Annotated in this window: 106 protein-coding genes and 4 tRNA genes (2 of these 110 only partly in view); 42 read left to right on the forward strand and 68 right to left on the reverse strand. The window is 53.4% G+C overall.

Annotated elements, in window-relative coordinates:
- The 9 genes from DKB62_RS04870 to DKB62_RS04910 form a co-directional block, all read right to left on the reverse strand.
- On the reverse strand, window positions 1-357 hold the beginning of the coding sequence (locus DKB62_RS04870) for an ABC transporter ATP-binding protein (protein ID WP_107196494.1). It extends 417 nt beyond the left edge of the window; 357 of the gene's 774 nt are visible here — the first part of the coding sequence; its start codon is at window positions 355-357; the stop codon falls past the left edge of the window.
- A 245-nt stretch (window positions 358-602) separates the two neighbouring features.
- Window positions 603-1,385, reverse strand: coding sequence for a twin-arginine translocase subunit TatC (tatC, locus tag DKB62_RS04875; protein WP_107196493.1), 783 nt, complete (start codon window positions 1,383-1,385; stop codon window positions 603-605).
- Window positions 1,366-1,611 (reverse strand): twin-arginine translocase TatA/TatE family subunit, encoded by a 246-nt coding sequence (gene tatA / locus DKB62_RS04880; protein WP_107196492.1) that lies wholly within the window; start codon window positions 1,609-1,611, stop codon window positions 1,366-1,368. The genes tatC and tatA overlap by 20 nt, the downstream gene beginning before the upstream one ends.
- 74 nt (window positions 1,612-1,685) lie before the next feature.
- The gene (locus tag DKB62_RS04885) at window positions 1,686-2,189 is read right to left on the reverse strand and encodes a nitroreductase family protein (RefSeq protein ID WP_087478224.1); all 504 of its coding nucleotides are present in this window, start codon (window positions 2,187-2,189) and stop codon (window positions 1,686-1,688) included.
- 507 nt (window positions 2,190-2,696) lie between these two features.
- A complete protein-coding gene (locus DKB62_RS04890) occupies window positions 2,697-3,611 on the reverse strand; it encodes a DNA/RNA non-specific endonuclease (protein ID WP_107196491.1) in 915 nt (304 codons plus the stop codon).
- Entirely contained in the window at window positions 3,608-4,018 is a 411-nt protein-coding gene (locus DKB62_RS04895; protein ID WP_107196490.1) for a ribonuclease Z, read from the reverse strand. Before DKB62_RS04895 ends, DKB62_RS04890 begins: the two co-directional genes overlap by 4 nt.
- Before the next feature lie 91 nt (window positions 4,019-4,109).
- Window positions 4,110-4,195: transfer RNA gene (locus DKB62_RS04900), tRNA-Leu, on the reverse strand.
- 12 nt (window positions 4,196-4,207) lie between these two features.
- Window positions 4,208-4,283 (reverse strand) — tRNA-Phe (locus tag DKB62_RS04905).
- Between the two features lie 8 nt (window positions 4,284-4,291).
- Window positions 4,292-4,368: transfer RNA gene (locus tag DKB62_RS04910), tRNA-Asp, on the reverse strand.
- Between the two features lie 354 nt (window positions 4,369-4,722).
- Here DKB62_RS04910 and DKB62_RS04920 point away from each other — a divergent pair.
- Window positions 4,723-6,582, forward strand: a complete 1,860-nt coding sequence (locus DKB62_RS04920) for a phosphoethanolamine transferase (RefSeq protein ID WP_107196488.1) — start codon at window positions 4,723-4,725, stop codon at window positions 6,580-6,582.
- Between the two features lie 74 nt (window positions 6,583-6,656).
- Here DKB62_RS04920 and DKB62_RS04925 read toward each other — a convergent pair whose 3' ends face one another.
- The 5 genes from DKB62_RS04925 to DKB62_RS04945 all read right to left on the reverse strand — a co-directional run bounded on the left by DKB62_RS04925 (window position 6,657) and on the right by DKB62_RS04945 (window position 11,055).
- Window positions 6,657-7,355, reverse strand: a complete 699-nt coding sequence (locus DKB62_RS04925; protein ID WP_107196487.1) for a response regulator transcription factor — start codon at window positions 7,353-7,355, stop codon at window positions 6,657-6,659.
- Window positions 7,356-7,391: 36 nt separating this feature from the next.
- Window positions 7,392-8,240, reverse strand: coding sequence for a D-alanyl-D-alanine carboxypeptidase family protein (locus tag DKB62_RS04930; protein WP_232818827.1), 849 nt, complete (start codon window positions 8,238-8,240; stop codon window positions 7,392-7,394).
- Between the two features lie 177 nt (window positions 8,241-8,417).
- A complete protein-coding gene (locus DKB62_RS04935; RefSeq protein WP_107196486.1) occupies window positions 8,418-9,230 on the reverse strand; it encodes a CpXC domain-containing protein in 813 nt (270 codons plus the stop codon).
- 39 nt (window positions 9,231-9,269) lie between these two features.
- Window positions 9,270-10,058 carry a macro domain-containing protein gene (locus tag DKB62_RS04940; protein ID WP_107196485.1) on the reverse strand — a complete coding sequence of 263 codons (789 nt, stop codon included), beginning with the start codon at window positions 10,056-10,058 and terminating at the stop codon, window positions 9,270-9,272.
- Between the two features lie 82 nt (window positions 10,059-10,140).
- Complete coding sequence (locus DKB62_RS04945; RefSeq protein WP_107196484.1) at window positions 10,141-11,055, reverse strand: metal-sensing transcriptional repressor; 915 nt, start codon at window positions 11,053-11,055, stop codon at window positions 10,141-10,143.
- A 172-nt stretch (window positions 11,056-11,227) separates the two neighbouring features.
- Between DKB62_RS04945 and DKB62_RS04950 the strand changes: the two genes are divergently transcribed.
- The 3 genes from DKB62_RS04950 (at window position 11,228) to DKB62_RS04960 (ending at window position 14,521) form a co-directional block, all read left to right on the forward strand.
- Window positions 11,228-12,559, forward strand: a complete 1,332-nt coding sequence (locus DKB62_RS04950) for an MFS transporter (protein WP_240320142.1) — start codon at window positions 11,228-11,230, stop codon at window positions 12,557-12,559.
- Window positions 12,560-12,633: 74 nt separating this feature from the next.
- A complete protein-coding gene (locus DKB62_RS04955) occupies window positions 12,634-13,062 on the forward strand; it encodes a hypothetical protein (protein WP_107196482.1) in 429 nt (142 codons plus the stop codon).
- Between the two features lie 58 nt (window positions 13,063-13,120).
- Window positions 13,121-14,521 (forward strand): FAD-binding oxidoreductase, encoded by a 1,401-nt coding sequence (locus DKB62_RS04960; RefSeq protein WP_107196481.1) that lies wholly within the window; start codon window positions 13,121-13,123, stop codon window positions 14,519-14,521.
- Between the two features lie 115 nt (window positions 14,522-14,636).
- On the opposite strand, the gene DKB62_RS04965 is transcribed toward DKB62_RS04960, so the two are convergent.
- On the reverse strand, window positions 14,637-15,590 hold the full coding sequence (locus DKB62_RS04965) for a lactate/malate family dehydrogenase (RefSeq protein ID WP_107196480.1): 954 nt from the start codon (window positions 15,588-15,590) through the stop codon (window positions 14,637-14,639).
- Window positions 15,591-15,714: 124 nt separating this feature from the next.
- Entirely contained in the window at window positions 15,715-16,314 is a 600-nt protein-coding gene (locus DKB62_RS04970) for a 5-formyltetrahydrofolate cyclo-ligase (RefSeq protein WP_107196479.1), read from the reverse strand.
- A 206-nt stretch (window positions 16,315-16,520) separates the two neighbouring features.
- Here DKB62_RS04970 and DKB62_RS04975 point away from each other — a divergent pair, with 206 nt between their 5' ends.
- Complete coding sequence (locus DKB62_RS04975) at window positions 16,521-16,847, forward strand: cupin domain-containing protein (RefSeq protein WP_087478211.1); 327 nt, start codon at window positions 16,521-16,523, stop codon at window positions 16,845-16,847.
- Between the two features lie 284 nt (window positions 16,848-17,131).
- Here the strand turns inward: DKB62_RS04975 and trpA are convergent, their stop codons facing one another.
- The 9 genes from trpA to DKB62_RS12535 all read right to left on the reverse strand — a co-directional run bounded on the left by trpA (window position 17,132) and on the right by DKB62_RS12535 (window position 26,044).
- Window positions 17,132-17,911, reverse strand: coding sequence for a tryptophan synthase subunit alpha (gene trpA / locus DKB62_RS04980; RefSeq protein ID WP_107196478.1), 780 nt, complete (start codon window positions 17,909-17,911; stop codon window positions 17,132-17,134).
- Entirely contained in the window at window positions 17,904-19,088 is a 1,185-nt protein-coding gene (gene trpB, locus DKB62_RS04985; protein ID WP_107196477.1) for a tryptophan synthase subunit beta, read from the reverse strand. The genes trpA and trpB overlap by 8 nt, the downstream gene beginning before the upstream one ends.
- Before the next feature lie 10 nt (window positions 19,089-19,098).
- A complete protein-coding gene (locus tag DKB62_RS12785; protein ID WP_107196476.1) occupies window positions 19,099-19,698 on the reverse strand; it encodes a phosphoribosylanthranilate isomerase in 600 nt (199 codons plus the stop codon).
- Window positions 19,691-20,479 carry an indole-3-glycerol phosphate synthase TrpC gene (trpC, locus tag DKB62_RS12790; protein ID WP_107196475.1) on the reverse strand — a complete coding sequence of 263 codons (789 nt, stop codon included), beginning with the start codon at window positions 20,477-20,479 and terminating at the stop codon, window positions 19,691-19,693. The genes DKB62_RS12785 and trpC overlap by 8 nt, the downstream gene beginning before the upstream one ends.
- Before the next feature lie 9 nt (window positions 20,480-20,488).
- Window positions 20,489-21,499 (reverse strand): anthranilate phosphoribosyltransferase, encoded by a 1,011-nt coding sequence (gene trpD / locus DKB62_RS05000; RefSeq protein WP_107196474.1) that lies wholly within the window; start codon window positions 21,497-21,499, stop codon window positions 20,489-20,491.
- A gap of 27 nt (window positions 21,500-21,526) precedes the next feature.
- On the reverse strand, window positions 21,527-22,099 hold the full coding sequence (locus tag DKB62_RS05005; RefSeq protein WP_107196473.1) for an anthranilate synthase component II: 573 nt from the start codon (window positions 22,097-22,099) through the stop codon (window positions 21,527-21,529).
- Complete coding sequence (gene trpE / locus DKB62_RS05010) at window positions 22,083-23,558, reverse strand: anthranilate synthase component I (protein ID WP_107196472.1); 1,476 nt, start codon at window positions 23,556-23,558, stop codon at window positions 22,083-22,085. Before trpE ends, DKB62_RS05005 begins: the two co-directional genes overlap by 17 nt.
- Before the next feature lie 488 nt (window positions 23,559-24,046).
- Entirely contained in the window at window positions 24,047-25,342 is a 1,296-nt protein-coding gene (locus DKB62_RS05015; protein ID WP_232818826.1) for an SLC5/6 family protein, read from the reverse strand.
- A gap of 564 nt (window positions 25,343-25,906) precedes the next feature.
- Complete coding sequence (locus DKB62_RS12535; protein WP_162860289.1) at window positions 25,907-26,044, reverse strand: hypothetical protein; 138 nt, start codon at window positions 26,042-26,044, stop codon at window positions 25,907-25,909.
- A gap of 31 nt (window positions 26,045-26,075) precedes the next feature.
- Between DKB62_RS12535 and DKB62_RS05020 the strand changes: the two genes are divergently transcribed.
- The gene (locus DKB62_RS05020; RefSeq protein ID WP_087478203.1) at window positions 26,076-26,999 is read left to right on the forward strand and encodes a LysR family transcriptional regulator; all 924 of its coding nucleotides are present in this window, start codon (window positions 26,076-26,078) and stop codon (window positions 26,997-26,999) included.
- A gap of 81 nt (window positions 27,000-27,080) precedes the next feature.
- Here DKB62_RS05020 and DKB62_RS05025 read toward each other — a convergent pair whose 3' ends face one another.
- Entirely contained in the window at window positions 27,081-28,475 is a 1,395-nt protein-coding gene (locus DKB62_RS05025; RefSeq protein WP_232818825.1) for a DUF389 domain-containing protein, read from the reverse strand.
- Between the two features lie 205 nt (window positions 28,476-28,680).
- On the opposite strand from DKB62_RS05025, the gene DKB62_RS05030 reads away from it, so the two are divergent.
- The 4 genes from DKB62_RS05030 to DKB62_RS05045 all read left to right on the forward strand — a co-directional run bounded on the left by DKB62_RS05030 (window position 28,681) and on the right by DKB62_RS05045 (window position 32,695).
- Entirely contained in the window at window positions 28,681-30,267 is a 1,587-nt protein-coding gene (locus DKB62_RS05030; protein ID WP_107196470.1) for a BCCT family transporter, read from the forward strand.
- A 139-nt stretch (window positions 30,268-30,406) separates the two neighbouring features.
- Window positions 30,407-30,988, forward strand: a complete 582-nt coding sequence (locus DKB62_RS05035) for a TetR/AcrR family transcriptional regulator (RefSeq protein WP_107196469.1) — start codon at window positions 30,407-30,409, stop codon at window positions 30,986-30,988.
- A gap of 11 nt (window positions 30,989-30,999) precedes the next feature.
- Window positions 31,000-31,980 (forward strand): epoxyqueuosine reductase, encoded by a 981-nt coding sequence (locus DKB62_RS05040; protein WP_107196468.1) that lies wholly within the window; start codon window positions 31,000-31,002, stop codon window positions 31,978-31,980.
- A 7-nt stretch (window positions 31,981-31,987) separates the two neighbouring features.
- Window positions 31,988-32,695 (forward strand): flavodoxin family protein, encoded by a 708-nt coding sequence (locus DKB62_RS05045; protein ID WP_107196467.1) that lies wholly within the window; start codon window positions 31,988-31,990, stop codon window positions 32,693-32,695.
- Between the two features lie 155 nt (window positions 32,696-32,850).
- On the opposite strand, the gene tnpA is transcribed toward DKB62_RS05045, so the two are convergent.
- From tnpA to DKB62_RS05120, 16 genes are all read right to left on the reverse strand, one after another.
- Entirely contained in the window at window positions 32,851-33,306 is a 456-nt protein-coding gene (tnpA, locus tag DKB62_RS05050) for an IS200/IS605 family transposase (protein ID WP_107196466.1), read from the reverse strand.
- 217 nt (window positions 33,307-33,523) lie between these two features.
- A complete protein-coding gene (locus tag DKB62_RS05055) occupies window positions 33,524-34,705 on the reverse strand; it encodes a UxaA family hydrolase (protein ID WP_087478197.1) in 1,182 nt (393 codons plus the stop codon).
- A gap of 5 nt (window positions 34,706-34,710) precedes the next feature.
- Complete coding sequence (locus tag DKB62_RS05060) at window positions 34,711-35,016, reverse strand: UxaA family hydrolase (protein ID WP_107196465.1); 306 nt, start codon at window positions 35,014-35,016, stop codon at window positions 34,711-34,713.
- An 876-nt stretch (window positions 35,017-35,892) separates the two neighbouring features.
- Window positions 35,893-36,015 (reverse strand): hypothetical protein, encoded by a 123-nt coding sequence (locus DKB62_RS12880; RefSeq protein WP_267312755.1) that lies wholly within the window; start codon window positions 36,013-36,015, stop codon window positions 35,893-35,895.
- 514 nt (window positions 36,016-36,529) lie between these two features.
- Window positions 36,530-36,605, reverse strand: a tRNA-Ala gene (locus DKB62_RS05065).
- 146 nt (window positions 36,606-36,751) lie between these two features.
- Window positions 36,752-39,208: an autotransporter outer membrane beta-barrel domain-containing protein gene (locus DKB62_RS05070; RefSeq protein WP_107196464.1), complete on the reverse strand. Its 2,457-nt coding sequence runs from the start codon at window positions 39,206-39,208 to the stop codon at window positions 36,752-36,754.
- A gap of 411 nt (window positions 39,209-39,619) precedes the next feature.
- Window positions 39,620-40,882, reverse strand: coding sequence for a sensor histidine kinase (locus DKB62_RS05075; RefSeq protein WP_107196463.1), 1,263 nt, complete (start codon window positions 40,880-40,882; stop codon window positions 39,620-39,622).
- Window positions 40,883-40,906: 24 nt separating this feature from the next.
- On the reverse strand, window positions 40,907-41,590 hold the full coding sequence (locus DKB62_RS05080; protein WP_107196462.1) for a response regulator transcription factor: 684 nt from the start codon (window positions 41,588-41,590) through the stop codon (window positions 40,907-40,909).
- Window positions 41,591-41,606: 16 nt separating this feature from the next.
- Window positions 41,607-42,230, reverse strand: coding sequence for a GTP pyrophosphokinase (locus DKB62_RS05085; RefSeq protein WP_107196461.1), 624 nt, complete (start codon window positions 42,228-42,230; stop codon window positions 41,607-41,609).
- 151 nt (window positions 42,231-42,381) lie between these two features.
- Window positions 42,382-43,320, reverse strand: coding sequence for a sugar kinase (locus DKB62_RS05090; protein WP_162860290.1), 939 nt, complete (start codon window positions 43,318-43,320; stop codon window positions 42,382-42,384).
- A 405-nt stretch (window positions 43,321-43,725) separates the two neighbouring features.
- Entirely contained in the window at window positions 43,726-44,220 is a 495-nt protein-coding gene (lnu(C), locus tag DKB62_RS05095) for a lincosamide nucleotidyltransferase Lnu(C) (protein WP_019543803.1), read from the reverse strand.
- A gap of 23 nt (window positions 44,221-44,243) precedes the next feature.
- Window positions 44,244-45,281: an IS1595-like element ISSag10 family transposase gene (locus tag DKB62_RS05100; RefSeq protein ID WP_002837184.1), complete on the reverse strand. Its 1,038-nt coding sequence runs from the start codon at window positions 45,279-45,281 to the stop codon at window positions 44,244-44,246.
- 148 nt (window positions 45,282-45,429) lie between these two features.
- Window positions 45,430-45,996, reverse strand: a complete 567-nt coding sequence (locus DKB62_RS05105) for a GDSL-type esterase/lipase family protein (RefSeq protein WP_107196751.1) — start codon at window positions 45,994-45,996, stop codon at window positions 45,430-45,432.
- Window positions 45,997-46,010: 14 nt separating this feature from the next.
- Window positions 46,011-47,483: a tryptophan transporter gene (locus tag DKB62_RS05110; RefSeq protein ID WP_087477565.1), complete on the reverse strand. Its 1,473-nt coding sequence runs from the start codon at window positions 47,481-47,483 to the stop codon at window positions 46,011-46,013.
- A gap of 12 nt (window positions 47,484-47,495) precedes the next feature.
- Complete coding sequence (locus DKB62_RS05115; RefSeq protein ID WP_162860325.1) at window positions 47,496-48,179, reverse strand: energy-coupling factor transporter transmembrane component T family protein; 684 nt, start codon at window positions 48,177-48,179, stop codon at window positions 47,496-47,498.
- Window positions 48,179-48,991 carry an energy-coupling factor ABC transporter ATP-binding protein gene (locus DKB62_RS05120; protein ID WP_107196750.1) on the reverse strand — a complete coding sequence of 271 codons (813 nt, stop codon included), beginning with the start codon at window positions 48,989-48,991 and terminating at the stop codon, window positions 48,179-48,181. Before DKB62_RS05120 ends, DKB62_RS05115 begins: the two co-directional genes overlap by 1 nt.
- 479 nt (window positions 48,992-49,470) lie before the next feature.
- On the opposite strand from DKB62_RS05120, the gene DKB62_RS05125 reads away from it, so the two are divergent.
- The 4 genes from DKB62_RS05125 to DKB62_RS05140 all read left to right on the forward strand — a co-directional run bounded on the left by DKB62_RS05125 (window position 49,471) and on the right by DKB62_RS05140 (window position 52,289).
- Window positions 49,471-50,166, forward strand: a complete 696-nt coding sequence (locus DKB62_RS05125) for an AzlC family ABC transporter permease (protein ID WP_087477568.1) — start codon at window positions 49,471-49,473, stop codon at window positions 50,164-50,166.
- Window positions 50,163-50,492: a branched-chain amino acid transporter permease gene (locus DKB62_RS05130; protein ID WP_198643558.1), complete on the forward strand. Its 330-nt coding sequence runs from the start codon at window positions 50,163-50,165 to the stop codon at window positions 50,490-50,492. The genes DKB62_RS05125 and DKB62_RS05130 overlap by 4 nt, the downstream gene beginning before the upstream one ends.
- A 124-nt stretch (window positions 50,493-50,616) precedes the next feature.
- Window positions 50,617-51,285: a 3'-5' exonuclease gene (locus DKB62_RS05135; RefSeq protein WP_107196749.1), complete on the forward strand. Its 669-nt coding sequence runs from the start codon at window positions 50,617-50,619 to the stop codon at window positions 51,283-51,285.
- A 26-nt stretch (window positions 51,286-51,311) separates the two neighbouring features.
- Window positions 51,312-52,289: an AEC family transporter gene (locus tag DKB62_RS05140; RefSeq protein WP_107196748.1), complete on the forward strand. Its 978-nt coding sequence runs from the start codon at window positions 51,312-51,314 to the stop codon at window positions 52,287-52,289.
- A gap of 67 nt (window positions 52,290-52,356) precedes the next feature.
- Here DKB62_RS05140 and DKB62_RS05145 read toward each other — a convergent pair whose 3' ends face one another.
- From DKB62_RS05145 to DKB62_RS05160, 4 genes are all read right to left on the reverse strand, one after another.
- Complete coding sequence (locus DKB62_RS05145) at window positions 52,357-53,496, reverse strand: acyl-CoA dehydrogenase family protein (RefSeq protein ID WP_107196747.1); 1,140 nt, start codon at window positions 53,494-53,496, stop codon at window positions 52,357-52,359.
- Window positions 53,497-53,684: 188 nt separating this feature from the next.
- A complete protein-coding gene (locus DKB62_RS05150; RefSeq protein ID WP_331225483.1) occupies window positions 53,685-55,040 on the reverse strand; it encodes an acetyl-CoA hydrolase/transferase family protein in 1,356 nt (451 codons plus the stop codon).
- Between the two features lie 176 nt (window positions 55,041-55,216).
- Window positions 55,217-57,292: an elongation factor G gene (gene fusA / locus DKB62_RS05155; RefSeq protein WP_087477573.1), complete on the reverse strand. Its 2,076-nt coding sequence runs from the start codon at window positions 57,290-57,292 to the stop codon at window positions 55,217-55,219.
- A 109-nt stretch (window positions 57,293-57,401) separates the two neighbouring features.
- A complete protein-coding gene (locus tag DKB62_RS05160; RefSeq protein WP_087477574.1) occupies window positions 57,402-58,592 on the reverse strand; it encodes a M20 metallopeptidase family protein in 1,191 nt (396 codons plus the stop codon).
- Between the two features lie 220 nt (window positions 58,593-58,812).
- Here DKB62_RS05160 and DKB62_RS05165 point away from each other — a divergent pair, with 220 nt between their 5' ends.
- A complete protein-coding gene (locus DKB62_RS05165; RefSeq protein ID WP_107196745.1) occupies window positions 58,813-60,180 on the forward strand; it encodes an aminopeptidase in 1,368 nt (455 codons plus the stop codon).
- A 110-nt stretch (window positions 60,181-60,290) separates the two neighbouring features.
- On the opposite strand, the gene DKB62_RS05170 is transcribed toward DKB62_RS05165, so the two are convergent.
- The 7 genes from DKB62_RS05170 to DKB62_RS05200 form a co-directional block, all read right to left on the reverse strand.
- Window positions 60,291-61,232, reverse strand: coding sequence for a hydroxyacid dehydrogenase (locus DKB62_RS05170; RefSeq protein WP_107196744.1), 942 nt, complete (start codon window positions 61,230-61,232; stop codon window positions 60,291-60,293).
- Between the two features lie 20 nt (window positions 61,233-61,252).
- Window positions 61,253-61,999, reverse strand: a complete 747-nt coding sequence (locus tag DKB62_RS05175; protein WP_157949749.1) for a metal-dependent hydrolase — start codon at window positions 61,997-61,999, stop codon at window positions 61,253-61,255.
- Between the two features lie 173 nt (window positions 62,000-62,172).
- Window positions 62,173-63,162 (reverse strand): IS30 family transposase, encoded by a 990-nt coding sequence (locus DKB62_RS05180; protein ID WP_107196804.1) that lies wholly within the window; start codon window positions 63,160-63,162, stop codon window positions 62,173-62,175.
- A 66-nt stretch (window positions 63,163-63,228) separates the two neighbouring features.
- The gene (locus DKB62_RS05185) at window positions 63,229-64,392 is read right to left on the reverse strand and encodes an MFS transporter (protein WP_107196249.1); all 1,164 of its coding nucleotides are present in this window, start codon (window positions 64,390-64,392) and stop codon (window positions 63,229-63,231) included.
- A gap of 32 nt (window positions 64,393-64,424) precedes the next feature.
- Window positions 64,425-65,780, reverse strand: coding sequence for an MFS transporter (locus DKB62_RS05190; RefSeq protein WP_107196248.1), 1,356 nt, complete (start codon window positions 65,778-65,780; stop codon window positions 64,425-64,427).
- 20 nt (window positions 65,781-65,800) lie between these two features.
- Window positions 65,801-66,661, reverse strand: a complete 861-nt coding sequence (locus DKB62_RS05195; RefSeq protein ID WP_107196247.1) for a DUF6282 family protein — start codon at window positions 66,659-66,661, stop codon at window positions 65,801-65,803.
- 14 nt (window positions 66,662-66,675) lie between these two features.
- Complete coding sequence (locus DKB62_RS05200) at window positions 66,676-67,668, reverse strand: beta/alpha barrel domain-containing protein (protein ID WP_107196246.1); 993 nt, start codon at window positions 67,666-67,668, stop codon at window positions 66,676-66,678.
- Between the two features lie 337 nt (window positions 67,669-68,005).
- On the opposite strand from DKB62_RS05200, the gene DKB62_RS05205 reads away from it, so the two are divergent.
- The 3 genes from DKB62_RS05205 to DKB62_RS05215 all read left to right on the forward strand — a co-directional run bounded on the left by DKB62_RS05205 (window position 68,006) and on the right by DKB62_RS05215 (window position 70,181).
- Window positions 68,006-68,974, forward strand: a complete 969-nt coding sequence (locus DKB62_RS05205) for a LysR family transcriptional regulator (RefSeq protein ID WP_198643514.1) — start codon at window positions 68,006-68,008, stop codon at window positions 68,972-68,974.
- Between the two features lie 72 nt (window positions 68,975-69,046).
- On the forward strand, window positions 69,047-69,427 hold the full coding sequence (locus tag DKB62_RS05210) for a hypothetical protein (protein ID WP_087477576.1): 381 nt from the start codon (window positions 69,047-69,049) through the stop codon (window positions 69,425-69,427).
- A 196-nt stretch (window positions 69,428-69,623) separates the two neighbouring features.
- Window positions 69,624-70,181, forward strand: a complete 558-nt coding sequence (locus tag DKB62_RS05215; RefSeq protein ID WP_107196244.1) for a manganese efflux pump MntP — start codon at window positions 69,624-69,626, stop codon at window positions 70,179-70,181.
- A gap of 61 nt (window positions 70,182-70,242) precedes the next feature.
- Here DKB62_RS05215 and pth read toward each other — a convergent pair whose 3' ends face one another.
- From pth to DKB62_RS05240, 5 genes are all read right to left on the reverse strand, one after another.
- Window positions 70,243-70,857, reverse strand: a complete 615-nt coding sequence (gene pth, locus DKB62_RS05220; RefSeq protein ID WP_107196243.1) for an aminoacyl-tRNA hydrolase — start codon at window positions 70,855-70,857, stop codon at window positions 70,243-70,245.
- A 17-nt stretch (window positions 70,858-70,874) separates the two neighbouring features.
- The gene (locus tag DKB62_RS05225; RefSeq protein WP_087477579.1) at window positions 70,875-71,840 is read right to left on the reverse strand and encodes a ribose-phosphate diphosphokinase; all 966 of its coding nucleotides are present in this window, start codon (window positions 71,838-71,840) and stop codon (window positions 70,875-70,877) included.
- 56 nt (window positions 71,841-71,896) lie between these two features.
- Window positions 71,897-73,270 (reverse strand): bifunctional UDP-N-acetylglucosamine diphosphorylase/glucosamine-1-phosphate N-acetyltransferase GlmU, encoded by a 1,374-nt coding sequence (gene glmU / locus DKB62_RS05230; protein WP_087477580.1) that lies wholly within the window; start codon window positions 73,268-73,270, stop codon window positions 71,897-71,899.
- Window positions 73,271-73,450: 180 nt separating this feature from the next.
- Entirely contained in the window at window positions 73,451-74,035 is a 585-nt protein-coding gene (locus DKB62_RS05235) for a peptidoglycan-binding protein (protein WP_232818806.1), read from the reverse strand.
- A gap of 219 nt (window positions 74,036-74,254) precedes the next feature.
- Window positions 74,255-75,826 (reverse strand): ClC family H(+)/Cl(-) exchange transporter, encoded by a 1,572-nt coding sequence (locus tag DKB62_RS05240; protein ID WP_087477582.1) that lies wholly within the window; start codon window positions 75,824-75,826, stop codon window positions 74,255-74,257.
- A gap of 246 nt (window positions 75,827-76,072) precedes the next feature.
- Between DKB62_RS05240 and DKB62_RS05245 the strand changes: the two genes are divergently transcribed.
- The 6 genes from DKB62_RS05245 to DKB62_RS05270 all read left to right on the forward strand — a co-directional run bounded on the left by DKB62_RS05245 (window position 76,073) and on the right by DKB62_RS05270 (window position 84,917).
- The gene (locus DKB62_RS05245; protein WP_107196242.1) at window positions 76,073-77,329 is read left to right on the forward strand and encodes an efflux RND transporter periplasmic adaptor subunit; all 1,257 of its coding nucleotides are present in this window, start codon (window positions 76,073-76,075) and stop codon (window positions 77,327-77,329) included.
- 4 nt (window positions 77,330-77,333) lie between these two features.
- The gene (locus DKB62_RS05250) at window positions 77,334-80,438 is read left to right on the forward strand and encodes an efflux RND transporter permease subunit (RefSeq protein ID WP_095630046.1); all 3,105 of its coding nucleotides are present in this window, start codon (window positions 77,334-77,336) and stop codon (window positions 80,436-80,438) included.
- A 103-nt stretch (window positions 80,439-80,541) separates the two neighbouring features.
- Entirely contained in the window at window positions 80,542-81,735 is a 1,194-nt protein-coding gene (locus DKB62_RS05255; protein ID WP_107196241.1) for a M20 metallopeptidase family protein, read from the forward strand.
- A 143-nt stretch (window positions 81,736-81,878) separates the two neighbouring features.
- Window positions 81,879-82,853 (forward strand): AEC family transporter, encoded by a 975-nt coding sequence (locus DKB62_RS05260; RefSeq protein WP_095630047.1) that lies wholly within the window; start codon window positions 81,879-81,881, stop codon window positions 82,851-82,853.
- A 288-nt stretch (window positions 82,854-83,141) separates the two neighbouring features.
- Window positions 83,142-84,542, forward strand: coding sequence for an ammonium transporter (locus DKB62_RS05265; protein ID WP_107196240.1), 1,401 nt, complete (start codon window positions 83,142-83,144; stop codon window positions 84,540-84,542).
- Window positions 84,543-84,554: 12 nt separating this feature from the next.
- The gene (locus DKB62_RS05270; RefSeq protein WP_087477588.1) at window positions 84,555-84,917 is read left to right on the forward strand and encodes a P-II family nitrogen regulator; all 363 of its coding nucleotides are present in this window, start codon (window positions 84,555-84,557) and stop codon (window positions 84,915-84,917) included.
- A gap of 98 nt (window positions 84,918-85,015) precedes the next feature.
- Here DKB62_RS05270 and DKB62_RS05275 read toward each other — a convergent pair whose 3' ends face one another.
- From DKB62_RS05275 to DKB62_RS05285, 3 genes are all read right to left on the reverse strand, one after another.
- A complete protein-coding gene (locus tag DKB62_RS05275; RefSeq protein WP_198643513.1) occupies window positions 85,016-85,690 on the reverse strand; it encodes a YczE/YyaS/YitT family protein in 675 nt (224 codons plus the stop codon).
- Between the two features lie 97 nt (window positions 85,691-85,787).
- A complete protein-coding gene (locus DKB62_RS05280; protein WP_087477589.1) occupies window positions 85,788-86,219 on the reverse strand; it encodes a MarR family winged helix-turn-helix transcriptional regulator in 432 nt (143 codons plus the stop codon).
- Window positions 86,220-86,364: 145 nt separating this feature from the next.
- The gene (locus DKB62_RS05285) at window positions 86,365-87,057 is read right to left on the reverse strand and encodes a TerC family protein (RefSeq protein WP_087477590.1); all 693 of its coding nucleotides are present in this window, start codon (window positions 87,055-87,057) and stop codon (window positions 86,365-86,367) included.
- Between the two features lie 157 nt (window positions 87,058-87,214).
- On the opposite strand from DKB62_RS05285, the gene DKB62_RS05290 reads away from it, so the two are divergent.
- Entirely contained in the window at window positions 87,215-88,102 is an 888-nt protein-coding gene (locus DKB62_RS05290; RefSeq protein WP_107196239.1) for a LysR family transcriptional regulator, read from the forward strand.
- A 67-nt stretch (window positions 88,103-88,169) separates the two neighbouring features.
- Here DKB62_RS05290 and DKB62_RS05295 read toward each other — a convergent pair whose 3' ends face one another.
- Both DKB62_RS05295 and DKB62_RS05300 read right to left on the reverse strand, forming a co-directional pair.
- Entirely contained in the window at window positions 88,170-89,405 is a 1,236-nt protein-coding gene (locus tag DKB62_RS05295) for a pyridoxal phosphate-dependent aminotransferase (protein ID WP_162860291.1), read from the reverse strand.
- Between the two features lie 228 nt (window positions 89,406-89,633).
- Complete coding sequence (locus DKB62_RS05300; protein ID WP_107196238.1) at window positions 89,634-90,368, reverse strand: MgtC/SapB family protein; 735 nt, start codon at window positions 90,366-90,368, stop codon at window positions 89,634-89,636.
- Between the two features lie 123 nt (window positions 90,369-90,491).
- On the opposite strand from DKB62_RS05300, the gene DKB62_RS05305 reads away from it, so the two are divergent.
- The 13 genes from DKB62_RS05305 to DKB62_RS05365 all read left to right on the forward strand — a co-directional run bounded on the left by DKB62_RS05305 (window position 90,492) and on the right by DKB62_RS05365 (window position 106,671).
- Window positions 90,492-91,607: an acyltransferase family protein gene (locus DKB62_RS05305; protein ID WP_107196237.1), complete on the forward strand. Its 1,116-nt coding sequence runs from the start codon at window positions 90,492-90,494 to the stop codon at window positions 91,605-91,607.
- Between the two features lie 155 nt (window positions 91,608-91,762).
- A complete protein-coding gene (locus DKB62_RS05310) occupies window positions 91,763-92,356 on the forward strand; it encodes a DedA family protein (protein WP_107196236.1) in 594 nt (197 codons plus the stop codon).
- On the forward strand, window positions 92,353-93,912 hold the full coding sequence (locus DKB62_RS05315) for an ArnT family glycosyltransferase (RefSeq protein ID WP_107196235.1): 1,560 nt from the start codon (window positions 92,353-92,355) through the stop codon (window positions 93,910-93,912). The genes DKB62_RS05310 and DKB62_RS05315 overlap by 4 nt, the downstream gene beginning before the upstream one ends.
- Window positions 93,913-93,922: 10 nt before the next feature.
- The gene (locus DKB62_RS05320; RefSeq protein WP_107196234.1) at window positions 93,923-95,536 is read left to right on the forward strand and encodes an ArnT family glycosyltransferase; all 1,614 of its coding nucleotides are present in this window, start codon (window positions 93,923-93,925) and stop codon (window positions 95,534-95,536) included.
- 9 nt (window positions 95,537-95,545) lie between these two features.
- Window positions 95,546-96,250, forward strand: coding sequence for a uracil-DNA glycosylase (locus DKB62_RS05325; protein ID WP_095629765.1), 705 nt, complete (start codon window positions 95,546-95,548; stop codon window positions 96,248-96,250).
- Between the two features lie 242 nt (window positions 96,251-96,492).
- A complete protein-coding gene (gltB, locus tag DKB62_RS05330; protein WP_107196233.1) occupies window positions 96,493-101,049 on the forward strand; it encodes a glutamate synthase large subunit in 4,557 nt (1,518 codons plus the stop codon).
- A 194-nt stretch (window positions 101,050-101,243) separates the two neighbouring features.
- The gene (locus tag DKB62_RS05335; RefSeq protein ID WP_107196232.1) at window positions 101,244-102,095 is read left to right on the forward strand and encodes an aldo/keto reductase; all 852 of its coding nucleotides are present in this window, start codon (window positions 101,244-101,246) and stop codon (window positions 102,093-102,095) included.
- Window positions 102,096-102,111: 16 nt separating this feature from the next.
- Window positions 102,112-102,678 carry a flavodoxin family protein gene (locus tag DKB62_RS05340; RefSeq protein ID WP_107196231.1) on the forward strand — a complete coding sequence of 189 codons (567 nt, stop codon included), beginning with the start codon at window positions 102,112-102,114 and terminating at the stop codon, window positions 102,676-102,678.
- 12 nt (window positions 102,679-102,690) lie between these two features.
- Window positions 102,691-103,677 (forward strand): aldo/keto reductase, encoded by a 987-nt coding sequence (locus tag DKB62_RS05345; protein WP_107196230.1) that lies wholly within the window; start codon window positions 102,691-102,693, stop codon window positions 103,675-103,677.
- 16 nt (window positions 103,678-103,693) lie between these two features.
- Window positions 103,694-104,458 (forward strand): SDR family NAD(P)-dependent oxidoreductase, encoded by a 765-nt coding sequence (locus DKB62_RS05350; RefSeq protein WP_107196229.1) that lies wholly within the window; start codon window positions 103,694-103,696, stop codon window positions 104,456-104,458.
- Between the two features lie 41 nt (window positions 104,459-104,499).
- Window positions 104,500-105,351: an aldo/keto reductase gene (locus tag DKB62_RS05355; protein WP_107196228.1), complete on the forward strand. Its 852-nt coding sequence runs from the start codon at window positions 104,500-104,502 to the stop codon at window positions 105,349-105,351.
- A 241-nt stretch (window positions 105,352-105,592) separates the two neighbouring features.
- Window positions 105,593-106,018, forward strand: a complete 426-nt coding sequence (locus DKB62_RS05360; RefSeq protein WP_107196227.1) for a MarR family winged helix-turn-helix transcriptional regulator — start codon at window positions 105,593-105,595, stop codon at window positions 106,016-106,018.
- A gap of 98 nt (window positions 106,019-106,116) precedes the next feature.
- Window positions 106,117-106,671, forward strand: coding sequence for a DUF2148 domain-containing protein (locus tag DKB62_RS05365; RefSeq protein ID WP_107196226.1), 555 nt, complete (start codon window positions 106,117-106,119; stop codon window positions 106,669-106,671).
- A gap of 220 nt (window positions 106,672-106,891) precedes the next feature.
- On the opposite strand, the gene DKB62_RS05370 is transcribed toward DKB62_RS05365, so the two are convergent.
- Window positions 106,892-107,797 (reverse strand): LysR family transcriptional regulator, encoded by a 906-nt coding sequence (locus tag DKB62_RS05370; protein ID WP_157949720.1) that lies wholly within the window; start codon window positions 107,795-107,797, stop codon window positions 106,892-106,894.
- A 143-nt stretch (window positions 107,798-107,940) separates the two neighbouring features.
- On the opposite strand from DKB62_RS05370, the gene DKB62_RS05375 reads away from it, so the two are divergent.
- Together DKB62_RS05375 and DKB62_RS05380 are read left to right on the forward strand one after the other, a co-directional pair.
- Window positions 107,941-108,840, forward strand: coding sequence for a DMT family transporter (locus DKB62_RS05375; RefSeq protein ID WP_107196224.1), 900 nt, complete (start codon window positions 107,941-107,943; stop codon window positions 108,838-108,840).
- A gap of 17 nt (window positions 108,841-108,857) precedes the next feature.
- Window positions 108,858-109,922: a YkvI family membrane protein gene (locus DKB62_RS05380; protein ID WP_107196223.1), complete on the forward strand. Its 1,065-nt coding sequence runs from the start codon at window positions 108,858-108,860 to the stop codon at window positions 109,920-109,922.
- Between the two features lie 91 nt (window positions 109,923-110,013).
- Here the strand turns inward: DKB62_RS05380 and DKB62_RS05385 are convergent, their stop codons facing one another.
- The 3 genes from DKB62_RS05385 to DKB62_RS05390 form a co-directional block, all read right to left on the reverse strand.
- Window positions 110,014-111,003: a bile acid:sodium symporter family protein gene (locus DKB62_RS05385; RefSeq protein ID WP_107196222.1), complete on the reverse strand. Its 990-nt coding sequence runs from the start codon at window positions 111,001-111,003 to the stop codon at window positions 110,014-110,016.
- A 98-nt stretch (window positions 111,004-111,101) separates the two neighbouring features.
- Window positions 111,102-111,287 carry a hypothetical protein gene (locus DKB62_RS12540; RefSeq protein ID WP_157949719.1) on the reverse strand — a complete coding sequence of 62 codons (186 nt, stop codon included), beginning with the start codon at window positions 111,285-111,287 and terminating at the stop codon, window positions 111,102-111,104.
- Between the two features lie 213 nt (window positions 111,288-111,500).
- Complete coding sequence (locus DKB62_RS05390) at window positions 111,501-112,817, reverse strand: hemolysin family protein (protein WP_205410346.1); 1,317 nt, start codon at window positions 112,815-112,817, stop codon at window positions 111,501-111,503.
- Window positions 112,818-113,111: 294 nt separating this feature from the next.
- On the opposite strand from DKB62_RS05390, the gene DKB62_RS05395 reads away from it, so the two are divergent.
- The gene (locus DKB62_RS05395; protein WP_087477606.1) at window positions 113,112-113,999 is read left to right on the forward strand and encodes a radical SAM protein; all 888 of its coding nucleotides are present in this window, start codon (window positions 113,112-113,114) and stop codon (window positions 113,997-113,999) included.
- Window positions 114,000-114,014: 15 nt separating this feature from the next.
- Complete coding sequence (locus DKB62_RS05400; RefSeq protein WP_107196220.1) at window positions 114,015-114,647, forward strand: hypothetical protein; 633 nt, start codon at window positions 114,015-114,017, stop codon at window positions 114,645-114,647.
- A 51-nt stretch (window positions 114,648-114,698) separates the two neighbouring features.
- On the opposite strand, the gene DKB62_RS05405 is transcribed toward DKB62_RS05400, so the two are convergent.
- Window positions 114,699-115,343, reverse strand: partial view of an aldo/keto reductase gene (locus DKB62_RS05405; RefSeq protein WP_107196252.1) — the 3' portion only. It continues 642 nt past the right edge of the window; the window shows 645 of its 1,287 coding nt (coding positions 643-1,287); the start codon falls outside the window, past its right edge; its stop codon occupies window positions 114,699-114,701.

The raw sequence follows: 115,343 nt of genomic DNA on the forward strand, positions 1-115,343 counted from the left end.
CAGGTCCAGAAGACGAATGAGATCGGCAACTTCTTCTTTTGTCGCAATGCCCGGCTTATTGCGCAAGCCGTACACGATATTCTGATAGGCCGTCAGGTTGGGGAACAACGCATAATCCTGAAATACGATGTTGAATCCCCGCTTCTGCATGGGAACGCGGCTTAAATCTTCGCCCTTATACAAGAGTTGACCGCCGCTGAGCGGCGTAATTCCTAAAATGACGTTCAGCAGCGTCGTTTTGCCGCCGCCTGAAGGTCCTAAGATAGAAATAATTTCGCCGTCTTCCACGGTCAGGGAAATATCGTTAAGAATCACTTTTTCATCATACTTTTTAACAATATGCTTTAACTCCAGCATAGGGGATGTCCTCCTTTTTCAACACTCTTGTTGCAGTATACGTCCCCTTTGCAAAGATTATATTTATATATCGTAATTTTTAGGTAAAATACGGAAAATAAAAGCAAATAACGTTAATTTATTGCTCCATAACTACAGCCTATAAAATGCATAAAAAAAGACCGTCCAGTCTTCATAGTGCACTGAACGGCCTTTCACATTATATTTCTGTTCGCTTCATGCTGCAATATTCTGCAAATATTATGTTATTTTCTCAAAATAAACCGCACCAACAGGATGCTCGCTTCATACAATACAATCATCGGCACGGCGATCATAACCTGCGTAAACACGTCCGTCGTCGGCGACACGACAGCGGCGAAGATAAAGGCGACGACGATGAGAACGCGCCGCTTAGATTTCAAAAAGGCCGACGTAATCAAACCCATCTTCGCCAGGAAAAACAAGACGAGGGGCAGCTCGAAGACAACGCCGAAGGGCAGCATGAAAGCAATAAAAAAGGACAAGTACGAGCTGAGTGAAAACATAGGCTGCAGCGACGCCGTAGCAAATCCCATAAAAAACAGCACGGCCGCCGGAAATACGGCGTAATACGAAAAGGCCAGGCCGGCATAAAACAGCAGCACCGCCGTTGGAATAAGCCAGAACACGGCGGCCCGCTCGGAAGGCATCAGGGCCGGACGGACGAAGCCCCATAGTTCATAGCAAATAATCGGCAGCGTCACCAACACGCCCGTACACACGGCTACCTGAATATACGAGAAAAAGACTTCTGCCGGATTGAGAAAATACAGCTTGCCTGCCGGAGCCGATATGACGTCGATGATTTCCTCTACAAAATTATAGGAAACGCCGCTGGCAACGGCTACCGCTGCCAGGCAGATAATCAGGCGGCTGCGAAATTCCTGCAAATGTCCGCTCAGCGGCATTTCTCCGTCCTGGTTCTCCTTAACGGGAGAGTTATCGCTGTCTGCTGCGCTCTGCGCGACCGCGATTTCCTCTTCCGCCTTATCGGGCTTTGTCTCCATGGCTTCCTCCTATGTGCTTCACGTCGTTTATATCCTTTTGAATCGATTCTTTTACTTCCTGTATGTCCCCGGCATGGATGTCGTCGGCGACGTCGCGCATGGCCTTTCGGAATTCCCGCAGGCCCTTCCCGAAGGCTCTCGCGACTTCCGGAAGTTTCCCCGGGCCGAAGACGAACAGGGCGACGACGGCTACGACGATCATCTCGCCCATTCCGATGTTGAACATAGCTCCAATCCCCTCTTTTTACGAAAACAGGCGCCTGATTTGCTCAAGCACCTGTTGAATCCGTACGTATATAATTAGAGATAATGAACCCGGGACGGGTCGTAGCGGTCTTCTTTCAGCCGTTCGTTGCCGCTGTCCTTCGGATAGCCGAAGGATACGATAGCGAAGGGCGTAAAGCCTTCGGGAACGCCTACGGCGCGGCGGACGATGACTTCTCTCGATTTATACGGCGAAACGCCGATCCACACGGCGCCCAATTCCAAATGAACTGCTTCCAGCAGTATATTTTCTACACAGGCGCTTAAATCGAGGTTGACGAAGGCCGGGAAGCGCTGGTTTGTATCACGGCTGCAAACGACGATAGCCGCAGGCGCATTTGCCGCGCAGCCGGCGTAGGGGCTGCAGCGGGATAAATCCTGAATCACCCGTTTATCACGAACGACGTAAAATTCCCAAGGCTGTTGGTTTCCCATGGAAGGGGCGGCCATGCCGGCGCGCAGCAAGAGTTCTATCTTTTCATCTTCAACCATAGTCGGCAAAAATTTTCGAACGCTGCGTCTGGTAAAGATTTCATTCATATTAATCTACTCCCTCCTGAGTACTAAAATAAAAGTACTATATTGGTTTATTATACCATACATAGTAAAAAAGAAGAATAGAAAATAAGCTGTAAAAAATTCTTACGCGCCCCGTAAAAAGGACGTAAAATAGAAAGGACGCCGTCCGAAAGCTCAGCGGCGCGCCGTATATCCTTACGTATATCGTTAAACCTATATTCCATCATTACTAACAGCCAAGCACTCCTCCTTCTGGCTGGAAACACAAAAAAGCTGCCGCACGAAGAGGAATGCGAATCCATAACACCACGATTCCACTCAAATCGAGGCAATAGTCCACTGTCTTTTACCTAACATTCTGCCCTTCTGCGAGACCGAGGAAGGTCAGTGAGAATTTACAGCGCGGGGTGCCTTCGGCAGTTGACGAAAGAAACCGCAAAAGGCCAAGCAGTCAAAAGAGTATCAGCATCTACAAAAAAATGAAAGCCCACTGCCGACAGGGGCTTTCATTGCACAATATAAAAATATCTAAGGCTTGCAGCTGCCGCAGGGTGAATATCCCTGGGCCAATAAGTCGCCGCGCGAGCCGGTATAGGTTTCCTTATTCTGGCTCTTTATGGTCTTAGCGCCGGAACAAGAAGGCTTGTGAAATTTTTTAGAGTTCGTATTTAATATGTACGTATCGGTTTGGTCTGCGCCGACAGGAGCTGTTCCGTCATGAGCCGGCACGGTTCCGCCGCCTTCTGCATGGCTTTCGCCCGTTCCATAGTCGATGACGATGCCTGGCTGGACATTATAGCAATAGACGTTAAAGCAAATGCCGGCGCCCTTGTCCTCTACCGATTCCGCTTCGATCTGCACGCCCCGGGCGACGAGCTCCTTTCCCTGAAAGACCGGCGTAACCCGGTACAGCACGTGGTTTCCCGTTTCCTTCACATAGTCGGCTACCATGTTTTCAAAGGGAAGCATTCCCTGTACGTTCATATACCGTGTGCCCGTAATGAGGTTTTGCTTATTTGCATTTTCCGCCGACAGCTGATAGCCGATGAGATGGCAGCGGTTATACAAATATTTGCCGTCGACACTGTCGTATTTCGCCACCTGCCAGCCTGAAGGCTTCACCTGACCGATAGCGCCCCTCTTTTCTGTCGGCATAATATCCCTGCCGATATTGGCGAAGGCGGCGCCGCAGCGTCCCAGCGAATCTAAAGGGCTATACCGCTCAAAGGACGACTCCGAAAAGTCGCTTTCCGAAAAATCCGGCTTATTGTCATGAAGAACGACGTAGGGCTGGCCGGAAAAGGCTGGTATGTCGGCCAACGACGCGGCAGCCGATACAGAGCTGGCCTGTACCGGACGCGAAGTCTCCGTACTACTGCATCCCGACAAAATCAGACACAACGCCGCAACCAACGTCAATAACAAAGATATACATTTTTTCATTTTTTATAAATCTCCTCCGTAATGCATGCATGGGAATTTCCCGAAAAATCCGTTTTTTCCGCAAGCTTCCATCCCTGCGTCAGGGAAATAGGAAAAAATACGTCTCCCGGATAGGCCCGATTCCAGCGATACAGCCATATTTCTTCAATCTCGTCCGCCCAGGACGCAAAGGCCGCCGTTTCTACGAAGCAAATATCGCCGCTGCCGGCCTGCTGCAGAAAATCCTCGGCAGCGCGTACGCTGCCCGCCTCCTGCGCTTCAAACAGCACGGCGCTGTCCGGATGTATCCACACGGTCCGGCCCGCCGCGCGCTGCAGCAGACGCCGTATCAGGAGCACATCCCGGCTTTGCCGGCGATGATTGAAGGCCATCCCCATAGCGTCGTCTACGCAAGCTGCAATAATCATTCTGCTGTCACCTGCCCTTTCGCATGAGTATTATGATATTAATGAATATTACGAAAAAAAGAGCTGTCAATTTCTCGACAACTCTTTTTCCTGGTGCGGTTGATGGGACTTGAACCCATACGAGCTTTCGCTCACTACCCCCTCAAAGTAGCGCGTCTGCCATTCCGCCACAACCGCATGTGTAATTGTTGGTGCTCAGGGACGGAATTGAACCGCCGACACGGGGATTTTCAGTCCCCTGCTCTACCGACTGAGCTACCTGAGCAAAAAATATGGCGACCCCGATCGGATTTGAACCGACGATCTTCGCCGTGACAGGGCGACATGTTAAACCGCTACACCACGGGGCCGTTTCATACTTTTCAGAACGTCTCGCGTTCCGACAAAAAGTATTCTATCATGTTCCGGCTCTTTTGGCAAGTACTTTTTTTATAATTTTTGCAGAACACGCCTCTTTTTTTCAAATCCCCCTGCCGCCTCAGGACATTCGGCGTCTTACGCTGTTGGGAAGGCCTTGCCAAGAAGATAAAAGCGTGATCTCTTTTCTCAGTGAGACCCATCGCGGCTTCACGTCGCCTTAAATCTGAAAAAAATCTCGATTTCCCCGGCTGCCGCTACTATGTAAACCCTGTATTTTGATGTATAATAAGGTCGATACATGCATTTACACAGTATTTACATTATTTACAGAAAGGTGACATTCCATGGTAAAACCCGCCAATAAACCGCAGCGGCTGTCCTTGTCTTCGTTGAAAGCGGATTTTTCTTCTGCCGTTTCAAGACGCAGGCTCGTTTACTTGCTATGCACGTTTTTCGTCATCTACGCCTTGTGCTATCAATGGCAGTTTCTCGTGTCCCTCGGCCTGGGGCCTGATAATATTCATCACATGACGGTCGGGCTGATTCCAGCCGTAGGAGCCGTCGTCCTGTCCCTGGCCCTGTATTGGCGTCATCTATGCATCGCCTCCGTCGTGCCGACGGCCCTCATCGCCGTCAGCTGGATCGTGACGGGGCCTTATCTGAGCTACATCACGCTGATACAGCAAAATACAGTGTATTTAAATAATATGTACGATATTTACGTCGGCCTGTATCTCTTCGCCATTCTCTTTTGTCTGAACATGGCGGCCCGGCAGTTTTTAAACCGCAAAATCAGCGCGGCCATCATGACGGCCGTGCAGTTCGCGGCCTTCTTCATCATCGCCCTGCAGTGGGTGTACTTCGCCCTGTACCACTCGTGCATTACCACGTCGGGGGCGCTGCTCATCTTCCAAACGGGGCCGGCGGAAACGCTGGAATACTTCCATTCCCTCGGCGTCGGCCGCATCGTATTCATCGCATTGTTCGTAGCGCTTTTAATCGGCGGCCTTCTCTTCGCCAACTACACGCAGAAGACCTTGCCCCGCACGCCTGTATACCGAAAGATTCTCCCCTTGCTGTCGCTGCTGATTATTTTCCCATCTGTCGGCGCGCTGGGCGAAGAAATCTTCCCCCAAGCCTTCCCGATCCGCACCTTTATCGATACGCACGATTACATGGAACGCTCCGCCCTGTACGCGGAAAACCATGACGGCAAATTCGCCGCCCTGCAGGCGGTCCAGCTGAACCCGTCCGAGTCTCCCAATACGGTCGTCGTCGTCATCGGCGAATCGGAAACGCGGACCCTCATGCACGCCTTCAACCCGAATCACGTGGAAAATACGCCGTGGCTGACATCTATGAAGGAAGACTCGGACTTTACGCTGTTTTCCAACGCTTACAGCTGCGTCTGGTACACTGTCCCCGTTTTGGAACGGGCCTTGACGGAAGCCAATTTCTATAATAATAAGGAATTCAATTCTTCCATTTCCATTTTGGATATGGCGAAAAAGGCCGGCTACAAGACGTACTGGTTCAGCAACCAGGGCTCTATCGGCGTCGCCGACACGCCCATCACGCTCGTCGCCAAGACCGCTGACGTATCCGAATGGGTAGACCAGGAATTGAAGCAGTCGACGATGGACGGCGCGCTCCTGCAGTTCCTGCAGCGCGTCGACCCGAATGAAAAGAACTTCGTCGTCCTTCACCTCATGGGCAGCCACATTGAATACCGCAACCGCTATCCCAAGGAATTCCAGGTATTTAACGACGGCACGGTAAATCAGCAGGCCGATTTCGACAACACCGTCCTGTATACGGACTGGGTATTGTCGCAGATTTTCGAATACGCCAAGGAAAATCTCAACTTAGACGCCATGATTTATTTCTCCGATCACGGCAGCGATCCCGACAAAGGCCGCCAGCCCGACGACATCTCCTTCAAGGTGCTGCGCATTCCCATGTTCTGCTACTTATCGGAAGGCTATCAGGCCCGCAATCCCGAAGTCGTCGAAGCCGTCAAACAAAATAAAGATAAGTTCTTTACCAATGATTTAGCCTATGAATTTGTCTGCGGCATCCTCAACATGCAGTCGCCCAACTACGACCCGACGTACAGCATCGCGTCGTTGCAGTGGAAAATGGAACGAAAGGATCTCGTAACCCGCTTCGGCAAGGTCAGCTTGCTGGAGGATACGGAATTCTAACGGGTTCCCATTCTTTTATACGATACGAAAGACCCTGTCTGAAACGGCTCAGACAGGGTCTTTTTAGTATTTGCTTATGCAGTTTGAAATCGGTAGCCGTTTCCCCATACGGTTTCAATGGCCGTAAAGGCCGGCGATACCTGATTCAGCTTGTCCCGCAGCCGGTTGATATGTACCGTCACAGTCGCCAAATCGCCGCTGGCGTCGAGATGCCAAACCTGTTTAAACAGCTCCTGCTTGGAAAACACCTGATCGGGATGGCCGGCTAAAAATGCCAGCAAGTCGAATTCCTTAACGGTCAGCGGGATTTCCGTCCGGCCGCGGAAGGCTTGGCGGCGGCGAATAAAAATCGTTAAATCGCCGGCGCATATATCGGCGTCTTCGCCGACGGTCCGCCGTTCTTCCAGAAGCCGACGGCGCATAGACAAGCACGCTTCGATGCGCGCCGCCATGACGGCCGGCGAAACGGGAGCCGTAATATAGTCGTCCGCCCCGGCTTCCAAGGCCTTGATCTGTTCTTCGTCGCAGCCCCTTTCTGCGACGAGAAACACCGGAACGCTCTGGGCCGCGCGGATCTGACAGCACAGGCCGATGCTGTCCCCATCCGGCAAGGGCGAATGAATCAGGATTACGTCGGCCCCTCCTTGCTTTGCTGCTACCAGCCCGTCTTTTCCGCTGGCCGCGGCAACAACGTCGAATCCTTTCTTTTCAAAAAAGCCTTTTTCCCAGGCACTTGACGTGCCCGTTCCCCCAATAATCAACATGTGCGCCATTGAAATTCCCCCTCTGCGCCAGATGAATAGAAAGACTTATTTGCCTGTCTGAAGACGCCGGAACCCGTAATCGAGGATAGCCGGCGCATCTTCCCAGCGGTTGTCGTCGTTGAACAGGACGACGAGGAGCGTGCGGCCGTTCCGCGTCGCCGATGCGACCAGGCAGTCGCCGGCCGCATTGGTAAAGCCCGTCTTGATGCCGTCGGCGCCCTTATACCCGCTGGTCAAAAAGCGGTTCGTCGTCGTGACGTGCTTTGGCGTCCGGCCGTCCAGATACTGCACGTCGTACGACGTAAGGCTTACGATACGGCGGAATTCCGGGAATTTCTTCATGCCGTAGGCCGCCATCTTTGCCATATCGACGGCCGTCGTGTAGTGCTTCGCCGCCGTCAGGCCGTGAGGATTGACGAAATGCGTGTGCTTTGCCCCCATTTTCACAGCTTCCGCATTCATCATGTCGGCGTACCCGGCTACGGACCCGCCCAGCGTTTCCGCTACGGCGACGGCAGCGTCGTTCCCCGATACGACCATCATGCCGCGCAGCGCTTCCCGCACGCTCAGCTTATCTCCCGGCGCAATGCCCAGCGAAGAGGGCTCCGTATTCGCCGCGTAGCTGGAAATTTTCAGCGGCTGGTCCAGCTCGTCTTCTTTCTGGTCCAACGCCGTGATGAGCGTCACGATTTTCGTAGTGCTTGCCGGGTGCATCCACTTTGTCGGATTGACCTGATACAATATTTTTCCCGTATCGGCATCGATCATGCAGGCCGCTTCCGCGCCTGTCGACGGTACCGCCGCCTGAGCCGCGCTCCCGCTTACGCCGGAGCAGACTGCTAAAATCAAGGCGCACAGGCCGACTGCCATGATGCGCCGCCATTTACAAAACATGCTGCATCCACTTCCTTATCCAAATACATATTCTGCTGCCTGCCGACAGCTTCTAAATATAATGCTTATTATATTTTTTATTAAATCATATGTCAATTTTCCGGGCCGAAAATAAAAAACACGCGCCTCCGGCAGGGTTTCCGCCGAAAACACGTGTCTCTTATGCGAATCGTATCCTTATTCAGCCGGCTGTATCTCCGCATGGAACAGCTCCTTGCCCAGGGTCTGCACCCAAAATCCGAGGAGCTGGCTATACGCCTCCTGTCCCGACGACGCAGCTTTTAAAACCTGGGCCATAAATTGCTGGGCCCAGGAGTAGCTGAAGCGGTCGAACCGCCCCATTTCGTTCATAGCGGGAATCCGCTCCAATAAGGGCAGGAAAATATCCGACGTCACTTCTTTCGCCTTCGGCGTAATATCGTATACGTATCCCATGCCCTTACGGTCCCGTTCCAGGAACACGAGAGACACGTCCTCGCTGCCGCCGCCTTCGGTCAAATCGATGTGATAGGCCTCCAGAGGCAGCTTTTCCCGATCTCCTTCCTTGACGAGCTGGTACGCGCCGTATTTGATGATTTCATACAGCCTGTCGTCATATCCGCTCTCTATTTCGATGATTTTTTCCCGCCATTCACCCCAGGTCAGCGCCGCCCGGCAGCGGTACTCTGCGAACGAATCGCCGCCTAAAAAGGAGCGCACGTCTTCCGACGTAACGGGCGTCTTGGGGTCCGGTATATGCCATACCATAAACTTCTTATGCTTGTCGACGTACAAACAGGGGCTTTCTACATGTATCTGGCTATGGCAATGGGGGCATTGATAAAAAAATAATCCTTCGTCGTGAAGCACGCGCCGGCGCATCTCAGCGTTTTCCCCGCCGTCGATGCAGTCCCATGTGGAAAATGCGCCGACGCCTCCGCAGGCCGGGCACGTGAGCTGCAGCTCGGTGCGGTGCGTCCTGTCTTTCTGCTGATTGTCTTCAACTGCCATGATATATCCTCTCTTATCCTATAGTGTTTCGCGTGCCGCTCAATAATACGACTGCAGCAGCGATTCCAAGCCGGAACTGCTCTTGATTTCCGGCTGCTCTTGGTATGACTGCATTACCGTATCGGCGGCCTTTTCAATATCGACGATGCCGCGGGGCTGGCTCATATCCAGGAAGGGGCGCAGCACCCGCTTCATGGCCCGCACCTGCTCGGCGAAGGCGATGGGGTCGGGCTTATCCGTTTCCACCTGCAGCATGACCAGAGAAATCATCGCCTCTTCTATCATGTCGGCCAATTCGTCCTTATGAGCATCGTTGAGGTGACGCAGCCAAAAGAGGACGGCCGCTCGCGTATACACAGCCTGCATCTCCGCATCGGCGCAGACCAAATCGATGCGCTCCATTTTCCCGCCTTCTTCCATGAGCAGCGGCACGACGGCCGCGGCGGCCCGCTGTCGGGGATAGCGCTTATCTTCCGTGCTGACCGAGGTAAAAGCCAGATAACGCACTCCCTTGTCTTCAGCCAGGCTCAGGCTCTTTCGATAGCAGGACAGCAGCTCCTCTTCTTCGCCGCGCTTGCCGCCGACCCAGATGGGCCCTACGGCATGAATCACATATTTCGCAGGCAGCTTGTAGCCAAAGGTTATCTTGGCGTCGCCTGTACGGCAGCCTTTCAGAGACCGGCACGCCGCCGTCAGCGAAATGCCGCCTGCCTTATGGACGGCCCTGTCGACGGCGCCGCTCAGGCCCAGCAGGCTGGAGCTGGCCGAATTGACGATGGCGTCGGCCGGCCATTTCGTTATATCTCCCACTAACACGCGAAATTGCATGGTATCACATCCTTTACGATATACGCTCGTACATATAAATTCATTATACCATACGGGAAAAGGCGGCGCATAGCGAAGCGGCCTATTTCACAAAAATACTGATGGCCTTCTTGAGCTTTTCTACAGATTCTAAATCGTTTCCCCGCACGGCGTCGGCCAGGCAGTGGTCGATGTGATCCTTCAAGATGACCTTGCTGACGCTGACGACGGCCGAGTCGACGGCGGCCAGCTGGACCAGCACGTCGCTGCAGTCGCGCTCGTCTTCGACCATCCGCTTGATCGCCTCCAAATGGCCTCCGACGCGGGCCAGGCGGTTGACGACGGCCTTCTTCTGCGTATGGCTGCGGTGCGGGCTGCCTGCCGGAGCAGCAGCGCCGCCGCGGCCGTAGGGATCGTAAGAAAATTCGTCGGCCTTCGTCACGCTGACAAAATACAGGTCGTCCCAGTCGACGGTAGCCGAAAGGGTAAATCCTCTGCCGACAAGATCCGCCGCCAGCATGTCCGCAGGCGGCAGCAGCCGGCGGTCTGCCCGATCGTCGTGAATGCGGTTTACCTGCCGCCGTCCCATATCGTGCATGACGATCAGGGAGCCGCCGTCCTTTAAGGCCCGCCGTATCTTTTTGACAAAGTCCCGGCTGCGGCTGCTGATATGGGGATAGAAATTCAGGCAGACGACGGCGTCGTAGGCCTGCTCCGGCAGGTCGTACTTCAGCACGTCGCCCTCGATCAGCGAGAGGCCCGGCAAATCGGAAAATTTTTCCCGCGCCTTATCCAGCATCTGCCGGGAGTAGTCGAGGCCCGTCACCAAGCCTCCTTCGCCGACGGCCCGACTTATATAGGGCAGCAGCACGCCGGTGCCGCAGCCTGCGTCCAGCACCGACGCGCCGGCCCGTATCTTTGCCAGCTTCAGCAGAAACTGCAGCTTTGCCGGATTTTCCTTGCGGTCCCGGTCCCACGTATCGGCATAATTTTCAAAATATATATGTTCTTTATCCATCGCACCTGGTCGTTTCCTTTCATCCTTTTCTATCATTGTAACGGCTGGCCGCAAATTTTACAAACATGAAGTCCGCTCTATGGCGCCCTGAAACAAACGACTGCTCCCGTCGGGGCTTTTTTGCTATAATACAGATAAGGGAAACACATTCGCGAGGTGAGCCTCTATGACTATGGAAAAACATATCTTTTACTCCGTCTGCATCATCAGCTTTGCCGGCTCGTTTTTATCGACAGCCGTTAACATCGCTATTCCCGTCATGTCCCATGAATTCGGCCTGACGCCGGATAAGCTGAGCTGGGTCGTCACGGCCTTCCTGATCCCCACAGCGGCCTGCCTGCTGCCGATGGGAAAGGTATCCGATATCTATGGCCGCAGAAAAACATATGCCGCGGCGCTCTTGGCCTTCGCCTTTACGACGGCTGCCGCTGCTCTGGCAGCGACGCTGCCGGTTCTCGTCGCAATACGGGCCTTGCAGGGCATCGCCTTGTCAGCCGTATACGTATCCTATATGCCCCTGCTGCTGGCAACTACAGACGAGGATTGCCAGGGCCGCATTCTCGGAATCTGCGTCGGCCTGACCTACCTGGGCCTGTCCCTGGGACCGGTCGCAGGCGGCCTGCTGACGGAATACGCAGGCTGGCGCTCTATATTTCTCCTGTCAGCCGCCATGGCTTCCGCAGCCTATCTGTTCATCCGCCCGGTGCGTCAGGAATGGTATGCCAGCGGCGCTCCCTTCGTCAACGCCGTGAGCTCGGCCTTATCCATTGCCGGCATCGTGCTCTTTCTCTGGGGAATATCGTCCTATGCCGAAACGAACCTCCCCTTATGGGCCGGCTTGTTCCTGCTGCTGGCCTTTATCCTTCACGAAAGCCGTTCTTATCATCCCCTGCTGCCGCTGTATATTTTCCGCAGCGTCTCCTTTTCCATGTCCAATCTGGCAGCCTTCATTCAATACAGCGCGACGTACGCCATGTCCTTTCTGCTGTCTCTCTACCTTCAGGTGCTGACGGGCTTATCGCCGGCCGTCTCGGGCCTGATACTCCTCGTCCAGCCCATCATCATGGCCCTGCTGTCGCCGAAAGCCGGCGCCTTGTCCGACGCCTACGGCCCCATGCCGATCGCGACGGCCGGCCTGGCCCTGACGACGCTGGGACTGGCCTGCTTCGCTATCTGGCCCGACCCGTCCGTCGCCTCAGTCGCCGCCTTTCTCGTCCTCATCGGGACGGGGTCCGCTTTATTCGGCGCGCCGAACAACAGCGCCATCATGAGCGCCGTCAAGCCGGCCTATCATGGCGTCGCGTCCAGCATGCTGGCCTTGGCCAGAAATCTCGGCCAGGCGTCCAGCATGGCCGTCGTCACGCTGATTCTGTCGCAGCATACGGCGGCGACAACCTTATACGCCGACGCCGTGCGCGCCGCCCTACGTCAGTCCTACACGCTATTTGCCGTCCTCTGCCTGTGTTCCGTCTTCGCTTCGCTAGCCCGCGGAAAAAAGAAATAGCCGAACGGGCCGTCTTCGCGTATAATAGACGTATTCAATCTATCATAAAATTATCTGCAAGGAGGGTTTGCCTTATGAAAAAACAAGTAATCGCCGCCATGCTCACCGTATCGCTCCTGGCCGCCGGCGGCACGGCCGTCACCCAGGCCTTCAGCCTCGGCTCGATCTTAAAAGTCGGCGGCGTGACGGTCCTCGTCGATAAATTCGGCGACCAAATCAACGATTTCCTCAACAAGCTGCTCATGAAAAACGGCGTCGGCACCGATTACGCTACGAAAGTCGTGCCGGTCCTCAGCATCGGCACGGGCAAGTACATCGGAGCCGTCCAGGTCGTCGGCCCGACAGCTCAGGTCGATAAGGTCAAGGCTGTCGGCCAGCTCGAAGGCAGCTTCAACGACATTGCCCGGGCCAAGGCCCTCATCCCCCTCGAATCCGTCGATATTACCCACCTCAGCCGCGTACAGGGCGTCGGCGTATCGGCTATTATCGACCTGAAATTCTAGTTTTCTAATCCCCCTCGTCGTGGTAGAATAATAACAGCGACATAAAGGGGGAATTTTTTTGAAAACATATCAACCGATAACACCTGAAATCATCGATAAACTCAAGGCCATTACGGGCCCGTCATACGTCAAGACCGACCGGGACATTCTCCTGCAGTATCAGACGGATTACGAAACGAATCCGGCTATGTTCCGCGTCCCCGAAGCGGCGGTCCTTCCGGCGAATGCCGAAGAAATCTCGCAGATCGTAAAGCTGGCCAACGAATACGATTTCCCGATTACCGTCCGCGGCGGCGGCACCAGCCTGGCTGCCGGAGCCATTCCGGTCTGCGGAGGCCTCGTCTTGTCTATGGAACGGCTTAATAAAATCATCGAGCTGAACGAAGAAGGCATGTACATGACCGTCGAAGCCGGCGTCCGCACGATCGACATGCAGAATGAAGCCAAAAAAGTCGGCCTCCTCTACGCCGGCGACCCGTCGAGCGCCGAAAGCTGCCTTATCGGCGGCAACCTGGCCACCAACGCCGGCGGCCTCCGCGCCGTCCGCTACGGCGTCACCCGCGACCAGGTCTACTCCCTGGAAATCGTCACGCCGACAGGGGACATCGTCGAATGCGGCCGCATCCTGAAAAAATGCTCTACCGGCTACGACCTGGAACAGCTCATCATCGGCAGCGAAGGCACCCTGGGCATCATCACCAAGGTCACGGTCAAGCTCATTCCCTTGCCGCCGTACCGCATCGACGTCCTGGCCATCTACACCGACCCGAAAAAGGCCCTGTACATGGTGCCGAAGCTGCTCAAAGCCGGCGTCGACCCGACGAGCGTCGAATACATGGACAACTCCTACGTCCGCGATACGGCCGACTACTGCCAGTATTCCGACATGCCTCATTACGAAGACGGCATCTACGTCATCATCACCGTCGAAACGTTCCGCGAAGACGAATTAGACGCCAAGATGGACACGGTCTGCACGATTTGCGAAGAATCGGGGGCCGTAGAAGTGCTGGAAGCCGACGACCGCATCTGGAACATGCGCCGCAACGTCCAGACGTCGTGCGAAATGATCAGCAAGGTTTTCCTCACCGACGACGTCGTCGTTCCCGTCCATAAAATCGCTTCGACCATCGAAAAGATCATGGAAATCGGCGAAAACTATCCCTTCCAGGTTAAGATCAACGCCCACATCGGCGACGGCAACCTGCACATCGTCCTCTGCAAGATGGACATGAGCGACGGAGAATGGAATAAAAACGTCGAAGAATTCCATCAGCAGGTATACGCCTACGCCTACAGCGTCGGCGGCAGATTGGCCGGCGAGCACGGCATCGGCGCGAAAAAGCTGAAATATATGGAACAATTTACGCCCCAGGGCGAGCTGAAGGTCATGAAGACCATCAAGCGGGCCATGGACCCCAACCTTATCCTCAATCCGGGCAAGGTAATCGACGCGTAAGGCTCGCAAACGCTGCGCCTCACGCGAAATGGCAATATAAAACGGGATGATTCCGGTACCTGCCGGTGTCATCCCGTTTTTTATATGCTGCGCATCATCTGTGCGCAGGAGGTTCTTATTTCAGCAACGCCGCAGCTTTGGCGATGTTGTTGCGGATCGTCTGGCAGCAGCTCTTGAATTCCTGCAGTTCGTCGTCCGGCAAATTGTATTCCATAACCTGTTCGACGCCATGGATGCCGATGACGGCAGGCACGCCGCAGAAAATACCCGTTTCGCCGTATTCGCCGTCCAAGGGGACGCTGGCAGCCATGATTTTCTTTTCATCGTGGAGAATCGCCTTGACGATGGACGCAGCCGTCGAGCAGATGCCGTATTCCGTGCAGTGCTTGCCCTTGTAGGTTACCCAGCCGCCGCCGATAGCCCGTTTTTTCATGTCTTCCCGGTCAAAGGCAAAGCGGGGATCGTCGCCATAGTCGGCCAGCGGTTTGCCGCGGAAGTTGACGATAGACCAGGGAACCATCTGGGCGTTGCCGTGTTCGCCCATCATGTAGGCAGTGAAGGAGTGATGTTCCAAACCCGTCTGCTGTACGATGGCGCTGATGAGGCGGGATGAATCCAATCCCGTGCCGGTGCCCAGCACGCGGCCCTTCGGCAAGCCGCTCTTCTTGGCAATCAAGTCGGTAATGACGTCGCAGGGATTCGTAATGTTGACGAAAATGCCGTCGAAGCCGCCGGCCATGACCTTGGGAACGTAGTCGGCTACCTGGGCCACGGTATATTCCATTTCGTCGTCGCGGTTGCCCGTAGCGCACAAGTTGATGTCGCCGACAGCGTTGACGATAACGTCGCAGTCCTTCAAATCAGCGTAATCCGCTATCGTATACGTGACGCGGTGCGGCATGAACATGACGGCGTCCATTAAATCCTGCCGTTCGCTTTCAGCCTTCTGGGCGTTGCAGTCGCAGATTTTTACTTCATCGGCAATGCCCATCACGCCCAAAACAAAGGCGACATGAGCGCCTACGTGGCCTAAGCCGACGACGCCGACAACTCGTTTCTTTAACTCCATATGTATCCCTCTTTCTGCATAAGTGCTGTAAATAATAATGTAATGGTTTTATGATAAAATATTTTTACGGCAAATACAATAGATGTTTTTAAATTCAACGGATTTGGTCAAATACTAAAACGTTTTAACGGAAAACTTCTTCAAACTTTTTACGGCTGCGGCAATGCACGGCCCCGTCTTCGGAAACGACGATGTCCATCGCGGCGTCGTGGAGCTCCATGGGAATCGGCGCAGTCATCATAGCGTTGCGGCACAGCAGTACCCGCAGGAAGGGCGCCTTCGCCAAGTAAGCGTCGTAAAATCCGCCGCCATAGCCTAGGCGCTGCCCTGCTTCGTTGCCGCTGACGCAGGGAATCAAGCCCAGGTCGATCTCATCGGGCTGCAGCAGCGGCGCATTCGGAGACGGCTCCAGTATGCCCCAGGTTCCGGCCTGCAGCTCGTCCAGCCCGCCGATTTCCCGCATCTCCATGACGCCTTTGCCGACGCACAAGGGGACGCCGACCCGTTTTCCGTCGGCCAGCATGCGTTTAATCAGGGGCTTCGTATCGATTTCATGGGCCATGCCGACATAGGCGCATACCGTACGGGCCGCCTGATAGGCCGGCAAGGATACTACATGGCGGTATATGGCCTCGTCAGCCTTCCGGCAGTATGCCGGCAGCAAGGTTTGCACCCGTTCCAGCAGCAGCCGTCTCAGCCGTTTCTTTTCTTCCCTCTTCGTCATCTGCTCCGCCTCCTGTATCAAAGTCTCATGGCTTCATTATAGCATACCCGCCGGCCCTTCCTGTACAGTCCCTATGAGCCGCCGTTAAGATATCTTATGTATTGATAAAAAAGTATAATAATTTTAACTTTTCCTCATGACAAATTAAAAATACCATGCTATAATATAGGTAAGAAATGCGGAAGCATTAGAAAGGGGTGAGTCCAGTGAACACAGAGATTATTGAACATGCGTCTGGAGGCAAAGGGCATCTTGTAAAAGAGCACCTATTGTCGGCGGAACAATTGCTGGGCAAGAATGACATGTTCGCGAGAGTCACTCTGGAACCTGGATGTTCCTTAGGCTATCATGTTCATCATGGCAACGCAGAGGCTTATTATATCCTTTCCGGTGAAGGCGAGTACGACGACAACGGCACAGTCCGAACCGTCAAAGCAGGAGATGTCACTTATACGTCGGACGGAATGGGTCACAGCATCGAAAACAAGGGCGGCGAAAACCTCGTTTTCATCGCGTTGATTATTAAAAACTAAATAATGTCCACTTATTTCGCTTGATGATTCGCCAATGTTCGTTAGTACTAACTTGTCGGATTTTAGTTCTTCGAGCTTTTCGAATACTTGCAGATTTGCAAATCAGGATAGTCCACAGTTTGAGACGAATGTATGTATTTAGCGAGGTTAAAGATACCAGAACCAAAAACCATATGAATATGAATCCTATACCATAAGGCCCGGTACGCATATGTCGCGTGTATACCGGGTCTTTATCATGGGTAAAGCAATCCCCTCGGCCAACAGGCTGAGGGGATTGTCCTTTATATGCTTCGGCTCGCCGCGGCCTTCATGGCCTTGACGTATTCGTAAATATGGGGGCCCGCTTCCGTTCCGTACTTGCCGATAATCTTGACGATGGCGCTGCCGACGATGACGCCGTCGGCGACGGCGGCGATCTGTTCGGCCTGCTCGGTCGTATTGATGCCGAAGCCGACTGCGCAGGGTACGTCGGTCACGCTTTTCGCCACGTCGATGATTTCCTTCAAGTCCGTCGTAATCTCGCTGCGCGTCCCCGTGACGCCCAGGGACGACACGATGTACAAAAAGCCCTGGCCAACGGCGGCGATTTCCTTGATCCGTTCCTTCGACGTCGGCGCGATCATGGCGATGATGTCGATGCCGTGCCGAGCTGCCTCGCCGGCAAATTCGCCCCGTTCCTCAAAGGGCACGTCGGGAATGATGACGCCGTCGACGCCCGTTTCGGCGCATTTTGCAAAGAATGCATCCTTTCCGTAATTGAAAATCGGATTGGCATAGGTCAAAAATACCAGCGGAACCTGAGACTGCTGCCGTACCATTTCGACGAGGCGGAACACGTCTTCCAGCCGCGTGTTGACCGACAGGGCCCGGATGTTGGCTTCCTGGATGACGACGCCTTCGGCGATGGGATCGGAAAAAGGAATGCCGATTTCCACCAAATCTGCGCCGGCCCGTTCCATCGTCAGGATATATTCGCAGCTTTTTTCAATCGACGGGTCTCCTGCCGTCAAAAATCCAATAAAAGCCTTGCCGTCTTTAAATGCGTTTTGAATCTTACTCATGGATGTCCCTCCCTTTATATCTGGCAATTGCCGCTACGTCCTTATCGCCGCGGCCCGATAAGCAGACGATCATCACGTCGTCCTTGTTCATCTTCGGCGCCAGCTGCATCGCGTGGTACACGGCGTGGGCGCTTTCAATAGCGCAGATGATGCCTTCCGTTCGGGCCAAATATTCAAAGGCTTCGACGGCTTCGTCGTCCTTTACGGGAACGTACTGGGCCCGGCCGCTTTCGTACAGATGGGCGTGCTCCGGCCCGATACCCGGATAGTCGAGGCCGGCAGAAATGGAATATACTTCGTCGATCTGCCCCTGGTCATTCTGGCAGAAAATCGATTTCATGCCGTGGAAGATACCGACGCTGCCTTTTGAAATCGTCGCGGCGTGGAATTTCGTGTCGATGCCCTTGCCGGCAGCTTCGCAGCCGATGAGCCGTACCGATTCGTCGCCGATGAAATGGTAAAACATGCCCATGGCATTGCTGCCGCCGCCGACGCAGGCCAGCACGGCCGCCGGGAGCTTTCCTTCCCGTTCCAAAATCTGCGCCCGCGCTTCCTGGCTGATGACGGACTGGAAGTCGCGGACCATCATCGGGAAAGGATGGGGCCCCATGGTCGAACCGATGACGTAATGCGTGTCGTCTACGCGGCTGACCCATTCGCGCATCGCTTCGTTGACCGCATCCTTGAGGACCTTCGTCCCCGTGGTGACGGCGTGGACCTTCGCGCCCAGCAGCTCCATGCGGTATACGTTCAGAGCCTGCCGTATCGTGTCTTCTTCGCCCATAAAGACTTCGCATTCCAAGCCCATAAAGGCCGCGGCCGTCGCCGTCGCCACGCCATGCTGGCCGGCCCCCGTTTCGGCAATAACCCGCGTCTTGCCCATCTTTTTCGCCAGCAGGCACTGGCCCAGGGCGTTGTTGATCTTATGGGCTCCCGTATGATTCAGGTCTTCCCGTTTCAAATAAATCTTCGCGCCGCCCAAATCTTCCGTCATCTTGCCGGCGTAGTACAGCAGCGACGGCCTGTTAGCGTAATTATCCAGCAGGTCCTTTAATTCCCGCTGAAACTCCTCGTCCTGCTTATAAAAGGCGTAGGCCTTTTCCAACTGATGAATCTCGTTCATCAGCGTTTCCGGTATGTACTGTCCTCCAAAGAGTCCGAATCTTCCATTGCTCATGATGTACCTCCTAAAAAGTATGTCTTATTCGCCTTGCGAATTCTACCATCTTCTGTCTGTCTTTTACGCCTTCTGTTTCTATGCCGCTGCTCACGTCTACGGCATAGGGGCGAAGCTCAGCCGCCACGGCGGCGTTGCCCGGGTGCAGCCCGCCGGCCAGAAAATACGGCCTGTCCAGGGCCGCAGCCAGCGTCCAGTCGAAGGCCTGTCCCGTGCCGCCGGTGCCATGGTCCAGCAGGATGAAATCTGCCGAACTCTTGCCTGCGGCCTGTATATCCTCAGGCGAGCGGACGGAAAAGGCTTGTATGACCGGAACCGATACGGCCCGGCGCAGCTCCCGGATATAACCTTCGTCCTCCGCGCCGTGGAGCTGCACCATCTGGATGACACCCTGCCGTACCAGCGCCGCAACGTGGTCTATAGGCTCGTCGACGAATACGCCTACGGCCGGGATGTCCTCCCGCAGGATTTTCCGCAGCTGCGCCGCCTGCCCGTCCGTCACGCGGCGGCGGCTGCCGGCAAAGACAAAGCCGACGTAATCCGGATGCAGTTCATTGGCCCACTTGATATCGCAGCGCCGCGTCAGGCCGCATAGCTTAATCTTAACCATGACGTTCTCCCGTCAGCTCTACCAGGGCCGCTTTTTTGTCGGCGCTGCGCATGAGCGTTTCGCCGATGAGAACGGCGTCGGCTCCGGCCTCGCGCAGGCGGTCTATGTCGGCACGGCAGCGTATGCCGCTCTCCGCTACGAAGAGGACGTCCTTCGGAACGAGAGGCCGCAGGCGGCAGCTCATGTCCAAGGATACGGAAAAGTCCTTCAGGTTGCGGTTATTGACGCCGATGATGCGCGCGCCGACAGCGACGGCCCGCCGTACTTCATCTTCGTCGTGCGCTTCCACCAAGGCCGACAATCCCAGCGAGTCGGCCCGCCGAAACAGCTTGTCCAGCTGTTCGTCATCCAGCAGGGCGCAGATGAGAAGTATGGCCGAGGCGCCGCTGCGCCGCGCTTCATCCACCTGGTATTCGTCGATGATGAAATCCTTGCGCAGCAGCGGTGTCTTTACTGCTGAGGAAATCTCCTGCAAATACCGGCAGCTGCCCTGAAAATAATCCCGCTCCGTCAGGACGGATATGGCCGCCGCGCCGGCTTGTTCGTATTCCCTGGCGATGTCCACGTAGGGAAACTCCTCTGCAATGACGCCTTTCGACGGCGACGCCCTCTTGACTTCGCAGATAGGCGATATGCCCGGTTGTTTGAGGGCCTGCTCGAAGGGAAAGCCCTCTGCTGCCGGCGCGTCCAGAGCCATCTGCCGCATCTCGTCCCGCGAAATTTGCCGTATATCTTCCGCCAGCCGTTTGGCGACGGCGGCGGCAATCGTATCTAGTATCATGATATCCTCCTAAGCGATGTGGCTCTGGGCAATAAAGGCATCCAAGGTCTGAATCGCTTTGCCGCTGTCGATAAGCTCTTCGGCCAGCCGAACGCCGCCTTCAAAGGTCGACGCCTTTCCGGCAACGTACAAGCCGGCCCCGGCATTGAGGACGACGGCCGTCCGCCGCGTGCCTTTTTCCCCGCTCAGGACGCTGCGGGTAATCGCGGCGTTTTCCGCCGGCGTGCCGCCGACGATATCCGACTTCGCGCCGCGCTGCAGTCCGAACTGTTCCGGCTCGATGACGTAGGTCTTAAAGGTATCGCCGTCGAATTCGCAGATTTTCGTCGGCGCCGACGCCGATATTTCGTCCATCCGGTCCAGGCCGTACACGGCCATTCCCTTTTTGACGCCCAGGCCGTGCAGGGCGTGGGCCAGGGGCTCTACCAGGCTTTCGTCGTACACGCCGAGGATTTGGTGATCTGCATGGGCCGGATTCGTAAGGGGCCCCAGGATATTGAACACCGTCGGAACGCTCAGTTCTTTGCGGACCGGCCCGACGTACTTCATGGCCTTGTGATAATGCTGGGCAAAGAGGAAGCAGAACCCTACACTGCGGAGCAGCTCGACGCACCGCTTTGGTTCCATGCAGATATTCGCTCCCAGGGCTTCCAGCACGTCGGCGGCGCCGCTCTTGGACGTAGCCGCCCGGTTGCCGTGCTTCGCCACCTTGCAGCCGCCGGCGGCGCAGACGAAGCCCGACGTAGTGGAAATATTGAACGATCCCGACTTATCGCCGCCGGTTCCGACGATTTCCAACACACCGTCGCAGCCGTCTACGGGCAGGGCATGGGCCCGCATCGCCTTGGCGCAGGCTGTGATCTCGTCGATCGTCGTCCCCTTGGCCTGCAGCGCCGTCAAGAAGGCTGCCGTCTGGACCGGCGTCGTTTCGCCGCTCATAATTTCGTCGATGACGGCCATCGTTTCTTCCATGGTCAAATCTATTTTCTGTATCAATTTTACCGTTGCTTCTCGTATCATGATGACATCCCCCTCCGCATAGATCGTCTACGCCGATAGCTGTAAAAAATTTCGAATCATTATCGGGCCTTCCGGTGTCAGGATGGACTCCGGATGAAACTGCAGCCCGTATATAGGATAGCGTCTGTGTCCGACGGCCATGATTTCCTTTTCGTCTGTCTCAGCCAATATTTCCAATTCGTCCGGCAGCGTTCCCCTCTTCGCCGCCAGCGAATGGTAGCGGCCAACGTCGATAGCCGGCGGCACGTCCTGGAACAGCGGCGACGGGCTGCAGATATGCGCCACAGACTGCTTGCCGTGCATGAGCCGTTCGGCGTATGTAATCTCTCCGCCGAAGGCTTCGCAAATGGCCTGATGGCCTAGGCACACGCCTAAGATGGGCACCTTGCCGGCAAAATGCCGAATAGCTTCTTCGCAAATGCCCGCCTCGGCCGGCCGCCCCGGCCCCGGCGAGATGACCAGGTGGTCGGGCCCCATGGCTTCGATAGCCCCGACCGTCGTCTCGTCATTCCGCACGACGGTAATCCGTCGGTCGAACTGTCCCAGCAGCTGGTAGAGATTGTAGGAAAAGCTGTCGTAATTATCAATAAGCACAATCATCGTCTATCCCTCCGTCGGCCTGCCGGATCGCCATGACCACGGCCTGAATTTTATTGAGACATTCCTGATATTCCCGTTCGGGCACGCTGTCGGCTACGATGCCCGCTCCGGACCGGACGAACAAGCGCCGGCCTTTCTTGTAAGCCAAGCGGATGCCGATGCACATATCCATGTTGCCCGTGAAATCAATATACCCGACAGCGCCGCCGTATACGCCCCGCTTTTTCCCTTCCAGCTCGTCGATAATCTGACAAGCCCGGATCTTCGGAGCTCCCGACAGCGTCCCCGCCGGCAGGACTGCTCCTACGGCGTCGACAGCCGTCTTATCTTTGCAAATCGTCCCCTTTACCGTAGACCCCAGGTGCATGACGTGGGAAAACCGCAGGACGTCTAAGTACGACTCGACGTGGACGGAGCCGAATTCGCTGACGCGCCCCAGGTCGTTTCGCCCCAAATCGACGAGCATGTTATGCTCCGCCAATTCTTTTTCGTTGTGCAGGAGCTCCTGCTCCAGCGCCGCGTCTTCTTCGTCCGACGCACCTCTGGGGCGCGTCCCCGCCAGGGGGAAAGTAAAGAGCGATCCGTTATGAAGCTTTACCAGCGTTTCCGGAGAAGAGCCGGCAATTTCCAGATCCTTTCCTGACAAATAAAACATGTACGGCGACGGGTTCGTCGTCCGCAGGACGCGGTATACGTCGAAGAGGCTGCCGTCGGCTTCCGCCTCCATCCGATTGGATAAGACGACCTGGAAGATATCGCCTTCGCGTATATAGTGCTTTCCCGCCTCTACCATGCGGCAGTATTCCTCGCGGGAAAACATGGGCTGGAAGGGGCTTTGCAGCCGCAGAGGAGCGATGTCGGCCCCTTTGCCGCGGCGGATGAGCCGCTCCATCTGCTCCAGCTCCAGCAGCGCCTTTTGATAATGCTCGTCCGCTCCGTCAAGCCGCACGTTGGCAATCAAGAAAATGGTCTGCTTCAAATGGTCGAAGACGATGACCTTATCGAACAGGAACAAATCGAAATCCAGTATATCTTCATCGTCGTCAGCCTCTAAATGCAGCGACGGCTCGGCGTACTGAATATAATCGTAGGCGACGTATCCGACAAGGCCGCCGGTAAAGGGCGGAAGACCGTCGATGCGGGGCGCCGCGTTGTCCGCCAACACCTGCCGAAGGAAGGACGCCGGGTCTGCCGTTTGAACCTCTATATCCGTACCGGCCCGGATGTGGACCGTCCCGTCCTTGCAGGCCAGCTCCATCTGGGGATCATATCCTAAAAACGTGTACCGCCCCCACCGCTTGGAGTCCTCCATGCTCTCCAGCAAGTAACACTGGGAGCTCACGGTTTTCAAAATCCGCATCACCTCGACAGGCGTCCGGATATCAGCGTACATGCGCCGGCTGACCGGCACGGTTTTATACTGGGGGCCGTAGGCCTTTACTTCTTCTAATGACAGCATCGCTGGTTCCTCCTATAAAAAAATCCGCCCATGACAAAGTCTACAACTTGTCAAGGACGGATATAGTTTCTCCGCGGTGCCACCTTGCTTTAGGATATGACTCCTACTCTCGACGGAATGCCATCACATTCCCGGCAACTGACGTATGCCTCCACGTCGCAGAATACTCGGCTAAAGCCTTTGACTGCGCCCTCAGCGGTCCATTTAACGAGCTGCGTTCGGCCGGCTTCTCAGCACCCCGGCTCTCTGTACGTGCACGACATCGTTTTTACTTCCGCCTCACTGGTTTTCATGGGCTATGTTCGTTTGTTGTTTTGTATGATATATCAAAAAAACTAATATGTCAAGGATTTATCTCTTTAAATTTTAAAACAATCGTTTTACGTAATTAAGATAATACATTATAGTGCAAAAAAACGCATCTCTCTTTGTTGGAGGGAATGCAAAGAGAGATGCGCTGAAAGCTATGTATGGCTTAGGTAATCTGATTAGAAGAAGGCCAGGAAAGGCGATACGACTAAGAGCACGCCGGCGAAGATGATAAGGACCAGCGTAATGCCCTTATATTTGTGCAGGGAATTGACCTTGTACACCAGGTAGGCCGGAATCAGGCAGCCGATCAAGCCGAAGATAGGCCCAAGAAGGGTTAACAGCTTGAGAACCGGCGCATTGAGAACGATAGCGCCCCAGGCAACGGCTACGGCAAAGACGAGGATACCCGTTTTTACCATCGACTTGTTAATCCGTTCTTCCGGCATCACGCGGCGCAGAATGTTCAGGGCAATGCCGCCGCAGGCTTCGCGGAAGCCAAGGAATACGCTGAAGAATGCCGTCATGACAGAGAAGATGTTCAAAATCAGGCTGAAAATTTTAACGGCGCTGCCGTCAAACCCTCTAGCTACGATAGCCAGGGCAGAGATGTTCTGAGAGTAGGCTTCTACAGCCTGTTCATGGCCCATGGCCAGGTTGAAGGACATAGCATAAGAGAAAATCGTAATGAACAGGACGCTGAAGGCAATCTTCATAGCCCGCATCGCTTTATACCGCGCTACGTAGATAGACTTGTGATGAGAGCGGTAGGAAATAACCATCGGGCTGATGCTGGGAAGGAACAAAATCGACGTCAGCGTAACCGGCAGCATGGCGATGGTGTTCTTAATCAGGAAGCCCAGGTCGGGGAATACGCCGATATTGGCGATGTTCCAATGCTGAACCATGATGCCACCGAGACAGATGACGACGAGGAGCTTTGTCAAAACCATGAGCGTAGACATGCGGAACAGCAGCTGTTCGCCCCGCGACGCCAGTGCAACCATAACGCAGATGATAGCCAGGCCGTAGAAGGGGCTGTCCGACAGCAGCGTATCGGTCACGCCGAAGGAATACAGGAACGACGCGCTGTCATTCGTCAGGGCCGTCGAATACATGAACACGCAGATCAAAATGCTGAGGAAATAGAGAATACCGAGAAGGAAGCCCCAGTTTTTCCCCAAATATCCGCTGATGACGCTGGGATAATCTTCGCACCGCGGCGAATCGGCCAACGTGTTGATAAATAAGCGCTGCAAGAGATAAATAGCCGGATATGCGATGATCGCCGAAAACAGATACACCCAGATACCCACAAGACCGACCTGTACGGGAAGGAATACGATACCGGCGCCGATTGCCATGCCGATACTCATAATAACCCAGCCCCAGTCCGTGCTGTCAAACTTAACGGCCGCTTTCCATTCTACGTCCGTCATCCCTGCCTGCCGCGCAAGCGCTGCCGATGAGTTCATTGTGCATAACCTCCTAAATGAATACAGAAACCGCAGTAAAATGATAGCCGCTCGCATTCTTTCGAGCTAACTGAAACAGACTAGCCATCGTCCCCACACGATTAGCTGCTTCCCCCATCGTAACTCCTTACAGTACGTTGTTATGCGTGTTGCAAGCATTTCTTCAAGCAAGTACCGCATATTTGTATATTTAAATTTCCGGCTGCGCTTTATATACGAAATTCCTATAAGCCATTACAGCCCGTATATTGCCTGCCGTAAAATTTAAAGCTATAATAGTGGTATAACCTTCTACTCAAACGTTTTATTTGTTATCTAAAGTATAACATGGATTGCATAGGCTGTAAAATATATAGAATGCATTTCTAGGTCATAGTTTTATCTTATATCAAGTCGACAAATTTATCGGAAATAAAAGATATTTTCCATAAAACATTAAGCTCGGTCTTTATATGCATGATTTGCATTTATAGTATGCTATTTCATTATTCTATTGCCGGTTTTATGGAATTTAATCGGTAATTATTTTCAAATCAAGAAAACATTTAAAAAATAAATAAAAATTTATATATTTCTGATTTTTCTCCCAAATTTCAGCAAAAATTTTTTTAGAGCGTTGGCAGCAACATCGCCTTTCTGTCTTTTAACAGCCAAAAAAACCTGTTTTTTGCCGGCCCATATCTTCGTCACTGCCAATTCCATAGTTTCTCTATATAAAGCAAGGAGGTATAGTATGACATTACAGCAACTCAAATATGTAATCGAGTTATCTAAACACAATTCCATCTCGTCAGCTGCCCAATCCCTGTCTATTTCCCAGCCCAGCCTGAGCATGGCCGTCAAGGAATTGGAGGAAGAGTTCCATATTACTATCCTGAACCGCAATCACCGCGGCGTATCCTTCACCGCCCAGGGCCTCGATTTCCTGCGCTTCGCCCGCTCAATTATCGAGCAGACCAGCCGCCTGCAGACCTACTTCGACCGCAGCGCCGGCAGGCAGGATAAGCCCCATCTGACCATTGCCGCCCACTACGATATCTTCGCCGCCGACTCCTTTACCAGCTATCTCCAGACGCTAAGCGGCGACGCCTACTCTCTGTCGATCTGCGAAGGCCGCACGGGAGAAGTCATCCGCCAGGTCGCGGAGCAGCAAAGCCAGATAGGCGTCCTGCTCATGTCGCCGCGCACGACGGCCTATAATCACGCCGTGTTTACGAAGCGCAATTTAGACTTCACCAGCCTGAAAACGGTCTCCCCCTGCCTGTACGTCCGTTCCACCCATCCTCTGGCACAGTCCGCATCGGTATCCCTGAAGGACCTCGTCTCGTATCCCCACGTAAAGATGAAGAGGGAAAATACGAACAATTACCTGTCGGAAGAGCTGCTCCCCGATATACGGTCTGAAAAGGAAATTCAGGTAACCGACAGAAACACGATGTTTACGATCATAAAAAACACTGACGCCTACGCCTTAGGGTCCTGCCGTCTGCCCCAGGGAATCTGCTGCGACGGGATTTGCTCCATTCCGCTTCACACGGCCAATACCCTGACTGTCGGCTGGATTCATTTAAAAGGCATTTCCATTGCACCGGAATGCCGCCATTACCTCGAATGGCTCGAACACTGCCTGCAGGCGTCTCAGCCGGACCAGGACTAACAGCCTGTCCGACTCCGCTCCCATATACAGAAAAGCCCTGCCGTACCATCTCGATACGGCGGGGCTTTTTCGTCATACCTATTATGGATTCCAGTCTATGCCGTTGCCGTAAAATTGGCTCGGCGTATCCTGTAATTGAATATTGACGACGACCGGCATGTCGGCCTGCGTCTGTATCCACTGCTGCAGCCGCCCGGCTTCGTCGGCCGTGAGCTGTCGGCTGACGACGATATAGGCCAGCCATTGACGGCCTTCCGTTTCTTCTTCTCCGTTTAAGGTGCTCAGCGTGCCGCCGCTGATCTGCCGTACTGCAGGGAATAAAACCGGGGCCTGCCGGTTCAGGCTGCGCAGGAGATTTTGATCCGCCGCGTCGCGCTTGTACGAGCCGTAATACTGATTCGCCAACTCCTTATAGGATTTGCCGCTGTCGTTTTTCAGCTCGTTGGCCAGGCGAGCGTTGATGATTTCCTGCACCTGTTCCTGATTGAGCTGCGACGCCGGCCCCTGCACAACCTTCAGAGTCGTCTGCCGCAGCTGTCCATACTGATGCAGAGACGCTTGCAGCCGCTCTATCTCCTGATCATCTAAAGGAGCGCCAATGACGTCGACGATCAGCACGCCGTGATCCAGCTCATAAGCGACGACGCTCGACGCCTCGAGATCCATGTCCTGTGAAATAAACGATTTGACCTGCGAATCACGGATATTTTCATTCGCCGTGACATAGGCCATGTACAGGCTGGGAACCGTCACGACCAAACCGCAGACGATGAGAAACCATCGCTGATAGCGAAAATGCGCCTCCGACACGCCGCCGCACACGGGCACCCGCAGGATTTTAAAAATGAGGAAGCTGGAAAAGGTAATAAAAAAGCAGTTGATAAAAAAGAGGTACAACGCGCCGCCGAAGAAATGAAAGGAATGGGCGGCAATACCGTAGCCCGCCGTACACAACGGCGGCATGAGCGCCGTCGCAATCGCCACGCCGGGAATGACGTTGCTCTTCTCCTGCCGCGTATTGCCGATAGCCCCGGCAATCCCGCCGCACAGGGCAATGATGACGTCCCAGGCCGTCGGCGCCGTGCGAGCCAGCATTTCCGGCGACGGCGTCGTAATGGGCGTCAGCGAAAAGTACACGGCCGCGGTGAGCAAGGCGAAGACAACCTGAAAGCTCAATTTTACCAACGACTTTTTAATAAAATGCATGTCGTACGTCGCCATGCCGTATCCCGTCGCCACGATGCCGCCCATGAGCGGCGAAATGAGCATGGCCCCGATGATAACGGCCACGCTGTTCATGTTGAGGCCTACGGAGGCGATAAAAATCGCCATGATTAAAATAACCAGATTCGCACCCTTCACTGTAGAATCGGCGTCGATCCGCGCCGCAATCTCTTCCACCGGCGCGCTGTCCCGTTTAATATCAAACACATCCCGCCATTCGCCCATGTCCATCATCCCTTCGTCTATACGCATTTCATATGAAACCAGCACGGTTTTATTACTAACTATTATACAAAAAATATCAAAATTAGGGTAGACATATGCTCGTTTTCAATGCGGATTACCCTGCATTTGCATATACGTAATACATAAATGAACGTCTTGCCTTTGTTTTATTATTACTTTTGTAGTATACTTTATATATAATACTTTTTTTATCCACAAAAGGAGGTTTTATATGAAACAACTAAAACAAGCATATTCCAGCATACGCCGCCGCTATACCCCGACAGGCGTATTTTTATCGGCTGCCGGTACAGTCGTTCTGATGGCGCTGGCATCTGCCGCCCTGCCCGGGCCGCTGCAAACTCTGACCAATCACCTGAGCTACTCGATCATCAGTCATTTCGGCTGGTACTATTTGCTGTTAGTATCGGCCATCGTAGTGCTCTGTCTATTTTTTATACTTACGCCTATGGGCCGCATCCGCTTAGGAAACCCCGGCTCTAAACCGGAATATTCGCGGCTGTCCTGGCTGGCCATGCTCTTTTCTGCCGGCATGGGCATTGGACTCGTCTTTTTCGGCGCGGCGGAGCCCTTGTCTCATTTCGCCGTTGCCACGCCTCAGGCCGAACCGGGAAGCCAGGAAGCGCTAGCCGATGCCCTGCGCTACACCTTCTTCCACTGGGGCATTCACGCCTGGGCGATTTATGCCATCGTCGCGTTAGCGCTGGCCTATTTTAAATTCCGCAAAAAAGAACCCAGTCTCCTGTCGATGACCTTAAAGCCGCTATTTGGCCGGACGATGGAACGATTTCCCGGCAAATTAGTAGATTACGTCTGTATTATCACTACAGCCTTAGGCGTCGCCACGACATTAGGCTTTGGAGCAGCACAAATCGGCAGCGGCCTAGAGTATCTCGTCCAGGTTCCCAACACGCTGCAGCTGCAGCTTGGTATCATCGCGGCCGCCACGATACTGTTTCTCCTTTCTGCCGTCTCCGGCGTAGACAAGGGCGTACGCATGTTGTCAAACATCAATATCGCCCTGGCCGTCTTTTTAGTCGCCGCAGCCTTGTTCTTAGGACCGACAGTACAGATTTTAAACACCTTAGTAGACACGTTAGGCTCGTATCTGCAAAATTTTGTCCGCATGAGCTTCCGCACCGGCGCCTTCAACGCCGTTCGGCAAGAATGGATTGAACAGTGGACTATTTTCTACTGGGCCTGGTGGCTTTCGTGGTCGCCCTTTGTCGGCATGTTCATCGCCCGCATTTCGAAAGGCCGGACAATCCGCGAATTCCTGACCTGCGTGCTGCTTATCCCGACGCTATTCAGCTTTCTCTGGTTTTCCGTATTCGGAATCCTTGCCAGCGAAACCTATGCGGCTTATCCGCTGATCGCCCAGATGCCGTCAGAGCAGGTATTATTCGGCATACTCCAGACCTACCCGGCCAGTACAGCCCTCTCGGTTATAACCGTATTGCTGCTGTTTATCTTTTTCATCACGTCGGCTGATTCCGCCACCTTTGTGTTGTCCATTCTGTCGGAAAAAGGCAGCCTCATGCCGCACGACAGCGTAAAAATCGTCTGGGGCCTCTTGGTGTCCCTCATCGCCGGGCTGCTCCTGACCATCGGCGGGCTGGCGGCACTGCAAAACGCCATGATCATCGCGGCCTTCCCCTTTTCCTTTATCGTCATTTTGATGATGATCGCCTTATATATCGAATTGTCCCACGAGCAGCGGGAAATGGGGCTGTATATCAAGCCGGAAACATATCCGCCGAAAAACGCACCCTTCCGTTCCTATGAAGAGAATTCGTAAAAACAATATATAGCTGCCAAACGCAAGGGGCTGCATAATCCAAAAAAAAGATTATGCAGCCTCTTTGTATGTCAGCATTGACAAAATAAACCAATCGGTCTATTTTAGTATCAAATACATTGCGAAGGACGGTGATGAAATGAAAAAAGGCGACCAGTCTAAACATCATTTAATCGAATGCGCGGCCCGCCTCTTTTGGCACGACGGCTACAATGCGACGGGAATCAATAAAATTCTTCAAGAGTCAGAGATGACAAAGGGTTCTTTTTATTTCTATTTCAAGACGAAAAAAGAGCTTGCCGCCGCAGTGACTTCCTATTACCAGCAAGTCATTTTCGAGTGGCTTCAGGAGCTGTCCCAGGATACGCAGTGGGAGGAATTCGTCCGCCAGTTTTCCTCCCGCATGCTGAAGGACGCCGCCGACGGAAGGCATTACGGCTGTCCCTTCGCCGTCGTAGGCATGGAAATCGCCTTTGCCGAGCCCGACATCTCGCCATGCTACGCCGCCGCCTTAGAAACTGTCGCCGCATTGTTTCGCCGCGTGCTGGAGCAGTCGGGAGTCCCCTCGTCCCATTCGGCCACGCTGGCCGACCGCCTGTTTTCCATCTATGAAGGCGAACTGCTGCGATACCGCATCAGTAAAGACCCGGTATACATAAAGAATTTAGAAACCCAGCTCATCGGCACGTACTGGGAATACCGCAAAATTCATTCTATATAAGAGGTGATACTATGAGTCGTTCTTCTCTTGTCCAAGCCATCTACGAAACAGCTCTGTCCTGCGGATTTGATAACTGCGGAATCATTCCCGTATCAGCCCTGGACGGCTATAAGCAGCGTTTGCAGGAACGGGAAGAAGCTGTTCCCCAAAGCCGGCCCGTTTACCAGGATATAGAACATCTGGCGGCAGTCCGAGAGCTATATCCCTGGGCAAAATCGGTCGTCGTCTGCATTACGTGGTTAGGAGCATACCGCTATCCCCTCTCGCTGCAGGGACTGTACGGAAAGGCCTTCCTCCTGTCTCCAGACACGGTGCCGGACTGCGAAGCCCACCGGCAAAAGCTGCACTTTGAAACCTGGCTGGCCGAGCAGGGCCTTCGCTTCGAAGGCGGAGAAACGAACGCGCCGGCCCGCATCATACCGCTACGCTACGCAGCCGTCGCCGCAGGCCTGGGAATTTTCAGAAAAAACAATTTCTTCTACGGGGAAAAGGGCTCCTATTACGAGCTGGAAGGCTATCTCATCGATCAGCCCTGCGAGTATACGCATGAATGCCGGCTGCGCCCCTGCGCCGACAGCTGCACGCTCTGCCAAAAAGCTTGCCGGACAAAGGCCTTGTCCGCGCCCTATACGATGAATCCCCTCTCCTGCACATCCTTTTGGACGACCTTCGGGCAAGGCGCCGTTCCGCCACACCTGACAGCCGACCAGTTTACGACCTGGCTATGCGGCTGCGACGCCTGTCAGGACGTCTGCCCTTATAACCGCCACGACTGGAGCCAAGGCAAAGATTTTCCCGGCTTGCAGGAACTCGAACCGCTGCTGCAGCCGGAAACCATCGTCGCCGCGTCGGATGCCGAACTGTGCGACAAAGTAATCCCCAAGACGGACCTTCATATTTCCCCAGACCAGGTACAGACCCTCCGAACGTCGGCATTGCGCATACTAGCCTATTTGAAAAAACGCGGCGATACGCCTGCGCGAAAGGAGTAATGCCATCATGAACATCCTCCTATTAAACAGAAGCCCCAAGGCGCACAGCACGACCTTGGATATGACGAAGGCCTTTCTCAACGGCTTATGCCAAACAGAACCAGCACACATTCAATATATTTCATCATACGACAAGAACGTCAAGTACTGCCAGGGCGACCTGTCGTGCTGGTTTCGCCAGGACGGCCGTTGCATCATCCAGGACGACGACATGAACGATATATTGGCCGCCATGAAGGAAAGCGACGTCATCGTCTGGAGCTTCCCCCTCCACTGCCACGGCCTCCCCGCCTCCTTGAAGGCCATATGGGACCGAACCATCGCCTTTTTGAAAATCAACATGACCCAAGGCAAGACGTATGTAGAACACGAACGCACCTTCGACCTGACGGCCAAGAAGCACGTCGTCATCGTCGGCGGCGGATATCCCTATTATCCCGACAATTTTGCCGCCGTAAAAACGCTGATGCAGATATACCTAAAGCATCCGGCCATGGCCTGCATCTGTGAAACAGCCCTGCTGGACGCATCAGCTCCGGAAATCGAGCCGCTGAAAGAAGCCTTATTCGCCCGACTGCACGAAGCCGGCATAGAATACGGCAAAACGGGACAGCTTTCAGCAGAGACCGTTCGGCAGCTTGAATCTCCGTTGGTGCCGAATGAAACGTACATCGCCATGATCAACAGCCTCGCGCCGGAAACCAAGGCGCAGTAAAATCAAAACCACCAGTAAAACTGGTGGTTTGATCAGGCCCTATAAGGGCCTACTTCCTGTGGTCGCACTCTAAAGAGTGCACTGAATAAAGTCTGCAATCACATCCATACCACGGGCTGCCCCCTATCCGGGGGCATTTTTTTAGCCTTTATCTCTTACTCACCCGTAAACGGGTCTTTCGTTTCCTTAAAATCTAACGTATCCATCATCCTATCTTCTTGTAATTGATTGCGTATGTATTCCTTGATGGCATTTTCGTATTTTCCTACGCTGTCTACATAATATCCCCTGCACCAGAAATGCCGATTTCCATACTTGTATTTTAAATTTGCATGTTTATCAAATATCATTAAGCTACTCTTACTCTTTAGATAGCCCATGAACTGTGAAATACTGATATGCGGTGGGATGGACACTAAAAGATGGATATAATCCGGGCAGCATTCTCCCGCAATGACTTCTACCCCTTTTCTCTCACACAACTGCCGTACGATTCTTCCTATATCTGCTTTTATCTTTCCATAAATAATCTGCCGCCTATATTTGGGAGCAAAGACGATATGATATTTACATCTCCACTTGCTATGTGTTAAACTTTTTATGTCATTCATTGACAGGAACCTCCTATTCTGCTTATGGATGTGGTTGCCAGACCCGCTTCATTGTATCATAGGAGGTTCTCTTCTGTTTCTATAAGAAATTTTTTCTACCCCTAGTGTAACTAGGGGTTTTATCATGCCTATTCGGCGACAAAAAAAATCCCTGCCCCATCTGCATTCAGCAGAGAGGTCAGGGATTTGTATTTCCATGCCATACAATATAGCCGTATTAAATAACCGGCCCGACGCAGAAAATATCCATAGAGCCAAAGTACCCTAAGGCTTCGTTTTTCGTCATCCGGCCCGACAGCACTTCCAGCAGCAGCTTGAAGGCTTCTTCGCCGATTTCTTCAATGTGGCTCTGCCCCAGCAGGATGCGTCCGGCATTTAAGTCCATGTCATGCTGCATCCGTTCGTACGTATTGGGATTGCCGCAGATCTTGATGACCGGCATGGACGGGAAGCCCTGCGGCGCGCCCCGGCCCGTAGAAAACATCATGACCTGCGCGCCCGTACAGGCCATGCCGGTCAGAATTTCCGGCTCCCGGCCCGGCGCGTCTTTAATCCACAGGCCCTTCAGGCCATCGGCGCGGTCGCAGTACTCCAGCACGCCCTGAATGGGACGGTGCCCCGATTTTACGATAGCCCCCAGGCTCTTTTCTTCTATGCTGGACAGGCCGCCGGCAATATTTCCCGGCGTCGGCTGGCCGCCCCGCATGTCTTCGCCTACCGATTTAGCCCGTTCTTCCATGCGGTTTACGATGTCGAAAATCTTTTGCCCTACGGGACCGTCGGGCCCGCCGACGGCGCGGTTTGCCAGGATATGTTCGCCGCCGATGAATTCCGTCGTTTCGCCGAAGATGACCGTCCCGCCGAGGTCGACCAGCTTATCAGCCACATAGCCGATGACGGCATTGGAAGCCAGGCCCGACGTCGCGTCGGAAGCGCCGCACTTGATGGACATCATGATTTCCGAGGCATCGACTTCTTCCCGCTGGCAGCTGGAAATCTCCATGACCATCCGCTGGGCCGCATCGATACCGGCCTGAATGGCCCGCGACGTGCCGCCCAGTTCCTGAATCCGGATGATGTCGACAGGCTTTCCGCAGGCCCGGATTTCCTCTACCATCCGCTCGTGATCCGTCCCTTCGCAGCCGAGGCTGACGATTAAGGCCGCGCCGACGTTCGGGCTTTGTCCCAAGTTGGACAACACGTCGGTTACGCGCTTTAAGTCTATGGGCAGCTGACAACAGCCCTGATGATGAAAATACCCGATCGTTCCCTGAACCTGCCGGCAAATCGCTTGTCCTACGTCGTTGGCGCAGATGACGCTGGGAATGACGGCGACCAGATTGCGTGCCCCTACTTTGCCGTCGGCGCGGCGATAGCCCTGAAATGTATACTTGCTCATACTCATTACCTCCCTGCAATATCTCCTCTGCCGCGGCGCGCTTCTAAATTGTGGACGTGCACGTAATCGCCCTTTGCAATATCGCAGCTGGCCGTCCCGATGCATTCGCCGTACTTCATGATGAAATCGCCCTGATGCAGATCCCTCAAGGCAATTTTATGGCCATAGGGGATATCGTCGTTTACCCGTATAATCTCCGCGTGTCCCTTTTTATCGCGCACTTCGACGTCCATCCCCTTCTGAATACCTTCAGCAAAAATAGTCGCCACGTTATCCAAATCGTCAATCTTTAAAGCCAATTTCAAATCCATAAGCGTCCCTCCTGTCTCGTCTATCAGAACAAACCCTACGTACGCAAAATTCCGCATCACGCTCCTATCTCCAGCCGCAGTCCCTGTAAGCTGCCCTAGCTGCAGCAATAGCCCTTTCCAACCTGCCGCAGCGACGATTGAATTATTCTTAAACCCAGTATATCACTTAAATAATTTATTGTGAACATTATGAACTCATCATATTTTAAATTACTTTTCTGAATTACTATTTATATATGCCGTACAACTATCCTACAGCATTTTATGCCCGACATCGTGTATACATCCTGCCGCAAATAAATCTATACAAAACATACCGCAAAAAAATAGGACTCACCGTCGTCATTCCAGTGAATCCTATGCATCAGAAATATATGATACCGCGCTGCATAGCCGCCATATCAGCGTCGTTCCTGCAAAAAAAGGGCAGAAAGGGAGCAACCCTCTTTCGCTGCAAGGGCTCGCCCGTCATCTTGACAGGTATGTTTTATGCACCGGTCATGGTATAATAGTGGCGTTGCTTACCCCATACCGGCAACGGAAAGGGGGAGTGTTTCAATGCCTTTACGATTTTTGGAAGCCGTCGCGGCTAGTGTAGTGGCCTACTACCTATGCAAATGGTTAGACGTGCTTCTGCGTGAGATAAGCAACTAGCCTAGGTGCAGCGTTCACCGTAAAGAACGCCAGAACCCCACAAGGTGGCCTAGACCTTGTGGGGTTCGTTATGTTTCCATGCCTTTACGGTTCACCTTTAGTATATCAGCACCAATGCCGGGCGTCAATACATCGCCGCGAATATTTCTATTCGTTCGCATTCGCAATACCAGGCGGTGCCCTGCTGTTGCTTTGGTATCCGAATTTCCGACCGCCAACACGTTACATGGCCTTAGGCCCAAACATCATTACGGCCAGCGTTTCGATGATCTTCGGCAGCCGACGGCGGCAATAGCCTTCACTCACGGCGTTGTCGCTTGCGATAAAATCACATAACCGCGCCATATTTCGCCTTATTTCCTGCAAAAAGGGCAGAAAAGGAGCTCCCCTCTTTCGCTGCAAGGGCTCGCCCGTCATCTTGACGGATATGTTTTATGCGCCGGTCATGGTATAATATTGGCGTTACTCTCCCTATACCGGTAACGGAAAGGGGGTAAGCAGCATGTTCGATTTACTCATATCGTTTTTTGTATCTGTCGGAGCAAATGTAGTTGCCGCCTGCATTTGTAAGTGGCTGGATAGATACCGTTAACAGAGTAACCAGCACATAGCAAGACACCCTGGGAAGTTGCCGCTTCCCAGGGTGTTTTTTACAGCACATTTTACTCATATCGTTGCCTATTTGTAGTATATCAGCACCAATGCAGGGAGTCAATACGTTGCCGTGAATCTTCTGTTTCATATTGATCGTTCCATACATCGAACTTCACAAAATGCCGCACATAAAACCATCCTATTCTTTCCCATATTGCAAAAGAGGTTTCACCGTTTTCAAAAACAGTGAAACCTCTTTTTTTTCTGGTGGAGATAAGCGGGATCGAACCGCTGACCTCTTGAATGCCATTCAAGCGCTCTCCCAGCTGAGCTATACCCCCATGTGTTTGACAAGGAGTATTATAGCATAGTGAAACTTATTTTGCAAGGGATTTTTTCCTAATATGTTGAGCCCTTTCATACGATCAACCCCATGGCTCAGCCAGAAGTCAAAAAGAGATTTTAGCCTTCTCAGAAGTTTTTCAAATCAGACAAAGGCCCACCGCATACCGACATTCCACTGCCACGGCGTTTCTACATCTCCGCCGAAGGTTTTCACTACGTCGGCATATAGATAGCTGCTGTCGTTCACTTTATAATTAAACCCAAGGCCAGCTTCCCACCACGTATCGCCAATGTCCTGACTGTAGCTGTTGCTCAATCCCTTCAGACTTAAATACGTGTCGGCGCTGCCGGCGAAGTCATGCAGCAAGCTGGCTTTAGCATATATGCTGCCTTTTTTGTCAAAGGCTTTGCCCACTTCAAACCCTACGCGACCTACAGCGCTTTCCAGGCTGTCCTGACGGACGTGAATCCCGTTATTCGTCGTAAAATCTTCTCCGCCGATGCGCATAAGGGTCATCTGAGCCTGCGGCGTGACGTACCAGCCGTCTTTGAGATCAATTTTCCGGCCATATTCGCCGCTGAGGCTCGTTCCCCACATGTCGTAGTCGCCGTGCGTATGGCCTGCTTCGGTGTAAATGTCAAAATCGTTGCTCAATCGTCCCTGTTTCAGCACGATGTCGGCATAGTGTCCATTGCGGCCCAGCCATGTGCCGTACAGGCTCAGGGAGGTGCTGCGGTTTTCGCCCATGCCCTGGGCATACGTCGTTTCGCCGTCGTTATGGCTCACTGCCGCGCCGTAATGCCAGTTTCCACGAGCCCAGTCATATCCAAGCTGGAAGAAATTATACTGGTTTTCATACTGGCTGTCGTAATTAAATTCGCCGCGGCTCATGCGGACCCAGATCCCCTGTCCGCCGTCGCTCTCGCGCAGATCGCCGAGACGCTGGCTCAAGGTGCTGTCTTCCTGTCGCCACGCGACGATAGCCGTTTCGGCAATGTGTTTCATGGCATCCATGGTCTTCGTTACCCGATTGCCGCCGGTAATGTTCGCAACATAGCCTTGGCTATTGGCGTCAAACCGCAAATCCCCACTGGCTTCCGGAGTGATAAGCCCTTCTTTTACCGTGACTTTGCCGTCCAAATTACCGTCATTCGCATCGTAAAAGATTTTATTGGCAATAGCATTTAAGTTCTCTTCCGTTTTTTCAATATCCAATGTATTAACATTATTGTTAATTATGCCTAAATTAACCGAAGAACCTTTTCTGGCATCGCCAATTATTACATCACCTGTGTTAGCTAAATTTAAAATACCGTCTGTATCAGTATTTGCGGCAGAAAAATTAATATCGCCGTTGCCGGAATAGTTACGAATTGCTATAGTACCTGCATTGGTTTGCTCAACCACACCTTCATTCATTGATAAATTCGTTAAAAGAGAACCACCGGCTAACCCAGTAGGTTTCCACACCGCTCCATTGTGAAGTGCCAAATCTGCAACCGCATCATTATTAGCAATCTTTATATCGCTTTCAATTAAACTATCATCACCGGTAAAATTTAAATTAACAAGGCCTTTGTCCTTGTCCGTTCCGGCTTGGATATCGCCTTTAATTACGCCATGTACTGCATTTTCAGCAGTATTCGAAAGTTCTGCTTTTGAAATATCTACAATACTATCAGCTTGAGCTAAAATAGCAACAGAACCTGTCTCAGCACCATTCGTGTCAATATATACATTATCTCTGAAATTGACGATAGCATTCACATCATAGTCAAAAGTAGCTGCCCCTGAACAGAAAACTCCTATAGCCATTCCAGATTGGTTATTAACAGTTATTTTAGTTTCATCATTAAAAGTTGCTATATTCTCGCTCGAAGAAATTATAGATGATACACCAGCTACAGGCGAAGTATTCGAATTTGCATTAAAAGTCAAATCTACAGCTTTATTGAATATAGCCTCGCTACCATATGATGTATTTATAGCAGCAACTATCCCCATACGTGGTTTAGTAATATCTTTAGTTGAATTAATAACTGCTTCCACATTGCCATTAAATTCTACTTTGTTGCCGCCGGTAAGATTTATTGCTGCAACCTCATTTTCATAATCAGAATTAACTTCAATATTGACATCTCCGTTAAATATTGCATTTCCGCCAGCATATATACCAAAAGCACCGTCATAATACGAAAAACTATTTACATTAATTTTTAAATCAGGATTTATAATGGCCTCATTTGGTATTTGTGGACTTATATCAATACCAATGGCTTTTTCTCCGCCAGCAGCAGTAATATTTAATTTTGCGGTATCATTTCCATTAATCAGCATACTATTATTTTCTATGTTAATACCAGTTACATCACCGCTCATATTTTCAGCATGAATAGAAGCTTCTCCATTAACTGTAACGGTTAATTCTTTATCAGAATTATTTATACCAATATCATCAACACTAACAATATCACCACTATGTAAAGTAATATCATCTTTTATGGTTTCTGTATACTCCGCCGCCAAGGCCGTATTAGCCGACAACACGCTTCCAGCCAGCAGACACAACAATACCTTATATTTCATTTCTTTTTTCATAGTCTTACCTCCTGATTACGCAAATTCGACTGTCAGATTTCATGCACCCTGCCTATTACGGAAACGCAAAAAAAGACAGCATACGGCCATGCTGCCTTACCAGGTGTTCTATATCAGGGCATACGGATCCCGTTGTCATTTGCTGTTCAGAAAGCATTACACGCTTATATTCATACCCCCCCCCCCGTAAATGGAGTTGCCTGCAGGGAGCTTACTGGTTCACAGCCGTGCTGTCTCCAACGTTTGTTCACGATTCTTCACCTCCTGTTGCAGTATGATGTATTGTATATAGTTAAGCATACCATTAGTTTGACCGCTTTACAACGGATTGCCATTGAAAATATTGCAAGAAAAAGGGGCTGAAAGGTGCAAAATATGCATACGTTTCACCCCTTTTCTTACATTTTAGTTTTACGAATTAAGCCGTACTGTAAAGGTAATCGCGCCGTCCTTGTATGCTACACCGAGCTTTCCCTTCAAAAGCTGGGCCAGTTCCTCCGCCATGGACAGGCCGATACCGTAGCCGGCTTTTTGGCTGTTGTGGGACTCATCGCCGCGGTAAAAGCGCTCGAAGAAGTGAGAGTAATCCATATTGGCTCCGTCGGCGTAGGTATTGGAAATCGCCACGAGAGCGCCCTTCTGCTTTTTGGCCGTCGTCACCGAAACGGCTATGGCGCCGCCGTCGTCGCAGTATTTTACGGCGTTGTCCATGAGGATATTGACGAGGGTATAGAGACGCTTTGAGTCGGAGCGGACAACGATACCCGGCGCAATTTCCGTAGAAATCGTCTTTTCTGCCTCCTGGGCCACCATCTGGAACGACTCGGCGACAGACGCCGCAAGCTCCGATACGTTTACGTCTTCCATGACCAGTTCCTGCTTCTGCTCATCCATCTTAGACAGCATGATGAGGTCGTTGATGAGCTTGGACAGCCGCTGGACCTGCTTTAAGATATTTTCCGTCCACTGACTCTTGCCGCTGATGAGCTCCAAGGCTTCCGTATTGGCCGATATGATGGCAATGGGCGTCTTCAGCTCATGGCCGGCGTTGGTAATAAACCGCTTTTGGTTTTCCATATTGCGGATAAAGGGCTTAATGGCCAGGTTGCACAGCGCGGCCAGAATGACGACGTACAGGATGATGCAGCCCACGCCGAACCACAAAGAATAGCGCATAAAGGTCCTGACGGCAGCGACGTCACGGGTGCAGTCCATGATGACGATGAGATAATCGCCGTTAGGCTGGGGCGTAATCATGTAGCCGTAGCTGGCCTTGTTCTTTTCGAAAAAGCCTTGCGGCTGGCCCTTGGCGACGGTCGTCCTGGCGTATTGTATCGCCTCTTCCTTCGTAAAGGCGGCGATGTTGGCGATATTGATGTCGCGGGCATAGCCTTCGTCGTCGACTAAAATGCTGAAATACCGAAGCTGATAGGAAAAATCCGGCGTATTCTGGGACCAGTCGGTCTCGCCGAACCAGCTCGTTTCCTTCGGCGACGTATACAGGGGCACCTTGCCGCCGTTTTGCGAAATATACGACAAGATCGTCTCTACCTGCGCTTCCATGCGCATGTAGCTGATCGTATTGATAAGCCCCAGCGCGCCGGCTACGATGATGACGACGCCGACTGTCGCGACTAAAATAAACTTTCGCCGCAGCTTTTTGATCATGTCCATGACGATGCACCGAACCTCTCCCGCTTATTCTCCTTCGTTTCTCACAATCAGGGAAAAGGCCTTCCCCTTTTCCCCGGCAATCTGGATGTCGGCCTGAATGGCTTCTAATTTTTCCCGCAGGTACGACACGTATATCCAGACGATTTCCTCCGTCACGTCGTCTTCGTCCTTCCAGACGTGGGTGAAAATCGTCTCCGTCGGCAGCTCCTTGCCGGCGTTGAGCATAAAGAATTTCATGAGCCGCGTTTCCTTATTGCCCAGGCGGACGGAGCTTTTGCAGGATAATTCCTGTTCCTCTACGTCCAGCTCGACGGCGCCGGCTGAAAGGGCCGACGGCGTAAAGGCCGAACCGGAACGCCGCGTCATGGAGCGGATGCGGGCCAGCAGCTCGCCCATGGCGAAGGGCTTCGTCAGATAGTCGTCGGCTCCGGCGTCGAGGCCCGTAATCCTGTCATCTACTTCGGCCTTTGCCGTCAGCATGATAACCGGCGTCGTGTCGCCGCTGCCGCGCAGCTCCTTCAGCGCGCTGACGCCGTCGAGCTTCGGCATCATGATGTCGAATATCATGCAGTCGTAGGCGCCGGAGCGGCCCTTTTCCACGGCAGACAGGCCGTCGTACACGGCGTCCACTTCATATCCCGAATGCTCCAGCACGGCAACCAGGGCCATAGACATGGCCTTTTCGTCTTCTGCCAATAATAGTTTCATCGTCGTATACTCTCCTTTAGTGGTCTGCATGAATCAGATTCCGAATCGTCTGCATGGACAAATCGCAGGCCGCCAGCTCGTCGGCGCAGCGCTTCAATTCCCGGACGATCATTTCGGGATTCTTGATATCGTGCTTGTATTTCATCTGGTGCTCCAGGCTGGCCCATGAATCCATGGCAATCGTCCGCAGCTGGATTTCTGCAAAGAAATGGCCCGGATTGTTGCCTTCCACGTCTTCATAAGGGGCTTCGATGTCGATAATCATGTGATAGCTGCGGTAGCCATTGGGCTTTACATTTTGAATGTAGTCCTTTTCTTCTACGACGCGAACGCCCGGTATCGCCTTGATGGCTTCGATATTCCTGTAAATATCGTCGAGAAAGCAGCAGACGATGCGCAGGCCGATAGCATCGTGAATGTCGTGCAGGGCAGAATAGGCCGTCTGCGGCAAGCCCTTGCGCAGGCATTTTTCCATCATGCTGTCCGGCGACTTGATGCGGTACAATAAATGCTCGTAAGCCGCCTCGCCGCTTTTTTCCTTGACGTCTGCGCTGTAGGCCTGAATGCGTTCAACAAGACCGTCCATGACGCGCTGCAGAGACGGCCCGTAGGAACCATATATAGTCGATGTCCAATCCATGTGTTTCACCTGATTTCTATAAAAAGAATGTGGCACAGCTGTTTTTATATTATACCATAGGTCCGTCCAGTCCGTCCTGCCAAAAGAGAAAAAGCGCATGGCCGCGCTGTATCATACCGGCAGCGTCCATGCGCTCTGTATACTGGTTGTATTATCGTTCCATAAAGGCTTTCAGCTGCTCCGGATAGGGCAGACCTTCGTTGTCGCCGCGGCTCATGACCTGAATGGCGCCGATTGCCGTGCCGCGCCGAACGGCTTCTTTCAAGGGCAGGCCTTCCATGAGGGCCGTAATGACGCCGGCAGCAAAGCCGTCTCCTGCGCCGACTGTATCGACAACGGTTTCAACCTTAAAGCCGGGAACCATGTATTCCTCGTCTTTCGTCGAAACGAAGGCCCCGTCGCCGCCGCACTTTGTCACAACGGCTTTCGCACCGTTCTGCAAATAAAATGCGTTGATTTCCTTCGGATCATCGCTGCCCATGAGAATCCTGCCTTCAGCTGTGCCGGGCAGAACCATGTCGGCCTTAGCGGCCAGCCGGTTCAGCGTCTGCACCATGACGTCCTGGCTGGGCCAGAGCTGCAGGCGAAGGTTGGGGTCAAAGCTGATGAACAGTCCTGCTTCGCGGGCTTTGTCGAACATGAGGTCGACGGCTTCCCGCGTCGAATCCGACAAGGCCGGCAGAATACCCGTAACATGAAGGTGCGTATACTCGGAAAACTGAATCTTTTCCACGTCTTCAACAGATAAGGTCGACGCGGCGGAACCGGCGCGGAAATAGAAAATATCCGGGTCGCCTTCGCTGACGCGGCTTTTCAGCATAAAACCCGTTTTTTTGTCGTCGCTCCACGTCACGAATTCGCTGCCGATGCCGTTGGCCGTCAGCACGTGAATAATGCGCTGTCCGAAGGGGTCCTTCCCCAGCTTCGTCATGTACGTAACGCGATGACCCAGACGAGCCGCTCCTACAGCTACGTTGAATTCCGCCCCGGCAACGGCCAGGTCATAGCCGCTGACGCTGTCCAGAGAGCCTTCACTCTGCGCGATGAGGAGCCCCATCGGTTCGCCCGCTAAAATTAATCCAGTCTTCATCACCTTCACACCTTTCGTCAGTATAGAATAGGCCGCAACGCAATAGATATTTTATGAAAGCGCTACCGCAAATAAAGCAAAAAATACTCTTGATTTCCTGATACGCTTCCCAGTGTGTTTCACACTAAAAAGCTGATGAACAAGCTCATTATATCTCATATTTATATCTTCCGCAATATATTTCACCATATAGTAAACGCATACATAGTACCGGTTTATTTACTCTAAGGCAACGATATTTGTGTTTCAATTGCGAAAGCGTTTACACACGATGTATTTCATTCAAAACAACACCTCGATGCCTTGCCGCGTAGAATTATAAAAGGCTATGTCACAACAAACAGTTGATAAATAGCCATTTTTATAGGGGAGTATCAGAACTCCCCTACAAACTGTTATTTGCAGTTATCTATACTCATTTGGAATTTCGATATGAAGTGTCTCACACAATAACTTCACATCATGTGCATCATTTTCATCAAACTCGTATCCCAGATGGAACATTACTTGACTATATGGTTCAATACAGGAAACCTCTATTTCCTCAATTCTTCCTTTACCCGAAAAAGTTTCTACCGGAAAACAATCCCCATCATAAAGAATTTCACCTTCGTCCGTATATTCAAAACAATGCAAATCAATAATTCTGTTTTTCAAATCTTCCCATACAGTATGGTTCAATGTTGTATATTCCATCTTAATCTCATAAAAGCCATTAGCTTTCATTATTTCTATAAAGTTCTGATAATCGTTCTTTTCTACAAAAATGTCAATATCATTATGGGCTCTTGACTGATATCCAAGAAGAGCATCTACACCCCAGCCACCATCAAGAAAGACTTTAATCTCCGCATCTATTGCAAATTGAAGAATCTGTTTTACATCTGTTATATTGACCATCTTATCATCTCCACAAATTCTAATTAGGCGACCAGAGGAACTGCTGGTCTGTTTGATAAATCTCTGCATTTAGCAGTTTTCAATGTTGCCAAAACGAAAGTTAAGAAGATGTTCCTTTTCTCCATGTCGCTTTCTTTGGCGTAATTTACAAGGTTATTCCACACAAGATAGTTGTTCAGATACTTGGTAGAAACACCGTTAAAGCCACGCATAAACCTCTTTAGCTGGCTATGGTAGCTATTGATATGTTGGATATTATAAATGCCTTTCTTGGCTTTGCCAGTCTTTAACTGCACAAGGTCAATGCCATTGGCATTTGTAAATCTCACATAGGAGTTCATCTTGTCCGTAACAAGAGTGGAATTGGTCTTAATCCTACCATCATAAATATGATGTAAATCTCTTGTAGAAACTCTACCAGTATTCGTAATCTTGGAGATAGACAAGCCATTCCTATTAACCGCACAAGGAACACATACCTTTTCTTGGGACAAGCCTCTGATATGTGTAGAATGACCACGCTTATGAGCCTTGCGTGGCATAGCAAATGTCTTACTCTTGCTATGATTGCCCTTGTACGAGATGGCGAAAAAAGTTTCGTCAGCCTCAATAATGCCGTCAAGGGTAACATCGTCTGCCATATTCTGAAGTGCATCCAAAATCTTGTGTCTCCAAAGGAATGCGGTGTTTCTGTGAATCCCACAAGCAACAGCAGTCTTACGAATGGATAAGCCATTCATCATACAATCAATGTACTGCTCCCACACGGACAAGTCTTTTCTTGTACCAGACACAATGGAGTTCGTAGCAATCACGAAGGACTTGCCACAATCCTTACATACATATCGCTGTGTGCCATCTTTACGATGACCATTGCGAACCACATGGATACAGCCACAAAGAGGGCATACACGACCATTTGCAAAGCGTTCCTTTGCTACGAAATCTTCAATATTCAAAGACTTTACAAAGGCAGGACTTAAAAGCATTGTTTTAAGGCTTTCCTGCTCTGCGACAGTCAACTTACCGATAATATCTAATGCGTCTTTGATAGTAGGCATATCCAATTACCTCCTTCGGTGGTACTGTTTCTTACTATTATTATACGCTATTTCTCGTCAAAATCAACCATTTGTTGTGACAGAGCCTTATAAAAAAATACCGCATGTTCCCGTACATACGATTCGGAACATGCGGTATTTGCATATATCAGCGGATTATCTGAATGGCCTGCCGCGCCATGACGGCATAGCCTGCTTCATTGGGGTGAACGCCGTCGGCGTACAGGTTCGTCTGGCCTTCTTGTTCTGCCTGCAGCATTGCGCCGTAAAAGTCGACGGCAGTGAAATGGTATTGTTGGGCCAGCTGCAGCAGCCATTGGCGGTGGCTGCGCAGGGCTTCATTGTGACGGGTTACGTCATGTCTTCCCTGCCAGCCGAACAGGGCGCTTTCCGCCTTGGTCAGGATGGGCACGCCGACATACACAGCTTTTTTCTCACGCTGAAAAAGACAGGCGACAGCTTCCAGGTTTTGTCTTATCCGGTCCGGCGAAATATCCATGAGGATATCGTTGGAGCCGCCCATAAAGAAGAAGGCGTCGAACGAGTCCAGCTTCATGCGCTGGGCCCGGTACAGCATGCCGCCCGTCGTATCGCCGCACAGGCCTTCGTTGCAGACGGAAATCCCCTTTTCCTTCGCCAGTCTTGTCGTCCAGCGGCAGCCGCAGGCGACGTCATAGCCGTAGGTCAGGCTGTCGCCCAAACATAACAACTTCATAGGCTCTTCCTTTCTCAGATCTTCATCTGCCGCAGCGAATCAACAGCCGCTTCCGTCGAAACCCAGGGAACGGGGAAGGTACATCCCGCCTTTTCCAAATCGAGCTGGCAGGCGAATACCTGAGGAATGGCCGATTTATATATGTCGTGGTCGTACATATAGCGCAGCGTCGTTTCTACGTCGGCATCGCAGACGATTTTCCCTTCGTCGAGGAGCACCAGCCGGTTGGCGTACGGCAGTGCCGCTTCCAGAGAATGCTCGATGACCACGATAGTGTGGCCGTACTTGACGTTGAGTTCGTGGATGAGCTCATAAAAGGCGTGGGTGCCTTCCGGATCGAGGGCCGATGTCGGTTCGTCAAACACGAGGATATCCGGGTTGGTCGCCAATACGCCGGCAATGACCAGCCGCTGGCGCTGGCCGCCGGACAAATTGCTGAGCGGACGATGGCGGTACGGCGTCATGCTGACCTTTTCCAGGGCTTCCGTAATGGCCGCTTCGATTTTTTCCGGCGCGACGCCTTTATTTTCCAGGCTGAAGGCGATTTCTTCTTCTACGGTCATGGCGACGAGCTGGCTGTCGTAGTCGTCGAGCATCGCGCCGACGCGGCCGGCCAGATCGGAAATCGTCGTCTGGGTCGTAGCCTTGCCGTCGACGTATACCATGCCCTTCATGACGCCGCCGAAATAATGGGGAATGGCGCCGGTCATGGCCATGCACAGGGAGCTCTTGCCGCTGCCGCTCTCGCCGGTCACGACGAGAAAGTCGCCCTTGTGCAGCACCATGGAAACGTCGTCCAGGACGGGCTGCTTCCGCTTATTGTAGATGTATGTCAGATGCTCGATGGAAATGAGCCCCTCCTGAGAGGGCTTTAAGTCGTACATGCTGTGGTCTGAAGCCACTTCCTGCTCTTCCAGCGAATCGAGGATGCCCCGGGCCACGAACAGCCGCAGGGCCGGGAAATACATGACCGGCGTGACGACGGCGTTCAGCAGGCCGATAACCACGACCAGGGGCAGCATGCCGGCGAAGTAGACGCTGTTTGGCAGGCCCATGACAATCTTCAAAATGGTGACGAAGATACCGCCGCTCATACAGGTCGCGGCAAAGCCGGTCAGCACGGGAAGGCACGAATGGCCTTTGATTTTTATAAACGACAGATTCTTTACGATAAACGTACAGGTCAGGGCGCCCATGGGCTCGCTGATGAGGTTGCCGTAGGGAAATCCCGATTTCGACGTCAGCACGTTGACTAGGGCGGCGACGAGGCCGATGCCCACGGCCTGCCGGTACGAGGGCTTGGTCAGGCAGATGGCGACGCAGTACGTGGCGATCGTCCAGTTCGGCGTAATGCCGCCGACGCTGGGCGATACGAGATGAAGTATCGTGCCGATGGCCAGCATGAGCGTCGTAATGGTAATCCAGCGGAACTGTCCGCCCTGGCGGTGGTGAAATTCCAACGCGGCAATATCTTCTACTTGTTTCATACCTGCTCCTCCTTATACCAATCCATGAAGCCGCATGTACACGACAACGCAGCTGACCGCCGCCATGACGGCCATGACGGCGTAATCCCTTCCCTTAGGCCGGACGTTGCTCATAAAGCTGTGCTCGCTGCTGCCGAAGCCGCGCAGCTCCAGGCTTAAAGCCATCGTTTCCGACCGTCCCAGGGACTTGAGCATGAGCGGCTGGATGACGCTCATATAGTGGATCATCTTCTTGACGACGTTGCCCTTCGTAGACAGGCCGCGGCAGGCCTGAGCCTCCTGAACGGCCTTGCTTTCAGCGATAAAATCGGGGACGAAGCGCAGGGCCGCCGTAAACATAAAGGCGTATTCATAGGGAATTTTTACCTGCTTGACCAGAGCCGCCGTCAAATCCTGCAGCCGCGTCGTCGTCAGCAAGATGATGAATACGACGGTCATGGCCATCATGCGCAGGCCTGTGATATACGCCGATTCGAGGGAACCGCCGCCGACGAGCTGGACCAGCCCGAGAAAGACGGCGAAGACGGCCAGGCTGCATACGGCCTTGAGATTGCGGCTCAGGCTGCCGCACATCGCCAGCAGCAACAGCTCCGCCGCCACGAGGACGACAAGAGGGGCCGTCGTGTTGATGACTAAGGCCCAAAAGGAAAAGGCAAAGGTGCCAATTAATTTCGTAATCGGTACAAATCGCTTCATCATCGGTTCCCTCCTATACGCCGCAGCATTTCTTCCGTAAATTCCTTCATCGACCGGCAGTATTTCATGCCCGGCACGGCCATGGACAGGGCCACCGACTCGGGGCGGCTCAAACCCAAATCGTACAGGTCTTCGCGCTGCGTAAACAGCTCCTGCGGCGTGCCGTCGAAGGCCTTCGTATGATTGCCGATGACGATAACCCGCTGGCAGTATTGGGCGAATATATCCATATCATGAGAAATGATAAGGATGGTCATGCCCTTTTTATTCAAGTCGGTCAGCAGCTCCATGAGCATTTTCTTATCGGCGCTGTCCTGCCCGCTCGTCGGTTCGTCCAAGATGATGCAGCTCGTATGCATGGCAATGGCCGAAGCGATGGCCACGCGCTGCTTTTCGCCGCGGTTGAGGTTCGGCGGGTAAGCCTTGGCCAAATGGGACAGGCCCGTCATGGCCAACGCCTCGGCGACAGCCGCAGCCGTCTCATCCCGGCTCATGCCCAGCTGCTGCGGGCCATAGGCCACTTCGTCCTCGACGGTCGAACGGAACATCTGCCGTTCGGGCCGCTGAAATACGTAGCCGATGTAGTGGCTGCGGGCCGACGCGTCGTCGTCGTTGATGACCTTGCCGTCATGAAGGATTTCTCCCGATACGGGCTTTTCCAATCCCATGAGCAGGCGCGTCACCGTCGTCTTGCCGCAGCCGTTGCGGCCGCCCAGGCCGATGAACTCGCCCGGACCGATTCGTATATTAATATGTTCTAATACGGGCACGCCGTTTCCATAATTAAAACAGACATCCTTAAACTCCAGCATTAGGTTTCCTCCTATATATGCACAAAAAAAGCCTTTCATCCCCTTGTGTTCAGGGACGAAAAGCTTATGTTACTGTTTCCGCGGTGCCACCCAAATTGGCTGTCTCCAGCCCAGCTCTACATGTACGGCCTATGCGATACACGCTTCTTTGATATCGGTGGAAATACACCGGCAGGCCCTACTAGTCGCCGTTCAGGCCGCGTCTCCCGAATCCATTCCATAGGCTGATCTGGGCCGAACTCCCACTGCCATCGGCTCGCTGCTCCTGTCGCTGCATATGTACTCGTTTCGTTCATAGACTTCATTTATAAAATTAATATAAGTATACCTGAAATTCGCCTCTTGTCAATACTAATACAGCTGCCGCAGAAAATCTGCCTCTGTCTTGGTTGACGATATAAAAAACGTTCGGTACTATATGAATAGATACCATATACATGCCCGCTCTCTGCCAGTGGTGTACTAAGGAGTTGATCTTCATGAAACGCAAGGCCTTTCAGGCTGCCCTGCCTTATACGCTGCCGATTTTCATAGGATTCCTGTTTATCGGACTCTCCTACGGCTTCCTTATGGCCAGCAAAGGCTTTTCCATCTTTTATCCAATCATCATGAGCATCGTCATCTTTGCCGGCGCGATGCAGTTTGTCGCAGTGTCGCTTCTGCTGTCAGCATTTCACCCGCTGTATGCGTTTCTGATGACTCTCATGGTCAATGCCCGCCATTTGTTTTACGGCATTTCTATGTTGGAAAAATACAAGGGCACGGGATGGAAAAAACCGTATCTTCTCTTTGGCCTCGGCGATGAAGCTTTCTCTATCAACTGCACCGTCGAACCGCCGGCCGGCGTAGACAAAAACTGGTTCCGATTCTTCGTCACCCTCCTGATTCACCTATATTGGATTGTCAGCACAGTTTTAGGGGCTGTACTGGGAGCATATATCCGCTTCGATACGACAGGCATTGATTTCGTCATGACCGCTTTATTCGTCGTCTTGTTCCTTGGACAGTGGGAACACAAAAGTGCGCGACGCTCAGCCATAACCGGTATTGCCTGCACGCTGCTGGCGCTGGCAATATTCGGCAGCAGCCAATTCGTTATCCCGGCTATGATACTCATTACTGGAATTTTGTTGTGGAAAAAGAATGTATATCTGACTAAGGAGGACCCCTTATGATTATGACACCCTTTGAAATGCTGCTGACCATTGGCGCTATCGCCTTGGGGACAATGCTTACCAGGTTTCTTCCTTTCCTTATCTTTTCCAAAGGCAATCCGCCGGCCTTCATTTCCTATCTGGGCACGGTACTGCCTCCGGCAGCAGTTGGCCTGCTCGTCGTCTATTGCCTGAAGGACGCCGTGTTTACGTCCTATCATGCCCTGCCGGAACTCATCGCCATTGCGCTCATCGTTCTTCTTCATAAATGGCGGCACAGCATGTTTCTCAGCATCGGCGGTGGCACGGCTTTTTACATGTTCCTCGTCCAAGTCGTCTTTCGCTGACTCTATATGAATGCATAGAGACAGGCCATATTTTCTATAGGTTTTATGGCCTGTCTTGTGTTATAATGGGTGCTATGAATATTGCAGAAAGCAGTTTGAAAAGGTTAGAAAGGAGCTTTGATACATGAACGCAGTATTCGTAGACTTTGAAATGAACCCTATCGGACGGAGCCAGAAGGAAGCGCGCCGCATCTGCAAGGGAGAAATCATCGAAATAGGCGCCGTCAAGATCAACGAGGACGGCGAAGAAATAGGGTCGTATAAAGAATACGTCCGGCCGGAATACGCCACGGAAATGAACGCCACCTGTCAGGAACTGACGGGCATCACCATGGACATGCTCGCCGACGCGCCCCATTTCAGCCAGGCCTTTGCCCATTTTCTCAGCTGGTGCCGCGACTCGAACGGCAACGACTACGAAATGTACGCCTGGAGCGAAAACGACTGGCGGCAGCTGACCTGCGAAATGCGGCTGAAAAAGCTGGACATGGCCGACGAGGACATCCGCTGGATGCTCGACCACTGGCAAAACTTCCAGCAGATTTACTGCAACCTGCTGGGGCTGGACAACGTCATTTCCCTGGACAAGGCCGTCAGTACCCTAGGAGAAACCTTCGACGGCCAGATGCACGACGCCCTGTGGGACGCCCGCAACACGTCGAAGCTGTACGTCCTGTCCAAGAAGAAGGACGAATTCCGCGACATTATGCAGCCGATTATCGACGCGACCAAGCCTGCGGAACCGCTGACCTTCTCCTTGGCCGACGCCTTCCGCGCCGCCATCCGAAAATAATCATTGCAGAAAGAAAGGGATTTTATTTGGGCGAAGCAAGCTCTCGCATTCTCTATATTTTTCTCGACATCGTCCTGCCACTGGCCGTAGGCTACGCCTTAAAGCAGCGGCGTCTCATGTCGCCGTCCCAGTGCAATTTTCTCATCCGCTTCAACATCATCTGCGTCATGTCCGTCCTGGCCCTGCTCAGCATGTGGGTCCTGCCGCTGAAGCCTGACCTGTTATCGCTGCCCTTCTTCGCGTTTTTCAACGCCTTCTTCCCCCTAGCTATCATCTTCCTGCTCCACCGGCAGCGGCGGTTTACCGACAAGATAGACAAGGGCAGCTATCTCATTTCGGCTATGCCCTCCAACACGACGGCCCTGGGCGGCCTGTGCGGCTACCTGCTGTACGGCGAAGTCGCCTTTGCCTACTCGCAGATCATCGGGGTATTCCAGGGGCTGGTCATGTTCTTTGTCCTCTTCCCCATGGGCTACTATTACCACAACAGCGGGCAGACAACGAATATCCCGGCCTTCTTTAAAGCCAACTGGAAAAACATCTTCATCAACTGGAACCAGTTGTCCATTCTCGCCATCATCGCCGGCATCCTGCTGTACGTCTCCGGCGTGCCGAGGCCGGCCGTATTGGGGCAGATCTTTCAGGGATTGGTTCACGTCAACGCCTGGGCGGCCTTGCTTCCCATCGGCTACCTCATCGATTTTTCCCATCTCAAGGTATACTGCAAGCCGACCCTCGACCTCATCCCCATCAAGATGATCCTGACGCCGGCCGCTTCGTACGTGCTGGCCCTGCAGTTTACGTCCGACCCAGTGCTGCTGGGCTCGCTGCTCATCATGATGGCTACGCCCTGCGCCATCAACGCCTTGGTGACGGCGCGGCTCTATGACTTGAACGTCAACCTGTCCATGGCCCCGTTCATCACGACGACGATTTTGTATATTCTCATCTTATACCCGGCCTTTTACCTCCTCGTGTCCCTGGGGTATCTGCCATTTAAATAAAAAGCGTATCCGCGCCGATTTGCCGGATACGCTTTTTTTACTTGTGATGACAAGGAAATGACGCTGTCTACTTTTCCGCCAGCACGGCGCTGCCGATGACGACCCGCAGGATTTCATTGGTCCCTTCGCCGATTTCCATGAGCTTGTTGTCGCGCAGGAGACGTTCTACATTGTATTCCTTGCTGTAGCCGTTGCCGCCCAGGATCTGAATCGCGTCGAGACAGATCTGCGTCGCGTGAGTAGAGGCCAGCAGCTTGGCTTCAGCCGCCAATTTCGAGCAGCGCACTCCCGTAGCCTTTAAGGCCGCCGCATCGTAGAGCATCAGGTTCATGGCATCGATATACATGGACATATTCGCCAGCTTAAAGGAAACGCCCTGGAACTTGGCGATAGGCTTGCCAAAGGCCACGCGCTGCAGGGAATATTCCTTGGCAATCTGCATGGCGTGCTCGGCAATGCCCGTAGAAATAGCCGCACAGCTGATGCGGCCGCCGTCCAGCCCTTCCATGGCGTAGACGAAGCCCTTGCCTTCTTCGCCGAGGAGGGCGCCGGCAGGCAGCTTCATGTCATCAAAGGTAAGGCCGTGCGTATCGGAGCTGCGCATGCCCATCTTGTCCTCTTCCTTATCGACGATCAATCCCGGCGTACCGGCATCGACCAGAAACGCCGAAATGCCCTTGGCGCCCTTTTCCGGGTCTGTAATAGCCATGACGACGTAGTAGTCGGCAATGCCGGCGTTGGTAATCCAGGCCTTGGAGCCCTTGACGACGTACGAGCCGTCAGCCTGCTTTTTAGCCCGTGTCCGCATACCCGCCGCGTCGGAGCCCGAATCAGGTTCCGTCAGGGCAAAGGCAAATAATTTCCCGTCGGCGACAGCCGTCAAGTATTTCTCTTTCTGCTCGTCGCTGCCGTGGAGGCGAATCATATCGGCGCAGACCCAGCTGATTTCCATGGACATGGCAAATCCGGCGTCGGCCCGGGCCAATTCGTGCGTAATGACGGCGCATTCCACGTCACCCAATCCGGCTCCGCCATAGGCCTCGGGAATCGGCGTCGCATGCAGTCCCGTCGCGATGTATTTCTTATACAATTCCGGATTCCACCCCGTTTCGTCCATCTGCCGGCTCAGCGGCGCCACTTCCTTTTGGGCAAAGGAGCGAACCAAATCCCGTACGGCTAATTGCTCTTCCGTAAAGTTGTATCCCATACCAAGACCTCCCTTTTATTAAATCGAGTATATTTTTAATTATACCAAAATATTTCAAATAAAATCCATATTTTCCCTTAACTTCGCGCCTGTCATCAAAAAAAAATAAAAAGCCCCCGCCGCGAGAGATGGAGAGTCCATAACTCGCAGCAGGAGCCTTCATGCAGCGTAAAGGAAATACTATCCTCTTACCGTTTGTTGCTGTAACGCCAAATCTTCATGTCGTCAGCCGCTTTAATCAGATCTTCACGGAAATCGGGGTGAGCAATGCTGATCAGCTTTTCGGCACGTTCCCATGTAGACGAGCCCATGAGGTTGACCATGCCGTATTCCGTTGCTACCCAGTTGACCTGAGAGCGCGGGTCCGTGACAATCGTGCCGGGCAGGAGCGTCGGTTTGATGCGCGATTCGTCTTTGCCCGTCTTCTTATTGTGGAAGGTCGAGCGCAGGGCGATGATGCTCTTGCCGCCGCGGGAACGATAGGCGCCGTCGGTGAAGTCCAGCTGTCCGCCGCTGCCGCTAATGTGATGCGTGCCCGACGATTCGGAGGAAATCTGGCCGAACAGGTCGATGTCCACGCAGTTGTTGATGGAAATGAAGTTGTCGAGCTGTGCGATAACGAAGGGATCGTTTACATAGTCGACGGGATATGCGGCGAGGAACGGGTTGTCGTCGATCCAGTCGTACATATCCTGCGAACCGAGAGCGAAGGCCCAGGAAGCCTTGTCGCGGTCTACGGCCTTCAATTTATTCGTCAGGCGGCCTTCCTTATACATCAGGTAGAAGGCGTCGACAAGCATTTCCGTATGCATGCCCAAGTCCTTCAAGTCCGATTCAGCGATCATAGCGCCTACCGTATTCGGCAAGCCGCCGACGCCGAGCTGCAAGGTCGCGCCGTTCGGGATTTCTTTCACAATCATTTCAGCGATCTTCGTATCGATTTCGTCGCCCGTTTTAAAGGGAATGGTCGGCATGGGGATACTGCCGGCTTCGACGATGGCTGCTACGTCGGAAATATGGATCTGTTCACCGCGTCCGCCGAGCGCACGGGGCATCGCTTCGTTGACTTCTACGATGACCTTTTTCGCTTTTTTCGTAATGGCTTCATTGGCGGAAATGTTCAGGCCGAAGTTAAAGAAGCCGTGTTTATCCATCGGAGCAACCGTAATCATCGCTACGTCTACGTCGAGGATGTCGCGGTACATCGACGGTTCGTTGCGGTAGCACATGGGGATGAAGTTCATCAGCCCCTGGGCGCACAGCTTACGGTCATAGCCGCTCATATGCCAGTTCATAGCCGTGAAGGTTTCACGGTTGGGGTCGACTTCTACGACAGCACGAGGCGCAAAGGTAAAGGACATACGTACCTTGACGTCCTTTAATTCTTCCTTACGGCCGGCCAGTGCCTTGTCCAGCAAAATAGGCTGAGACGTAGCCATTCCATAATCTACCCAATCACCTGATTTAACGAGTTTTACTGCTTCTTCCGGCGTCGTCAGTTTCTGCCGGTACATATCTGTCCACTGGGACATTGTACTCACCATACCTTTCTAAGCGCTTGTTAATAAGTTCTGTATTTCACATAATAATTATAGAACGTTTAACGGTTTTATACAAGAAATTTTTTCAACTTTTCAATATATAAATCGCATAGCTTGGGTATCGAACTATTAGAAAGACCCTTGCGCACAGCTGCGCGCAAGGGCCCGTGAGGAGGGATTTATTCTTTTTTCGCTTCCTGCGCCTTGGCAATGATTTCGTCCATCAGCTTTTTAGGAACTTCTTCATAAGCGAAGAATTCCATGTTGAACGTACCCTTGCCCTGCGTCATGGAGCGAAGAACCGTGACGTAGCCTTTCATTTCCGACAGGGGAACCTGCGCCTTGACGACGATGATGCCCTTGCGGTTGCGGTGATGTTCCATCCCGAGGATGCGGCCGCGGCGGCTGCTGAAGTCGCCCATGATGTCGCCCATGTATTCTTCCGGAACGACGACGTCTACGTTGTAGACCGGTTCCAGCAGTACCGGATTGGCTTCGGGAACGCCTTTCTTCAGCGCCAGGGCTGCCGCTACCTTAAAGGCCATTTCCGACGAGTCGACGGAGTGGTACGAGCCGTCTTTCAGTGTAACCTTGATGTTGATCATGGGATAGCCGGCGATGAGGCCCTTTTCCAGCGTTTCCTTTACGCCCTTTTCAACGGCCGGAATATATTGTTTTGGTACGGCGCCGCCGAAGATGTCGTCGACAAATTCGAAGGATTCGCCGTTCGTAAGGGGTTCGATATCCAAGATGACGTGGCCGTACTGTCCATGGCCGCCGCTCTGTTTCTTATGCTTGCCTTCGGCCGTAGCCTTGCCCTTGATCGTTTCGCGGTACGGAATATAGACGTCCTGCAGCACGCCTTTAATGCCGTATTTCCGTTCCATCTTGGTCATGATATGGTCGAGGTGGACGTCGCCCATGCAGCGGACGATGAGCTGCTTGCCTTCTACGCTCTTTTCGACCTTGCAGGTCGGGTCTTCTTCACTGATGCGCAGCAGGGCGTTCATCAGCTTTTCTTCGTCGCCTTTCTTTTCCGGAACCATCGCTACCGTATGGAGCGGATTGGGGAAGCGGACCTGATCGTATACGACGGGCGATTCGGGCAGGGCGAAGGTATCGCCTGTGCGGGCGTACTGCAGCTTCGGCAATACGACGATATCGCCGGCGACGGCTTCCGTAACGGGAATCTGTTCCTTGCCGACCAGAGTAAAGAGCTTGCCTAATTTTTCATCCTTGTCCTGCGTAGCGTTGTACAGCTTGTCCCCTTCCTTGAGGGTGCCGGAGAAGACGCGGACGTAGCTCAGCTTGCCGGCGAAGGGATCGATGAGCGTCTTAAATACGAAGCCCGTAAAGGGTTTATTCGGATACACGACGACGGGTTCGCCCGTCTTCTTGTCTTCGCCCATCATGACCTTCTGCGAAGCAGCCGGCATGTAAGTAATAATGCGGCGGAGCAGTTCGGCCGTACCGATATGGGAGTTGGCGCTGCCGCACATGACCGGGCAGACCCGGCCGGTCAGCATGCCCTGACGAAGGCCCTTGCGCAGTTCTTCCAGCGTAAGCTCTTCGCCTTCGAGGTATTTTTCCAGCAGTTCGTCGTCGCCTTCAGCGGCGGCTTCCATGCACATTTCCCGTACTTCGCGTGCTTTCGGCATATATTCGGGCGGAACCTTGATTTCTTCGCATTTCCCGTTTTTCCATTCCCAGGCTACCATCTTGCACACGTCGATGATGCCGCGGAAATCCTTGCCTTCGCCGATAGGAATCTGCAGGGGCATGATGGATTTGCCGAAGACGGCGCGCATCTTTTCCAGGCAGCCGAAGAAATCGGCGTGTTCCACGTCCATCTTATTGACATAGAACATGCGGGGCAGCTTCAATTCTACACCGTAGTCCCAGGCCCGTTCCGTATCCATTTCTACGCCCGATTCGGCCGATACGACGAGCAAAATGCCGTCGCAGGCCCGTAGGGCGGCCCGTACTTCGCCGCAGAATTCCGAATAGCCCGGCGTGTCGATGAAGTTCATCTTGTAGCCTTCCCATTCGCAGGGAGCTATACCGAGCTGAATCGTAACGTTGCGTTTGATTTCTTCCGGTTCAAAGTCCATGATGTGCTTGTTGTCCTTGCCTACGCCGACGGCGTCGACGGCGCCGCAGGCCAGGAGCAACGATTCGACGACGGCCGTCTTGCCGGCGCCGTCATGGGAGAGCACAGCTACGTTGCGAATTTGTTCACTGGTATATTCTTTCATACATAAATCGCCTCCTATGAATCACGTTACTTATAGGATTCGTGACATAGAGGCGATTTTCCTTTTTTATATTATAATTTTTTCTAACTTATTTGCGAAATTTGCAAGACTATTGGTTCTCCATAGCCCGGCACACCAGAGATGCCATGAGTTCCGCGCCGATAGGCAGGCAGTCTTCATCTACGGCGAAACGCGAGTTATGCAGGGGATATACCGCATCGCCGGCCTTCGTCGCGCCGAGCCAGAAGAAGGCGCCGTCGCAGGCCTGCAAGTAGCCGGAAAAATCTTCCGCCGTCATGGCCGGTTCCTGCACGTCGGCCAGGGCATCCCGGCCAAAGCAGTCCGCCGCGACGGACGCGACGAAATCAGCCTGCCGCTGCGAATTGACTACGGCGGCATATCCCCGCTCGTAATGCAGCTCGCTCTCCGTGCCGTACATCGTATCCAGCCCCCGGAGCATGTTGCCCAACTGCGCTTCGACCATGTCCTGAGCTTCTGCATGATAGGTCCGGCACGTCCCTTCCAGCTCTACTTCGCCGGCGACGATATTGTAGCGCGTGCCGCCGCTGATGCGGCCGAAGGTCAGCACTGCCGGATACAGCGGGTTAATCTGCCGGCTGATAATATCTTGGGCCGCCGTGATAAACTGCCCCGCCGCGACGATCGCGTCGACGCCCTTATGAGGCATGGCCGCATGACTGGATTTCCCCCGGATGACGATGCGGATATGGTCTGAGGCGGCCATCATCGGACCGGCCTTGACGCCGATCGTTCCCGTCGGCAGCGTCGGCCATACGTGAAGGCCGTATATGGCGTCAACGCCGTCGAGCACGCCCGCTTCGACCAGCCCCTTCGCGCCGCCGCGAGGCGATTTTTCCTCTGCCGGCTGGCAGATAAACACGACTGTCCCGGCCAGCTCGTCCCTCAATTCGCTGAGAACCTTTGCCGCCCCCAGCAAGATCGCCATATGGCCGTCATGGCCGCAGGCATGCATCTTTCCCTCGCACTGAGACGCAAAAAGCAGGCCGGTCTGTTCTGTAATGGATAAGGCGTCCATATCGGCCCGCAGGGCAATAGTCGGCCCAGGCCGCTTCCCGGTCAGCGTACCGACGACACCATGGCCGCCGGCGACGCCTTCCTGTACGTCTACGCCGAAGCTGCGCAGCGTCTTCGCCATATAGGCCGCCGTGCGTTCCTCTTCATTGGAAATTTCCGGATATGCGTGAAGCTTCCGGCGCGCACAGCGCATATCTTCCGTACATTGTTTGACTAATTCCTTAATTCTATTCTGGTTAATCATGGCGATTCCCCCTCGCAACCTAAACTACCCCAGCCTGCATACGTCATATGTCGCGTTCAGGCATTCATAAATTGTGTTTTATTATACTATAAAATGTGTAAAAATACAAAGAAATTTTCTCCATTTCTGCAAATCTCTCTATATGCCCTGGCCGGTCTTTCCATTTATGGCGATACGGATTATAATGTAAGATGATATTTTATCTCAAAGGAGGATGCACATGAAAGCATTTGATATGGAACAAAGCGCATGGGCCCGTTTTTCCTCGGAAGAACGGCGTCGCATGGAAGAATACAGCGCGGCGTACCGCCGTTTTCTGGACACGGCCAGGACGGAACGGCTCGCCGCCAGAGAAATCATCCGCCAGGCCGAGGACGCAGGATTTAAGCCCTTGTCGGAATACACGGCCCTGAAGGCCGGCGACAAAGTATATTGGAACCAGAAAGGCAAGTCGGTCATCCTCGCCGTCGTCGGCTCCGAGCCGCTGGAACAAGGCATGAAAATCGTCGGCTCCCACATCGACTGCCCCCGCTTGGACTTGAAAGCCATGCCCGTCGTAGAAAAAAATAAAATCGTCTACTTCAAAACGCACTACTACGGCGGCGTCCTGAAATACCAGTGGGTCTGCATGCCCCTGTCCCTCGTCGGCGTCGTCTACACCGCCGACGGCCGTCAAATCGACATTTCCATAGGCGAAGACCCGGACGATCCCGTATTTTTCATCAACGACCTCCTGCCGCACCTCGGCAAGGACCAGGCCGCCAAGAAGCTGGGCGAAGCCATTACGGGCGAAATGCTCATGCCTCTCGTCGGCACGTACAGCGAAGAAGAAAAGACGAAGCCTCAGATTTTGGAATTGCTGCGGGAAAAATACGGCATTACGGAAGAAGACTTCACCAGCGCGGAACTGGAAATCATTCCGGCTCAGAAGAGCCGCGAAGTCGGCTTGGACCGGTCGCTCCTCATGTCCCACGGCCACGATGACCGCGTATGCTCTTACGGCAACCTGGCGGCGATCCTCAGCGCCGCTCCCTGCGCGAAGACCCAGGTCGCCCTCTTTGCCGACAAGGAAGAAATCGGTTCTGTCGGCAACACGGGCGTCCACTCGTCGTACTTCCTCGACTTTACGGCGGAAATGCTGGCTCTGCAGGGCCGCACGGAAGAGCTGTACCTGCGCCGGGCCCTGCGCAGCAGCGAAGTCCTGTCGGCCGACGTAGCGGCAGCCTTCGACCCGATCTTCCCCGAAGCCTACGAAGAAACCAACTCGGCCAAATTAGGCTATGGCATCTGCCTGTGCAAGTACACAGGCGCCCGCGGCAAGGCAGGCAGCAACGACGCCAACGCCGAATTTTTAGCCAAGGTACGCCGCATCTTCAATGACGCCAACGTCCCCTGGCAGGTCGGCGAGCTGGGCAAGGTCGACCAGGGCGGCGGCGGCACCATCGCCTATATCATGGCCAACTGGGGCTGCGACGTCGTCGACTGCGGCGTCGCCATGCACAGCATGCACGCGCCGCTGGAAATCGTAGCCAAAGCCGACGCCTACTGCGCCTATTTAGCCTACAAAGCCTTCTTTGAAAGCAAGTAACTCCATATAGTAAAAACGGACAAAACCTGCCGACGATCTGCAGCAGGCTTGTCCGTTTTTTTTGTTGGATGTCAGATTATGATGGAAGCTGTCCGAAAACAGCGAATTCCTTATTTTACGCGCAGGCCTAAATTGGTCAGCGTCGGTTCATCCCGCGCTACGCGCAGGATTTCATCGACGGCTCCCGTTCCCATATTGATGAGCGCTTCCTTCGTATTGGCCCCGTTATGGGGCGTGCCGACGAAGTTTTTCTGCCGGAACAGCTCATGATCCTTCTGCACCGGCTCGACGACCCAGGCGTCTACGGCAGCGCTGAAAATTTCCCCGTCCGCCAAAGCCTGGCTCAAGTCGTGCTCGTTGACGATGCCGCCGCGGGAGGCGTTGATGATGATGGCGTTTTTCTTGCACATCGCCAATTCACCTGCAGAAATCATATTGCGCGTCTGATCATTCAGAGGCACCGATACGGATACGACGTCGCAGGTCTTATAAATATCGGTCACGTCGTCCGTATAGGAAAAGCCCATGGCTTCAGTCTTTTCTCTGCCCAGAAAGGGGTCGTAGGCCAGCACGTCCATGTCGAAGCCGCCTTTGAGGCGCTTGCCGACGATGGCCCCAATATGGCCGATGCCGATGAGGCCGGCCTTTTTCCCGGAAATTTCCTGACCGCTCAGAAACATGGGCTGATTCCGCTCCAGCCCTTCCATGCAGGCTTCGTGGCTGTACGTAATCTTGCGGGCGCAGTCGAGAATCAATCCGATAATCAGTTCGGCGACGGAATTGGAGTTGGCCGTCGGCGTGTTGGTCACGAGAATCCCTTTCGAAGCGGCGTAGGGAATATCGATATTGTCCGTGCCGACGCCGTGCTTGGCAATGATGCGCAGCTTCGGCATGGCGTCTATAAATGTTCTATCAACCGTATTAGCTCTAACAATAATAGCTTCTACTTCGGATAGTTGAGGATCTTTTTCATCCCAAGTAATAATATCTAAATGTTTTCTTGCATATTCTAATGCTTCTTGAGAAATGGGTTCTAAAATATATGTTTTCATAAGTATATCTCTCCAATTTGTTATTCTTTAACTTTCCCGTTATAGCTCTTTCTCTCATAGGAAAATACTTGTCCAGGTTTTAAAATAACAGGTTTAACTCTTGTTTTTTCTAGTGTTGTCGCAAATTTTTTAGGTTCTAATGAGTCAGGGGGATAATGCATAGGAATAGCAACATCAACATCCATCCATTTTGCTACCAATGCAGCCTCTTCTCCAGACATTTCAATCGGACACCCAGGCAAATTATCCATTCCAATAATTGCTATATCAACAGGATATAGTTCACTATATAATTTTAAATCACTAAAGATACAGGTATCTCCGCTAAAATAGATTCCCGTTCCATCTTCCATCCTAAAAATATAACTTAAAGCCGATCCACTTAATATTTGTTCTTTATACTCTACCATCGATATATGATGGGCAACTATCGCACGGATACCAATATTCTGATACGTAAGCGCAGTACCATAAATCATTTTAGTAATATTTTCTTCTTTTATGCCTTTGTCAATTGCATGCAACGCAACTTCCGCTCCACAAAATAAGTGAGCATTGTTTTGTTTACAAATCTCAATAGCATCTCCTAAATGATCCCATGCGCCATGAGTCACTGCAATCATATCAATATCATGCACTTCTTCTGGCATTATAGCCGCAGACTTATTAGTTCTTAACCACGGATCTACTAAAAGATTTTTGCCATTAATTGTTCTTATTAAAAAGCAAGAATGCCCTAAATATGAAATTTCAAACGTATTATTCATCTTCATCCTCCTCCATTTTTATATTTAATTTTCTTGTGGCTGAAGAGGTTTACGAACCATAAACCATGAAACAGCCGATGCTGCAATCAACAAAACTCCCGATACTATAAATGCACTTGTATAAGAGTTTGTAAATTGAATAATAAATCCGGTTACTAATGGAGGGCGAATTGTCAAGCTAAGTGCAACTTTTTAGAGTAATGTACTTCGTATGGCGTTTTGTATCCTAAACATTTTCGGGGACGGCGATTTAGTTCTGCAAAAACAGCTTGCACATAGGCTTCTGGAACGAGTGTGATGTCCGTCCCTTTCGGGAAATACTCTCGGACTAGGCCATTGGTATTTTCGTTGCTTCCCCGCTGCCAGGGCTGATGCGGCGGCGGGAAATAAAACGGCACGCCGTTCAAGGCCTCCGTGACAGCGGCATGATGGGCGAACTCTTTTCCTCTGTCCGGCGTAAGGCTTTTTACAGGTTGCCCTTGCAGTACCTGAAGCAATACCGTATTGACGGCTTGTGCTGTCTTTTTGGCTGCTTTGCCTCCTACCAGATACCGGCTCTTTCTATCTACCAACGTAACCAGACAGGCTTTTCCTGTCTTTCCTGCTATGGTATCACATTCCCAATGTCCTCGCCGGGAGCGGTTAGCGGCTCCTGCTGGCCGTTCCGAAATATCGTGAGAGATGGGAATAGAACCCCGTCGTTCCTGATATTGCCGGGTATGCCGGGATTTTCCATGATGCCGCAAGCGGCGGACCGCACCGCGGGACCCATGGGAGGACGACGTTTCATCAAACATACCGGCATATATGGCGCGGTAAATCGTTGCATAGCTAAGGAGTGCCTTCTGATGTTCCAGCTGCAAGCGTCCGGCAATTTCTTCTGGGGACCAATGATGCACCAGGAAGAGATTTTTAACCAATGCGAATAGCTCGGCATTCTCTAACCGCTTGTGAGGCTTGCATGCCTTACGGCGGCGGGCATACTGTTGTTGTGCGGTGATGGGCAGATACTTGCCGTTCACTGTATTTCTGCGTAGTTCCCGTGAGATCGTGGATTTATCTCGGCCGAGGGCCGCCGCAATTCGAGAGATAGAATAGGACTGCGCGCGAAAAAAGAGTAGATTTTCTCGTTCAGATAGAGTAAGATGATGATAGTGGCACATAGGTTTCCTCCGAGATATAGATTTTGTTTGGTAGCATTATTATATCAGAAACCTATGTGTCATTTTTTATAGGTGTTGCACTTGTATTGTAAATTCGCCAGCAAAAAAAGCTGAACCAGATCCACCAAATACCATCAATCCACTAGTTGCCCCAGCAGCACTTTTATCAACAATCATGTCATTTAACAACGCGAAATTCAACGTATTGGCCGCCATAAAGAAAGAATTAGCAACTATCAATATAATTTCCATAACAATAAAGCTTTCAACATATGGAACTAATAAGATTACTGATCCCAACAACATGTATGCAATAACCATTTTTCTTCTGCCGCCGCTTGATAAATCTTGCTTTTTACCGATATAATCACTAAACTTACTTAAAAGAATAGTTACTATCATAGCTACAATATACGGCAACGCTCCAAACCATCCGGCATGGACTAGATTAAGATTTCGTTCAGTCATCAAATACGCTGGAATCCATGTAAGGAAAAAATACATTGCATAGGTAGTTCCCCCGTGGCTTAATAATAGCCCCCACATGGTTTTTTGCTTTAATAACATGCCTACTGTCATCTTTTTTGCCGTTTTTATCGGCTTTCCATTAGTTTCTATTAAGTTCCTATTTTCTAAAATATATTGACGTTCTTCATCTTTTAACCACCATGCTTTTTCAGGATCATAATATAACCATATCCATAACAGAAGCCAGATAAATCCTAATGATCCTAAGATAATAAAAGAAAATTGCCAAGGGAATTGTTCCAGTAAATAAGAGGCTGCTAAAATACCTATAGCTGGTCCCAATAAGGTACCGCTATTAAAGATAGCAGTAACTAATCCGCGTTCTCTAACAGGAATCCAGTCACTAATAACCTTATTACAGGTAGGAAAAGCCGGAGATTCGCCAATTCCCAACATGAGCCGCAAAACAATCAGCATAGCTAATCCAGTTGCAAAGCCAGTTAAGACCGCAGCTAATGACCAGACAAATAACGCAAAAGTGTTCATTTTTCTTGCACCAAATTTGTCCGCCATCATTCCCATAGGAATAACCAGTGGCACATATGCTAACAAAAATATGGATTGCAAAGTTCCCATTTGACCCGCACTAAGGTTAAATGTTTCCATTAACACGGGAGTTGCTACTGAAAGGTTCACTCTATCAATATAATTGATAGATAAATACCCTAGTAATAATATGGCAATAATCCATCTTCGATTCATACTTTTCACCTCTTAGTCATTTAAGTATTGGCTTACTCTTCATCAATAGCTTCTAATGGCTTATTCCGAGTTTCTATGCCAAATATCGCAATAACTATCGCAATAAACGTCATCATGGCAAAAATAAATAGAAAAACTGCAGTTGCGCCCATTTCAGTCAGAAGCCACGCAATAAGCATAGGGGTAAATACAGATACAAAACGTCCCAATCCACTCGAAAAACCAACACCTCGAAGCCGGGCTTCTGTCGGAAAAATTTCTCCAGAATAAACAAACATTGTTGTTACCGAGTAAAAATACAATAAAACAATCATCAAAAAGCCGATGCTCATTATCATAAAATCAGTTCTTTGCAAAGAATAAATATATCCCAAAACACCAATCGCAAAAGCCATAATAGCTAACGTTCGTCTTCTTGGCAGTTTATCTGCAAAAATAGGAACTAATAACGCTCCTACTGGTGCCCCTATCATAATCACGACGGACATTGCAAATGATTTAGTAATACTAATTCCTTCGCTAACAAAAATAGTAGGAATCCAGTTTACAATAGTATAAATAGCTACATTCATTCCAATCAATGCAGCACTCAATGTAATGGTACGACGAATAATTTTTTTACTAAAAATATATGCATATGGAACCTTACGAACCTTTTCTTCTATAACCTCTGACAGAACTGGCTCTAATTTTATATTTTTTTCCTTTTCCACTTCCCGTTCAATAGCTGAAACTAATTTATCAGCTTTATCAATTAATCCTTGAGACGCACACCATCTAGGAGACTCAGGCATATACTTAAATACTGCTAACCACACCAACAATGCACATACACCTATTCCCGCAAACAGGACCCTCCATCCAAAAACCGGAATGATAAGAAGAGAAAACAACATCGCAATAGGCGGAGCTACATTCCCAATAAACCCGACAATTCCTGAATATCGTCCTCTATGTTGAGGCTGAAAAAATTCCGGCAAGGTTCCTGTCGCTGCGGCTTGTTGCGCTCCAAGTCCAAATCCCATAATTCCGCGTAATATAATTAATTGGGTCATATTGACAACAAATGCAGAAAAAATAGATGCCAATCCGAAAATCAAAAAGTTAAATAAAAATGCTTTTCGCCTTCCAAATCTATCGCCGACAATGCCTGCCAATAACGCACCTATTAGCATGCCGCCGCTAGTTGCTGAGATAAAAGCACCGTTTAGAGCATTGTTAGACCATCCGTCAGCAATTAACACCGCCAATATAGAGCTTCCTGCATAGATATCTAACGTATCACATAACACGCCTGCGCCTAAAATTGCTATGATTTTTTTATGCCATTTAGACGCGGGTAAGCGATCCATTCTTGCCGCTATTGTTCCTAAGGTTTGCCCAGACATGCTATACGCCCCCTTTTGGATCAAGTCAATAATAATTCACGTGGATTTTCACAAATTAATTTAGAAATTTCTTGTGTATTAAAATGGTTTTCTAATAATATATCATGAGCTAGTTCCAATCCTTTTGTCGGAGCTATATTGGTAAACTGTCCTAAATCTGTACTGAATATATTATTTTCTACTCCCGTTTCCCGTATTTCCTTTAGTATTATTTTCCAATCAGCTAATCCTTGTACTAAATCCACAACACACCGTTCCAATAAAACGCCTTGTGAAACCAACCATTGTTGTTCTTCTAATGATGCAGCATTAATTGGATTATTGGGGTGATTATAAACAATTTTTTTCACGCCACAAGCTTTAGCTACTGGGATCAGCGCCTTAACTTCTTCCATCCCTATATGACCACATCCCAACACGGCATTATGTTTTGCCACCAAGTTTAAAATTTTTACGACTGAATCTAAAATTTTCCCATTATCATCCAAAATCGAAAGTCCTTCAATATTAGCGCATACATTCGAGAGAGCATTTACAGCTTTTCCTATTTTTCTTTCATATATCAAATGAGTTTTAGCAGTAAAAGTCGGCATCCATACAATTTTTGCCCCCATCATCAATGCTACCTGAAGCGCCAAGGGATTAAATCCTCCAATAAAATTATTTAGAGTAATTCCCCCAAAAACACGAAGTTTAGCTCCAAACAATTCTTGCATAAGTGCAGCTCTTTCTGCCGTCGATCCTAAGTGAGTTTTTAAAACTACTCCATACATTCCATGAGTAATCGCATCTCTTACAATTTCAATATCGCTCAACTTTCTTTTAACAATATCTGGAGCTCCGTGTATATGCATATCTAATGCGCCACTTAACTTTCCCATTTATCATCGCCTCTTCACTTTAATGTAACAGCTACCTCTTCCATCAAGTCTTTCGACGGATTTTTCTGATTTATCTTCGACGTTTCGATAATCAATTCGTATACGTTGACACCGGCAGCCGCGGCGACTCCCCTAAAAGCGCCTACGAAGCTGGAATGACAGCCCGAATAGCCCAATACGAGGTCGAGGGGCTTAATCGGATTGTGGTAGCCTTCCCGTTCCATCGCCGGCATGAGCTTTTCGTCGATGAAGCGCAGCAGCTTGTAAAAATCGTATTCCTGCGCCTTTCCTTCGCGGCGGAACAAGGCGACAGCTCCTTCCGTCGTAATGTTTCCGGCGCTGCGGGCCATACCCATGAGCCCGCAGTCGATGAAGGATGCGCCGGCCCGTTCGGCAGCCTGGGCATTCGCCATAGCCAGTCCTAAATTACTGTGTCCATGAAAGCCTACGGGAATAGATACGGCGTCGACTACCTTGCGGGTATACTCGGCCGCGTCTTCGGGCATCATATAACCGGCCGAGTCCATAATCGTAAGAGCCTGCACGCCGAAGGATTCGAGCATCTTCGCTTCTTCGGCCAATTCGTCAGGAGTGACGACGTACGCCTTCATCAAGCTGTATTTTGCCTCGAGGCCGGCGTCGCGCACCATCTTCACGGCCTTTTCCGCCGTCTTTCCGTCGCCGGCGTTAGCTCCGACGCGGAGAAATTTCAATCCCTTAGAAGCTGCTAAAGCGATTAGTTCTGAATCGGCATACGCCGCAGTCTGGAACATACCGATTTCCCCTTTATCAGCATAAGGTTCTATGACATCCAGATATTCTTCGTCCGTCACAGGACAAGCCTTGCCGCCGGCTTTGACCGAACCGAGGCCGGTGCAGTGCCCCATCTCAATGATATGGATATGACTGTCGAGCAAGCCTTCTATCATCAATTTCGTCAATTCTGTTGAAAATCCTGTGCCGACGACGTTGGCTCCGTCGCGTAACGTGCAGTCCATAATATGCATGATATATTCCTCCTATGCCTTTGTGATGCAAAAGATATTCACCATAAATTCTTAATGTGTTTTCTCGATACGTATCTTCTGGTATAATCATATCACCGGAGAAATTAAAATAAAAACAAATACCTCTGCATTCAATTATTAATATTTTAAATAATTATTGTGCAGCATACATAGCCATGCAATATCGCAATAGAAAGAGCCGTAACCTCATCTTGTTATACATAAACAGCATATACAGTCATCATATGCATTTCCTTTTTGTGCAAAGCCGCGAAGCTCCCCTGCCAATGGCATGCATATTTGTCATCATCTGCAGCAAACAAAGGAGATAGGTCTCATGAACAGCGAATTAATCGAAACCTTTGTCACCGTCGCCAACGCCGGCAACATCACGAAAAGCGCCGACATATTATTTGTATCGCAGGCCACGGTCAGCCATCGCATTAAGCAGCTGGAAGAAAAGCTCGGCGTCCAGCTCATCTTGCGCAATAAAGGCTCCAAGCAGACAAATTTAACTACTGCCGGTAAAAATTTTCTGCCCTTGGCTCAAAGCTGGCTCCGCCTCAACGACGAAATCAGCACCTTTCAGGAACGCCCCCAAGCCCTGGAACTGTCCATCGGCGTCGTCGACAGCGTAAACAACTATTTGTTAGCCGATTTCTACAAGGAACTAAGGCAGGATGCCTTAGATTGGCGTCTCACCGTCCGTACCCTTCACACGCAGGAAATTTACGACCATGTCCGCCAGAATACGATCGACGTCGGCCTGCCCTTAGGCGAGCAGCTGATCGCCGGCATTCAGGTCAAAAAGATTCATACGGAAAAGCTCATGGTCGTAAGCCGCCGCAAACTCAAGGACAAGAATACTCTCTTTCCCATCGATTTAGATACGGATTACCAGATCTTCATCCCCTGGGGGCAAGATTATCTCCACTGGCACCACCGCTTTTTCCCGCCGGGAGAGCCGCCGAAGTTTTCCGTCGACTCAGCCAAGGTAGCCCTCGAGCTGTTGGATGACCGCTTTTGGTTCCTCGCGCCGTACGACGTGTGCATGCAAATCGCCAAGACATCGCCCTGCCATATTTCCAAGCTGGGACTGGATACGCCGTCCCGAAACCTCTATATGGTCACAAACAATCTGACCGCCCAGATTAAACGAAAGGCCGTCGTCATGTTTAAGCGCCGCCTCACTCAGTATATCCGCCGCCGTGAACGTTCCATCGAGGCAATGCTGAATCAATATGAGCCCGACGCAGGGATTCGGTCATATAAGTCCTTTATTCACGAGTTTGACGCCAACGGCTAGGGCTTGCAAAAATTGATGGAATCACTATACTATAAGCATGCGCAGCTGCGTTCAGAAAGAAGGATGATATATATGATTACCAAAATAAAATCGTTGGCGGCGGCCTGCCTGCTTGCCGCCGTCGCCTGCACCGCTCCGGTCCAGGCCTTCCCGTCCCACTCCATGCCCTATGCGGCGGGCTACAGCCTCATCGTCGGTACCTGGCAGGGCCGCTACGGCCGGGAGCTGTCCATTTCCATGGACGACGTCGACGGCGTGCCGTACAGCATACACAACGTCACAAACGACGGGTTCACTACGGTGGTCCGCATCATATTAGACGACGACCGGCACACGATGCTCACCTTTTCGTTTCCCAACGGCAACTACAACTACGTCATGATGAACAACGCGACGACAGGTCGGTTTGCCGACGCCATGGATTTTACACGGCAAAGCAGCTTTTCTCATTGACAATCTCAATTCCATCCAGTATAATTCTGGATGTACTTTAAGGGAGTAATCAGTACATCCGGCATGTATAGTAGTATCGACATACTGGCCTCAGGGCCCGGTGCTATTTGAAATGATGAGACTTAAAGGCAGTATTTGCGCTGCCTTTAGGTCTTTTTTATTTGCCGTCATATGAAATCGCATAGGAGAGATGACCATGAATGGATTGGAATTATTACTGCTGGCCCTGGGCCTGTCCATGGACGCCTTCGCCGTATCGGTCTGCAAGGGATTATCGCTGGGGAGCATCCGTTGGAAGCATATGGCCCTGGTGGGCTTATGGTTCGGCGGATTTCAGGCCCTGATGCCTACGGCAGGTTATTATTTGGGAACGTTTTTTACCGACATCATCACGTCGTATAATTACTGGATCGCCTTCGCCCTCCTGACCTTGATCGGCGGCAATATGATCAAGGAATCCTTTGAGGCGGAAGACTGTCCCGACGCGAACATGGCCGTGCCGGCTATGTTCGCCTTGGCCGTCGCGACGAGCATCGATGCGTTAGCCGTCGGCGTCACCTTCGCCTTCATGAACGTATCCATTATACCGGCCGCCCTGTCTATCGGCTGCGTCACCTTCGCCTGTTCCGCCGTCGGCGTAAAAGCCGGCAGCCTGTTCGGACTTAAATATAAATCCAAGGCGGAGAGAGTCGGCGGGGCCGTCCTGATTCTCATCGGCTTAAAAATCCTCCTGGAAGGACTGCAAATTTTATAAGGCTTCATATAAAAACTGCCGCTAAGTACAGCATAACTGTTGCTTAGCGGCAGTTTTTATATTATGTAGTTTCTTCCGTACGCTGTTCAGCCGTTTCTTCCGGCTTAGGCGTTTTCTTCTTTTTCCGCGGGTTATACCGGTTCATGCCGACGTCGACGCCGACCTTCAGGCAGCCTTCAATAGCGACGGCTGTCGTCTTCAGGCCTTCCTCGTATTCCGGCAGCATGTCTTCCGGAAACGGAGTCAGCACGTGGTCGATGACATCGCGGTGCGGCAAAGGCCGGCCGATGCCGACGCGAAAGCGGATGAAATCGCGGCAGCCGTTGGCAAAGAGGCTCTTGATGCCGTTATGGCCGCCGTCGCTGCCGTTCTTGCGGATGCGGAGACGGCCCACGGGCAAATCCATGTCATCGTAGACGACGTAGACGTCGGCCTGCTCCAGCTTATACCAGCGCATGAGGGGCCCTACGGCCTGGCCGCTGTTGTTCATGTAAGTCTGCGGCTTGACGAGGATGACCTTTTCCCCGTCTACATCGGCCTGGGCAACCTGGGCGTCCATCCGGTTCTGCCACAGCGTCACGTTCCAGCGCTTCGCCAGCTCGTCGACGACGCGGAATCCCGTATTGTGTTTTGACGTTTCGTATTCTCGGCCGGGATTTCCCAGACCAACAATCATATGCACCGTAACTACCCTTATTTGTCGAAGAGCTTGCTTACCGATACTTCATGGAAAATGCGCATGATCGCTTCCCCTAAGAGCGGAGCAACGGACAAGACCTTGATCTTGTCGATTTTCTTTTCGTCGGGCAAGGGAATCGTATTGGTAATGATCAGCTCGGAAATGACGGAATCCTGAATGCGCTGTACAGCCGGGTCGGTCAGTACGGCATGGGCGCAGGCTGCGTATACGCGGGCCGCTCCCATATCTTTCAGGGCTTTGGCACCGCCGCACAGGGAGCCTGCCGTATCAACGATGTCGTCGATGAGGATGCAGGTCTTGCCTTTAATATCGCCGATGATGTTCATGACTTCGGCTACGCCGGGACGGGGACGGCGTTTTTCAATAATAGCGATAGGAGCATTGATACGGTCGGCTAAATCGCGGGCCCGCGTAACGCCGCCGAGGTCGGGAGATACGACGACGATGTCGCCCAAGTCGATTTCCGATTTTTTCTGATTCAAGTATTTGGCAATAATCGACGCCGAGCCGAGGTGGTCTACAGGGATGTCGAAGAAGCCCTGAATCTGGCCGGCATGAAGGTCCATCGTGACGACGCGGGTAATGCCGGCGACGGACATGAGGTCGGCGACCAACTTGGACGTAATCGGTTCGCGGCCCCGGGTCTTGCGGTCCTGGCGAGCATAGCCATAGTAAGGAACGACGGCCGTAATGTGTTTTGCCGAAGCGCGCTTGAAGGCGTCAGCCATGATGAGCAGTTCCATAATCGTGTCGTTGGCCGGCTGGCATGTCGGCTGTACGATAAATACGTCCTTGCCGCGAACGCTTTCGTCGATCATGATTTGGATTTCGCCGTTGTTGAACTTGCCGACGAAGGCCTTGCCAAGTTCCAGGCCTAAATAATCGGCGATTTCCTTAGCCAGCTTCGGATTGGCGTTGCCAGTAAAAATTTTCAGCTTTTTCCCGTCTTCGTAACTCATTTGTTGAGCCTCCTAAAATAAATTTATGATTTCTATACTAGGTAAATGGGTATATGCTATTTCTTATACGTATCGTCCTTGACCCAGCCTTCGATGTTGCGCTGTTTAGCCCGGGCGACGGACAAAGACTTCGGCGGCACGTTTTTCGTAATCGTCGAGCCTGCGCCGACATAGGCATACTCGCCGACGGTGACCGGCGATACGAGGTTGCTGTTGCAGCCTACGAAGGCGTGGTCGCAAATCGTCGTGCGGTGCTTTTCCTTGCCGTCGTAGTTGACCGTGATGGTGCCGCAGCCGATATTGACGCCGCAGCCGACGTCGCTGTCGCCGATGTAGCTCAAGTGGGGCAACTTCGTGCCGTCGCCGACGGTGGAGTTCTTGACTTCCATGTAGTTGCCGACCTTGACGTCGTTGCCGATGACCGTATTGGGCCGGAAGTGGACGAAGGGTCCGATTTCGCAGCCGTTTTTGATTTCGCAGTCGTGGGCGTACGTAAACTGAAGGTGGTCGCCGCTGCCCATGACAACGTTCGTCATGCGGACGTACGGGCCGACCTGGCAGTTTTCGCCGATGACGGTGCTGCCTTCCAGGATCGTTCCCGGATACAGGACCGTATCGCGGCCTACGGAAACGGTCGTATCGACGTAGGTGTTATTGGGATCGATGACCGTCACGCCGTCTGTCATGAGCTGTTCCAGCTTGCGGCGGCGCAACACCTGTTCGGCTTCGGCCATCTGCAGGCGCGAGTTGACGCCCAGCGTTTCTTTATAATCCGGTGCGGCAAAGGCGCTGACGACCTTGCCGGCATCGACGAGCATGCCGATGATATCGGTCAGGTAATACTCGCCCTGGGCGTTGTTGTTCGTCACGTTATGAAGCATCTGCCACAGGAGTTCCATGTCGAAGCAGTAAATACCGGCGTTGACTTCGCGCACGGCTAATTCCTCCGGCGATCCGTCCTTCTGCTCGACAATCTTGACGACCTGTCCCTTTTCATTGCGGATAACCCGGCCGTAGCCTGTCGGGTCGGGCATGACCGCCGTCAGTACCGTAGCGGCAGCCTGCGTGGCTTCATGATGGGCCAGCAGGCTGCGGAAGGTGTCTTCCGTTACCAAAGGCGTATCGCCGCACGTCACGAGCAGCGTGCCCGAAAGGCCGGACAACAGCGGCTCTGCCTGCATGACGGCATGGCCCGTTCCCAGCTGCTGCTCCTGTACGACAGTTTCCGCCCTGTCGCCCAGATATTCCTGCACGGCTTCGCCGCCGAAGCCGACGACGACGACCTGCCGCTGCGTTCCCGCCGCTTTGACGGCCCGCAGCACTTGTTCTACCATCGGCACGCCGCCGACCTTATGCAGAACTTTAGGCATGCTGGATTTCATCCTCGTTCCTTTTCCGGCAGCTAAAATAAGTGCAATAATGTCTTTCATTCAGTATTAGCCTCCCTGAAACAAATAACTGTCATGTCCTTTTCAGAATAACACAAATAGCACGGAAAATACATACTTTTTTACAAAAAACAGGGGGAATTTCGACGATTTCCGCCGTGAAAACAAAAGGGAGAGGCCGAAACCTCTCCGCTTTTCTTTTTTACTCAGTTAATCTGCCGCTTACAGCACGTATACGACGACTTCTCTTCTGCCGAAATTCAGGGCTTCCGTAATGGAGTCCATGGCCAAGTCGATGCGGTTGCCTACGATAGAGCCGCCCGTATCTTCAGCCGTCGCGTAGCCGTACCCTTCGATGTACAGCTGCGAGCCTAACGGAATGACGTCCGGGTCTACGGACACCATGCCGCGGCGCAGGCGCAGGCCCGTCGCCGTAAAACCGCTGTTGCCGGGATCATCGGCTGTGTAAGCCGATGCGTCCATCACGATACGCCGCTGGTAGGAGCCAACCCCTTCTTCGGCAGGGGCTTCGCGTCCACTGGCTTCTGAAAGAGCCGCCATGGTCTGCGAACCGACAATGCCATCTACATCTAACCCGTAGTCAGCCTGAAAACGCTTTACGGCGTCTTCCGTCGCGCTGCCGAAAATTCCGTCGGCGCCGCCGGCCAAATACCCGGTATCCATGAGCATGTATTGTACGCTCTGTACTGCAGAGCCGTTCATTCCCATTTCGACTTTTGCACAAACCAGTGAGGAACATGCAAAAACAAATATGAGCGTCAATAGAATCAGTATACGGTTCTTCAAACAACCACCTCTTTGAAATATCCATACCTAAACATCAACTTTCAGAAAAAATTATACCAAAGATTGAAGGATAAGTCAAAAAAACAAATCTTTATGCGTTATTTTTCACAACTTTATACGCGATGCTATCCGCATTTGTTTTCTCTTAGCTTAATAAATTCATACTTTCCGCTTATATTTTTAAGACCTGGTATTATTTTTTATAATTATTATGCAAAACTACACTGTTTCCACTTCTACAAGACAGCGGACGGCTTCCGCGCTTTCTACCGAGTCGGTAAGGACGTATAAATAGTCGCCGGCCTGCAGGCGGATGTCCATTCCGGGAAGCACGTCGCCGCTGCTGCGCTTGATATCGACGAGGACGACGTGGCTGGGCCAGGCGATGCGCCCCACGTATTTACCGTCTACGGCGCTGCCGCTGGCCACGGTCAGCTCCAGCAGATGGCGCCGCTCCGACGCCAGGATTTCCGGCCGGTGAGCCGCCAAAATCCGCTGCAGCAGCGCTTCGTAAATCGGCTGGCCGCCGCAGACCTGGGCGACGACGAGGGCCACGAGGGATGCCGTGCACAAGACGAGCAAATGCTCGTACGAAGCCGTCATTTCCATGATGAGGATCGTGCCCGTAACGGGAGACTGGACGGAGGCCGAGAAAAACGCCGCCATCGACAGGATGACGATATTCGACAAGTATTCCGGGCCGACGACGCCCAGCTGTATCAGGACGATGCCGACGACGCTGCCCGTAAGAGCACCCAGTACGAGCATGGGCAGGAAAAATCCGCCCGGCGCGCCGCAGCCGTAGCTGACCAGGGTAAACAAAAACTTTCCGATGAGCAGGGCCGCAAAGAGGGACAAGGACAGAGGCAGGGTATGAAGGCTGTTGATCAATTCGTTGCCGCCGCCCAGCACTTGCGGGAACACATATCCCAATACGCCGGCCGCCGCGAGGGCAAAGGCAAACTTTCCATACCCGCGAAAGCAGGGCAGGCTGTAAAAGCGCGGAATATTCAGCAGCCCCTTGTTGAAGACAATGCCGGCGAGTCCGGCGGCTATGCCGACGACGACGGCGATCCAGATATACTGCAGCGGCAGGACCGGTACCGTCCCGAACTCAAAAATCGGCGCGCGGCCAAAGGCAAGACGGCTGACCATCGTCGCCAGCAGGGCCGCGGCCATGGCCGGCGCCAGGACGACGCCGGAAAAATTGCGGTGCAGCTCTTCCAGGGCAAACATGACGCCGGCTAAGGGCGCGTTAAAGGCAGCAGCCAAACCGGCGCTGGCCCCTGCCGTCAGGAGGTATCGCTCTTCAATGCGGAACCGGCCGAGATTCCGGCTGATGCCCTGGGCCGTTACGGCCCCAATCTGGATAGACGGCCCTTCCCGTCCCAGGGATAATCCCAAGCCGATGCCGACAATGCCGCCGACGAGCTTTACCCATAAGATGCGCAGCCAGCGCAGGCGGATAACGCCTAAAATGACGCCTTTGACCTGGGGAATGCCGCTGCCGCCGGCATTGGGCTCATAGGCGCTGAACCGCCATAGCATGTAGGCCGCACCGAAGAGCAGCGCGAACCAAAGGCCGTTTTCCAGCCATCCACCCGGCAGGAGCACCGCCTCGTACATGTATTCCCGCACGCGCGTCCCCGCATCCAGCGCCCATCGGAAAAAGCTGATAATGACGCCGGACACGACGCCGACCAGCGCCCCTTCGGCAAAAAGGCGCAGGCGAAACCGCGGCCAATGGCTCAGCGCATCCAAGGCCGACGCGACTTGTCTGTTAATATGCATATCCTGTCACTCCCCGCATGTTTTGACGATATTATACCATAGGAAGTCAAATTGCGACACACGGCAGCGTCGGCCTATTGTCACCGCATGGACGGCTATTGTTACAGTTCTTTAAATTTTACGATTTTCATATTGCCTTTTAAGCGCCGACTCTTTATATTTATAGTAAAGATTTATCTGACTAAAGTACCGAATCATGCATACTATTTATGTATTATATAGAGAAACGATAGCGAGGTTCTGACTATGGCACATTTTCCCTTTTCTTCCCACAACCTGCTCCACAGCAGCCGCAATAAGCTCGTCGCCTTCGGCCTGGTCTTTCTCCTGGCCTGCGCCGGCATCTACGTCATCAGCCACTCGGACCGGGCGGCGAAAAGCAGCTCGGCCCTGACCAACGCGTCCGTCCAGTCCTACCGGGCCGAACGGCGCGATATGATGCGCACCATTTCCTTATCGGGCCAGACCGTCCCCTTAGCCCAGGTGGACTTGTCGACGAAATACGCCGGCAATATTACGGCCGTGTACGTCGACTTAGGCGACACAGTAGAGCCAGGCCAGGTCCTGCTGGAGCAGGACCCCGTCGACACGAACCTCCAGCTGTCCCAGAACCGGGCAGCCTGGGCCCAGGCTGCAGCCGAGACAAAATCGGCCCAGTCACAATTCTATTCGGACCTGCAGAAAGCCCAGGTCGAATACGCCACGGCCAAGATGAACTACAACCGCTACGTCATCTTAAAGGACGAAGGCGCCGTATCGCAGAAGGATTTGGACACGATGTACCAGGCCCTCATCGTCGCCAAGGCCGCCCTGGATAACTTGCAGCTTCAGAACGTCGGCGACACGCCGGCCCTCATCGCCGGCAAGCAGGCCGCCCAGGCCAAGGCCAAATATACCGTCGACAGCTTGTCCAAGCAGCTGGAAGACCTGACCATCCGCGCGCCGCGGCACGGCGTCATTTCCTACCGCAACGCCGAAGCCGGCGCTATGGCCGCCGCCAATACGAAGGTACTGACCATTACGGACACCAGCGGCATCTACATCGACTGCCCCGTCGCCGAAGCCGACGTCGCCGCCATCCAGCCCGGCATGACCGTATCTGTATCCGTCGAATCGCTGGCCAACACGTACGACGGCACGATTACCTATGTCAGCCCGGCCATGGACCCGACGAACAAGACCTATATCGTCCGCATCACCTTGTCCAACCCGGACAATCTCCTGCGCGGCGGCATGTTCGCCCAGTCGTCGCTGGAAGTACTGCAGCGCAGGAATACCCTCTTCGTACCGAAGGACGCCTTAGTCGAACAAAACGGCGTCAGCCAGCTCTACGTCATTAACCCGGACAACACCATCGCCATCCGCACGGTTAAAACAGGCCTCCGCAACGACAACTACGTAGAAATCCTCGAAGGCCTGTCCGACGGCGAGCAGATTGCCACGACGAACCTGGCCCGCCTCCGCGACGGCGTATCCGTAACCATTGAAAAAGAAATCAGGTGACGTCATGAATCTTACGAAATTTTCCATCGACAGGCCCATCGGCATCTGCATGGCCGTCGCCTTCTTCGTCGTTCTCGGCCTGTTCAGTTTCTACCGTATCGGCGTCGAACTGCTGCCGGCCCTCAACACGCCGTACGTCACGGTCACGGTCAACTACGACGGGGCCAATGCCGACTCGGTCGAACAGCAGGTCGTAAAGCCCATCGAAGACGCCCTGTCGTCGGTCTCCAACCTGAAACACATCACGTCGACGGCCTCCTACGGCCAGGCCCGCATCACCCTGGAGCTTGACTTCTCTGCCGACGCCGACGCGGCGGCCATCGACGCCACGAAAAAGATAAACGCTATCCGCGGCCAGCTTCCCGATGAAATCGACGAGCCCGTTGTCATCAAGCGCGACGTCAACGCCACGCCGATCATGTTTATCGCCGTCCAATCCAATCAGTCCCTGGACGACATCTACTCGAAAGCGGAAAACGACTTTCAGGACGTCCTCCAGCAGGCCGACGGCGTGTCGGAAATCGAGCTGAACGGCGGCCGCGACAAGGAAATCGCCGTCGAAGTCGACAAGGCCAAGCTCATCCACTACGACATGACCTTGAGCGAAGTCGTCTCGGCCCTGCGCGAAGAAAACGTCCTCATGCCCTCCGGCACGATTTACTCCGACGCCACGACGACGGACGTGCGGGTCAAGGCTCAGTTTGCCGACGAAAATGAAATCGAAAAGATACAGGTCACGAATGCCAAGGGCGTGCAGATTCCCATTACGGCTGTGGCGGACATCAAGCGCAAGGACCAGCGCGTCAGCCGCTACGCCCGCGTCAACGGCGAAGACGCCGTCGTCATGGTCATCTACAAAAACAGCGACGCCAACGTCGTCTCTACGGTCGACAACGTGACGGAAAAGCTGGAAACGCTGCGCCGCGACAACCCGGACTATACCTTTACTGTAACGAACGAATCGGCGTCGTACGTCCGCAACTCCCTGCACAACACCTTGCAGACCCTCATCGAAGGGCTCATCACGACGGGGACGGTCTTGTTCTTCTTCCTGCGGGGCTGGCGCTCGACCCTGGCCGTCATGATCGCCATCCCGACATCCCTCATTTCGACGTTTTTCGCCATGTACATCGCCGGCTTTACTTTCAACATGATGTCCCTCATGGGCATGGCCCTGTGCGTCGGCATCCTCGTCGACGACTCCATCGTCGTGCTGGAAAACATCCACCGCCACCTCATGAACGGCGAAGAGCCGAAAAAAGCGGCTCTGAATGGGCGGACGGAAATCGGCATGGCCGCCATCGCCATTACGCTGTGCGACATCGTCGTCTTCCTGCCCATTGCCTTCATGACCGGCATGGTAGGCCAGTATTTCAAGCAGTTCGGCCTTACTATCGTCTTCGCCACCTTCTTTTCTCTCTTCGTCTCCTTCACCCTGACGCCGATGCTGGCGTCGCGGCTCTTCCGCTTAGGCCTGAAAATCCCCGATACGCCCTTGTGGCGGCGCATGGACGCCATCGAAGACTGGGCCCGCAGCCATTACGGCCGCATGCTGACCTGGAGCCTGGACCATGCCAAGCGCCTCGTCCTCCCGGTCCTCCTGTGCTTTACCCTGTCCGTAGCCCTCATCCCGACGGGTCTCGTCGGCTCGGAATTCATGCCCCAGACCGATGAAAGCGGCTTCCGCATCACCCTCCAGCTGCCTACGAACGCCAACCTGGAACGGACCGACAAGGCAGCCCGCCAGATAGAAGAATATCTGGCGACGGTGCCGGAAGTCGTCTATTCGACGGCCATGGTCGGCGGCCGCAACCTCAATGAAGCAAATATACAGGTCACCCTTCAGGACCGGCAGGACCGCTCCCGCTCGATCTGGCAGATTACCAACGACGTCCGCAATTTCGCCGCTAAGAATATTCTGGACGGCGACGTCCGGGTCAAGGAAGACCAAGCCTCCGTATCAGGCACGTCAGGCGGCTTCGGCGGCGGCTCGGGCAACCTGCGCCTCGAGCTGCGCGGCAAAAACATGGACGAGCTCATCGCCAAGTCGCGGGAAGTACAGCAGATGATGAAGGAAGAAATCCCCGGCGTCCGCGACGTCAGCAGCTCCTATGAAGACGGCATGCCCGAATACCAGCTCGACGTAGACCGCAATAAGCTCAAGCAGTACGGCACGTCCTTAGGCGAACTGACCAAGACCTTCTCCAACGCCATCAGCGGCCAAAAGGCCGGCGTCCTGGCAAACGACGTCAAAAACGACAACAACGACACGGATATTTATGTCCGCTTTAAAGGCGCCGACGGCTTCCGCATTTCCGATTTGGAAACGATTCCGCTGAACGCCGACGGCCGCATCATCTACATTGCCGACGTCGCCCACATCAAGGCGGCCACCGGCCCGGTCACGATCCGCCGCACCGACAAGGAACGGGCCATTACCCTCGGCGGCACCCTCCAGGGCCGTCCCCTGAACGAGGTCATGGAAGAAATCTCGGCCAAGCTCGACGCGACGGATATGGGCGGCATCACGTACCGCTTTACGGGCCAGGCCGACCAGATGGCCACGACGTTCCGCGACCTGGGCGAAGCCCTCGTCCTGTCGCTCATCCTGATCTACATGATCCTGGCTATCCTGTACGAATCGGTGAAAACGCCCTTTATCCGCATGTTCTCCCTGCCCCTGGGGCTCATCGGCTCGCTGTTCCTCTTATTCCTGACGAACAACACGATCAACCTGTATTCCCTCATCGGCATCCTCGTCATGGACGGCCTGGTCGCCAAAAACGGCACCCTCCTCCTCGACTATACGCTGACCCTGATGGAACGGGGCCTCGACCCGCGCAGCGCCATTATCGAGGCCGGCAAGGTCCGCCTGCGGCCGATCTTCATGACGACGCTGACCATGGTCGTCGGCATGCTGCCTACGGCCCTGTCCATGACAGCCGGCTCGGAAACGAGAGCCAGCATGGCCGTCGTCGTCATCGGCGGCCTCCTGACGTCGACGGTCTTCACCCTGTTTATCATCCCCATCATCTTCGTATGGATTGAAAAACACCGCCTCCGCTTTTCCTTCCGCAAAAAAGAAGGGGCCGCCTCTTCTGTAAAATAATCGGAAAAACTTCGACGGCCGGCAGGATTTTTCCCGCGCCGTATAGAAGTAATATAGACACGATGAAAGCAGCGTCAGGCTCAACAAAGGAGGCATAAGGCATATGAGCAGCCAATTTACACCAACATTCAACATCCACGAAGCCGTACGCAAGACACTGCCTTATATGATGGAAATGCGTGAATATTTCCATGCCCATCCCGAACTGAGCGAAAAAGAATTTGATACGTGCAAAACCATTTTCCAAGAGCTCTCCCTCATGGGCATTGAAGACGTAAAAATCATAGCCGGCACCGGCGTCACCGGCCTCATCCGCGGCGCCCATCCCGGCCCGGTCATCTTGCTCCGCGCCGACATCGACGCCCTGCCGCTGACGGAAAAGTACGACTGTCCGTACGCGTCCCTCGTCCCCGGCGTCATGCACGCCTGCGGCCACGACGGCCATGCGGCCAACCTGCTGGGCGTCGCTAAAATCCTGAACAAGCACCGCGACTGCCTGCGCGGCACGGTCCGCCTGGCATTTCAGCCTGCCGAGGAAGGCAACGGCGGCGCAGCCCGCATGATAGACGCAGGCATCCTCAATAACCCGCCCGTCGAATACGCCCTCGGGCTCCACGTAGCCGGCGCCCTTCCCAAGGGCTATGTCAGCATCCGCAGCGGCGAAATCTCCGCCTCGTGCGACGACTTCACCATTACCCTCCACGGCAAGGGCGGCCACGGCTCCCAGCCGTCGGAATGCATCAGCCCGATTCAGATGGGCGTAGACGTCATCCAGATGATTCAAAGCTACGTATACAACTGCCGCGCCGACGGCGACGGCGTCGTCCTGACCTTCGGCCAGTTCCAGGCAGGGCGCAATCCCAACGTTATCCCTGATACGGCGGAATTAAAAGGAACGCTGCGGACGTATAACGAAGCCAAACGCCGCGACATCCTCGACAAGCTCCGCCACGTCCTCGGCGCCGTCACCCTGACCTACGGCGGCTCCTACGATCTGGACGTCGTCCCCTTCTCGCCGGTCTGCGTCAACAACGAAGCCGTCACGGCCCGCGTAGCGGCGATCCTGACGGAACAATGCGCCGACTGCGTCGACGTCGTGCCCATGCAGCGCGGCTCCGGCTCGGAGGACTTCGCTTATTTCAGCGCCGCCGTCCCCAGCGCCTTTTACTACGTTGGCGTCTGCGGCGACGAACCTGTCGTCGGCCATTCGCCCGATTTCCACTGGGACAGCAACGCCTTGAAATACATGTGCGAAACCTTGCTGAACGTCGTATATTATTTCGCAAGCTACAAATAGCGCGCTCATCCCCCTCAGGCGGCAGGCGCAGGATAGGAAAACCTTACCGTATTTCCTATTCTGCCCTGCCGTCTTTTTTTATTTGCTATATTTTTTATTTGCTATATAATAAAACCTATCTTTGATGAAAAGAGGTTTTGACAATGGTGTTCCTATTTATTATCGAGCATACGATGCTGCCTATCTTCGGGCTCGTCCTCATCGGCTTCCTGTTAGACCGGAAATTTCACATAGACGTAAAAACCCTGTCCAAGTTCATGTTTTACCTGGTCATTCCCAGCTTCATTTTCACCAACGTATACGAAACGGAATTTCCCCCGGCCAGCGTGACGATGATCGCCGCCATGACCGTCTTCATGGTCTTTTGTTTTTTCCTGGCCAATCTCGTCAGCCACTGGCGCCGCTATGACGAAGGCATGATACAGTCATGCCGCAACGCCCTCATGTTCAATAACACAGGCAACTTGGGCGTAGCCCTCATCATCCTCGTCTTTTCCCATGCCCCCTTCGTCGTCGACGGCCAGACGCCCTACCTTGCCGAAGCCATGGTCGTCCAAATCATCATCTTCATCGTCCAAAGCGTATCGCTCAATACCCTCGGCCTCTATCAGGCCGGCCGCGGGCGGCTGTCAGCTGCCGATACGCTGCGCGTCATGTTCCGCATGCCCATGATTTACTTCCTCGCCGCGGCCCTCCTCGTCCGCTCGACAGGCTGGAACGCCGAAGAATTCTTCTTCTGGCCCATCATGGAAATGGCCGGCAAATCGCTGCTGCCCGTCGCCATGGTCAGCATTGGAGCGCAGCTGTCCCAGACGAAGATACACTGGTTTGACAAGGACGTGTGGATCATCAGCCTGCTGAAGATGACCGTCCTGCCCCTCTTCGGCCTGGTCATGATATACGCGGCCAACGCCCTGATGCCCGGCACCTTTACGGCTGTCAGCGCCATGGTCTTCCTCATCTACTGCGCCATTCCGACGGCGGTCAACACGGCCCTCTTTGCTATCGAATTCGGCAACAACGCCGATTACGCCACGCAGATCGTCATGAACACGACGGCCCTCAGCGCCATCTCCCTGACGTTCTATATCTTCATCGGCCACATCCTGTTCGTTTGATAATAAAATAAAGTAAATTTCTATTTTATAAATATAAACTGTTAATTTTATTATTTTTTACTTAAAAACATTTGACAATCTGCCGGAAACGCCGTATAATAAGGCACATCAATAGAATACGAGTTGAGCAATGAGGCTCTGGCATATCGAGGTACCCGATGATGCCGGAGCCTTTCTGTTTTTCTATTGATAAAACAATATATGTACAGACAACGGCGTCTATGGGAAAGTACGAGGGGGTAGTTTCCGCATAGACGCCTTTTTTCTTACGATAGGGGGATGATTTTAATGACAAAAGGGTGGTCCATTTTGCGCCTGGCTCTGGCCTGCACGGCCTTGTCCGCGCCGACGGCATTTGCCGCCGATCCGGCATCGGCCATCGACCCAGGCGATACAGCCTGGGTCCTCATCAGCGCGGCGCTCGTATTTATTATGACGCCTGGTTTAGGTTTCTTCTATGGCGGCATGGTCCGCAATAAAAACGTACTGACGACCATTATGCAGAGTTTCTTCATCGTCGCCATGATTTCTGTCGAATGGATTTTAATCGGCTACGCTATGACGTTTGGTTCGGATATTAACGGATTTATTGGTTCCTTAGACAAAGTAGGCCTGACGGGCGTCGGCATGTCCGTCCTGGCTAACGGCACGATTCCCGAACTGGCTTTCGTCGCCTTCCAGTGTATGTTCGCCGTCATTACGCCGGCCTTGATTACCGGCGCGTTTGCCGAACGGATGAAATTCCATGCGTTTACAGTGTTCATCCTGCTCTGGGCTATTTTCATTTACAATCCCATGGCCCACTGGGTATGGGGCGGCGGCTTCCTGGCCCAGCTCGGCGCTCTCGACTTTGCCGGCGGCTTGGTTATTCATATCCTGTCCGGCGTTTCGGGTCTTACGCTTTGCATTCTTCTCGGCAGACGCCAGGGCTACGGCCGCATTCCCATGCTGCCCCATAACCTGCCCATGACGGTTCTCGGCGCGGCTCTCCTGTGGTTCGGCTGGTTCGGCTTCAACGCCGGCAGCGCCCTCGGCGCCAACGGCCTGGCTGCCAACGCCTTCATCGCATCCCAGGGCGCAGCCGCTGCGGCGACCGTGGCATGGGTCGTTATCGAATGGGCTGTCAATGGTAAACCGACCATTCTCGGCGCAGCTTCCGGCTGCATCGCCGGCCTCGTAGCCATTACGCCGGCAGCCGGCTTTGTCGCTCCGCTTCCCGCCGTCATCATCGGCGCTATCGGCGGCGCAGTTTGTTACTTTGCCGTCGCCGTCGTCAAAGCCAAATTCGGCTACGACGATTCGCTCGACGCCTTCGGCATCCACGGCATCGGCGGGACTTGGGGCTCTATCGCCACAGGCCTCTGGGCTACGACGGAAGTCAACCCGGCCGGCGCCAACGGCTTATTCTATGGCGAAACGCATCTGCTCTTCGCTCAGGTCGTCTCGACAGTCGTCGCCTACGTCTTCGCCATCGTCGGCACGATTATCCTGTATAAGATTATCAGCTCTATCATGAAAGTCCGCGCCGACAAGGAAGAAGAAATCTCCGGCCTGGACATTACCGAACACGGCGAACGGGGCTACAACTACGCCATTACAGCCGGCAGCCCCTTCGGCGAAAGCCTGAATACACCCGTCGTCTCGCCGTCTACGATCAGCGACATCGGCGTCAGCGGTCATCAGTTATAGGGAGTGATATGCATGGACAGAAAAATTACTAAGATAGACATCGTAACCCGGCCCAGCAAGCTGGAAGAACTGAAGGATGCCCTCAACGCCATCGGCGTCATGGGCATGACCGTCAGCCAGGTCTACGGCTGCGGCCTCCAGAAAGGCCACGTCGAAGTATACCGGGGCCAGAAATACGCCATCAACCTGCTGCCGCACATCAAGGTCGAAACAGTCGTATGCGAGGTGCCTGTAGAAAAAGTCATCGAAACGGCCCAGCGCGTCTGCAAGACCGGCAAGGTCGGTGACGGCAAGATCTTCGTCTTCGACGTCGAAGACGCCGTCCGCATCCGCACCGGCGACAGGGGGCCGGAAGCCATTATGGACGAAAAATAATACAGCTATCGGGGGAATTTCATCATACAAAAACGAGGAGCCGCGGACATAACGTCCAGGCTCCTCGTTTTTGCGCGGCAGAAAACCTCCCTTCATGGTCAGCAGGCAGCATACCGGCTGCGCCGCAGCTGCTTGAGCTGATTCAGCTTTTTCCAGCGAAACATCTTTTCATATACTCCGATAATTCGTCCTATACACAGGGCCGATAAGACGGTCCCGGCGCCAATGCCGTACAGCTCCGTATCATTAAATACACAAAGAAGCGTACTGATAACGACTAAGGAGACGTCAAATGTATTTTTTACAGCAGAAAAGGCAATATGAAATACTTCAGAAATCGTCTGCACAATGCCTTCTGTCGGCGTCAGCACAAAATTAGTTTTTACGCACAAAAATACGCCTAAGGCTGTAACAAACATGGTCAGCAGAAATAAGGTCATGCTGATATAGGCCGGAAAGTGAAATTCCGGTATCAGCCAGTCATATACATCCGTCACGACGCCAAAAGCCAGCGACAAGGGAATCTCCAGCAAATACACCGCTTTAATTTTCCGCGACAACACGCACTGTATCAATACAAACAGCAGATAACAAAGGATCGACGCCGTCCCCAACGAAATATGATAAATCTGCGATATGGCATACATGACGGAGCTAAATGCCGCGACGCCCATGACGTAGCGGATATTCAGCACGACGGCGACGGCAATCAGATTCAGTCCCAGTACATACCAGATAAAACGTTCTATTGTTTCCTTACGAAATCCCAACATGATACATCTCTCTTTCTTTTTATGTATGCCTGCCTTTATGAGCAGCAGCCACAGCGTAAGTATGAAGCATGCTGTATATTAGGGCAGACGTAATCGCTCACGGCTGCGTCGTTATATTTTGCAGCGCCTTGGTTAACAGAGAAAAAAACTGCTTTTTTTCAGCCTCACTCATCCCCTGCAATAACGTCCGGCCTGTATACGTGCCGTTCTCAGCCATCGCGGTGCATAACGTACGGCCCTCCTCCGTAAGCGCAACGGTCTTATAGCGGCCGTCCCGTTCAGAAACATGGGTCGTCACCAGCCCCTTGGCCGCCATCCGCTCTACAATGCCGCGGGCAGTCTGATGGGCAACGCCCAGATAGGCTTTCAAATCCACGGCCGACGCGCCGGCATGCTGAGAAAAAAATATAAGGCTGTCCGCCTGCTCCGCTGTCAAGCCGAGTTCTTTAATTTCTCTGTTTCGTATGGTCATGATGACATTGGCCAGTTTGATAACGTTGCGCGCCAAAATATATTCTGCTTCAACCATGAATCCCTATCTCCTATACGAAAATATACAGCATAGTGTGTATTATACAAGCTGCCGCCGCGTTTGTCAAATATACGGAAAAAAGACTGCACGCCAGTGCTATAACACTTCGCGTACAGTCTTTTCAGTTTTATAGAATATGCAGTTATGCCACGCTTTCTTTTTTCCAGCAGCCGCCGTACTTCCAGATGGCACCGCCGGCCAGCGTCGCAGCTAACAAGCCGACCTTCATCGCCGTCGCGTTGGCCGCCACGAAGGGGACGTATTCGGCCAGGTACGTATCCGTCACGATCATGCCGCCGGCCGCCCAGCCTAAAATGGCGCCGCCGACGTAGATGAGGATGGGGAACTTGTTCATGATCTTAATGACCATGGTGCTGCCCAGGATGATGATCGGCACGGAAATCAGCATGCCGAAGATGAGCAGACCCCAGTGGTTGTTCGTCACGCCGACGATACCGAGGACGTTGTCGAGGCTCATGAGCACGTCGGCCAAGATAATCGTCTTAATCGCCGCACCTAAGGAATCCTTCGCCTCGATGTGGTGCGTCTCTTCCTTGCCCTGGGCGCCGATGAGCTTGATGCCGATGCCGACGAGCAGCACGCCGCCGACGGTCTTCAGGAACGGGATGAACAACAGCCACGACACAATGAACGCCAGCAGGAACCGCAGGAGAATCGCCCCGGCCGTGCCGTATAAAATAGCCTTCTTCTGCAAGCGAGGCGGCAGATTTTTCGCCGCCATGCCGATGACGATGGAGTTGTCGCCGCCAAGGGCCAGGTCAATCAAAATAATCTGCACGATAATGCCAATGTCCAATAATAAAGTATCTGTCAACGTAGGTCCTCCTTTTGAATATACGCAGTCAAACAAGCATCTGCTTGTCTTTGTATCTTTACCGTACCTCTATTGTACAAGCAGTCAAATATAATGTAAAATATGAATATATCAGCTTAAATAGCAGCTTTTTGCATATTTCAAAAAGGAGCATGCCATGAACTTTCACGATATACAGGCCTTTTTGGCCATCGTCAAATACGGAACCATCAGCAAAGCCGCCGATGAATTATATATTTCCCAAACGGCCGTCACTCGGCGGCTGAAAACGCTGGAAGACGAGCTGGGCATCCCCCTGCTGGATCGGGGCCGGGGCATCAAGGAATCGACGCTGACGCCGTCGGGACGCGATTTCCTGTCCATCGCTCAGCGCTGGAACGCCGTGTGGGAAGAAACGCAGCGGTTCAAAAGCCTGGGGGAACGGCTGTCCTTATCGATCGGGTCGGTACAGATCCTAAACGATTACGTCTTTCCCGCCCTGTATTCCCGCCTGCTGACCCATTCGCCCGGCATGAACCTCTACATCCATACGGAGCACGCCATCGAATTTCCCCCGCTGGTCGAGCAGCGCGTCATCGACGTGGCCATCGGCTGGCGCGATTCGGCGTCGCCGGAGCTTTCCTGCCAGCCATGGCGGCAGTCTCCCCTGGTCTGCGTCATGCCCGGCGACCCGCAGGAGTCGGCCCAGTCTCCCATCAATCCCCGCCGGCTGGACTGCACGAAAGAGCTGTACATCAACTGGCCGCCGTCCTTTACGCAGTGGCATGAAACGTACTGGCCTGCCGACCAATTTCATCCCAGCTATGTCGCCAGCGCCCAGCTGGCCCTGCAAATCATGGCCCACAGCGGCAGCTGGGCCGTCATGCCCCTATTCTTCGCCAAGTACGCCTGCCAAAAAGGCACGTTTGCCTACCAATACCTGACAGACCCGCCGGAACCACTGACGGCCTATATCCTTACCCATAAGACGCCGCGGCCGAACGTCCAAAAAAGCCTGTCCATTTTCTTCGAGTACCTGAAACAATTAGACGACGATATTTTTTAATGATAAACCCCTGCAGATTCTTAGCTAATCCGCAGGGGTTGCATCGTATATATGCCATTCGTATTTTTTATTTATCGACGGCTTTCTTTATCTTGGCCGCCAAGCCTTTGATTTTCGGCAGCGGTACGGAGCATACACCCAATCGTACGCCCAGGGCCAAGGGCGCGGCGAAGACCAGTTCGTCCTGCAGTGCTTCGCAGACCGCCTGGGGGTTGGCCGTAGGAATGGAAATGAAGAAGCCCGCATGGTAGGGAATGACGCGCAGGCCGCACTGCGCCGCTTCTTCCGTAAACAGCGACGCCCGCTGTTGAATAATGCGGAAAAATTCCATCCGTTCCTCGTCGAGACGCTTCGTCAAGGCGGCGTCGCCCCGGATCGTCGTGAGGAGCGTCATGGCCGCGCGGTTGACGTTGGACCAGGACGTACGGGCCGAATAGCGGCCTAATTCTGTAAATTCCTTGATGACGTCCTCGCTGGACGACACGCCGACGAGGGCGCCGGCCCGCTGTCCGTACAGCGTATAGCCTTTGGACATGCTGAACGCCGCCATAATGAATAAATGGGGCGGCAAGTTGCTGAACTGCTTCATAAAGGTACGGACTTCGTTCTTTTCGCCGGCATAGGCAATGTAGGCGATATCGACGAGAATCGAAATGCGCTTGCCCTGCTTTTCATGGAAGCGGCAGACCTGCAGCACCTCCGCCCAATCCTGATCGGACAAGGCGAACCCCGTCGGGTTATTAGCCGGAGTATTCAAGATAATCAGCAGGGAATCCTGCTTGCGCAGCACATCGGCTACGGCCGAGGAAAACGACTCGATATTGAATGCGCCGCTTTCATCGAGCAAGGCAAACGTCGTAAGCCTGCGGCCGATTTCCTGGCACAAGCTGCCGTATATGCCCCAGCGCCAGTCGGACGCCAGGACGTCGTCGCCGACTTCCGAATAGTTGGCAATGGCGATATGAACGGCTCCGGTGCCGCCGGCCGTCGCTACGGCATCTATATATCCTTCGGGACGATATGCCTCGAACGTTTCGTCTATCGCCGCCTTGCGGTAGTCCGCCAGGCCGACAGGCGGCGCGTACGTAATAAAATCAGCCATCGGCAGGGACCGATAGATTTCTTCTACGACGGGAAGACACCCCAATACTTCATCTTCGCCGGCATAGCAGCCTACCGTGGCGTTGACGACGCGCTCCCGGCCGTATGCCGCCATCGCCGCCTGAGCAGCCTGGCCGAATTGAAACACGGCGTCGTGTAATTGTTTTCCTTCTCTGCTGGACGCAGCCATAAACCTAGACATATAATCCCTCCTTGAGTTGCATGCTTTTTTATTATACTATATGCTGCCCAAAATGAATATACGAAAAACGCAAAAAATCTATGTATTCTTTATACATAATCAGTCTTCCCTTTAAACAATATCTATAAAACCCTAAAAAGCTTTAATGTGTGCTTTTCTCCGGCAACGCAAAACGGCAGCGGATCCTTTTCCGCTGCCGTTTTGCATGCTTCTGTTTATATTAAAGATTCATGTTTCTGTGCCTTGTCCCGATTTCCGGCCTTCAGTATCGTCAGTACGCTGCAGCTCCGCCAGCATCACGCCTTTTACCATTAAGAGCCGCCGTATGATTTCATCGCTCTCTATGCTGTCGTTGGCAATGAGCGTGACGGCTAGTTCGGCCTGCTCGCTGTCCTCGTCGGACAGGATGCGGAAGGCTTTGACATTCATTTGCCGATTCTCCAGGTATTCGGCCAGGCGCCGCGATTGCCCAATCGTATTCTTCATGATAATATGTACCGTGTATTCCCGGCGGTGCTGACTGCTGAGGCGCTTGTCCAGCCGGATAAAGACGGTCAGCACGACGAAGATGAGGACTGTCGCCGCGGCGGCTACGGCCAGATATCCTGCGCCTACGACGAGTCCGATAGCCGCGACAGCCCACAGCCCGGCCGCCGTCGTAAGGCCGCGGACGTTGCGGGCCTTCTGGTTTGCCAGTATCGTGCCGGCGCCTAAAAAGCCGACGCCGGAAATAACCTGGGCAGCGATGCGCTCTGGGTCGGCGTTGCGGTAGCCGTACAGCAGGAAATGATCCATGGCGATGTTGATCGATATGATCATGCACAGGCAGGAGCCGACGCAGACCAACGTGTGCGTTCGAAGGCCTGCCGCCTTATTCTGCGCCTGCCGTTCATACCCGATAATCGCGCCCAAAATCAGGGCTACGCACAGGCGGATAATACTGTCGGTCGTACTGATTACCATATGCCTCGTCTCCTTTTTATGATTTTTTTCTTCTATCTTTAATATTTGTTTAGATAGGTATATTATAATGTATGTCAGCTTCTTGCGGAAGCTGGCCTATACATGAGAAAGAAGGTCTTACCGATGGGTAAACGTATATATTATCTGGATAATCTTCGCACCTGCCTGGTATTCGCCGGCATTTGCTTCGCCGCACTGGGAAATTTCAGGCCCTTTCCCCTGCTGCATCCCTACGTTCCCGCTTCAATAAATTCCCTCGAAGGGGTAGCCGTCGATTTCCTGTACAATTTGGCCATCGTCTTCATCATGCCGGCGCTCTTTTTTATCAGCGCCTATTTCGGCGCGTCTTCGCTGCGCATTCACATGATCCTGCCCTATTTCAAGAGCAAGTGGACCCGTCTCGGCTGGCCCTGGCTGATCGGTACCGTTCTCCTGGCTCCGGAGCTCCTGTACCTTGCCAGCCGGAGCTGCGGCAGCCACGGCGACGGCCCGGCATTCTCTTTAATTCATCCGCCGTTCTGGTCCGCCTATTTCCAAAGCCCTTTCTTCTTTATCGGGCTGCTCCTGCTGTTTCATCTGGCTTTGATGGGGGCAAAGAAATGGCGGCGTTCTCTCTTTCAGAGGGCCGCTGCCGCGCCTCCCTCTGCAGGAATCCTGGCCGGCTTCTATGCCCTGCAGCTCGTTGTGGCTGCCGCCTTCTTCGGGCTGCTGCTGACGGCACACCGTGCGCCGGACTTCTGGCTCCCCCTGTATGTGCTGTACCTTGCGGCGACATGCGGACTGTACTTCTGCTTCGGCGTATACGCCTTCAGACATCGCTGGTTTACGGCCGGAGGCTATGTGCCGTCTGCCGTTCATATCGTCGGCGCGGCCTTGCTGCTGGGCGTCGTCGTCGCCTCGTCCTATATTGCGGCGGGAATTTCCGTATTCATTTCCGGCACGCTGTTTCCCTTATTGCTGTTCTTTTCCATCCTGCAGCTTCCCCTGCTCCTGGCCTTGCTGGCCGCCTTCGCTAAATGGGGAGACAAGGAAACGAACAAGACAAAGCTGGCCGCCGGCCTGGCCTATCCGCTGTACGTCGTCAGCGACACGCTGATTCAGAACACGGCTTATTTCCTCCAGCCCCTGTCCCTCGGCGCGCCGCTGAAATGTATCCTGACGCTGGCCTTGTCTTTCCTCTACGGGTACATGCTGTGCAAATACGCCCTGCGTCATCTGCCTTGCTTCAAAACGCGCTGACACATGCTGATTCATGCGTTTTACGACGGTGATTTGCGTTTTTTGCATATTTCTATCAAATTTTCCGCGTTTTATGCTATGATAAGCATACGCGACATTACGCAGTCTTTCTTCTCACAGATACTATATACACAGAACAGGAGTGCTTACATTACATGGACACGTTATTGCAGCTTATGGAATCGTATGGGTATATCGCCATGTTCATCGCCATGGTACTGGAAAACGCCAATATTCCCATTCCCAGCGAAGTCGTCCTCGGCTTCGCCGGATTTCTCATTTCCCAAGGCGTATTCGACTTTTGGACTACCGTCGTCATCGCCTGCCTGGCCGGCGTCGTCGGCTCCATCGTCAGCTACTGGCTCGGCTCGTACGGCGGCCGTCCTCTGCTGCTGAAATACGGGAAATACATTTTCTTCAACGAAAAGAAATTCAACATGGCCGAAACGATGTTCAATAAATACGGCGGAGCGGCTGTCTTAATCTGCCGCTGCCTGCCCGGCGTGCGGACCTTTATCTCCTTTCCGGCCGGCGTGGCCCGCTATCCCTTCGGACGCTTCGTCGTCTTCACCATCATCGGCACGATTCCCTGGACGCTGCTCCTCGTGTGGGCCGGCTCGATTCTGGGAAGCCACTGGAAGGACCTGATTCAGTACAACCACATATTCCTCATCGTCATCGTCGCCGTCTGCGCGATTTGCGCCCTCCTGTTCCTCTGGAAACGGCGCCGCGGGAGACTGGCCAAATGAAGCAGTGGATTTATGAACATCGCTGCGGTCTGACGGTCGCATGGTTGGCAGCAATTATTTTGCTGCCTTTTTTGGGTATCGCTCCCCTGACGGACCCCAACGAGCCCGTATACGGGCAAACGGCCAAGGAAATGCTGCTGGCCGGAGACTGGCTTTCTCCCCGCATTTACGGCCAGTTCTGGTACGATAAGCCGCCCCTGTTTTACTGGATGGAAATGCTGTCCTACAGCCTCTTCGGCATTTCCGACTGGTCGTCCCGCCTGCCCAGCGCTGTCGCCGCCGTCGCAACGGCCTTATTCGTCTACGTCCAGGGCAAGGATTTGTTCAATCAAGCCATTGCCTTCATGGCGACGCTCATCCTGCTGACCAGCGTCGGCTTCATGTACGTCGGCAAAGCTGCCGTCACAGACATGACCCTCATGCTCACCCTGACCGTCGCCATGATCTCCCTGTATCAGGGGAAATATTACCGGGCCTACGCCTTCTGCGGCCTGGCCCTGCTGGCGAAAGGCCCCGTCGGCTACGCCTTTCCGGCGCTCATCATGCTGCTGTATATGGCCGCCACCCGCCAGTGGTCTCTCCTCCGGACAATGAAAATTCCTCAGGGCCTCTGCATCGCCTTTCTCGTCGGCCTGCCGTGGTACGTATTTATGTATCAGACCCACGGCGATATATTCCTGCAGACCTTTCTCGGGTATCACAATCTCATCCGCTTTATCGCGCCGGAGCATCCGGGACAAAACAGCATTTTCTTCTTCATTCCCGTCTTTATCGGCGCGATGGTCCCGTGGATTCCGGCCCTGGCTCCGGCAATGCGCCGCTTGTTCAAAAAACGCGACCCCTTTAACGACACGGTGCTGTTCTGCCTGATTTGGGCGGCCTTTATTTTCGTCTTCTTTTCCCTGTCTCATACGCAGCTGGTCACGTATATCGCCCCGGCCTTCCCACCGGCAGCCTATATCATCGCCTGGTATCTGTACCGCTGCTATCTGGAAAAGCGCCCGCCTCTCGGTGCAATCGCCGCCGCCTATATCCTGGCCGTCGGCCTGTTGCTCTGCAACGCCATTCCGCTGAACAAAGGGGCGGAATTTTTCGCCCAGCCAATCCTCATCGGCTCGGTCCTGCTGAGCACGGCCTTGTTCCTGCCGGCCTTTCTGCTGTACCGGCAGCTCTGGAAGCAGGCCTTCGCCTCCGCCGTCGTCCTCATGGTCGTCTTTTCCTGGGCGGCCTTCGGCTTCGTCATGCCTCGCATCGCCGAGCACACGACGTCGTACGAAGCGGCCTATATCCTTCACGACGTATACGATGGGCGGTCCGATTTATATATCGAAAAATTTCTCCGTCCGGGCATCGCCTATTACAGCAACCTGCACGGCATAGAATGGCAAAAGGACGACCTGCCCGACTTCGCCGCCCTGCTGACGTCTCCCGATAAGGCCTATATCGTCATGACCAAGACGTCCTTCCTCAAGCTCAATCAAACGGTGCCCGAACTGCGGCAATACGGCATGGCGGCAGATCTGCCGGCTCAAGTCATTCTCATCAATCATCCATAGGAGGTATGCAATGAAACACCGCCCTGTATTTTTCCTGCTCGCCGTCCTCTGCTTCCTGTTTCTGCTCCTCGGCAACAGCCAGCTGGCCGTCACCGACCCCGTCGAGTCCAACTACGCCCTGACGGCAAAGGAAATGGTCTTGTCCGGCGACTGGATTTCTCCGCAGATTTACGGCACGTACTGGTTCGATAAGCCTATTTTTATCTATTGGATGCTGTGTATTTCCTACACGCTGTGCGGCTTTACGGATTTCGCCTCCCGCCTGCCCGGCGCCCTCTTCGGCACGGCGTCGGTCGTGCTGGCGGCATGGTATATGCTGCGCCGCACGGGCCGCATGACGGCCGCCCTCATCGTGGCTGCCATGACCGTGACATCTCTGGCCGTCTGGGCCATCAGCCATTCCATTATTACCGACCAGATGCTCTTCTTCTTCACGTCGGCGGCCATGTTCTTCGCCTATATCGGCCTGACGGAGGGGAAAAAATGGTACGTCGTCGCCGCCTACGTCATGGCCGGATTCGCCGTGCTGACCAAGGGCCCCGTCGGCATCGTCCTGCCGGGAACGTTCCTCCTCGTCTTCATCGCCCTGCGCCGCAATACGCAGTATATCAAGCGCCTCTTTCCGCCTGTCGGCATCGTCCTGTTTCTCCTCGTCGTCCTGTCCTGGTACGGCACGATGTACGCCCGCCACGGCGCGGCCTTTATCGACGGCTTCCTGGGCTTTAACAACGTCGTGCGGGCTACGGTGTCGGAGCACCCGGAAATGAACGTCTGGTATTACTACGTCGTCCTCGTTCCCGTCAGCCTGCTGCCCTGGACCGGCCCCTGCCTGTACGGCCTGTGGAAACGGCGCGGCTGGACGGACGAATACGTCTTCATGACCGTCTGGGCCGTCGGGACCATCCTCTTCTACACGGCCATGGCGACGAAATACCCGACCTACGCCTATATCGCCAATATGCCGCTCTTGTACCTCGGCGCATTGGCCGTCATGGATCTCCAGGAAAAGAGCTCGTGCAAACTCTGGACAATCGTCACTGGCCCGGCTATCTTCTTCTGGCTCCTTTTTTTGGGAGCGGCCCTGTTCGCCAAGCCCGGCGCCGTCGTCCTGGGAGACCTGTTCTGGCTCATCGTCTTCATTCCCCTGGCCATGGCAATCCTCGTCTTCTCCCAATGGCAGAAGGCCCTGCCGGCAATCCCCATCGTCATCACCGCCGGCACCATGGTCATATACGGGCTTCTGACCTTCCAGGTATTGACGCCCTTTTATGAATACCGCTCGTCGTCAGCTCTCATCGAAGCCTCGTCGAAGTTCCCCGGCCAGATATATTTCTTCGAAGAATACCGCACGTCCTTCGTCTATTACACGGACAAGGGCGCCGTCTGGACCGCACCGGCCAGCTTTGACGAAAACGCCCGCCTGAAACGGGACGCCGTCTGGTCGAAAAAGCATCTCTTTCCGACGGAAGAAGAACGCAGCGTCATGGATAAGCTGCAGCGCCGTGAAGCCCTGACCCTCATCGTGCCGCGGAGCCGGTACGACGATTACGTCGCATCGCCCTTCTTCCCCCTGACCCGCCAGCTGGGAAAATTCGGAACGTACACCGTGTTTACGACTTTATAGGAGGCTCTTATGTCTACGATTGAAACCTTTCTCTCTTCACTGCGGCAGTATGAAGGCGACGGCGTGTATAATCCCTGGCGCGATTACGACGAGCGCTGCGACTGCGGCCCCGACGCGCCCCTCATCCGCAGCCGCCAGCTGACGGACTACCTGCGCCGCCGTATCGGCCACGCCAAATACCTCTTCGTCGCCGAAGCCGCCGGCTATCAGGGCTGCCGCTTTACAGGCGTAGCCATTACGTGCGAGCGCATGCTCCTGAACGCGCACAAGCAGGTGACCAGCGCTATGGTCCTGGGCTACGACGGCCAGCGGACGAGCCGTCCCGACTGCCCCTTTATGACCAGCAACCCCCAGCGGCGGCAGGGCATGAATGAACCGACGGATACGTACGTATGGGGAGCCATCCTGGACAACGGCCTTTCGCCGGACGACGTCATCCTCTGGAATATATTCCCCTTTCATCCCCACAAGGATTCGCCCTTCAGCAACCGCACGCCGACAGACGCCGAGCTGGCCGCCGGCCTTACGTACACACAGGAGCTCTTAGGCCTGTGCCGTCCCGATATCCTCATCGGAGCCATCGGCCGCAAATCGGCCCTCATGCTGGAAGAAAAAGGCCTGGCCGCCGCCGTCATGCGCCATCCGGCCAACGGCGGAGCCGGCTTATTCCGCCAGCAATTTGCCCAATGGATTTCTGAAAACGCCCGCCCGTAATTCGCGGCCGGGTGTTTTTTCATGCCCAAACAAAAGTCTTTATTTCTTTATTACAGTAAATCATCGTTACTTTACAAAAATATATTAGGTATTTTTATATATTTTCCGTAAATTATTCAAAAAGTCATTGCATTTTTATTATGAATTGTTTATAATTGAATGCAAACCTATAAGCGGGGCTGGAATATCACGCGCGTGCGGTTTTTCAGGCCTGTTTTTTTATAGAGAAGGGGGAACTATATATGTATAAAAAACTGCGCGACCTGCCGGAGCCGCAAGGCTTGTACGACCCGTCGTTTGAACACGACGCCTGCGGCATCGGTATCGTCGCAAATATACGAGGAAAAAAATCGTACGACATCATCGACGACGCCCTCACAATCTTGGAAAACCTGAAGCACCGCGGCGCAGAAGGAGCCGACGCCCAAAGCGGCGACGGCGCGGGGATACTCATTCAGATTCCCCACGAATTCTTCTGCCGCGAATGCGAAACCCTGGGATTCTCCCTGCCTGCCGAAGGCGAATACGGCGTCGGCATGATCTTCGCCCACCGCTACGAAGAATTCCGCAAGAAACAGATGGAAGCCTTCTCGAACATCGTCCGGGCCGAAGGCCTGTCTATTTTGGGATGGCGCGACGTTCCCGTCGACGAAAGCCTGATCGGCAATATCGCCAAGACGACTCGTCCCCATTTCCTGCAAGTCTTCATCCAAAAAAGCCCGTCCATGACCAACCAGATGGACTTTGAACGCAAGCTGTATATTATCCGCAAGCTGGCCGAAAAGGCCATCGTCCCCATCAGCCAGGAAAAGGGCACGGATTTCTACATCGCCAGCCTGTCGTCGCGGACGATCGTGTACAAGGGCATGCTGACGTCGGTTCAGCTCCGCCATTTCTACCTTGATTTGTCCGACCTGGACGTCACGACGTCTATGGCCCTCGTCCATTCGCGGTTCAGCACCAATACCTTCCCCAGCTGGGCCAGAGCTCATCCGAACCGCTACATCGTCCACAACGGCGAAATCAATACGATCCAGGGCAATATCAACTGGCTCAACGCCCGCGAAAGCAAGTCAAAATCGGAATTCTTCCCCGATATGGAAAAGGTATTCCCCGTCGTCGACGCTACGGGCAGCGACTCGTCCATGTTCGACAACTGTCTGGAATACTTGTACATGACGGGCCATTCCCTGCCCCACGCCATGATGATGATGATTCCCGAGCCTTGGGAACGGGACCCGCTCATGAGCGAAGAAAAGCGAGATTTCTACCGCTATCACAACTTCATGCTCGAGCCCTGGGACGGCCCGGCGGCTATCGGCTTCTGCGACGGCACGGTCATCGGCGGCATGCTGGACCGCAACGGCCTGCGCCCGGCCCGCTACTACGTCACGCGTGACGACCGGGTTATCGCCAGCTCCGAAGTCGGCGTCGTCAACATTCCGGCCGACGAAATCCTCTACAAGGGCCGGCTGGAACCGGGCAAGATGCTCCTCGTCGATACAAAGGAGCAGCGCATCATCGACGACGACGAAATCAAGCGGCAAATCGCCACGGAGCACCCCTACCACCAGTGGTACGAAGAACACATCGTCCACCTGGACGACCTGATGAACAACCAGCTCATCACGGACAACGACACCTTGATTCCCTACGACCTGAAGGAGCAGGAAAAAGTCTTCGGCTACACCCAGGAAGACATGGACAAGGTCATCCTGCCCATGGCCCGCGACGGCAAGCAGCCCATCGATTCCATGGGCGTCGACGTGCCCCTGGCCGTCCTCAACGACAAGCCCCAGCTCTTATACGATTATTTCAAGGAAAACTTCGCCCAGGTCACCAACCCGGCTATCGACGGCGTCCGCGAAAACATCGTCATGGCGACGGCCGTCATGGCCGGCAACGTAGCCAACATCATGGACCCCAACGAAGAGGCCACGGCGGCGCTGTACTTAAAAACGCCGCTCATCACGAACGAAGAAATGGCCGTCGTCAAGTCCCTCATGTCGAAGAAGCTGCGGGCCGCCACCTTATCCATGCTCTATCCAGTCAACAGCGGCGCCGAAGGCATGGAAACGGCCATCGAATCCCTGTGCATCGACGCCTTGAAGGCCATCAAAAACGGGGCCAATATCCTCGTCCTGTCCGACCGGGGCGTCAACTCCCGCATGGCCGCCATTCCGGCCCTCCTGGCCTCGGCGGCGCTGCACCACTACCTCATCGACAAGACGGTCCGCTCTGACGTCGGCCTCATCCTCGAATCGGGCGAACCGCGGGAAATCCACCACTTCTGCACCCTCATCGGCTACGGCATCACGGCCATCAACCCCTACATCGCCCTCGAATCCATTAAGGAACTCATTCTCAAGGGCAAATTGGGCAAGATGACCTATGAAAAGGCCCGTGACAACTACATGGACGCCGCCGTCAAGGGTATCCTGGCCGTCATGTCCAAGATGGGCATTTCTACGGTCCACAGCTACCACGGCGCGCAGATTTTCGAAGCCGTCGGCATTAAGCAGGATCTGATCAACAAGTATTTCTGCAACACGCCGTCGCGCATAGAAGGCATCGGCATTACGGAAATCGCCAGGGAAAACGCCCTGCGCCACGAAACGGCCTACGGCTCCGACGACGCCCTGGAACGGGGCGATTTCTACCAGTACCACAAGGGCGGCCAGCCTCACATCATCGACCCCGAAGCAGTCCGACTGCTGCAGAAGGCCTGCAAGGAAAAGAATTACGATATCTATAAGGAATATGCCGAACGGGTCAACACGTCTTCCATCTTCCGCCTCCGCGACCTGCTGGAATTCGAATACCCCGCCGGCTGCAGCATTCCCATCGAAGAAGTCGAATCAGTCGACTCCATCGTCAAGCGGTTCCGCACCGGCGCCATGAGCTACGGCGCCCTCAGCAAGGAAGCCCACGAATGCATCGCCACGGCCATGAACCGCCTCGGCGGCATGAGCAACACCGGCGAAGGCGGCGAAGACGCAGCCCGGTTCAGCACGGAAACGAACGACAAAATCAAGCAGGTCGCCTCGGCCCGCTTCGGCGTGACGAGCAACTACCTCATTCATGCCGATGAGCTGCAGATCAAATGCTCCCAAGGTGCGAAGCCGGGCGAAGGCGGCCACCTGCCAGGCAGCAAGGTCTACCCGGATATCGCCAAGACGCGCCACGCCACGACGGGCGTCGCCCTCATTTCGCCGCCGCCTCACCACGACGTCTACTCCATCGAAGACCTGGCCGAGCTCATCTTCGACCTTAAAAACGTCAACCCCAAAGCCCGCGTCGGCGTCAAGCTCACGTCGGGAGCCGGCATCGGCACCATCTCAGCCGGCGTCGTCAAGGCCAAGGCCGACAACATCGTCGTCAGCGGCTACGACGGCGGTACGGGCGCATCGCCGCGGACCAGCCTGCGCCACGCCGGCCTGCCCTGGGAAATTGGCTTGGCCGAAGTGCAGCAGACCTTGCTTCTCAACAAGCTGCGCGATCGCGTAAAGGTCGAAGTCGACGGCAAAATGCTCACCGGCCGGGACGTCGCCATCGCCGCCTTGTTCGGTGCGGAAATCTTCGGCTTCGGCACGGCTCCGCTTCTGACCATCGGCTGCCACATGCTCCGCGTGTGCCACCTCAACACCTGCCCCTACGGCGTCTGCACGCAGGATGAAAAGCTGCGCAAGCGCTTCAAGGGCAAGCCGGAATACATTGTCAACTTCATGCGCTTCGTCGCCCAGGACCTGCGGGAAATCATGGCCCGCCTCGGCTTCCACACCATCGACGAAATGGTCGGCCGCTACGACTGCCTGAAGCAAAAGCAGCACGTCCTCAACTGGAAGGCTGCGACGGTCAACCTGAAAAACCTCCTCTTCCGTCCCTATACAGACGCCTCCGTAGGCCATCACTGCACCATGGACCAAGACCACGGCATCAACGCTACTCTGGACATGTCCAAGCTCATCCGCATGTGCCGGCCGGCGCTGGAACAGAAAAAACATATCTGCTCCCGCCTGCGCATCCAAAACACGGACCGCGTCACCGGCGCCCTCCTAGGCAGCGAAATCACGCGTCGCTACGGCGAAAAGGGACTGCCGGAAGATACGATCAGCCTGTCCTTCGTCGGCTCTGCCGGCCAAAGCTTCGGCGCCTTCATCCCCAAGGGCCTGACCCTTTCCCTTGAAGGCGACGCCAACGACTACGTCGGCAAAGGCCTGTCCGGCGGCAAGATCATCGTATCGCCGCCGCGGGGCTCCGTCTTCCCGGCAGAAGACAATATCATCATCGGCAACGTCGCCTTCTACGGCGCGACGAGCGGCGAAGCCTACATCAACGGCACGGCAGGCGAACGGTTCTGCGTCCGCAACAGCGGCGCGACGGCCGTCGTCGAAGGCGTAGGCAACCACGGCTGCGAATACATGACCGGCGGCCGGGTCCTCATCCTCGGCAGCACGGGACGCAACTTCGCCGCCGGCATGTCTGGAGGCATTGCCTATGTCTACGACTTAGAGCCGGGCAAATGCAACCCCGACCTGGTTAAACTGGAAGACCTGACCGACCCGGACGAACAGCAGTTTGTCAAATCGCTGCTGGAAAAGCACGTCGCCTATACGGACAGCAACCTCGGCCACATGCTGCTGGAAAACTGGGAAGACACCGTATCGAGAATCACCAAGGTCATTCCCGAAGCCTACGAAGAAATGGTCTCCCTCATCGCCCAGGCCCAGGCCGAAGGCCACAGCGAAGAAGAAGCCCATATGATCGCCTTCGAACAGAAACACGGCAAGAAAAAGTAAATATGCATATTGCAGCGACAGCCGCCCGATAAGGGCGGCTGTTTTTCGTCTGCCATCTGCAGTGCTTTGACAATTCCGTATTTACCTTTAGTCAATACGTCGTAGCGTTTTTGGTTATTCCGCAGCAGAGACAGGCACTTTACAATATAGATATACATAGTTTTTCAATCGTCATACCAAAAGGAGCACTAGACATGAACACAGTAACCCTCAACAACGGCGTCGCCATGCCGGTACTCGGCCTCGGCGTATATCAGATAGACGACGCGTCCCTCTGCGAACAAATCGTACGGGACGCCCTGCGCGCCGGCTACCGCCTCATCGACACGGCCGCCGCCTACGGAAACGAAGAAGCCGTCGGACGCGCCGTCAAGCGAAGCGGCGTTCCCCGCGAAGACATCTTCATTACGACCAAGGTCTGGGTACAGGACTTCGGCTATGAAAAGACGAAGCGTGCCGTCGCCGCCTCCCTCGAAAAGCTGGACATGGCCTACGTCGACTTAGTGCTGCTCCACCAGCAGCTGTCCGACTATTACGGCTCGTGGCGGGCCTTGCAGGAATTGTGCCGCCAGGGAAGCGTCCGGGCCATCGGCGTTTCCAACTTCTATCCCGACCGGCTGGCCGACCTCTGCGAAAACGCCGATATCCTCCCGGCCGTCAATCAGATCGAATGCCATCCCTTTTACCAGCGCGCCTACGACCTGGACGTCATGAAAAAGCTGCGCGTCGCACCCATGGCCTGGGGCCCCTTCGCCGAAGGCGGCCATGATATTTGGAACAATCCTATCCTGAAAAAAATCGCCGCAAAGCACGGCAAAACCGTCGCCCAGGTCGCCCTGCGCTTTACCCTCCAGCGCGGCGTCATCGTCATCCCCAAGACGGTTCACAAGGACCGGCTCATCGAAAACATGGCTGTCTGGGACTTCGAGCTCGACGGCGAAGATATGGCCCAAATCGCCGCCTTGGACACGGACCGCACGGAAATCATCGACCACTTGACCGTCCATATGGTTCAATTCTTAAACCGTCATAAAATTCACGAGTAAACAGAAAGGATACATCATGAAAACGATTTTACTAGTCAACGTCAGCCCCAGAGTACAGGGCAACTCGGAAGTCATTACCCAAATCTTAGCGGAAGACCTGAAAGACCAGCAAGTCGTCGTCTTTACGATGCGGGAAAAAGACTGCCGATACTGCAAAGCCTGCGGCGCCTGTCAGGGAACGGCGGGGCAGAGCTGCGTGCAGGACGACGACATTACGAAATTGCTGCCGGTCATCGAGGACTGCGACGCCATTGTCGTCGCCACTCCCATTTACAACCAGCAGGTATCGTCGCTGGCAAAGCTGTTTATCGAGCGGTTCTACCCCTGGTTCGATTTCGATAAAAAGGGAATGTCCAATACGGCTAAGTACGGCAAAAAAGCGGCTCTCGTCTGCTCCTTCTGGGGCAGCCCCAAAGACAGGGTAAAAACATATGCCGACTGGACAGTGAGCGGCTTTTGCCAAATGGGAGCAGAACAGTTCCAAACCCTCATCTTCAACCAAATCCCCAATGCCGGCGACGTAAAAAATCGGCCCGATTACGTAGAACAGGTGCATCAGCTCGCCTGCTGGCTGAAAGAATAAGGAGGACTGCCAATGCATACTCGCATATTAGGAACGGAATTACAGGTATCAGCTGTCGGCCTGGGCTGCATGGGATTATCTCACGCCTATGGTACAGCTCTGGATAAAAAAGAGGCCATAACCCGCATCCGTGAAGCTGTCGATATGGGATATACATTTTTTGATACAGCGGAAGTCTATGTCGGCCAATATGCCGACGGCACGCCGGCAATTAATGAAGAACTTGTCGGCGAAGCCTTAAAGCCCATCCGGGACAAGGTCGTCGTCGCCACGAAAGGAGGGATCACCTTAGGCTCGCAGCATCACACCGTATCAGACGCATCGCCGGCTTCGCTGCGGCGTTCTTTGGAGCAAAGTTTACGGCGCCTCCAGACCGATACGATTGATCTATATTATCAGCACCGTCTCGACGCCGCCAGAGAACCTGAGGAAGTGGCCTATACGATGCAAACCTTTATCAAAGAAGGTAAAATCCGCCATTGGGGCATATCAAACGCCTCGCCCGGCTATATCCGCCGCGCCCATGCCGTTTGTCCCATAACAGCCATACAAGAACGGTATTCTCTCATGTATCGCCAGACGGCGCAGCTCTTTCCCCTATTAGAAGAACTGCACATCGGCTTCGTCGCTTATTCGCCCTTGGCAAACGGCTTTTTATCCGGCCTCTATAAAGGAACGGAGCAATTTGACAAAGAGCTGGACTTCCGCAGCTGGATGCCCCAGTACACGGAAGAAGGAGCGCAGAAAGCCAAAGAGCTAACCCATTTGCTCGCCGGTCTAAGCGTGGAAAAAGACGCGACGCCGGCGCAAATCTCCCTGGCCTGGATGCTCTGCAAAAAGCCCTATATCGTCCCCATTCCCGGCACGACGAAAGCCAAACGCCTTTGCGAAAATGCCGAGGCCGCAGATATTACCTTATCGGAAGAAGACGTTAAAAAAATCGACCAGGTATTAGACCATTCCGAATTCAGCGTCTTTGCCCCGCAAACAGAATCATAAGGGAGGTTAACTTGCCATGACCATCTATGACTTTACAGGCAAAACGGTGTTAGTAACGGGAGCGGCTTCCGGCATCGGTTTAAATGCCGCCATGCGATTTGCTCAGGCCGGCGCTTCGGTCGTATTATCAGACATAGACGAAAAAGCAGTACAACAAGCTGTCAATGGTCTGATAAACCAAGGACTTCAGGCTTTGGCTATTCCTTGTAACGTAGCCGCAGAATCGGAAGTCGTCGAATTAGTAAAAAAAACAGTTGCCGCGCTTGGCAGTTTAGATATAGCCTATAATAACGCCGGCATCCAGGCGCCGGTTTCAGAATTGGCCGACGCCGACGGAGCCGCGTTCGATAAGGTCATCGCCGTAAATCTACGAGGTATTTGGAGCTGCATGAAATACGAGCTGCAGCAGATGCGCCGACAGGGACGCGGCGCTATCGTCAACTGTTCATCCCTCTGCGGCGTCGTCGCCATGCCCGGTCTGGGAGCCTACACGGCGTCCAAACACGCAGTAATCGGACTGACCAAGAGCGCCGCCCTCGATTATGCCGGCCGCGGCATCCGCATCAACGCAGTTTGTCCCGGCACGACCGATACGCCTATGGTCGCCCAGGCTATCAAAGATTTCCCCGACGATATGGCTAAGTCCATTGGACAAATTCCTATGCAGCGCATTGCGTCTGTATCGGAAATCACCGACACCGTCCTCTGGCTGTGCAGCGACGGCGCAGGCTTTATGACCGGCCAGGCTATCGTTCCCGACGGTGGCTATTCCATTTGCTGATATCACCATGATTTTTGCACATCTAAAAGGAGTTCTTAACTATGGAGCACATACTTTTACGTGATGGAAATACTATCCCTGCCGTCGGCTTCGGCGTATTTCTCATTCCCAACGACGGCAGCACCTACGACGCCGTGACCAAGGCCCTGCGCCTCGGATACCGCCACATCGACACGGCGGCGGCCTATTTCAACGAAGACGAAGTCGGCAGGGCCGTCTGCGACAGCGGCATCCCCCGCGACGAAATCTTCGTCACCAGCAAGCTCTGGCTTCAGGATTACGGCTACGACGCCGCCTGCAGGGGCATCGACGCGTCCCTGAAAAAGCTGGGCCTCGACTACATGGACCTGTACCTGATTCATCAGCCCTACGGCGACGTGCCCGGCGCGTGGAAAGCTATGGAAGACGCCCAAAAAGCCGGGAAAATCAAATCTATCGGCGTCAGCAACATGACGCCTAACATCTGGAATCATTTCGTGCCCCAATTCGACACGATGCCGGCTGTAAACCAGGTCGAATGTCATCCCTTCTTCCAGCAGAAACAGCTGCGGGAAGTATTAGACGCCTGCGGCGCAGCGCTGGAAGCCTATTTCCCCTTGGGCCACGGCGACGAAGCCCTTCTCGCCCATCCCCTCGTCACGGCCCTGGCCCATAAAGACAATAAGACAGCCGGCCAAATCATCCTGCGCTTCGAAGTACAGGAAGGCTTCGTCGTCCTGCCGAAGTCGACCAATCCCCAGCACATGGCCGATAATATCGCCATCTTCGATTTTTCCCTGACCGATGAAGACATGGCGCGGATGCGCAGCCTCGATACGGGAAAAGGCAGCCACGACCCGGAAACGCCGGGCATGGGCGACATGCTGCTGAAAGCCTATAAGGTACATGATTGAGAGCCACATATAACTTCGGTATCGGTAAAACTCAATCATGTAAATCATGTCAACAAAACGGCCTTAGTCTGTATCGATAAGCAAATTATACATACCTATACGATAATAAGGGCAGCCGCACGAAGACGATGCTCATCTTCGGCGGCAGCCCTTATTTTTTATTGTCAACCACATGGTAATAGTCTTGACAGAAAGCCATATATTAAATATAATCGTGTATATACACGATTAGGAGGAAATCATGAAGCGTTCCATAAGTCCCTGTTTTTGTATCAACCTGCGGCGCGCTGCCGGCGTCTTATCCGATTTCTATGACAAATCATTGTCAAAAGCGCAGCTCACAACAAGTCAATTTTCTTTGATGAAATCGTTAAGCCGCATACAGCCTTGTACCGTTACGGCGTTGGCCGATGAAATGGGGCTGGAACGCACGACGCTGGTCCGTACAATAAAGCCCCTTGCAGATCGCGGTCTGATACATAATTTAGCGCCTGCCAAAAACCGCAATAAGCTATTGTCGCTGACAGAGGACGGGGACGCGCTTATGGAGTACGCAGCCTCGTTGTGGGAAGAAGCCCAAGGAGCCGTGAAAGCTTACATGGGAGCAGAGCAGATAGAAACCCTGATGCAGCTCCTGGCCCGGTTGGAAGAGTTCGGGGAATCCTAATCTCTCTCAGCAGCGCAGTACATAGCGCACGGCGCTGACTAGTCAGGCTGCAGATTTCCACTATACATGTAAGTATTTTCCGAAAGGAGACGATATGTATGAAGTACGAACATGAGCAGATTTATAAGGACGCCTTGTTATCGACGGCAAAAAGAATGTGTGCGGCGGCGCAAACGGCTCCAAAAGGACATGGCGTAGACTCTATTTTGACATACATTCTTACTGGCGATGAAAAAGAACAGCTTGCCTGTGAAATGGAGCGGCTTGGTACAGAATATATGGGAGATGAGATGCCGACCTGGTATGGCCGAGATGCGAATTGCGTCCGCAAGGCCGGCGCAGTCGTCGTCATTGGAGCCAAACATATTCGCCGGGGCATGAGCCGCTGCGGGCAATGCGGCTTTGAAAACTGCGCGGCTAACGCTGCCGCCGGCGGCCGCTGCGCCGATACGTTTATGGATTTAGGCATCGCCATCGGCTCCGCCGTTTCCGTAGCCGGAGACGACCGCATAGACAACAGAATTATGTTTTCTATCGCTCAAACGCTGAAACAAATGCCTGAATACGGCCCTGAATACGTCTGGTACGGGATTCCCCTTTCCATATCATCGAAAAACATATTTATGGACAGAGGCATTACCCACAAGCTGTAACTACGACTAGCCCGCATATGATGGACAATTTAGGAAGGGGCCTGCGTAAAAAAAGACGTAATTCTATAACGGGTTCGCTTGTTCATCATAGCTTTTACGCCTATTATTTTAAGTTTTACAGAAAACAGGCAGTTCCATTCGCCCATAAACCAGGGGCTGTCGCACGAAGAGGAGATAATTCTTCTTCGGCGACAGCCCCTTTGAGTGTATGCAATAAGCATCATTCCGCAGAACCAACAATATGCCGCTTGATAATATCGATAAATCCCCGCACTGCTTCGGACGGCTTCTTAGCGTACAAAATCCCGTAGGAAATGCCGTAATCCAAATCGGCGAGAGGCAGCGTAACCAGCGAGGGATGCACGCCTGCCCAGGCGTCCAGCGTCAGGAGGGGAAGTCCCTGCTGCCCGCAGAGATTGAATGTATCGACGTCGTAATAATAGCTTGCTTCTTCAATGATAATCTGGGGATGCTCCCGTTTCAGCAGGTGATGAAATTCGTCTATCTGCTCCGTATCGCCGCTTTTTACCATGACGACGCGCTCACCGTGAAGGTCGTCCAGCGTCAGGGTCTTCCGCAGCGCCAGGCGATGGCCTTCAGGAAGGGCGATGCAGAACCGATACGTCCCCAGAGGCAGGTAATTGGCCCTGGCCTGCATGCTGCGTGAATTGAAGGAGCCCACTAAGACGTCGATGCGGTCGCCCAGGGAAGCGATGACCAATAGAATTTGTTCCTTTGTATCTTCATACGGGACGATGCGGAACGTATAGTTCCCATATGTTTCGCGCAGCGGAGCCCACAGGTCCGTCAGTACGTTGCTGGGATTGAGCAGGGAAGAGCCGACGCGGATCGTCACGCCGTCCCGGCCGCCGGCCTTCTTCGCCCGGGTCACGGCATCGGCGGCATAGGCGCGCATCTTCCGTCCGTCTTCATACAGGGAACGGCCTGCCGCCGTCAGCAAAACGCCCTGATTGTTCCGTATCAGCAGCGTAAGGCCCAATCGCCGTTCCAAGGCGTTGATCTGCTTCATGACCGACGCCGGCGTTACGAAAAGGCGCTGGGCAGCCTTGGAAAAGCTGCCGCTGTCTGCGACCTGTAAAAAGACTTGCAGCTGTTGACTCAGCACGATGTCATCCTCCCCTTCTGTGTAGTACACGAATTGTAGCACGCCCCTTAGCAGAGGTCAAGAAATTTGCGTCGTTTATTCCCGTTTCCGTCAAGGTATGCTATACTGATTAAACATACATACGAAAGGAAGCTTGTTACAGTATGGCTCTATCGGCTCTTTACAAAGGCATTCTATACTGTGTCCTCGGCGCCGTCACCTGGGGCGTCAACGGCACGGTCAGTCAATATCTCTTCACCCATTACGTCGTCGACTCGGCCTGGATTACGGCGCTGCGCATGATCGCCGCAGGCGTCGTCCTGCTGGTCTTGTTTTTCCCGAAGCAGCGGGCTGCCTTTTACGGTATGTTTCACGACCCGGCCAGTCTCCGCAATCTCCTCCTCCTGTCAATTTTCGGACTCCTACTCTGTCAGTATTCCTATTTGACGGCTATCAAATATTCCAACTCGGCAACGGCGACGGTGCTGCAGACCCTCAACGTCGTCCTCATGTCCTTTTTCCTGGCCGTCCGCTTCCGCCGCAGGCCTTCGGCCCGCGAGCTCGTCTCCGTCGCCCTGGCCGTTCTGGGCGTATTCCTCGTCGCGACGAACGGCAACCCGTCGACGATGGTCCTGTCTCCCCAAGGGCTGACGTGGGGCCTCATCGGAGCCGCAGGCTGCGTCGCCTACCCTACCCTGTCCCAGGGCCTGGCCATCCAATGGGGCGCCGTGCCGGTCAACGCCGCCGGCATGATCATCGGCGGCACAGCCCTTTGCTTCGGCGTGCAGGCCTGGGGCATGACGCCCGAGCTGGACGCCGTCGGCTGGCTCACCGTCGCCTTTATCATCCTCATCGGCACGGCCTTGTCCTTTACGCTCTTCGTGCAGGGCATCCGCCTCGTCGGCCCGATGAAATCCACCCTCATCGGCACGCTGGAGCCGGTGACGGCCGCCGTCATCTCCGCCGCATGGCTCGGCACGGCCTTCCATCCCGTCGAGCTCGCCGGCTTCGTCTGCATCCTCGCCACGGTCTTCCTCATCGTAGTGCAGTGGCCTTCCCGGTAATGTAAAGGAGGATTTCCATGCCTGCCAATACCTTCGACATCAGACACAGCATACGCATCGCCGGAGCCTTCATCGCCTGGGTCATCGGCTCCGGGTTCGCCACGGGCCAGGAAATGCTGCGGTTTTACGCCAGCTTCGGCCTCTACGGCTACGGGGCTGTCGCCGTCAATTTAGTCGGCTTTCTAGGCATGGCCTACTTGCTGATGCGGACGGGCTTCGAACACAAAAAAGAACGCGCCTTTAATCACTTTCAATTTTTCTGCGGCCAAAACCTCGGCCTCGTCTATACGTGGCTTATCATCGCCACGCTGATCCTGCTTATGCCGGTCCTCGTCGCCGGCGCGGGGGCGACCTTATACGAATATTACCGCGTGCCCCAGCCTCTCGGCTCCGCCGTCATGACAGCCCTGCTGCTAGCGGCCTATCTCATGGGCTTTGAGCGCCTCATCCAGGTTATTTCCTCTATCGGGCCGGTCATCATCGTCTTTTCCTTGAGCATAGGCTGCGGCGCAATCGCCGTCGATTACGGCCAATTTTCCCGCATAGGAGAGTACGAATCGGCTCTCGCCCCCTATCAGGCGGCCCCCAACTGGTTTCTGAGCGCCGTCCTGCACCTGAGCCTGAATTTCTTTCCGCCCAGCATGTACTTCACCCGCCTGGGCGTCTCCGCCTCATCCAAGCAAGAACTGCGAGCCGGCGCGTTCCTGGGAGCTTTTGTCGTCATCCTCTGCATCGCCGTCATGACCACGGCCATCCTGCTGAACGGCAGCGCCGCCGCAGGGCTGGACGTCCCCGTCCTGTACCTGGCGCAAAAGCTCCATCCCCTGCTGGGCACGGCCTTTTCCATCACGCTGCTCCTGGGCATCTTTTCTTCGTCGTCCGTCATGATGTGGTCCATCTGCAGCCGCGTCACCCGCTGGGGAAAGAAGGGCAACGTCGCCTTTGCCGTCGCCGTCGCCTTGTTTACCTACGTCGTCAGCCTCTTTTCCTTCGGCCGCTTAGTCGCCGTCCTCTATCCGGCCATCGGCTACGCCGGACTGCTCTTTATTGCCAGCGTAGTATACAAAAGCTTCAGAAAATAAGATATGCAAAACAGCGTATGTCCGCTCCCCTTTTCATCGGACATACGCTGTTTTTTACGTCATATAATATTATATTCTATAATACAGCAGCTTAATGGTGAGCCGGAGCCGGTACGGCTTCCGCTACGGCGGCCTTCCGCGCTTCTATAGCGTCCATCCTACGGGCAAAGATACCAGCCAAAATGGAACCCGTGACCTGATGAATAGCCGCGCCGATGGCTGCGGGAATCGCCACGGCCGGAGCGAAGAATACCGACACGAGGGAAATAGCCAGGGCGTCGTTCTGCATACCCACTTCCAGCGTAACGGAATGGCGCTGCCGCTGTCCCAGGCCCAGCTTGCCCGTAACGAAGTAGCCGATGCCGAAGCCGAACAGGTTATGAGCCAATACGATGAGAACCATAAAGAAGCCCAATTCCAAAATCTTCGCGCCGTTGACGGCGATGACGCCGCCGACGATGGTCAGTACGCCGAAGGCCGAAACGAGAACCAATACCTTGGACAACGAAGCGATATGCTTTTCACCGATGATTTTGTGAACGATCAGGCCGGCGGCCAGCGGCACGAGGATGACCTTCATGACCGTCATCGCCATGGCCAGGAACGAGACTTCGACCCACTGGCCTGCCAGGGCCCAGACGATAAAGGGCATCATAATCGGCGCCAGCAACGTCGAAACTGTCGTAATCGATACGGCCAGAGGGACGTCGCCCTTGGCCAGAAAGCTCATGACGTTGGACGCCGTGCCGCTGGGGCAGGAGCCGAGCAATACCATGCCGACGGCCAGCTCCGGCGTCAGGTCAAAGGCCAGTACCAGGGCGTAAGCCACGATAGGCATAATCGTGTAGTGAGCTGTACAGCCGATGAGCACTTCCTTCGGCCGCTGGATGACCAGCTTGAAATCCCTGGCGTGCAGGGTCATGCCCATGCCGAACATGATGATGCCGAGAAGCGTGACCGTATGGGGTACAGACCATAAAAACGCGCCGGGCATGAAGTACGCCCAAAGGACGACCAAGAAGACGATATACGTCAAATACCGTCCAACAAATCCACTCAGCATTCCAATCCATTTCATCATACAAAAAACCCCTTTCTGTACCCCTATCTTACGTATAACGAACAGCAAAACGGCGATTGGCGAAAAAAAAATACTTTGCCTCAAAAAGAGACAAAGTATCATATACTCTGCGGTACCACTCTCGTTGCCCGTCGGGACCCCTCGTCGGCATCTCCGGAAAATCCTTTTAATGCCCGGCATGATAACGGATGCCTGCCGGCTGCGTCTACTAACTGGAAAGATAAGCGTTCGGGCAGCTGCTCCTGGGCGACTTCCTGCAGCGCTTCCATCCCGCCTCTCAGCATACGGCCGGTTCTCTGTAATTTCTGCGGCAGCAGTACTATTCCCAATCAACACTGTTTTGTATTCGTTGAAGCTTATTATACGCTTAAATCCTTCAAAGTCAATACATTTTTAAAATTTTACGAAGTTTACTAAATAAATTAATCGTTTAACTTTATATTTTAAAGTCAGTAAAACGTATCATCTATCCGGCAGCGCCGAAGGGCGGAGGCCCGTCAATCCTTGTTCAGCTGCTCGTCGAGCATATCCTGGCTGACGTCGTCCAGCTCGCTCAGCAGCTTGATCTTCAAGCGCGTAATGCGGAGATTTTCCACTTCTTCCACGTAAATTTCCGCCTTGGGCAGCTTGACCATCTGGCCGGCTTCGGGCTGCGTGTTGAGCTGCGTGTAGACCCAGCCGCCGATAGTATCGCACTGCTGGTCTTCCAGCTCCAGCTCGAACAAGTCGTTTACGTCTTCCAGCAGCATCTTGCCATCGACGGAGTAGATCTTATCGGTCTTTTCCTCTACCTCCGGCCGTTCCTCGTCAAATTCGTCCTGAATATCGCCGACGAGCTCTTCCAGGATATCTTCGATCGTCACCATGCCGGCCGTACCGCCGTACTCGTCGATGAGGACAGCCAGCTGCTTCCGTTCCTTCTGGAGCTGGCGCAGGAGCTTGCTGATAGGCATGAAGACCGGCACTTCCAGCACGTCGCGGGCCAAGGTCCGCAAGTCCGATTTTTTCCCGTCCTTCAAAGACCGCAGGAGGTCCTTGATGTGCAGGAACCCGATGATGTGGTCCTTGTCGCCGTCGCAGATGGGGTAGCGGGTCATGCGCTCGTTCAGGGCCGTCTCGACGCAGTCGTCGAAACTGTCGTCCAGATACAGGCAGACCATATCCGTACGGGGCACCATGATCTCGCCGGCGCTGCGGTCGGAAAAATCGAAGACGTTGTCGAGATAGGTCAGCTCGCTTCTGTCGATATAGCCGTATTTATAGCTTTCCTTCATCAAAATGCGGATTTCTTCTTCGTTATGAGCTTCTTCCGCCTCGCTGGCAGCCTGTATGCCCATGCGGCGCAGCGTCCAGTTGGCGATATGGTTCAGCGTCCAGACAGCCGGGTACATGAGCTTGTTAAACAGAATCAGCGGGCGCGATACGAACAACACCACGACTTCGGTCTTCTGAATCGACAGGGATTTCGGCACCAGCTCGCCCAATACGATGTGCAGGGCCGTAATCAGGGAAAAGCCGACGATAAAGGCCAGCGTGTGCTCCAGCTGTACGGGCACCTGGAAAAAATGAAACACCGGCGCCAGCATCTTGGCCACGGCAGGCTCGCCGATCCAGCCCAGCCCCAGGGAGGCCAGGGTAATGCCCAGCTGCGTCACCGACAGGTAGGCGTCCAGATGCTCCGTCACCGTGCGGGCGTATACGGCGCTCTTATTCCCTTCCTTAAGCAGCGTATCGACTCGCGACGGGCGCATCTTGACGATGGAAAACTCCGACGCTACGAAGAAACCGTTCAGCACGACTAAGGCTAAAATCAAAATGATGTTGAAAGTTATCTCAAAATAATCCAAGTACAGCGTTTCCCGAAGGAAACAGTCACCTCCGCTCAAAAAGCAAATAGTATTAAAAAGAAATATCATTTTTATTGTATCATATAACGCAAAGGCTTCAAAGGGGCGGTACGATTATAAATTTGCATAGCTGTCCTCAGGCGGCGTGATTCTTTGTCCCTGCCATTTCCTGCCATGGCCAGACCGAAAAAACTATTTGAAAATTTTACTTATATGCGTATAATTGTGTATAATATACATGAGAAAGGATGGTTTGCTTATATGATGATTGATAACGCAGAAGGCCTCGTATTCCGGCCGCCCAGCGAAGCGCGCAGCTTTATCCTGCGGGTGACTATCGGCTGTTCCCATAATATGTGCACGTTCTGTGCAATGTACAAAGATTCCAAATACCGCGTCCGTTCCCTAGAGGAAATCGACGGCATTATCGAGCGGGCCGCCCAGGCCTACCCCTTCGTGCGCCGCGTCTTCCTCGCCGACGGCGACGCCCTCGTCCTGCCGACGGACGATTTGATCCATATTCTGAAAAAATGCTATGCTACGTTCCCCAATATTAACCGCATCGGGGCCTACGCCACGCCGGCCGACCTGAACCGCAAATCGCCGGAAGACCTGAAGCGCCTGCGCGAAGCCGGCCTGGGCATCGTGTACATGGGCATCGAAAGCGGCGACGATGAAGTCCTGCGCCACGTCAAGAAAGGCACGACAGGCGCGCTGACTGTCAAAGCCGGCAAAAAGGCCCTCGACGCCGGCATGAAGCTGTCGGCCATGATCCTCATCGGCCTGGGCGGCAAGGAGCGGACAAAGGAGCACGCCCTCCATACGGCAGAAGTCGTATCGGCCATCAACCCGACCATGCTCAGCGCCCTGACCCTCATCATCCCCGGCAACGTGCCGCTGTACGAAGAAGTCGTCACAGGCAAGTTTACGCCTCTCACGGCCCGGGGCTTCCTCGAAGAGCTCCATATGATTCTGAGCCATACGGACATGAAAAATCCCTGCATTTTCCGCAGCAATCACGTGTCCAACCTTGTCCCCGTCGGCGGCACCCTGCCGATGGATAAGGACGCCATGCTGGCTACGCTGGAACGGTATATTCCCCGGGCCGACAACGTGCGTCCCCTCTTAAACGACACCGGTAATTTCTGATAGGAGGTCTTTCCTATGAAAAAGTTCCTGCTTCTCATCCTGGCATTGTTCACTATGACGGCGTCGGCCTTCGCCGCTGACAGCGAGCCGCGCTTTGACAACATGCGCACGGCCCTCATCGTATCTACGACGCAGCGGGGAGCCGAAGCGCAGTACATGCTGAAACGGCTGAGAGAACCGTTCCGCATCCCCTACTGGGACCGCGTAGAGGCGCAGGAACAGCTCGCTCCCGACGGCATTACCATCGACGCCATGCGGGCTTTATCGGAAAAATACAACGCCGACATCGTCGTCGTTCCCGTCGTCCAGACCTGGTATTGGCGGCAGTATCAATTCTTCTTCCGCTTCGACGGCGAAATCGTGACGGACTGCGCCTATTACCTCTCGGTCTACGCCTACGACCGCCAGCAGGACACGCTGAAGAGCTACAGCTCCCGCGGCCGTGAACGGGAATCGGCGTCTATCCTCAACAATCCCTATGAAATCCTAGGGAAGGCTATGGACGAAGTCCTGGCCAAGCTGCCGTACAAGCGGATTCCTACGGACATCGAAGCCGTCCGCGGCAGCATTTCCAAGCTGGACGTCAAGACGACCGAAGGCGGGGCGAAGATCATTACGAATGAACTTCCTATCCCCGTAACGCAATAACAAAAAATCGGAGCAGACACTCTCGTCTGACTCCGATTTTTTATTGCCATCTTATTTCCCGAAAGCCCTTTCCACCCGTTTCAGCAATTCGGGAATATTCAGCCCCTGCGGGCACTTGGCCAGGCATTGGCCGCAGTTCGTACACGACGAAGCCGGGTCGCCGCGCTGGATCGGCGACATGGACGTCGTGTAGTCGAACATGGCCCGCTTTAAATCCTTGTGGAGCAAATAGTTGTTGTACACGTAGGCAAAGATATAGCCGATGGCTACGTTTTCCGGACAGGGAATGCATTGATAACAGCCCGTGCAGTCGATATGACCCGGCGTTTCGCGGTAGGCCCGGATCGCCCGCCCCAGGGCTTCCCGTTCGTCCGGCGTCAGCATGTTGGGCTTGGCCTTCGCGGCATACTGCAGGTTCGCTTCTACGTCCTTCATAGAGCCCATTCCGCTGACGGCGACGCTGACTTCGGGAATATCCCACAGATAGTCCAAGGCCCACTCGTTGCCAGGCTTATGGATACCCGTCGAAGCCAGGGCCATTCGCATGGACTCGGGAAGATTCGCCAAAAAGCCCGTCCGCGCCGGCTTCATGACGGCCAGTCCCATGCCGTTTGCCGCCGCGTATTTCGGCCCCAATACGCCGGCCTCGTATTCATAGTCCAGATAATTGTGCTGAATAAGGCAGAAATCCCAGTC

The organism is Megasphaera stantonii, assembly GCF_003367905.1.
Classification (GTDB): Bacteria; Bacillota; Negativicutes; order Veillonellales; family Megasphaeraceae; genus Megasphaera; species Megasphaera stantonii.

Bases quoted from the DNA above. Each gene is read 5' to 3' on its own strand.
- DKB62_RS04885 (WP_087478224.1), bottom strand. From the start codon at position 2,189: ATGAATGAAATCTTTACCAGACGCAGCGTTCGAAAATTTTTGCCGACT.
- DKB62_RS05180 (WP_107196804.1), bottom strand. From the start codon at position 63,162: ATGTGCCACTATCATCATCTTACTCTATCTGAACGAGAAAATCTACTC.
- fusA (WP_087477573.1), bottom strand. From the start codon at position 57,292: ATGAAAGAATATACCAGTGAACAAATTCGCAACGTAGCTGTGCTCTCC.
- DKB62_RS05200 (WP_107196246.1), bottom strand. From the start codon at position 67,668: ATGCATATTATGGACTGCACGTTACGCGACGGAGCCAACGTCGTCGGC.
- DKB62_RS05005 (WP_107196473.1), bottom strand. From the start codon at position 22,099: ATGATTGTGCTTATTGATAATTACGACAGCTTTTCCTACAATCTCTAC.
- trpE (WP_107196472.1), bottom strand. From the start codon at position 23,558: ATGCTGTCATTAGAAGAAGTAAAGGCCTACGGCCCCCAGTATAAAACC.
- DKB62_RS05260 (WP_095630047.1), top strand. From the start codon at position 81,879: ATGGTGTTCCTATTTATTATCGAGCATACGATGCTGCCTATCTTCGGG.
- DKB62_RS05165 (WP_107196745.1), top strand. From the start codon at position 58,813: ATGAAAGCATTTGATATGGAACAAAGCGCATGGGCCCGTTTTTCCTCG.
- DKB62_RS05045 (WP_107196467.1), top strand. From the start codon at position 31,988: ATGAACATCCTCCTATTAAACAGAAGCCCCAAGGCGCACAGCACGACC.
- DKB62_RS05040 (WP_107196468.1), top strand. From the start codon at position 31,000: ATGAGTCGTTCTTCTCTTGTCCAAGCCATCTACGAAACAGCTCTGTCC.
- DKB62_RS05030 (WP_107196470.1), top strand. From the start codon at position 28,681: ATGAAACAACTAAAACAAGCATATTCCAGCATACGCCGCCGCTATACC.
- DKB62_RS05310 (WP_107196236.1), top strand. From the start codon at position 91,763: ATGGACACGTTATTGCAGCTTATGGAATCGTATGGGTATATCGCCATG.
- DKB62_RS05325 (WP_095629765.1), top strand. From the start codon at position 95,546: ATGTCTACGATTGAAACCTTTCTCTCTTCACTGCGGCAGTATGAAGGC.
- DKB62_RS05115 (WP_162860325.1), bottom strand. From the start codon at position 48,179: ATGAAGCGATTTGTACCGATTACGAAATTAATTGGCACCTTTGCCTTT.
- DKB62_RS12880 (WP_267312755.1), bottom strand. From the start codon at position 36,015: ATGGCGCGGTTATGTGATTTTATCGCAAGCGACAACGCCGTGAGTGAA.
- DKB62_RS05250 (WP_095630046.1), top strand. From the start codon at position 77,334: ATGAATCTTACGAAATTTTCCATCGACAGGCCCATCGGCATCTGCATG.
- DKB62_RS05170 (WP_107196744.1), bottom strand. From the start codon at position 61,232: ATGAAAACATATATTTTAGAACCCATTTCTCAAGAAGCATTAGAATAT.
- DKB62_RS05345 (WP_107196230.1), top strand. From the start codon at position 102,691: ATGCATACTCGCATATTAGGAACGGAATTACAGGTATCAGCTGTCGGC.
- DKB62_RS05245 (WP_107196242.1), top strand. From the start codon at position 76,073: ATGGCACATTTTCCCTTTTCTTCCCACAACCTGCTCCACAGCAGCCGC.
- DKB62_RS04920 (WP_107196488.1), top strand. From the start codon at position 4,723: ATGGTAAAACCCGCCAATAAACCGCAGCGGCTGTCCTTGTCTTCGTTG.
- DKB62_RS05280 (WP_087477589.1), bottom strand. From the start codon at position 86,219: ATGGTTGAAGCAGAATATATTTTGGCGCGCAACGTTATCAAACTGGCC.
- DKB62_RS05320 (WP_107196234.1), top strand. From the start codon at position 93,923: ATGAAACACCGCCCTGTATTTTTCCTGCTCGCCGTCCTCTGCTTCCTG.
- gltB (WP_107196233.1), top strand. From the start codon at position 96,493: ATGTATAAAAAACTGCGCGACCTGCCGGAGCCGCAAGGCTTGTACGAC.
- DKB62_RS05275 (WP_198643513.1), bottom strand. From the start codon at position 85,690: ATGTTGGGATTTCGTAAGGAAACAATAGAACGTTTTATCTGGTATGTA.
- DKB62_RS05240 (WP_087477582.1), bottom strand. From the start codon at position 75,826: ATGCATATTAACAGACAAGTCGCGTCGGCCTTGGATGCGCTGAGCCAT.
- DKB62_RS05185 (WP_107196249.1), bottom strand. From the start codon at position 64,392: ATGAATCGAAGATGGATTATTGCCATATTATTACTAGGGTATTTATCT.
- DKB62_RS12540 (WP_157949719.1), bottom strand. From the start codon at position 111,287: ATGCTGAGAGGCGGGATGGAAGCGCTGCAGGAAGTCGCCCAGGAGCAG.
- tatA (WP_107196492.1), bottom strand. From the start codon at position 1,611: ATGTTCAACATCGGAATGGGCGAGATGATCGTCGTAGCCGTCGTCGCC.
- DKB62_RS05135 (WP_107196749.1), top strand. From the start codon at position 50,617: ATGAACGCAGTATTCGTAGACTTTGAAATGAACCCTATCGGACGGAGC.
- DKB62_RS05215 (WP_107196244.1), top strand. From the start codon at position 69,624: ATGAATGGATTGGAATTATTACTGCTGGCCCTGGGCCTGTCCATGGAC.
- DKB62_RS04940 (WP_107196485.1), bottom strand. From the start codon at position 10,058: ATGCAATTTCGCGTGTTAGTGGGAGATATAACGAAATGGCCGGCCGAC.
- DKB62_RS04935 (WP_107196486.1), bottom strand. From the start codon at position 9,230: ATGGCAGTTGAAGACAATCAGCAGAAAGACAGGACGCACCGCACCGAG.
- DKB62_RS04895 (WP_107196490.1), bottom strand. From the start codon at position 4,018: ATGATTATTGCAGCTTGCGTAGACGACGCTATGGGGATGGCCTTCAAT.
- DKB62_RS05295 (WP_162860291.1), bottom strand. From the start codon at position 89,405: ATGTCTAGGTTTATGGCTGCGTCCAGCAGAGAAGGAAAACAATTACAC.
- DKB62_RS05335 (WP_107196232.1), top strand. From the start codon at position 101,244: ATGAACACAGTAACCCTCAACAACGGCGTCGCCATGCCGGTACTCGGC.
- DKB62_RS05190 (WP_107196248.1), bottom strand. From the start codon at position 65,780: ATGTCTGGGCAAACCTTAGGAACAATAGCGGCAAGAATGGATCGCTTA.
- trpC (WP_107196475.1), bottom strand. From the start codon at position 20,479: ATGATACTAGATACGATTGCCGCCGCCGTCGCCAAACGGCTGGCGGAA.
- DKB62_RS05035 (WP_107196469.1), top strand. From the start codon at position 30,407: ATGAAAAAAGGCGACCAGTCTAAACATCATTTAATCGAATGCGCGGCC.
- DKB62_RS04950 (WP_240320142.1), top strand. From the start codon at position 11,228: ATGGAAAAACATATCTTTTACTCCGTCTGCATCATCAGCTTTGCCGGC.
- DKB62_RS05110 (WP_087477565.1), bottom strand. From the start codon at position 47,483: ATGAAACAAGTAGAAGATATTGCCGCGTTGGAATTTCACCACCGCCAG.
- glmU (WP_087477580.1), bottom strand. From the start codon at position 73,270: ATGAAAGACATTATTGCACTTATTTTAGCTGCCGGAAAAGGAACGAGG.
- DKB62_RS05315 (WP_107196235.1), top strand. From the start codon at position 92,353: ATGAAGCAGTGGATTTATGAACATCGCTGCGGTCTGACGGTCGCATGG.
- DKB62_RS05020 (WP_087478203.1), top strand. From the start codon at position 26,076: ATGACATTACAGCAACTCAAATATGTAATCGAGTTATCTAAACACAAT.
- DKB62_RS05300 (WP_107196238.1), bottom strand. From the start codon at position 90,368: ATGGTAATCAGTACGACCGACAGTATTATCCGCCTGTGCGTAGCCCTG.
- DKB62_RS05400 (WP_107196220.1), top strand. From the start codon at position 114,015: ATGAAAAAGTTCCTGCTTCTCATCCTGGCATTGTTCACTATGACGGCG.
- pth (WP_107196243.1), bottom strand. From the start codon at position 70,857: ATGATTGTTGGTCTGGGAAATCCCGGCCGAGAATACGAAACGTCAAAA.
- DKB62_RS05085 (WP_107196461.1), bottom strand. From the start codon at position 42,230: ATGGATTGGACATCGACTATATATGGTTCCTACGGGCCGTCTCTGCAG.
- DKB62_RS05160 (WP_087477574.1), bottom strand. From the start codon at position 58,592: ATGATTAACCAGAATAGAATTAAGGAATTAGTCAAACAATGTACGGAA.
- DKB62_RS04955 (WP_107196482.1), top strand. From the start codon at position 12,634: ATGAAAAAACAAGTAATCGCCGCCATGCTCACCGTATCGCTCCTGGCC.
- DKB62_RS05090 (WP_162860290.1), bottom strand. From the start codon at position 43,320: ATGAAGACTGGATTAATTTTAGCGGGCGAACCGATGGGGCTCCTCATC.
- DKB62_RS05105 (WP_107196751.1), bottom strand. From the start codon at position 45,996: ATGAAGTTGTTATGTTTGGGCGACAGCCTGACCTACGGCTATGACGTC.
- DKB62_RS05070 (WP_107196464.1), bottom strand. From the start codon at position 39,208: ATGAAAAAAGAAATGAAATATAAGGTATTGTTGTGTCTGCTGGCTGGA.
- DKB62_RS04925 (WP_107196487.1), bottom strand. From the start codon at position 7,355: ATGGCGCACATGTTGATTATTGGGGGAACGGGCACGTCAAGTGCCTGG.
- DKB62_RS12535 (WP_162860289.1), bottom strand. From the start codon at position 26,044: ATGGAATTGGCAGTGACGAAGATATGGGCCGGCAAAAAACAGGTTTTT.
- DKB62_RS05080 (WP_107196462.1), bottom strand. From the start codon at position 41,590: ATGAAACTATTATTGGCAGAAGACGAAAAGGCCATGTCTATGGCCCTG.
- DKB62_RS05225 (WP_087477579.1), bottom strand. From the start codon at position 71,840: ATGAGTTACGAAGACGGGAAAAAGCTGAAAATTTTTACTGGCAACGCC.
- DKB62_RS05015 (WP_232818826.1), bottom strand. From the start codon at position 25,342: ATGAACTCATCGGCAGCGCTTGCGCGGCAGGCAGGGATGACGGACGTA.
- DKB62_RS05130 (WP_198643558.1), top strand. From the start codon at position 50,163: ATGATTATGACACCCTTTGAAATGCTGCTGACCATTGGCGCTATCGCC.
- DKB62_RS05305 (WP_107196237.1), top strand. From the start codon at position 90,492: ATGGGTAAACGTATATATTATCTGGATAATCTTCGCACCTGCCTGGTA.
- tatC (WP_107196493.1), bottom strand. From the start codon at position 1,385: ATGGAGACAAAGCCCGATAAGGCGGAAGAGGAAATCGCGGTCGCGCAG.
- DKB62_RS05385 (WP_107196222.1), bottom strand. From the start codon at position 111,003: ATGATGAAATGGATTGGAATGCTGAGTGGATTTGTTGGACGGTATTTG.
- DKB62_RS05395 (WP_087477606.1), top strand. From the start codon at position 113,112: ATGATGATTGATAACGCAGAAGGCCTCGTATTCCGGCCGCCCAGCGAA.
- DKB62_RS04930 (WP_232818827.1), bottom strand. From the start codon at position 8,240: ATGTTTTGTAAATGGCGGCGCATCATGGCAGTCGGCCTGTGCGCCTTG.
- DKB62_RS12785 (WP_107196476.1), bottom strand. From the start codon at position 19,698: ATGGTTAAGATTAAGCTATGCGGCCTGACGCGGCGCTGCGATATCAAG.
- DKB62_RS05150 (WP_331225483.1), bottom strand. From the start codon at position 55,040: ATGGTGAGTACAATGTCCCAGTGGACAGATATGTACCGGCAGAAACTG.
- DKB62_RS04970 (WP_107196479.1), bottom strand. From the start codon at position 16,314: ATGACGAAGAGGGAAGAAAAGAAACGGCTGAGACGGCTGCTGCTGGAA.
- DKB62_RS05255 (WP_107196241.1), top strand. From the start codon at position 80,542: ATGAGCAGCCAATTTACACCAACATTCAACATCCACGAAGCCGTACGC.
- DKB62_RS05350 (WP_107196229.1), top strand. From the start codon at position 103,694: ATGACCATCTATGACTTTACAGGCAAAACGGTGTTAGTAACGGGAGCG.
- trpB (WP_107196477.1), bottom strand. From the start codon at position 19,088: ATGAGCAATGGAAGATTCGGACTCTTTGGAGGACAGTACATACCGGAA.
- DKB62_RS05175 (WP_157949749.1), bottom strand. From the start codon at position 61,999: ATGAATAATACGTTTGAAATTTCATATTTAGGGCATTCTTGCTTTTTA.
- DKB62_RS05380 (WP_107196223.1), top strand. From the start codon at position 108,858: ATGCCTGCCAATACCTTCGACATCAGACACAGCATACGCATCGCCGGA.
- DKB62_RS05205 (WP_198643514.1), top strand. From the start codon at position 68,006: ATGAACAGCGAATTAATCGAAACCTTTGTCACCGTCGCCAACGCCGGC.
- trpD (WP_107196474.1), bottom strand. From the start codon at position 21,499: ATGATACGAGAAGCAACGGTAAAATTGATACAGAAAATAGATTTGACC.
- DKB62_RS05365 (WP_107196226.1), top strand. From the start codon at position 106,117: ATGAAGTACGAACATGAGCAGATTTATAAGGACGCCTTGTTATCGACG.
- DKB62_RS05375 (WP_107196224.1), top strand. From the start codon at position 107,941: ATGGCTCTATCGGCTCTTTACAAAGGCATTCTATACTGTGTCCTCGGC.
- DKB62_RS05100 (WP_002837184.1), bottom strand. From the start codon at position 45,281: ATGCCTACTATCAAAGACGCATTAGATATTATCGGTAAGTTGACTGTC.
- DKB62_RS05270 (WP_087477588.1), top strand. From the start codon at position 84,555: ATGGACAGAAAAATTACTAAGATAGACATCGTAACCCGGCCCAGCAAG.
- DKB62_RS05145 (WP_107196747.1), bottom strand. From the start codon at position 53,496: ATGGGATACAACTTTACGGAAGAGCAATTAGCCGTACGGGATTTGGTT.
- DKB62_RS05060 (WP_107196465.1), bottom strand. From the start codon at position 35,016: ATGGATTTGAAATTGGCTTTAAAGATTGACGATTTGGATAACGTGGCG.
- DKB62_RS05055 (WP_087478197.1), bottom strand. From the start codon at position 34,705: ATGAGCAAGTATACATTTCAGGGCTATCGCCGCGCCGACGGCAAAGTA.
- tnpA (WP_107196466.1), bottom strand. From the start codon at position 33,306: ATGAATGACATAAAAAGTTTAACACATAGCAAGTGGAGATGTAAATAT.
- DKB62_RS04965 (WP_107196480.1), bottom strand. From the start codon at position 15,590: ATGGAGTTAAAGAAACGAGTTGTCGGCGTCGTCGGCTTAGGCCACGTA.
- trpA (WP_107196478.1), bottom strand. From the start codon at position 17,911: ATGAGTAAGATTCAAAACGCATTTAAAGACGGCAAGGCTTTTATTGGA.
- DKB62_RS04945 (WP_107196484.1), bottom strand. From the start codon at position 11,055: ATGGATAAAGAACATATATATTTTGAAAATTATGCCGATACGTGGGAC.
- DKB62_RS05120 (WP_107196750.1), bottom strand. From the start codon at position 48,991: ATGCTGGAGTTTAAGGATGTCTGTTTTAATTATGGAAACGGCGTGCCC.
- DKB62_RS05125 (WP_087477568.1), top strand. From the start codon at position 49,471: ATGAAACGCAAGGCCTTTCAGGCTGCCCTGCCTTATACGCTGCCGATT.
- DKB62_RS05195 (WP_107196247.1), bottom strand. From the start codon at position 66,661: ATGGGAAAGTTAAGTGGCGCATTAGATATGCATATACACGGAGCTCCA.
- DKB62_RS05265 (WP_107196240.1), top strand. From the start codon at position 83,142: ATGACAAAAGGGTGGTCCATTTTGCGCCTGGCTCTGGCCTGCACGGCC.
- DKB62_RS05355 (WP_107196228.1), top strand. From the start codon at position 104,500: ATGGAGCACATACTTTTACGTGATGGAAATACTATCCCTGCCGTCGGC.
- DKB62_RS05075 (WP_107196463.1), bottom strand. From the start codon at position 40,882: ATGGACATGATCAAAAAGCTGCGGCGAAAGTTTATTTTAGTCGCGACA.
- DKB62_RS05025 (WP_232818825.1), bottom strand. From the start codon at position 28,475: ATGCGTATAGACGAAGGGATGATGGACATGGGCGAATGGCGGGATGTG.
- DKB62_RS05340 (WP_107196231.1), top strand. From the start codon at position 102,112: ATGAAAACGATTTTACTAGTCAACGTCAGCCCCAGAGTACAGGGCAAC.
- DKB62_RS04890 (WP_107196491.1), bottom strand. From the start codon at position 3,611: ATGAAAAAATGTATATCTTTGTTATTGACGTTGGTTGCGGCGTTGTGT.
- DKB62_RS05210 (WP_087477576.1), top strand. From the start codon at position 69,047: ATGATTACCAAAATAAAATCGTTGGCGGCGGCCTGCCTGCTTGCCGCC.
- DKB62_RS05360 (WP_107196227.1), top strand. From the start codon at position 105,593: ATGAAGCGTTCCATAAGTCCCTGTTTTTGTATCAACCTGCGGCGCGCT.
- DKB62_RS05290 (WP_107196239.1), top strand. From the start codon at position 87,215: ATGAACTTTCACGATATACAGGCCTTTTTGGCCATCGTCAAATACGGA.